Source organism: Candidatus Saccharibacteria bacterium (assembly GCA_016699895.1).
Classification (GTDB): domain Bacteria; phylum Patescibacteriota; class Saccharimonadia; order Saccharimonadales; family Saccharimonadaceae.
Genome location: CP064991.1, coordinates 575,369 through 689,771, shown reverse-complemented (window position 1 = coordinate 689,771; position 114,403 = coordinate 575,369). Strand labels below are relative to the sequence as shown.

116 protein-coding genes, 9 tRNA genes and 3 pseudogenes (2 of these 128 cut by a window edge) are annotated in these 114,403 nt (G+C 49.4%); 48 read left to right on the top strand and 80 right to left on the bottom strand.

The genetic code is table 11. The annotated features are described in order from the left end of the window. From IPL44_03720 to IPL44_03695, 6 genes are all read right to left on the bottom strand, one after another. Nucleotides 1-95: the beginning of an rRNA pseudouridine synthase gene (locus tag IPL44_03720; protein ID QQS17378.1), read on the bottom strand. It extends 583 nt beyond the left edge of the window; only the first 95 of its 678 coding nucleotides appear in the window; the start codon lies at nucleotides 93-95; its stop codon lies beyond the left edge, outside the window. Nucleotides 96-107: 12 nt separating this feature from the next. After that, entirely contained in the window at nucleotides 108-1,193 is a 1,086-nt protein-coding gene (locus IPL44_03715) for a response regulator (GenBank protein ID QQS17377.1), read from the bottom strand. Nucleotides 1,194-1,242: 49 nt separating this feature from the next. Beyond that, on the bottom strand, nucleotides 1,243-2,463 hold the full coding sequence (locus IPL44_03710; protein QQS17376.1) for a PAS domain-containing protein: 1,221 nt from the start codon (nucleotides 2,461-2,463) through the stop codon (nucleotides 1,243-1,245). Between the two features lie 77 nt (nucleotides 2,464-2,540). Beyond that, nucleotides 2,541-4,700 (bottom strand): GAF domain-containing protein, encoded by a 2,160-nt coding sequence (locus tag IPL44_03705; GenBank protein QQS17375.1) that lies wholly within the window; start codon nucleotides 4,698-4,700, stop codon nucleotides 2,541-2,543. A 72-nt stretch (nucleotides 4,701-4,772) separates the two neighbouring features. Next, a complete protein-coding gene (locus IPL44_03700) occupies nucleotides 4,773-5,558 on the bottom strand; it encodes a hypothetical protein (protein ID QQS17374.1) in 786 nt (261 codons plus the stop codon). Then, the gene (locus IPL44_03695; GenBank protein ID QQS17373.1) at nucleotides 5,476-6,408 is read right to left on the bottom strand and encodes a class I SAM-dependent methyltransferase; all 933 of its coding nucleotides are present in this window, start codon (nucleotides 6,406-6,408) and stop codon (nucleotides 5,476-5,478) included. Before IPL44_03695 ends, IPL44_03700 begins: the two co-directional genes overlap by 83 nt. A gap of 79 nt (nucleotides 6,409-6,487) precedes the next feature. Between IPL44_03695 and IPL44_03690 the strand changes: the two genes are divergently transcribed. Continuing rightward, on the top strand, nucleotides 6,488-6,862 hold the full coding sequence (locus tag IPL44_03690; GenBank protein QQS17372.1) for a response regulator: 375 nt from the start codon (nucleotides 6,488-6,490) through the stop codon (nucleotides 6,860-6,862). On the opposite strand, the gene IPL44_03685 is transcribed toward IPL44_03690, so the two are convergent. From IPL44_03685 to IPL44_03655, 7 genes are all read right to left on the bottom strand, one after another. After that, nucleotides 6,859-7,749 carry a protein kinase gene (locus IPL44_03685; protein ID QQS17371.1) on the bottom strand — a complete coding sequence of 297 codons (891 nt, stop codon included), beginning with the start codon at nucleotides 7,747-7,749 and terminating at the stop codon, nucleotides 6,859-6,861. The genes IPL44_03690 and IPL44_03685 overlap by 4 nt on opposite strands. A 235-nt stretch (nucleotides 7,750-7,984) precedes the next feature. After that, nucleotides 7,985-8,059, bottom strand: a tRNA-Glu gene (locus IPL44_03680). A gap of 136 nt (nucleotides 8,060-8,195) precedes the next feature. After that, nucleotides 8,196-8,585, bottom strand: a complete 390-nt coding sequence (locus tag IPL44_03675) for a response regulator (protein ID QQS17370.1) — start codon at nucleotides 8,583-8,585, stop codon at nucleotides 8,196-8,198. Nucleotides 8,586-8,588: 3 nt separating this feature from the next. Continuing rightward, entirely contained in the window at nucleotides 8,589-10,136 is a 1,548-nt protein-coding gene (locus IPL44_03670; GenBank protein ID QQS17369.1) for a HAMP domain-containing histidine kinase, read from the bottom strand. Beyond that, nucleotides 10,133-11,095, bottom strand: a complete 963-nt coding sequence (locus IPL44_03665) for a DUF3048 domain-containing protein (protein QQS17817.1) — start codon at nucleotides 11,093-11,095, stop codon at nucleotides 10,133-10,135. The genes IPL44_03670 and IPL44_03665 overlap by 4 nt, the downstream gene beginning before the upstream one ends. A 257-nt stretch (nucleotides 11,096-11,352) precedes the next feature. Further along, nucleotides 11,353-12,771 (bottom strand): glutamate--tRNA ligase, encoded by a 1,419-nt coding sequence (locus IPL44_03660; GenBank protein QQS17368.1) that lies wholly within the window; start codon nucleotides 12,769-12,771, stop codon nucleotides 11,353-11,355. Between the two features lie 31 nt (nucleotides 12,772-12,802). Continuing rightward, nucleotides 12,803-14,128, bottom strand: coding sequence for a hypothetical protein (locus IPL44_03655; GenBank protein ID QQS17367.1), 1,326 nt, complete (start codon nucleotides 14,126-14,128; stop codon nucleotides 12,803-12,805). Nucleotides 14,129-14,288: 160 nt separating this feature from the next. On the opposite strand from IPL44_03655, the gene IPL44_03650 reads away from it, so the two are divergent. Then, the gene (locus IPL44_03650) at nucleotides 14,289-15,731 is read left to right on the top strand and encodes a PEGA domain-containing protein (GenBank protein QQS17366.1); all 1,443 of its coding nucleotides are present in this window, start codon (nucleotides 14,289-14,291) and stop codon (nucleotides 15,729-15,731) included. On the opposite strand, the gene IPL44_03645 is transcribed toward IPL44_03650, so the two are convergent. After that, nucleotides 15,728-17,002: a sortase gene (locus IPL44_03645; protein ID QQS17365.1), complete on the bottom strand. Its 1,275-nt coding sequence runs from the start codon at nucleotides 17,000-17,002 to the stop codon at nucleotides 15,728-15,730. The genes IPL44_03650 and IPL44_03645 overlap by 4 nt on opposite strands. A gap of 62 nt (nucleotides 17,003-17,064) precedes the next feature. Between IPL44_03645 and IPL44_03640 the strand changes: the two genes are divergently transcribed. Beyond that, a tRNA-Leu gene (locus IPL44_03640) sits at nucleotides 17,065-17,152 on the top strand. Nucleotides 17,153-17,240: 88 nt separating this feature from the next. Here IPL44_03640 and IPL44_03635 read toward each other — a convergent pair. Continuing rightward, nucleotides 17,241-17,423, bottom strand: a complete 183-nt coding sequence (locus IPL44_03635) for a hypothetical protein (protein QQS17364.1) — start codon at nucleotides 17,421-17,423, stop codon at nucleotides 17,241-17,243. A gap of 258 nt (nucleotides 17,424-17,681) precedes the next feature. Then, nucleotides 17,682-18,083 (bottom strand): hypothetical protein, encoded by a 402-nt coding sequence (locus IPL44_03630; GenBank protein QQS17363.1) that lies wholly within the window; start codon nucleotides 18,081-18,083, stop codon nucleotides 17,682-17,684. 580 nt (nucleotides 18,084-18,663) lie between these two features. On the opposite strand from IPL44_03630, the gene IPL44_03625 reads away from it, so the two are divergent. Both IPL44_03625 and IPL44_03620 read left to right on the top strand, forming a co-directional pair. Continuing rightward, entirely contained in the window at nucleotides 18,664-19,902 is a 1,239-nt protein-coding gene (locus tag IPL44_03625; protein ID QQS17362.1) for a DEAD/DEAH box helicase, read from the top strand. 42 nt (nucleotides 19,903-19,944) lie between these two features. After that, the gene (locus tag IPL44_03620) at nucleotides 19,945-20,229 is read left to right on the top strand and encodes a hypothetical protein (GenBank protein ID QQS17361.1); all 285 of its coding nucleotides are present in this window, start codon (nucleotides 19,945-19,947) and stop codon (nucleotides 20,227-20,229) included. A 31-nt stretch (nucleotides 20,230-20,260) separates the two neighbouring features. Here IPL44_03620 and IPL44_03615 read toward each other — a convergent pair whose 3' ends face one another. The 4 genes and pseudogenes from IPL44_03615 to IPL44_03600 all read right to left on the bottom strand — a co-directional run bounded on the left by IPL44_03615 (nucleotide 20,261) and on the right by IPL44_03600 (nucleotide 23,134). Further along, entirely contained in the window at nucleotides 20,261-21,064 is an 804-nt protein-coding gene (locus IPL44_03615) for a hypothetical protein (protein QQS17360.1), read from the bottom strand. Then, nucleotides 21,064-21,878, bottom strand: a pseudogene (xth, locus tag IPL44_03610) (exodeoxyribonuclease III). The gene IPL44_03615 and the pseudogene xth overlap by 1 nt, the downstream one beginning before the upstream one ends. A gap of 69 nt (nucleotides 21,879-21,947) precedes the next feature. Further along, on the bottom strand, nucleotides 21,948-22,541 hold the full coding sequence (locus IPL44_03605) for a hypothetical protein (GenBank protein ID QQS17359.1): 594 nt from the start codon (nucleotides 22,539-22,541) through the stop codon (nucleotides 21,948-21,950). A gap of 71 nt (nucleotides 22,542-22,612) precedes the next feature. Next, nucleotides 22,613-23,134, bottom strand: coding sequence for an SsrA-binding protein (locus IPL44_03600; protein ID QQS17358.1), 522 nt, complete (start codon nucleotides 23,132-23,134; stop codon nucleotides 22,613-22,615). A 39-nt stretch (nucleotides 23,135-23,173) separates the two neighbouring features. Here IPL44_03600 and IPL44_03595 point away from each other — a divergent pair, with 39 nt between their 5' ends. The 15 genes from IPL44_03595 (at nucleotide 23,174) to IPL44_03525 (ending at nucleotide 35,310) form a co-directional block, all read left to right on the top strand. Further along, nucleotides 23,174-23,983 (top strand): alpha/beta fold hydrolase, encoded by an 810-nt coding sequence (locus IPL44_03595; protein QQS17357.1) that lies wholly within the window; start codon nucleotides 23,174-23,176, stop codon nucleotides 23,981-23,983. After that, a complete protein-coding gene (locus tag IPL44_03590; GenBank protein QQS17356.1) occupies nucleotides 23,983-24,996 on the top strand; it encodes a glycosyltransferase family 4 protein in 1,014 nt (337 codons plus the stop codon). Before IPL44_03595 ends, IPL44_03590 begins: the two co-directional genes overlap by 1 nt. A gap of 19 nt (nucleotides 24,997-25,015) precedes the next feature. Next, on the top strand, nucleotides 25,016-26,323 hold the full coding sequence (locus IPL44_03585; protein QQS17355.1) for a glycosyltransferase: 1,308 nt from the start codon (nucleotides 25,016-25,018) through the stop codon (nucleotides 26,321-26,323). Between the two features lie 77 nt (nucleotides 26,324-26,400). Continuing rightward, complete coding sequence (locus IPL44_03580; GenBank protein QQS17354.1) at nucleotides 26,401-26,691, top strand: AtpZ/AtpI family protein; 291 nt, start codon at nucleotides 26,401-26,403, stop codon at nucleotides 26,689-26,691. Continuing rightward, complete coding sequence (locus IPL44_03575) at nucleotides 26,692-27,498, top strand: F0F1 ATP synthase subunit A (GenBank protein QQS17353.1); 807 nt, start codon at nucleotides 26,692-26,694, stop codon at nucleotides 27,496-27,498. A gap of 17 nt (nucleotides 27,499-27,515) precedes the next feature. After that, on the top strand, nucleotides 27,516-27,728 hold the full coding sequence (locus IPL44_03570) for an ATP synthase F0 subunit C (protein ID QQS17352.1): 213 nt from the start codon (nucleotides 27,516-27,518) through the stop codon (nucleotides 27,726-27,728). 13 nt (nucleotides 27,729-27,741) lie between these two features. Further along, the gene (atpF, locus tag IPL44_03565) at nucleotides 27,742-28,290 is read left to right on the top strand and encodes a F0F1 ATP synthase subunit B (GenBank protein QQS17351.1); all 549 of its coding nucleotides are present in this window, start codon (nucleotides 27,742-27,744) and stop codon (nucleotides 28,288-28,290) included. Then, nucleotides 28,287-28,676, top strand: a complete 390-nt coding sequence (locus IPL44_03560; protein QQS17350.1) for a F0F1 ATP synthase subunit delta — start codon at nucleotides 28,287-28,289, stop codon at nucleotides 28,674-28,676. The genes atpF and IPL44_03560 overlap by 4 nt, the downstream gene beginning before the upstream one ends. Nucleotides 28,677-28,686: 10 nt before the next feature. Further along, nucleotides 28,687-30,138, top strand: a complete 1,452-nt coding sequence (locus tag IPL44_03555; GenBank protein ID QQS17349.1) for a F0F1 ATP synthase subunit alpha — start codon at nucleotides 28,687-28,689, stop codon at nucleotides 30,136-30,138. Nucleotides 30,139-30,213: 75 nt separating this feature from the next. Next, nucleotides 30,214-30,702, top strand: coding sequence for a hypothetical protein (locus tag IPL44_03550; protein ID QQS17348.1), 489 nt, complete (start codon nucleotides 30,214-30,216; stop codon nucleotides 30,700-30,702). Then, nucleotides 30,702-31,583 (top strand): ATP synthase F1 subunit gamma, encoded by an 882-nt coding sequence (gene atpG / locus IPL44_03545; GenBank protein QQS17347.1) that lies wholly within the window; start codon nucleotides 30,702-30,704, stop codon nucleotides 31,581-31,583. The genes IPL44_03550 and atpG overlap by 1 nt, the downstream gene beginning before the upstream one ends. Before the next feature lie 20 nt (nucleotides 31,584-31,603). Further along, nucleotides 31,604-32,992: a F0F1 ATP synthase subunit beta gene (atpD, locus tag IPL44_03540; protein QQS17816.1), complete on the top strand. Its 1,389-nt coding sequence runs from the start codon at nucleotides 31,604-31,606 to the stop codon at nucleotides 32,990-32,992. A 14-nt stretch (nucleotides 32,993-33,006) separates the two neighbouring features. Beyond that, entirely contained in the window at nucleotides 33,007-33,444 is a 438-nt protein-coding gene (atpC, locus tag IPL44_03535) for an ATP synthase F1 subunit epsilon (protein QQS17815.1), read from the top strand. A gap of 51 nt (nucleotides 33,445-33,495) precedes the next feature. Then, nucleotides 33,496-34,494, top strand: a complete 999-nt coding sequence (locus IPL44_03530; GenBank protein ID QQS17346.1) for a hypothetical protein — start codon at nucleotides 33,496-33,498, stop codon at nucleotides 34,492-34,494. 48 nt (nucleotides 34,495-34,542) lie between these two features. After that, nucleotides 34,543-35,310 carry a 1-acyl-sn-glycerol-3-phosphate acyltransferase gene (locus IPL44_03525; protein QQS17345.1) on the top strand — a complete coding sequence of 256 codons (768 nt, stop codon included), beginning with the start codon at nucleotides 34,543-34,545 and terminating at the stop codon, nucleotides 35,308-35,310. On the opposite strand, the gene IPL44_03520 is transcribed toward IPL44_03525, so the two are convergent. After that, nucleotides 35,278-36,246, bottom strand: coding sequence for a tRNA-dihydrouridine synthase (locus IPL44_03520; protein QQS17344.1), 969 nt, complete (start codon nucleotides 36,244-36,246; stop codon nucleotides 35,278-35,280). The genes IPL44_03525 and IPL44_03520 overlap by 33 nt on opposite strands. A 718-nt stretch (nucleotides 36,247-36,964) precedes the next feature. Continuing rightward, the gene (locus tag IPL44_03515; protein ID QQS17343.1) at nucleotides 36,965-40,279 is read right to left on the bottom strand and encodes an ATP-dependent helicase; all 3,315 of its coding nucleotides are present in this window, start codon (nucleotides 40,277-40,279) and stop codon (nucleotides 36,965-36,967) included. A 144-nt stretch (nucleotides 40,280-40,423) separates the two neighbouring features. Between IPL44_03515 and IPL44_03510 the strand changes: the two genes are divergently transcribed. Next, nucleotides 40,424-40,909: a hypothetical protein gene (locus IPL44_03510; GenBank protein QQS17342.1), complete on the top strand. Its 486-nt coding sequence runs from the start codon at nucleotides 40,424-40,426 to the stop codon at nucleotides 40,907-40,909. 51 nt (nucleotides 40,910-40,960) lie between these two features. On the opposite strand, the gene IPL44_03505 is transcribed toward IPL44_03510, so the two are convergent. After that, on the bottom strand, nucleotides 40,961-42,088 hold the full coding sequence (locus tag IPL44_03505) for a class I SAM-dependent RNA methyltransferase (GenBank protein QQS17341.1): 1,128 nt from the start codon (nucleotides 42,086-42,088) through the stop codon (nucleotides 40,961-40,963). Between the two features lie 66 nt (nucleotides 42,089-42,154). Here IPL44_03505 and IPL44_03500 point away from each other — a divergent pair, with 66 nt between their 5' ends. Both IPL44_03500 and IPL44_03495 read left to right on the top strand, forming a co-directional pair. Continuing rightward, the gene (locus IPL44_03500) at nucleotides 42,155-42,859 is read left to right on the top strand and encodes an ABC transporter ATP-binding protein (protein QQS17340.1); all 705 of its coding nucleotides are present in this window, start codon (nucleotides 42,155-42,157) and stop codon (nucleotides 42,857-42,859) included. Next, nucleotides 42,856-44,148, top strand: a complete 1,293-nt coding sequence (locus IPL44_03495; GenBank protein ID QQS17339.1) for an FtsX-like permease family protein — start codon at nucleotides 42,856-42,858, stop codon at nucleotides 44,146-44,148. The genes IPL44_03500 and IPL44_03495 overlap by 4 nt, the downstream gene beginning before the upstream one ends. 62 nt (nucleotides 44,149-44,210) lie before the next feature. Here the strand turns inward: IPL44_03495 and IPL44_03490 are convergent, their stop codons facing one another. The 3 genes and pseudogenes from IPL44_03490 to IPL44_03480 form a co-directional block, all read right to left on the bottom strand. Further along, nucleotides 44,211-45,962, bottom strand: a complete 1,752-nt coding sequence (locus tag IPL44_03490) for a glycogen/starch/alpha-glucan phosphorylase (GenBank protein ID QQS17338.1) — start codon at nucleotides 45,960-45,962, stop codon at nucleotides 44,211-44,213. Nucleotides 45,963-46,010: 48 nt separating this feature from the next. After that, nucleotides 46,011-46,455: pseudogene (gene mscL / locus IPL44_03485) on the bottom strand (large conductance mechanosensitive channel protein MscL). 251 nt (nucleotides 46,456-46,706) lie between these two features. Further along, a tRNA-Gln gene (locus IPL44_03480) sits at nucleotides 46,707-46,781 on the bottom strand. 149 nt (nucleotides 46,782-46,930) lie between these two features. Here IPL44_03480 and pyrD point away from each other — a divergent pair. From pyrD to IPL44_03465, 3 genes are read left to right on the top strand one after another with little or no spacing between them, the layout of a single operon-like run. Next, a complete protein-coding gene (pyrD, locus tag IPL44_03475) occupies nucleotides 46,931-47,968 on the top strand; it encodes a dihydroorotate dehydrogenase (quinone) (protein ID QQS17337.1) in 1,038 nt (345 codons plus the stop codon). Beyond that, entirely contained in the window at nucleotides 47,965-49,203 is a 1,239-nt protein-coding gene (tgt, locus tag IPL44_03470; protein QQS17336.1) for a tRNA guanosine(34) transglycosylase Tgt, read from the top strand. The genes pyrD and tgt overlap by 4 nt, the downstream gene beginning before the upstream one ends. A gap of 33 nt (nucleotides 49,204-49,236) precedes the next feature. Continuing rightward, nucleotides 49,237-50,433: an AI-2E family transporter gene (locus IPL44_03465; protein QQS17335.1), complete on the top strand. Its 1,197-nt coding sequence runs from the start codon at nucleotides 49,237-49,239 to the stop codon at nucleotides 50,431-50,433. Nucleotides 50,434-50,438: 5 nt separating this feature from the next. Here the strand turns inward: IPL44_03465 and IPL44_03460 are convergent, their stop codons facing one another. Further along, nucleotides 50,439-51,845 carry a cysteine--tRNA ligase gene (locus IPL44_03460; GenBank protein ID QQS17334.1) on the bottom strand — a complete coding sequence of 469 codons (1,407 nt, stop codon included), beginning with the start codon at nucleotides 51,843-51,845 and terminating at the stop codon, nucleotides 50,439-50,441. Next, entirely contained in the window at nucleotides 51,842-52,906 is a 1,065-nt protein-coding gene (locus IPL44_03455; GenBank protein ID QQS17333.1) for a DHH family phosphoesterase, read from the bottom strand. Before IPL44_03455 ends, IPL44_03460 begins: the two co-directional genes overlap by 4 nt. A gap of 25 nt (nucleotides 52,907-52,931) precedes the next feature. Between IPL44_03455 and IPL44_03450 the strand changes: the two genes are divergently transcribed. Both IPL44_03450 and IPL44_03445 read left to right on the top strand, forming a co-directional pair. Next, a complete protein-coding gene (locus IPL44_03450) occupies nucleotides 52,932-54,677 on the top strand; it encodes a hypothetical protein (protein QQS17332.1) in 1,746 nt (581 codons plus the stop codon). A gap of 15 nt (nucleotides 54,678-54,692) precedes the next feature. Then, a complete protein-coding gene (locus IPL44_03445; protein QQS17331.1) occupies nucleotides 54,693-55,172 on the top strand; it encodes an NUDIX domain-containing protein in 480 nt (159 codons plus the stop codon). Here IPL44_03445 and recR read toward each other — a convergent pair. Continuing rightward, nucleotides 55,167-55,787 carry a recombination protein RecR gene (gene recR / locus IPL44_03440; GenBank protein QQS17330.1) on the bottom strand — a complete coding sequence of 207 codons (621 nt, stop codon included), beginning with the start codon at nucleotides 55,785-55,787 and terminating at the stop codon, nucleotides 55,167-55,169. The genes IPL44_03445 and recR overlap by 6 nt on opposite strands. An 8-nt stretch (nucleotides 55,788-55,795) precedes the next feature. Further along, complete coding sequence (locus tag IPL44_03435) at nucleotides 55,796-56,092, bottom strand: YbaB/EbfC family nucleoid-associated protein (protein ID QQS17329.1); 297 nt, start codon at nucleotides 56,090-56,092, stop codon at nucleotides 55,796-55,798. A 54-nt stretch (nucleotides 56,093-56,146) separates the two neighbouring features. Here IPL44_03435 and IPL44_03430 point away from each other — a divergent pair, with 54 nt between their 5' ends. Further along, nucleotides 56,147-57,616 carry a glycosyltransferase family 39 protein gene (locus tag IPL44_03430; GenBank protein QQS17328.1) on the top strand — a complete coding sequence of 490 codons (1,470 nt, stop codon included), beginning with the start codon at nucleotides 56,147-56,149 and terminating at the stop codon, nucleotides 57,614-57,616. Between the two features lie 39 nt (nucleotides 57,617-57,655). Here the strand turns inward: IPL44_03430 and dnaB are convergent. The 8 genes and pseudogenes from dnaB to dcd all read right to left on the bottom strand — a co-directional run bounded on the left by dnaB (nucleotide 57,656) and on the right by dcd (nucleotide 65,779). Next, nucleotides 57,656-59,104 (bottom strand): annotated as a pseudogene (dnaB, locus tag IPL44_03425) (replicative DNA helicase). Between the two features lie 4 nt (nucleotides 59,105-59,108). Next, entirely contained in the window at nucleotides 59,109-60,638 is a 1,530-nt protein-coding gene (gene dnaX, locus IPL44_03420) for a DNA polymerase III subunit gamma/tau (protein QQS17327.1), read from the bottom strand. 58 nt (nucleotides 60,639-60,696) lie between these two features. Next, on the bottom strand, nucleotides 60,697-61,224 hold the full coding sequence (locus IPL44_03415; GenBank protein ID QQS17326.1) for a hypothetical protein: 528 nt from the start codon (nucleotides 61,222-61,224) through the stop codon (nucleotides 60,697-60,699). Nucleotides 61,225-61,479: 255 nt separating this feature from the next. Further along, a complete protein-coding gene (gene rplL / locus IPL44_03410; protein ID QQS17325.1) occupies nucleotides 61,480-61,857 on the bottom strand; it encodes a 50S ribosomal protein L7/L12 in 378 nt (125 codons plus the stop codon). A gap of 39 nt (nucleotides 61,858-61,896) precedes the next feature. Then, nucleotides 61,897-62,421 (bottom strand): 50S ribosomal protein L10, encoded by a 525-nt coding sequence (locus IPL44_03405; protein QQS17324.1) that lies wholly within the window; start codon nucleotides 62,419-62,421, stop codon nucleotides 61,897-61,899. A gap of 210 nt (nucleotides 62,422-62,631) precedes the next feature. After that, the gene (locus tag IPL44_03400; GenBank protein ID QQS17323.1) at nucleotides 62,632-64,335 is read right to left on the bottom strand and encodes a hypothetical protein; all 1,704 of its coding nucleotides are present in this window, start codon (nucleotides 64,333-64,335) and stop codon (nucleotides 62,632-62,634) included. 59 nt (nucleotides 64,336-64,394) lie between these two features. After that, nucleotides 64,395-65,063 carry a hypothetical protein gene (locus IPL44_03395; protein ID QQS17322.1) on the bottom strand — a complete coding sequence of 223 codons (669 nt, stop codon included), beginning with the start codon at nucleotides 65,061-65,063 and terminating at the stop codon, nucleotides 64,395-64,397. Further along, nucleotides 65,060-65,779 carry a dCTP deaminase gene (gene dcd / locus IPL44_03390; protein QQS17321.1) on the bottom strand — a complete coding sequence of 240 codons (720 nt, stop codon included), beginning with the start codon at nucleotides 65,777-65,779 and terminating at the stop codon, nucleotides 65,060-65,062. The genes IPL44_03395 and dcd overlap by 4 nt, the downstream gene beginning before the upstream one ends. A 33-nt stretch (nucleotides 65,780-65,812) precedes the next feature. Between dcd and IPL44_03385 the strand changes: the two genes are divergently transcribed. After that, on the top strand, nucleotides 65,813-66,304 hold the full coding sequence (locus IPL44_03385; GenBank protein QQS17320.1) for a dihydrofolate reductase: 492 nt from the start codon (nucleotides 65,813-65,815) through the stop codon (nucleotides 66,302-66,304). On the opposite strand, the gene IPL44_03380 is transcribed toward IPL44_03385, so the two are convergent. After that, nucleotides 66,301-67,221, bottom strand: a complete 921-nt coding sequence (locus IPL44_03380; GenBank protein ID QQS17319.1) for a thymidylate synthase — start codon at nucleotides 67,219-67,221, stop codon at nucleotides 66,301-66,303. The two genes, IPL44_03385 and IPL44_03380, sit on opposite strands and share 4 nt — an antisense overlap. 108 nt (nucleotides 67,222-67,329) lie before the next feature. Beyond that, entirely contained in the window at nucleotides 67,330-68,013 is a 684-nt protein-coding gene (locus tag IPL44_03375; GenBank protein ID QQS17814.1) for a 50S ribosomal protein L1, read from the bottom strand. A gap of 496 nt (nucleotides 68,014-68,509) precedes the next feature. Here IPL44_03375 and IPL44_03370 point away from each other — a divergent pair, with 496 nt between their 5' ends. Continuing rightward, nucleotides 68,510-69,319, top strand: coding sequence for a phosphatidate cytidylyltransferase (locus IPL44_03370; GenBank protein ID QQS17318.1), 810 nt, complete (start codon nucleotides 68,510-68,512; stop codon nucleotides 69,317-69,319). A 126-nt stretch (nucleotides 69,320-69,445) separates the two neighbouring features. Here IPL44_03370 and rplK read toward each other — a convergent pair whose 3' ends face one another. The 3 genes from rplK to secE form a co-directional block, all read right to left on the bottom strand. Further along, a complete protein-coding gene (gene rplK, locus IPL44_03365) occupies nucleotides 69,446-69,871 on the bottom strand; it encodes a 50S ribosomal protein L11 (GenBank protein QQS17317.1) in 426 nt (141 codons plus the stop codon). An 80-nt stretch (nucleotides 69,872-69,951) separates the two neighbouring features. Further along, nucleotides 69,952-70,500, bottom strand: coding sequence for a transcription termination/antitermination factor NusG (gene nusG, locus IPL44_03360; protein ID QQS17316.1), 549 nt, complete (start codon nucleotides 70,498-70,500; stop codon nucleotides 69,952-69,954). After that, entirely contained in the window at nucleotides 70,500-70,919 is a 420-nt protein-coding gene (gene secE / locus IPL44_03355; protein ID QQS17315.1) for a preprotein translocase subunit SecE, read from the bottom strand. Before secE ends, nusG begins: the two co-directional genes overlap by 1 nt. Before the next feature lie 342 nt (nucleotides 70,920-71,261). On the opposite strand from secE, the gene IPL44_03350 reads away from it, so the two are divergent. After that, nucleotides 71,262-71,504: a hypothetical protein gene (locus IPL44_03350; GenBank protein QQS17314.1), complete on the top strand. Its 243-nt coding sequence runs from the start codon at nucleotides 71,262-71,264 to the stop codon at nucleotides 71,502-71,504. 3 nt (nucleotides 71,505-71,507) lie between these two features. Here IPL44_03350 and IPL44_03345 read toward each other — a convergent pair whose 3' ends face one another. The 4 genes from IPL44_03345 to IPL44_03330 form a co-directional block, all read right to left on the bottom strand. After that, entirely contained in the window at nucleotides 71,508-72,809 is a 1,302-nt protein-coding gene (locus IPL44_03345) for a PAS domain-containing protein (protein ID QQS17313.1), read from the bottom strand. Between the two features lie 35 nt (nucleotides 72,810-72,844). After that, nucleotides 72,845-73,558 carry a M48 family metallopeptidase gene (locus tag IPL44_03340; protein ID QQS17312.1) on the bottom strand — a complete coding sequence of 238 codons (714 nt, stop codon included), beginning with the start codon at nucleotides 73,556-73,558 and terminating at the stop codon, nucleotides 72,845-72,847. After that, a complete protein-coding gene (locus IPL44_03335) occupies nucleotides 73,539-74,177 on the bottom strand; it encodes an ATP-binding protein (protein QQS17311.1) in 639 nt (212 codons plus the stop codon). The genes IPL44_03340 and IPL44_03335 overlap by 20 nt, the downstream gene beginning before the upstream one ends. A 51-nt stretch (nucleotides 74,178-74,228) precedes the next feature. Next, nucleotides 74,229-74,304, bottom strand: a tRNA-Trp gene (locus IPL44_03330). Between the two features lie 174 nt (nucleotides 74,305-74,478). Here IPL44_03330 and IPL44_03325 point away from each other — a divergent pair. The 4 genes from IPL44_03325 to IPL44_03310 are packed head-to-tail and all read left to right on the top strand — an operon-like array spanning nucleotide 74,479 to nucleotide 79,639. After that, on the top strand, nucleotides 74,479-75,768 hold the full coding sequence (locus IPL44_03325; GenBank protein ID QQS17310.1) for a glycosyltransferase family 4 protein: 1,290 nt from the start codon (nucleotides 74,479-74,481) through the stop codon (nucleotides 75,766-75,768). Beyond that, on the top strand, nucleotides 75,765-76,982 hold the full coding sequence (locus tag IPL44_03320) for an alpha-amylase (GenBank protein QQS17309.1): 1,218 nt from the start codon (nucleotides 75,765-75,767) through the stop codon (nucleotides 76,980-76,982). The genes IPL44_03325 and IPL44_03320 overlap by 4 nt, the downstream gene beginning before the upstream one ends. Before the next feature lie 54 nt (nucleotides 76,983-77,036). Next, nucleotides 77,037-78,998 (top strand): hypothetical protein, encoded by a 1,962-nt coding sequence (locus IPL44_03315; protein QQS17308.1) that lies wholly within the window; start codon nucleotides 77,037-77,039, stop codon nucleotides 78,996-78,998. After that, complete coding sequence (locus IPL44_03310) at nucleotides 78,995-79,639, top strand: hypothetical protein (GenBank protein QQS17307.1); 645 nt, start codon at nucleotides 78,995-78,997, stop codon at nucleotides 79,637-79,639. Before IPL44_03315 ends, IPL44_03310 begins: the two co-directional genes overlap by 4 nt. 67 nt (nucleotides 79,640-79,706) lie before the next feature. Here IPL44_03310 and rpmG read toward each other — a convergent pair whose 3' ends face one another. Further along, complete coding sequence (rpmG, locus tag IPL44_03305; protein ID QQS17306.1) at nucleotides 79,707-79,910, bottom strand: 50S ribosomal protein L33; 204 nt, start codon at nucleotides 79,908-79,910, stop codon at nucleotides 79,707-79,709. A 99-nt stretch (nucleotides 79,911-80,009) separates the two neighbouring features. Here rpmG and IPL44_03300 point away from each other — a divergent pair, with 99 nt between their 5' ends. Next, entirely contained in the window at nucleotides 80,010-80,714 is a 705-nt protein-coding gene (locus tag IPL44_03300; GenBank protein QQS17305.1) for a phosphatase PAP2 family protein, read from the top strand. On the opposite strand, the gene IPL44_03295 is transcribed toward IPL44_03300, so the two are convergent. The 10 genes from IPL44_03295 to IPL44_03250 all read right to left on the bottom strand — a co-directional run bounded on the left by IPL44_03295 (nucleotide 80,703) and on the right by IPL44_03250 (nucleotide 86,208). Further along, nucleotides 80,703-81,200, bottom strand: coding sequence for an adenylyltransferase/cytidyltransferase family protein (locus IPL44_03295; GenBank protein ID QQS17304.1), 498 nt, complete (start codon nucleotides 81,198-81,200; stop codon nucleotides 80,703-80,705). The two genes, IPL44_03300 and IPL44_03295, sit on opposite strands and share 12 nt — an antisense overlap. Nucleotides 81,201-81,316: 116 nt before the next feature. After that, nucleotides 81,317-81,391: transfer RNA gene (locus IPL44_03290), tRNA-Thr, on the bottom strand. A 1-nt stretch (nucleotide 81,392) separates the two neighbouring features. After that, nucleotides 81,393-81,478: transfer RNA gene (locus tag IPL44_03285), tRNA-Tyr, on the bottom strand. A 5-nt stretch (nucleotides 81,479-81,483) separates the two neighbouring features. Continuing rightward, a tRNA-Thr gene (locus IPL44_03280) sits at nucleotides 81,484-81,560 on the bottom strand. A gap of 313 nt (nucleotides 81,561-81,873) precedes the next feature. After that, nucleotides 81,874-82,521, bottom strand: a complete 648-nt coding sequence (locus tag IPL44_03275; protein QQS17303.1) for a tetratricopeptide repeat protein — start codon at nucleotides 82,519-82,521, stop codon at nucleotides 81,874-81,876. A 19-nt stretch (nucleotides 82,522-82,540) separates the two neighbouring features. After that, a complete protein-coding gene (locus IPL44_03270) occupies nucleotides 82,541-83,383 on the bottom strand; it encodes an AAA family ATPase (GenBank protein ID QQS17302.1) in 843 nt (280 codons plus the stop codon). A gap of 1 nt (nucleotide 83,384) precedes the next feature. After that, nucleotides 83,385-84,245: an RluA family pseudouridine synthase gene (locus IPL44_03265; GenBank protein QQS17301.1), complete on the bottom strand. Its 861-nt coding sequence runs from the start codon at nucleotides 84,243-84,245 to the stop codon at nucleotides 83,385-83,387. Continuing rightward, nucleotides 84,242-84,397, bottom strand: a complete 156-nt coding sequence (locus IPL44_03260) for a hypothetical protein (protein QQS17300.1) — start codon at nucleotides 84,395-84,397, stop codon at nucleotides 84,242-84,244. The genes IPL44_03265 and IPL44_03260 overlap by 4 nt, the downstream gene beginning before the upstream one ends. 97 nt (nucleotides 84,398-84,494) lie before the next feature. Then, nucleotides 84,495-84,740 carry a hypothetical protein gene (locus tag IPL44_03255; protein ID QQS17299.1) on the bottom strand — a complete coding sequence of 82 codons (246 nt, stop codon included), beginning with the start codon at nucleotides 84,738-84,740 and terminating at the stop codon, nucleotides 84,495-84,497. 919 nt (nucleotides 84,741-85,659) lie between these two features. Then, nucleotides 85,660-86,208, bottom strand: a complete 549-nt coding sequence (locus tag IPL44_03250) for a hypothetical protein (GenBank protein QQS17298.1) — start codon at nucleotides 86,206-86,208, stop codon at nucleotides 85,660-85,662. Between the two features lie 213 nt (nucleotides 86,209-86,421). Here IPL44_03250 and IPL44_03245 point away from each other — a divergent pair, with 213 nt between their 5' ends. Further along, nucleotides 86,422-87,048 carry a methyltransferase domain-containing protein gene (locus IPL44_03245; GenBank protein ID QQS17297.1) on the top strand — a complete coding sequence of 209 codons (627 nt, stop codon included), beginning with the start codon at nucleotides 86,422-86,424 and terminating at the stop codon, nucleotides 87,046-87,048. 63 nt (nucleotides 87,049-87,111) lie between these two features. On the opposite strand, the gene rpsG is transcribed toward IPL44_03245, so the two are convergent. From rpsG to IPL44_03200, 9 genes are all read right to left on the bottom strand, one after another. Then, nucleotides 87,112-87,591, bottom strand: coding sequence for a 30S ribosomal protein S7 (gene rpsG, locus IPL44_03240; protein QQS17296.1), 480 nt, complete (start codon nucleotides 87,589-87,591; stop codon nucleotides 87,112-87,114). Beyond that, entirely contained in the window at nucleotides 87,591-87,761 is a 171-nt protein-coding gene (locus tag IPL44_03235; protein QQS17295.1) for a hypothetical protein, read from the bottom strand. Before IPL44_03235 ends, rpsG begins: the two co-directional genes overlap by 1 nt. Beyond that, nucleotides 87,762-88,175: a 30S ribosomal protein S12 gene (gene rpsL / locus IPL44_03230; GenBank protein QQS17294.1), complete on the bottom strand. Its 414-nt coding sequence runs from the start codon at nucleotides 88,173-88,175 to the stop codon at nucleotides 87,762-87,764. Nucleotides 88,176-88,345: 170 nt separating this feature from the next. Next, the gene (rpoC, locus tag IPL44_03225) at nucleotides 88,346-92,233 is read right to left on the bottom strand and encodes a DNA-directed RNA polymerase subunit beta' (protein ID QQS17293.1); all 3,888 of its coding nucleotides are present in this window, start codon (nucleotides 92,231-92,233) and stop codon (nucleotides 88,346-88,348) included. Beyond that, nucleotides 92,233-95,646: a DNA-directed RNA polymerase subunit beta gene (locus IPL44_03220; GenBank protein QQS17813.1), complete on the bottom strand. Its 3,414-nt coding sequence runs from the start codon at nucleotides 95,644-95,646 to the stop codon at nucleotides 92,233-92,235. The genes rpoC and IPL44_03220 overlap by 1 nt, the downstream gene beginning before the upstream one ends. 285 nt (nucleotides 95,647-95,931) lie before the next feature. Then, on the bottom strand, nucleotides 95,932-96,510 hold the full coding sequence (locus IPL44_03215) for an ATP-dependent Clp protease proteolytic subunit (protein QQS17812.1): 579 nt from the start codon (nucleotides 96,508-96,510) through the stop codon (nucleotides 95,932-95,934). A 90-nt stretch (nucleotides 96,511-96,600) separates the two neighbouring features. Beyond that, the gene (gene tig / locus IPL44_03210) at nucleotides 96,601-97,887 is read right to left on the bottom strand and encodes a trigger factor (GenBank protein QQS17292.1); all 1,287 of its coding nucleotides are present in this window, start codon (nucleotides 97,885-97,887) and stop codon (nucleotides 96,601-96,603) included. Nucleotides 97,888-97,928: 41 nt separating this feature from the next. Further along, nucleotides 97,929-99,209 carry a histidine--tRNA ligase gene (locus IPL44_03205; GenBank protein ID QQS17291.1) on the bottom strand — a complete coding sequence of 427 codons (1,281 nt, stop codon included), beginning with the start codon at nucleotides 99,207-99,209 and terminating at the stop codon, nucleotides 97,929-97,931. Between the two features lie 44 nt (nucleotides 99,210-99,253). After that, nucleotides 99,254-100,363: a hypothetical protein gene (locus IPL44_03200; GenBank protein QQS17290.1), complete on the bottom strand. Its 1,110-nt coding sequence runs from the start codon at nucleotides 100,361-100,363 to the stop codon at nucleotides 99,254-99,256. A 78-nt stretch (nucleotides 100,364-100,441) separates the two neighbouring features. Here IPL44_03200 and IPL44_03195 point away from each other — a divergent pair. After that, nucleotides 100,442-100,528, top strand: a tRNA-Leu gene (locus IPL44_03195). Between the two features lie 104 nt (nucleotides 100,529-100,632). Here the strand turns inward: IPL44_03195 and IPL44_03190 are convergent. Beyond that, on the bottom strand, nucleotides 100,633-102,255 hold the full coding sequence (locus IPL44_03190; protein QQS17289.1) for an FAD-binding oxidoreductase: 1,623 nt from the start codon (nucleotides 102,253-102,255) through the stop codon (nucleotides 100,633-100,635). 61 nt (nucleotides 102,256-102,316) lie between these two features. On the opposite strand from IPL44_03190, the gene rsmD reads away from it, so the two are divergent. The 8 genes from rsmD (at nucleotide 102,317) to IPL44_03150 (ending at nucleotide 107,574) form a co-directional block, all read left to right on the top strand. Beyond that, nucleotides 102,317-102,910: a 16S rRNA (guanine(966)-N(2))-methyltransferase RsmD gene (rsmD, locus tag IPL44_03185; protein ID QQS17288.1), complete on the top strand. Its 594-nt coding sequence runs from the start codon at nucleotides 102,317-102,319 to the stop codon at nucleotides 102,908-102,910. 5 nt (nucleotides 102,911-102,915) lie between these two features. After that, a tRNA-Leu gene (locus tag IPL44_03180) sits at nucleotides 102,916-103,000 on the top strand. A gap of 118 nt (nucleotides 103,001-103,118) precedes the next feature. Beyond that, complete coding sequence (locus IPL44_03175) at nucleotides 103,119-103,361, top strand: hypothetical protein (protein ID QQS17287.1); 243 nt, start codon at nucleotides 103,119-103,121, stop codon at nucleotides 103,359-103,361. Between the two features lie 95 nt (nucleotides 103,362-103,456). Next, the gene (locus tag IPL44_03170) at nucleotides 103,457-104,941 is read left to right on the top strand and encodes an NCS2 family permease (GenBank protein QQS17286.1); all 1,485 of its coding nucleotides are present in this window, start codon (nucleotides 103,457-103,459) and stop codon (nucleotides 104,939-104,941) included. A gap of 148 nt (nucleotides 104,942-105,089) precedes the next feature. Beyond that, the gene (locus tag IPL44_03165; GenBank protein ID QQS17285.1) at nucleotides 105,090-105,416 is read left to right on the top strand and encodes a TrpR YerC/YecD; all 327 of its coding nucleotides are present in this window, start codon (nucleotides 105,090-105,092) and stop codon (nucleotides 105,414-105,416) included. 81 nt (nucleotides 105,417-105,497) lie between these two features. Continuing rightward, nucleotides 105,498-106,325, top strand: a complete 828-nt coding sequence (locus IPL44_03160; GenBank protein ID QQS17284.1) for a hypothetical protein — start codon at nucleotides 105,498-105,500, stop codon at nucleotides 106,323-106,325. A gap of 1 nt (nucleotide 106,326) precedes the next feature. After that, on the top strand, nucleotides 106,327-106,992 hold the full coding sequence (locus IPL44_03155) for an HAD-IA family hydrolase (GenBank protein QQS17283.1): 666 nt from the start codon (nucleotides 106,327-106,329) through the stop codon (nucleotides 106,990-106,992). A gap of 66 nt (nucleotides 106,993-107,058) precedes the next feature. Beyond that, a complete protein-coding gene (locus IPL44_03150) occupies nucleotides 107,059-107,574 on the top strand; it encodes an NUDIX domain-containing protein (protein ID QQS17282.1) in 516 nt (171 codons plus the stop codon). Nucleotides 107,575-108,346: 772 nt separating this feature from the next. Here the strand turns inward: IPL44_03150 and IPL44_03145 are convergent. Both IPL44_03145 and IPL44_03140 read right to left on the bottom strand, forming a co-directional pair. After that, complete coding sequence (locus tag IPL44_03145; GenBank protein ID QQS17281.1) at nucleotides 108,347-108,919, bottom strand: NAD(P)H-dependent oxidoreductase; 573 nt, start codon at nucleotides 108,917-108,919, stop codon at nucleotides 108,347-108,349. 51 nt (nucleotides 108,920-108,970) lie between these two features. Beyond that, a complete protein-coding gene (locus tag IPL44_03140) occupies nucleotides 108,971-109,483 on the bottom strand; it encodes a hypothetical protein (protein ID QQS17280.1) in 513 nt (170 codons plus the stop codon). A gap of 97 nt (nucleotides 109,484-109,580) precedes the next feature. On the opposite strand from IPL44_03140, the gene IPL44_03135 reads away from it, so the two are divergent. Beyond that, entirely contained in the window at nucleotides 109,581-110,216 is a 636-nt protein-coding gene (locus IPL44_03135) for a hypothetical protein (protein ID QQS17279.1), read from the top strand. Between the two features lie 71 nt (nucleotides 110,217-110,287). On the opposite strand, the gene rpsI is transcribed toward IPL44_03135, so the two are convergent. The 10 genes in view from rpsI to IPL44_03085 are tightly spaced (at most 59 nt apart) and all read right to left on the bottom strand, a layout consistent with a single transcriptional unit that may run on beyond the window. Next, nucleotides 110,288-110,686, bottom strand: coding sequence for a 30S ribosomal protein S9 (gene rpsI / locus IPL44_03130; GenBank protein QQS17278.1), 399 nt, complete (start codon nucleotides 110,684-110,686; stop codon nucleotides 110,288-110,290). Further along, nucleotides 110,686-111,117: a 50S ribosomal protein L13 gene (gene rplM / locus IPL44_03125; protein QQS17277.1), complete on the bottom strand. Its 432-nt coding sequence runs from the start codon at nucleotides 111,115-111,117 to the stop codon at nucleotides 110,686-110,688. The genes rpsI and rplM overlap by 1 nt, the downstream gene beginning before the upstream one ends. Beyond that, on the bottom strand, nucleotides 111,117-111,569 hold the full coding sequence (gene rplQ, locus IPL44_03120) for a 50S ribosomal protein L17 (GenBank protein ID QQS17276.1): 453 nt from the start codon (nucleotides 111,567-111,569) through the stop codon (nucleotides 111,117-111,119). The genes rplM and rplQ overlap by 1 nt, the downstream gene beginning before the upstream one ends. Nucleotides 111,570-111,571: 2 nt before the next feature. Further along, nucleotides 111,572-112,489: a DNA-directed RNA polymerase subunit alpha gene (locus tag IPL44_03115; protein ID QQS17275.1), complete on the bottom strand. Its 918-nt coding sequence runs from the start codon at nucleotides 112,487-112,489 to the stop codon at nucleotides 111,572-111,574. 14 nt (nucleotides 112,490-112,503) lie between these two features. Then, the gene (rpsD, locus tag IPL44_03110) at nucleotides 112,504-113,121 is read right to left on the bottom strand and encodes a 30S ribosomal protein S4 (protein ID QQS17274.1); all 618 of its coding nucleotides are present in this window, start codon (nucleotides 113,119-113,121) and stop codon (nucleotides 112,504-112,506) included. A 3-nt stretch (nucleotides 113,122-113,124) separates the two neighbouring features. Beyond that, nucleotides 113,125-113,526 (bottom strand): 30S ribosomal protein S11, encoded by a 402-nt coding sequence (rpsK, locus tag IPL44_03105; protein ID QQS17273.1) that lies wholly within the window; start codon nucleotides 113,524-113,526, stop codon nucleotides 113,125-113,127. Nucleotides 113,527-113,541: 15 nt separating this feature from the next. After that, nucleotides 113,542-113,928: a 30S ribosomal protein S13 gene (gene rpsM, locus IPL44_03100; GenBank protein ID QQS17272.1), complete on the bottom strand. Its 387-nt coding sequence runs from the start codon at nucleotides 113,926-113,928 to the stop codon at nucleotides 113,542-113,544. 8 nt (nucleotides 113,929-113,936) lie between these two features. After that, the gene (rpmJ, locus tag IPL44_03095) at nucleotides 113,937-114,053 is read right to left on the bottom strand and encodes a 50S ribosomal protein L36 (GenBank protein QQS17271.1); all 117 of its coding nucleotides are present in this window, start codon (nucleotides 114,051-114,053) and stop codon (nucleotides 113,937-113,939) included. Nucleotides 114,054-114,082: 29 nt separating this feature from the next. Further along, nucleotides 114,083-114,325, bottom strand: a complete 243-nt coding sequence (gene infA / locus IPL44_03090) for a translation initiation factor IF-1 (GenBank protein QQS17270.1) — start codon at nucleotides 114,323-114,325, stop codon at nucleotides 114,083-114,085. 59 nt (nucleotides 114,326-114,384) lie between these two features. Continuing rightward, nucleotides 114,385-114,403: the final stretch of a class F sortase gene (locus IPL44_03085; protein ID QQS17269.1), read on the bottom strand. It continues 752 nt past the right edge of the window; 19 of the gene's 771 nt are visible here — the last part of the coding sequence; its start codon lies off the right edge, out of view — the gene reads right to left on this strand; it ends in the stop codon at nucleotides 114,385-114,387.

The window sequence follows — 114,403 nt, the reverse complement described above, 5'->3', positions numbered from 1 at the left end:
CTCTGATCTATGCGGACTCGCCCAGATGCAATTAACAGATCGGCTTCGCGTCGTGACTTACCAGTAGCAGTAGCTACAAATTTGTTTAATCGCATATGCCCATTCTATCACGAGCTGGCAGGAAAAGTGCTAGCAGTTTCAGTTGTAGCGGCATCGAGATCAATTACACCGTTTTGACCGATTGAGATAGCTGGCGTACCAGTTGGTTCAGCAGCCTCAACGGGTGCCGCGGTAGGAACGGTAGCGTTCATATTCAGACCCGGAGCGATTTCAACGGCTTCTTCTTTGGCGAGCAGATCATCAATATTGATTTTCGGACTCATTGAGACGCCAGTTGGTTGGATCACTTTGACACCGCCGACAGCTGGCGTAGCGCTAGGCGGTGCTGCGGCCGGAGCGGTAGGTGCTACAGGAGCGGTTGATGGCTGTTGCTGCTGTACGGTAGTCGTCGGTTCAATAACCTGAGGCGGTTGAGGCGCAACGGGTTGTGGGGCTGGTTGTGCCGGCGCTATGGGCTGAGTCTGAGCTGGCGGTTGAGTCGACGGCAATGGAATTGGTGGCAATGATTGACCGGCGGCTGGTGCTGGCGTGAATGGAGTCTGTGCCGGCGCTGGGGCCGGGTTCATGACAGTTGGAACCGAAAGAGGTGTATTTGGTAAGCTAGGCTGATCTGTGCCAGTGACGGTACTCGGAGCAGTAGCCTGGACAGGATTGAAAGCTGATTGACCCGCGGCTGGCATAGTAGCAGCTGGTACCGTAGTTGGTGCTGGGACCGGTGTTGGCGTTGCTGGATTAGCACCAGCTGGGGCGGAAGCTTGCCTGGGCGGTTCGGCTAGGACTTGCTTGACGGTGGCGACAACATCTTCGATGCCGACTTGAGATTTTACTAAATAACGGTCAGCACCGAGTGAACGGCCACGCTCCTTTTGTGATTCACCACCGAGGGCCGACATGACGATTACCTTTATATCACGAGTTTTTTCGTTAGTACGGAGCAAGTCGATCATCTCGAAACCACTAATTTTTGGCATCATAACGTCGCTCACGATCAGGTCGGGATGTTCGTTGATAGCGGAGGTCAGGGCTTCTTCGCCATCGCCAGCGCTGACGATGTCGTAACCCTCGGCTAGTAGTCTAACGCCATAAATCTCGCGCAGAGCCTTGTCGTCTTCAACCAATAGAATTTTAGTCATCTGCCCCCCATTATACTAATGTTTTTCTGCCCTGTAAAGTACACCATAATTATAATCCTTGACGCTCCCTCGCTTTTATTTCGCGGGCTTTGGCCAGAGCCTGTTCGCGGTTGAGACGATCAAATTCTACCCAAAACGTTGAACCTTGACCATATTCGCTATTCACGCCGACTCGACCACCCATATATTCGGTTAATTTTTTAATGAGATAAAGTCCTAGTCCGGTGCCGCCGATCTCGCGCGTGTCGCTGCTATCGACGCGATAGAATTTTTGGAACAGATGCGGAACGTCCTCTGACGGTATGCCGATACCGGTGTCTTTGACAGATATGCGAACCTTTTGGTTTTCCTCGCCTACTGAAACATTGATCGAGCCTTCTTTGGTATATTTGATCGCGTTGCTGATCAGATTGTCGAGGACCTCTTGGAGGTGGTCAATATCAGCGTAAATTATATACATTGGTTGCAGTTGGCCGGCTGCTTCGAACGTCAGTTTCAAGTTTTTCGCTGCTGCTTGACTCTGCAATTGATCGACCGCTTGACGTGCGGCGGCGCCAGCGTCGACTAGGATCGGGGTGTTACGCATGCGATTATCGTCGAGTTTGGTGACATCGAGGAGATCTTGGAATAGATGGCCGAGATGCTGGGCTGATTCGTGAGCTTTTTGGGCGTAGGTCAGTCCACGTGCATCGACAGTTGCGGTCGCTGGGTTAATTAGCATGCCGAGATAGCCTTCGATAATAGCGACAGGCGTGCGCATTTCGTGGCTAGCGGTGCTAACAAAATCAGATTGCTGACGGAGTTCTTTTTGCTGGGCGGTGATATCCCTGAAGGTTACTGCTACGTTTGGCCGAGTCGGCTCGTCTGAATGTTTGTCGTCTGCGTCGCTTCCGATTGGAGTGGCCTGGATACCGATCTGGATATATTTACTAGAATTGGTCTTTAGCAAGACATCGTCGAGTTTGGCCGGTCGAGCTGCGCCCATGGCAATCAAAATCGGATTGTGTTGGTTGTCGATCGGATGTTCGCTAGCGTCAAAGAATTGAAAAATACTATTAAAATTTAGCTCCAAGGCGTCTTCGACTGCCCAGCCGGTCATGTCTGCGGCAGATTTATTGAACAGCTTGATAACACCATCTCGATCAATGACTGCGACGCCATCAGAAATGGTGTTAATAACAGCATCAGACTGGCTTGCTAATCCGGAATTACCAGATTTTTTACCATGACGTTGCTTTTTCTTAAAGAAACTCTTGAACGTTTTGCCCACCTTTCGGGATCATACCAGATAACTTGCTTTCGTAAAAGCTTATGTCTATTTTAGCATAAAAAGCGACGAGTCAACGACTAATGAGGTGTTTCTTTTTTGCTATTGATCGGAATGCGAAAGCCAAAGGTACTACCTTTGTTTTCTTCTGACTCAAAGATGATTTGGCCGCCGTGCAGGGTGACGACCTTTTTCGCTAGGAATAACCCGACGCCCGTGCCGTCGGGACGATGTTGACGAGCGTTGCTAGCGCGGAAAAATCGACTGAATAGCTGAGATTTTTCAGATTCTGGCACGCCAATTCCGGAGTCTTTGACCGTAAATACTATATGGTTGTTTTCTTTGGTTAGGCTGACGTAAATTGGGGCGTCTGGTTTCGAATAATAGATCGCATTATCGATAAAGTTCAAGATCACCTGGCGCAACTTTTCGATGTCAATATATGCCGTAGGAACGTTGTCATCGATGTGTTCTTTGATCTGGAGTCGGTGTTGTTCGGTTAGGTTGCGTAACATGTCGATCTGGTCGCGCACGACTTCTTTTAGATCGCCGTCGCGCCGTTCAATAACGAATTTTCCGATCTGTAAACGCGAGACGTTCAAAAAGTCATTGATGAGCGTCACCATGCGTTCGCTCGAGATGAAAGCTTCTGATAGCATGACGCGCTGGGTTGAGTTGACGTGCCCTAGGTCGCCTTGCAAGACGGTGTCAAGGTAGCCTTTGATGCTAGTTAGCGGTGTACGTAACTGGTGCGAAGCCATCGAGATGAACTCGTCTTTGACCTTGTCTAGTTGCTGCAGCCGACGGTTACTTTGGCGGATTTCCCTCGTAGCTTCGTCGACCCGGTGTTTGAGACTCTCATTTAGTTCGCGGATTTCCTCGACCGATAGCGAGTTATGAACGGCGATGGCGAGTTCGTTGCCGATAGACTCGATCACGCGCACATCGCGCATAGTGTAACCACGACTCTTGTGTTCGCCGATGAACAGATAGCCGATCACTTGATCCTGGAGCATGAGCGGCAGTGCGATATAGACGTGATGAATTTCTAATATGCGGCGGACTTCCTCGGATTCGACGACATCAGCCCGCATGATCTCGGGAAATTTGAAATGTTTTTTGTAATAGGCTGTGATTTTGGCTATATTTGTCTCGGACAAGGATGATTTTGCAGTGCTGGCGGATCCAAATGTTCCCCGCCTTACGATCAAGAAGAATACAGATTCCGCCTTGAGGCTGTCCGCTATGTAATTGCCAGCCTTGCGAAGTAGTAGCCGCAAGTCAGTATCGTAAGACAAAATCATACCAAATTCACGAGAGAATGTTTCGGGGTCGTACTCGCCGTGGTAAAACAGACGGTTTGTCAGGTGGTCGAAAAAATGTTTGACAGGCTGGAACAAAAAAGTCAGTAGCAGCGCAGAAATGACATTAATGAGGCTTGAATCAATATCGTATGTTGGCGAACGCCCAGCAAACAACACGACGGACAACAGATATGCTAACCCAAAATAAATGCCAGCGAGCGTGCTGAGAACCAATAAATATACCATCGTGCGCATGGCGGCTTGTTTAAAGTCAAATAATCCTTGTTTAGCTATGGAATAATGCAGGCCACTGATCATAATAAGAGCGGCTATGGGCGCTAGTAACGCACTTTCTGTGTTTTGTGTGAGGAATGGCAATGCAAAGTTTGTAGCGATGGCGACTAGTGTGGCTGCTAGCATCGAGAACCCGACGACCCGCATCTGTTCGCGAGATTTCTTTGTGCCCCACACTGCGCCGCGGGTTACTAATAGGCTGATTGCGAGCAGTGCTGCGATTATGCTGGCTGCATATACCGGAGCCAGGATGCCGTACTGTGGAATCGGAATCTGGCCCTTTTGGTCGATCGTGACACCGTCTATGACACCCGTACCAGACAAACATAGTACACTAATGGCGATACCTATGACGCTGGAAATCGCTATGACCTCTTTGGTGGTCGAACGCTTGAGCACCATCAGGCTAATCAGCTGCGTTGGAAGGATAATTGACCAAATTCCTAGGGCAAAGACGAGACGAGCATATTCTACGCTAGTGCCGGCATCTGTTTGCAGGCCAAAGATGGTTCCTATCCAGCCAGCAATGGCAATAGTTGTTGCAAAGAGCAGCCAATTTTCTGCTTTGACTGGCTTTTGCGAGACTGCGAGCCATGCTAGGAGGAGCAGATATACTAACACGAAAACCATAAGCAAGGTCATGACACTATTATACTACGTGTAATAGCTCACATCCTATAGAATGCTCTTATCGTCATCGATAACCTACTGGCACTACTGGCGCATATGTGTTTCTAGGACCTGGTGAAGCGTTGCAAAAAAGCCAGATCGTCTAGCGCCAGGCCTAGGGTTTGCTGCGAGTTTAGCCTCGACATTCTCGAGCATAGTAGGTAGGAATGTGTCTGGATCGGCTCGTAATATGACGTACTCTTCGTCTCCATTGACGCCGTCTTGGGCAATGGTGACCGAATCGCATAAAACCGTGAAATTATCCGTGCCAAACACGTGTTCAATATTTGCTTGCTGGGCTTTTCGTAGTTCCATGAGAGCACATTTGTAACCTCTCTGTTTCGCCTCGAGCGCGGCTCCAATGACCGCAACGGCGACATCGAGTAAATTGCCAGCTTGGTAATCTTTGGCAAAGGCCGAGATTTCTATGATGTCTTCGTCTTCGTATTGCTGGAGCAATCCTATTTGCGTGACTTCGTCTAGACTATCGAAGGCGCGTAGCGACCTAGCACCACCGCTGGGATCCGACGTTATGTATCGAATACAGCTATGAGGTCGGCCATTCTGGTCGATTGCTGTAAAATAGCGCGAGCGATCGACTTGACCAGGAGGATCGATTTCCTCTGACAGCGCCCATTTTCCTTGCCTCTCGGGTTTGTCAACGAGGCCTGATTTGGTATAAGCATAGCCCTGCAGCTCCCGTAGACTAGCGATCGCACTATCAGATTCTGCAGAAACGATCTCGCCTCTATGTCGAGGTAATTGACCGAGAATGGTATAGTCGCCTTCTCCAAACGGCACGATTTCGAGCGTCGGGATGCCCGGCTGCATAGGTCTCCAACCCAGCAAGAGCCGTTTCAACCCTGGCTATGTCGGCATATTTTTCGGCGCGCATCAATCCCGACTTTACGCTCTCGGCGGTTTGTCTTATGATATCTAACGCATCTCGGAGCGTGCCCTCAAATGGTGGTTCGGCATGGGGCGAATGATACGAAACGTCTCCGCCTAGTTCACCGGTAATATTTTTGATAGTACGAGGAATGTCAGTATCGAGTTTTGTCCCATACTGTGGGTCAAAGCCAAAATCTTGCATAATGCCTATTGTTGTCTTGACGGCTGTCATGAGCTCTGGCGGCCCCTGGATGGCGTCCCAGTTGTAGTCAATAATTACGAGCTGTCCATCCGCTTTGACGAGGCGGAACATTTCCTCGAGAGCTTCTCTGCGGGCGCCTACGTCGAGCCACGACAGGACGAAACGAGCGTGAATTTTATCTGCACAATGTGGCGGCAGATTATTGGCTCGTCCATCCGATTCCAATATATGAGATTCGAGACCAGCAGTTGCCAGGCTTTCGACAGCATCAGGGCGAGTATCTAACCCGATGTAGCGAGCTCCCCCCTCCTCTATCTGTTGACCGAGCCATGAGCTATTGCCTGCGCCGAAATCTACGATCGTCGCGTCCTGAATGCTGCCGAGCGCCTGCAGGGAAACGATGCCGGTTGGTTGTGCCATTAAATCTAGGCGCAAGGTCTCTGCCTTGCTCTGGCTAGCGTAGAATTCCGTGCTATGAACAGCTTTACCAGACATCGTTGTCGTTAACGTCGCACGCCTGTCCGGTAGCAGCACGGTTTCTGGCGATCTGTCTGTGTCAGCTATGGTATCTGCAGGATATTGTTTCATGTTCTTGTGCCCTATTATAACGTAATCGAGATGACTAGGCTAGGCGTCGTGGGCGCCTAGCTTGTGATATACTATAACCATGACCAAAATCGCTATTATCGAAGACAATCAGACGATTGGCCGCATGTATGGTATGAAATTCGAAGCCGATGGATTCGAGGTGAGGATTGCGATCGATGGCAAGGCTGGTGTGGATCTGGTCAAGACGTTCAATCCAGATATTATTTTGCTCGATATTCAGATGCCTGAGATGGACGGTGCCGAAGCGCTCAAATTAATTCGCGAAGACGAAGCCAGTAAATCTACCCCAGTTATTATTTTGACCAACATTGGCGAAGAAGAAGCACCGAGCGAAATGAAAGCGCTAAATGTGCATAGCTATATCGTCAAAGCAAACTACACGCCGCGTCAGGTGGTGGCGCTCGTTAAGTCGACGATCAAAGATCTTGTCTAGCTGATAGTTGAGCTGTTAAAGACATCTCGCATCTCTGCTGCCGAGGGTCGCTTTGTAGGGTCTGGGTTCAGACCTTCGGTAATGATACTATCAAGATAAGAAGACGCATTTGGGTGAAAGTCGCGGAGTGTTTGCTGCGGTCCTTTAACAATTTGGCGGTAGTGCTCTATTGGGTCGGCTGGGTTAGGTTCGCCAAATACCATAACCCCGGTCAAAGATCGAAACGCCGTTGTGGCCATAGCCCATACGTCTCGGGAGGGAGCAGCGATTGCACCGTCTAGGAAAATTTCGGGTGGGATACTCTGACCCAGCGTACCATCAATCATTCCTGGCTCCGAGTATAAAGCACTATTCATTGATGCCGCCAGACCAAAATCGAGCAGTTTTCCTGTGTTGACGTCATCAACAGCCACGTTGGCCGGTTTGATATCGCGATGGACAGTGGCATTTTCATGTAGTGCGGCGAGTCCTGCTGCGGCATCAGCTACAATTTTGAGGTTGCGCTGTAAAACCCGCGGACTAGGTGGCTGAGCTATTGTGTCGGTGAGTTCTGCCGCACTTGGCGGCGTAGGGATTCTTTCCTGTAATGTGCCATTTGATTGCCATTCGGTAGCGATATAGGGAGTGTCGCCCCACAAGCCCGATCCATGCATTGTAACGAGATATAGATTTTTTATACCCCTTAGGCAGTGATAAATAGTCATTTCATTTTCTAGTAATTCTTGGCCTTCGGGCCCAGTCGGTATTTTCAAGGCCACAGAATAACCTGTTTCAACATGGGTAGCCTCGGCAATCTCGGATAGGCGCGTTTTCGTTTTGAATCGATCTACTTGGTAGGGTCCGACCTGAACGCCGGGTTTTAGTAGCGTCTCTGTACGTTTTATCATTTTTATATTGTAACAGCGATCTCACGGGAATACCATAGGTATAAAACTTCCTCGTTCAAAAATGAGCAATCGGTAGAATACCCTATCTAGGGGAAATCGCTGCGCTCCTCCGCTTGTTTGAAAAATGAGCGAGCTAATTTTTCTGCACTGCGCTACGCCGGACCCCTTCGTGGTTTGGGTTTCCTGTAGAAACCCTACCAGTGAAAACACCCCAGATAAACTGGGGCGCTTTCACTGGTGATCTCACGGGGAATCGAACCCCGATTGTCAGGATGAGAACCTGATGTCCTAACCGTTAGACGATGAGACCTAGCAATGAGAGAAATAAACGAGCAAAAATGTGCTCACATATTTTTGTCGTTATTTCCGAAGTGCAACCGTCTCATACCTCTAGTATGAGACCGCTTTCATATTATAACAGGTTAGATTTGAAAAGTGAACTGGTTTTAGGTAGAGAGAACACTACGTATAATCTCAACTAGTCGGCGCGGCGTGATGTCGGCTTTGATGAGGTAGGCGTCGGCCAGAGATTCCATGATGGCGCGAGATTCTTTGTCCTGTTCAAAATTAGTAGTGACAATAATGCGTGAGTTGATAGGATGAGGGCCAGCTTTTAGCTCGTGCAAAATCTCGTTGCCCATTCTGCCTGGTAGCATAATATCGAGCAAGATCAGATCGAATTGGCCTTGTTGTGCGGCTAGCAGTCCACGTTCACCATCGGCTGTCCACTCGACATTGAAACCGGCAAATGTTAGGGCTTGGCCATACATTTCACCGATAAAGTGATCATCCTCGATGATGAGGATACGTTTGGCAGCGGGGTTCGTTTGTTCCATGGCTTACTTCTTTACCCTAGAATGATTATTGATCCAGCCATTTTGGCTCGTATCGTTGATGAGCTGGGCGTTACTGTTATCGCCTGCTAGTTTATCTGATACGCTAGCGTAGATTGGCAAGGTAAAGGTAAATAGCGAGCCTTCACCTTCGCGCGATTCTACCTCGATATTGCCACCGTGGCTTTCGACGATAGCACGTGAGATATAGAGGCCGAGGCCGGTGCCGCTAATAGCGTCGCGGCTGCGGTGCGAACGGTAAAATTTACTAAATAGACCACTCGCTACATTTTCTGGGATGCCGATACCATGGTCGCGGACCGAAATCGCTACAAATTTATCGTCGATCGCGGCACCGACTTCGATGTTGCCGCCATCGTGGCTGTATTTGATAGCGTTATCTATGAGATTGGAAATCACCTCGTCAATTGAGGATTGATCGGCGGCGACGGTCGGTAAATTCGCAGGTATTTGCCAAACTATTTGGCGGTTAAGGGTGCGAGCTCGTAGCTCTAGGTCGTCTTTGATGTCGTCAATGATACTAGCGAGAGAGGTTTCTTTGAGCGTGAGCTGGAGATGTTTGCGGTCATATCGGCTAGCGTTCAAAATGTTACTAATATAAGATGCGAGGCGTTTAGCACTGACGTTAAGGCGGTCGATGAGCTGGTGCTGTTCGCCGCTGAGTTGACCGACGAGTTGTTCGTCCAAAATGTCTAGGTAGCCGCGAATAACGGTGACAGGACCACGTAGCTCGTGTGCCGCCAGTGCAATAAAGTCCAAGTTAGCTTCTTCGTCGGCGTACTCGGCGGTGCGATCGACGGTTATAAGGATGGTCTCGATGCCAGTCGGAGCATCTTTTTTATAGTGAGCGATGACATCAAAGATGCGACGTTCGGTGGTATTGCCAGGTGCAACATTCGGTATGCGCGTCCAGACCTTTTCGGCCGAGATTTGATTACCCGCAACTTGGGCTAACCATTCAGATAGAGAATCTCCAACGGTTGAAAAATCTAATTGGATTTCGGTGACGTGATTTTCGTCAACCGTCACTGGTGCTCGAGAGTTCTTGGCTATCACCCTATTATCGCGATCGAGTGCGATCATGCCGATCGGTAGCGTCTCGAGGATCTTGATACGGAAATCATCGGCTGGATGGCGTGTTTCACTAGGTGCGATATGCTCTCTAGCATATATAATATCCAAAACGTGGTCTAGTCCGTCCTTTTTAAAACTCGGATCTTTGCGATCGGGCGGAGATTGGGTCGACGGTTCACCACTGACTTGGATCAAGGCGCGCATAATAATCTCTGTTGGCTTTAGTGTATAGCGTAACAACATATAGCTGACGAATGACTGGATCAGAATCAAAGCAATAATGGTTATCATAAAGGCCGATTCCGGATTAACGCGTCCGACTATAAAACCAAAAACAGTTACAACGATAGCGATGACGATAATTTCCGATAGTAGGAATAGTAACCAGCTACGGCTAAATAAGTTGGCGTAAAAGTCAGAGAGTCTAGGCAGCGCCATGCTGTCGCGTCGTTCGCTCATTGCCAGGTAATCGACCTTCCATTTTGTACGGCCGTGATCCACGTTTGACCGCGCGCCAACTTGATCTCCTGGTTCGATTCGTCGAGGAATTTTAGTTGTGCGGTGGCGGCGTCTTTGTGCCACGTGCCTTTGATGACCGTGCCGTTCTGGAATACGTAGCATTCACCACTACCGGCGGTCGTAATGGTGTTATGAGTCCGATCGGACTGCAATGCCTGATTGACGTGGATGGCGATGACGACGTCGGGCGCTACTTGGCCTTTTTCTCTATCCATATGAGCAACACCTCCGAGATATCTGAGATAAGTGCGGCTAGTCGCGTCATATTTATAGGATACGGCAAATTGACCAGTGCTGACCGCTAGGTTAATGGAGGTAGCCGAGGTTTCTGATGTGCTAGGGGTGGATTGTCTGGCTAGTCCAGTAAATTCGGAACTAGATTTGCCTTTCGCGGAGGCTAGTTTAGTGAGGTTGGAATAGTCAGTATAAACATTATGTGGCGCTTTGCGGTCTTTGGCTCGCCAGTAGGACGATCCATTGGCGAATTGGTCGAGATCAACGCCATAATTGCCGCTCCGGATCATGGTCAGGGCTTGGGGCGACCCGCCGACATGTGCTATGGCTGGCGAAAAGGCCGCTGCCCACTCTAAATAATAAGGTCGAACACTGCGAACCGGCCCAATCAGGCTTGGTTCAGTATCTTGGTAGAGGGCAATGAACCTGGTGATGCCACCTTCGGCGACAGCCTCAAAGACCACCCCGGCGTCTTTCAGCCCAGACTGCGGGCGGGCATCAGGTGAGTTTTCGATCATGACAGCCAAAACTGGATGTTTGGTTGAGGCTTCGTCGGCGACTTCTCTACCAGTTAGCGGCGAATAGTATTTGACGTTGGTTTTGTTGGCCGTGTCGGGATTTTTCACGGTACCACCAGTAAAGTTGCTGTGGCCAGAAAACAGCATGATTAAAATAGCGGCAATAGCCAAAACGAGTAAGCTAGCGCCCGCGATAATGATAGTTTTACGCTTTGTCCAGATATGAGTTTTTTTATCGTTCGAAGATCTCGGCAACTTGTTGTTAGTAGCCGCTTCTTTACCATGATGTTGCTTTTTCTCGGAATGGTGTTTTTCTGAGAGCGGCGCAATATCAGATAGTTTTTTCATGGCGCTCATGGTGATATTATACCGCATATGCTTTGCGGTACGCAAGTAGTCGTTCTCTAGAAATTTTTTAGCCGCGTGACGGCGCGATCACGACCGAGCAGTGCGAGCGTATCGTTTAATTGCGGACTAAATGGCGCCCAGGTAACTGCGATGCGGATCAGGCTGAATAGGATGCCGGGTTTCTGACCCGTGGTTTCGAGTAGTTGGTTGAGCGTTTCCTGGATCGTCTCTGGAGTCCAAGCGTCCATTGCCTCGAACTGATCGATCGCCGCAGTTAGTAATTCGCGGATTTCGGTTTCATCTAGTTTCTTGAGCTGTTTGTTGCTAGTAATTAATTCGTCGTTTCGGACTGGTTCGGCAAAGAAATAGCGTGTCATCATACTGAGCTCGGCCAGTGTTTTTAGGCGATCCTGGGCTAGTGCCAGCACCTGTTTTTTGTAAACATCCTCATACGCAGCTGCCTCGGCTGGCCAGTAATTCGCGACACGCCTATATAAATCATCTAGGTCTAGCGATCGGATCCAGTATCCGTTCATCCACAGTAGTCGTTTTTCGTCGAATCTTGCCCCACTCTTTTGGACGCGATCTAGGCTAAATTTTTCAATTAGCTCATCTTTGGTGAAGATCTCTTGTTCGGTACCATCGTTCCAACCCATGCTGGCTAGGAAATTTAGCATTGCTTCGGGCAAAATGCCATCCGTACGATAGTCTGTCACGCTTTTGGCTCCGTCGCGTTTACCCAGTTTTTTCTTGCCGTCTGGAGCCATAATGTGCGGTAGACACGCTAGAACGGGTGGTGTGATGTCGAGCGCCTCATATAGACTGAGATACCGTGGTGTGCTGGAGATGTACTCTATGCCACGTATGACGTGCGTGATGCCCATTTCGGCGTCATCGACAATGTGGGCAAAGTTGTAGGTTGGATAGCCGTCAGCTTTGATGAGAATAAAATCGTCTAATGCCTCTGGTCCAGCTGAAAGTTCGCCCATGACGGCGTCATCCCAGGTGTAGCGCTTGGGATGACTCACCTTAAATCGGAGCGGCTTGGTGCCGTCCCATTCGGGTGGATTTTCGGGGCGATAATCGCGGTATAGAAAGGCCTTTTTAGCAGCTTTCGCTTGCTCGCGGAAGCTCTGGACTTCTTCGGGTGTATAGGGGTCAGCGTAGGCTAGACCTTTGCTGATGAGCTTTTGTGCCCAGCGGTGGTAAATTGCCAGGCGTTCCGATTGGTGGTACGGGCCTTTGTCGCCACCTTTCCTCGGGCCTTCATCCCAGTCGATGCCGAGCCATTCTAGTGCGTCCAGAATTAGATCCTCCGCGCCAGGGACGAACCGGGCTCGGTCGGTATCCTCGATACGTAACACAAATTGCCCGTCAGTTTGACGTGCGATGAGGTATGGAAAGAGCGCGGAACGTACGTTGCCGACATGAATGTAGCCAGTCGGGCTCGGTGCGAAACGTGTTCTCGTATTCATATCTGTTAGTATAGCACGAAATATTCAGGATCTAAACACTTTGGACGATCTGGGTGATCTGATCGTTGCCGAGCAAATGATTGCCGTTCAAGGTGTAGAGCACGCCGTCTTTGACCCAGGCGGCATTGTTACCGTAATAGTAAACAGTGACGCCGTCGAGGTCTTCGGTGGTATATGATGCTTCGTCGTGCGAGCTAGCGAAGGCTTCCCGGCTATCTAGTCCAGTGGTCTGTTCGGTGATAGAGTAGCCCGATCCGCCGGAGTTCGATTTGTATTTGATGGTTAATTGTCCGGGAGAATACGCCACTGGTCCATCCAGTGAATAGCCGTTCGGCGTATAAGGAATATCTGAGTCGATGCCAGCGCTATTCGCAGCCACGCGAATGCTGAGCGATGGCATATTGATATAAGCCATGTAGCCGCCGAGCACGGCAACGGCGAGGGCGGCGGTTACCAGGCTAGTTCGCGTAAAATAACGTTTCGTGCCGAATTTAGCGGCGGATTTTTCGGCCTGGCGACGAGATTTTTTATCGATAGGCTGATCTAACTGATTTTGGATGAGGAAATCCTTTAGTTCGCTACTAGATAAAACGGCTGGTTTAGGCTGGCTAACCAATTTTTTAGCGGCGTTGTGGCTCACGGCTGGCATGAAAGGTGTATCTGGAGTTGACGGCGTAGCGACCTTTTTGACTGGTACAATGCCGTCTTTTTTATCCACAGTAGTAATGTTCGGAGCTTTGTCGATAGCTGGCGCAACCGGCGCAAAGCGATGTACGGCTGGATGTTTGTCGATAGCTGGCGCGGCGGAGCGGCGATTCACCGCTATATGAGCTGGCGACTCGGCTGGTTTTTTCACAAAATTGCGATTCAGGGTCTGAGAGCGCTGGGTGCGGCGGTTACGGCTATAATGCTGCGCCGCAACGTGATCTCGTTTACTGTGCTCGGCTGGTTTGCGATCCTCGATGCGGATTGGCTCGATTTCAATCGGATCGTGGCCTTCGACAAAGTTAGAGATCCAATTAGGTGCATTGGTGGCGACAGGTGCGATGACGGCCTCTTTTTTAACGACGGGGGCAATTTTTTTCTTGTGACGAGCAGACTTTTCGGTAGCAAACTCCTCGGCGACGGCGGCGGCGAGGCGTTCCTGTTTAGAGACGCGTTTTGCTCTAGGAGTATGGGCTTTGGCAACTGGGGCTGCGGGCTTTGCTTTGTCGACAACCTCGACGGTCTCGATAGTTCCGACAGTCTCTACTGGTGTATCAACTGTCTCGACGACTGACACGACATGATTAGCATCAGTGATCTGTAAACCAGTCAATGAGTCGTACGTTTTACCGTTAATTATTACTTTGCCCATGTATCCCCTTTTCACCTGTTACTGTCGTCTCTTGCCCTCTCGATGACATACTATATCGCGTACCATTTTAGCAAAACCGCAATCACAGTGCAATACTTGCTTTTTTAGTGGTTAAACCATAAAATATAGAGGCTAATTAGCACGAACAAGGAGCTATAACTTGCACAAGAAACGAACTCGTCGACAACAGATTGCGATCAGGTCATTCACCTACGGGGCGATGACGCTCGCAGCTGTGTTTGGAGTGTTGCTGTCGCTGGCTTGGGCGATGGGTTTTCGATTTGATTTTAACGGAGGTAAACTGACGCAGGTTGCCCTGCTGCAATTTGACAGCTTTCCAAACGGCGCGACGGTGAAGATTAACGGTGAGACCTTGTCTAGCAAGACGACCACGCGCGAAAATGTCCAGTCCGGTGAGAACACTGTTGAAATTACCAAAACCGGCTATCGTTCCTGGCAAAAAACTGTCACGCTGGATCCCAGTGAGGTGCGTTGGCTCGACTATATTCGGCTCATTCCAAATAGCATCACGACCGACCAGATAAAGAGCTTTTCGACTGTTAGCGAGATGCTAGAATCGCCCAACCAGCACTGGATTTTGCTCCGCACTAGCGATAACGAGCGCACTAATAACGCCTATGTCTTGACACTGGCTGATATCTCCGATCCAAAAAACGTGCGTTTTTCAGATATAACGATTAGCGCGAATGATATTACAGCGCCGACTAGTGGCCAGACCGAGAAGTTTTCGATCGTCGAGTGGGATATGGGCTCGCGGTATATTTTATTGAAACATCAAGTGGGTGACACTAGCGAATATTTACGGATCGACCGCGAGAACCCGACTATGACCAGTAACCTGACGAAAACCTTTGGCCTCGATATTAGCAGTCCGCACTTTTCCGGCACATCGGGACAGATCTTTTTTGCACTCACCGGCAGCGACCTGCGCAAATTTGACGCCTCGAATCAAACGGCGAGTGCACCGCTCGCTACAGGAGTACAGAGCTATCAGTTAACCGAAAATAACATGATTTCCTTTGTTGCGACCGAGACCAAGGACGGCAAAACTACCCAGACGGTCGGTATTTATAACGATGGTCAGGTCAAAACTATCAAAACCTACGATACGGTTGCGACGACGTATGCTGGCGTGACGCGCTATCGCGATCAAGATTATCTAGCAGTGGCACGCGGTGAAACGGTAGCGATCTACCCTAGTCCTTTGGATGAAAACCACGTCTCTGGCGCAATTTATCTCAATAGCCCAGGCGGTGTCGACTGGTTGGACTTTAGCCCGAGCGGACGCTTTATTATCGCCGGCTACCAGAATAAATTGGTTGATTTCGACCTTGATACCGACGACAACTACTCTTTCGAGCTAGGCGAAGTCAACGGCGCACCGCAGTGGGTTGACGATACGCATATCGTCGATATGTCAGGCGGCACGATCAAGCTAGTAGAATTTGACGGCGCGAATAGCGAAGATATCGTCAGTGGCTCGGGGCGAGTTACCCTGAGTGGTGATGAGAAATATCTGTTTAGCTTCGACATTACAGACAAGAACACTATGTTGCAGCGCTCGAAATTGTATATTGATTAGTTGCCAAAGATCTGTTCAAACAAAGTTGGTGGATTGCCGACGATAGTGGTGTCGGCGGTAGCTGAGCTGTTAGAACTCTGACTCTCGGTGGTCTTGCTCGGATCGGGTGAGATCTGTTCCCCGTAGACCACTAGGCGGTTTTTAGCGGTACCTGGTGGATCGCAGGTAATCAGCGTGGCATAGGGTTTGTCGTCGCCAATGGCTAGTTTGCCGATGTCAGTCGGGCTGATGATCTCGGTTTTGTTGACGCGATACGTGTAGCGTGTGCCTTCGTAATCGAGATAGAACAGATCGCCAGTCGTCAGGCGGTTGAGCTGGACAAAGATAAATTTGTAGTCACCTGGCTCGAAAAAGTCCGCCGAGCTGTGGCCTAGGATGACGGTGTTGCCGTTTTGTCCTGGCAACGCATTGGCACCGGCGATCGGATAATGAATCACGCCGCTCTGGAGCGCTTCTTGGGCGCTGTTCTCGCTGAGATCGTCTAGTCCATAGATAACTGGGGCGTTGACGCTAATTTTTGGGATGATGATGCGTGGGTCGGAGCTGACTTCTTGGTCGGCACCCGTGCCAACAATGATGTCTTGGCTAGTGGATGACCCGGGGCTGATAAAGGCGGAAACCTGGGCGAATAGCAGCCCGTTGTACTGGACAAAGGCCGCCAGCAATAACACGACTACTGCCGCTACGGCAGGCATAAAATGACGAGATTTTCGGACCTTTTTGGCGTGGGCGCTAATTTTGTGGCGCAAGTCACCTTTTAATTCGTCGATGGCTTCTTTTTGGGTGAATGAACCATCGGGTGAATCATCCTTGATTGAGGCCTGACCGGCGGCGAATTGCTGTTTTTGCTGGGCTAGCTCTGAGACATAATAGCGTTCGTAATAGGTTTTATAGTAGTCCTGCCAGGCGCTATGGTATTTGCGGTGAGCTTCGTTGGTGCTGGATCTCGGCTCGGCTACGGATTGTACTGGTTCTGGCTGTTCGGCGGGTTTTTTCGATTCTGCTGTCTGCGCTGGCGGCTGAACTGGGACTGGTGTGGGGCGGCTAGGTTCGGCCGGTGCTACTACGGGTCTTGCTGGGCGATCAATCATCGGCTGATTGCTGTGCGACAAAGTGGTGTTTGGCCGGCCGTCCGGACCGAAAATCTGCTCGATTTGACTACGAGCTACATCGGCCACACTGTTGCGGCTAGCATCCACGGCATCTGGGCGTGGTGGTGGTGTGGACGCCGGGCGATTAGTAATCGGTTTGAACGGGTCGGTTGGGTTCATGCTTAATATTTTACCATTTTTTGATTTATCAGGATACTTTATGGTAGAATAATGGAGTTTTCGGGCGAGTGGCGGAATTGGTAGACGCGCTAGACTCAAAATCTTGTGAGCTTTACGCTCGTGAGGGTTCAAGTCCCTCCTCGCCCACCAGGTTTATTTTTTGGTCGAGTATATCATTGCGCATTAGAAGGCAACAGTATAGATACTATGGCGATAATTACGGATATTATTGAAATAATCAACGACAAAGTGGATATTCTCCTTTTCGTTTTTCTGAAACGTAAGTATTATTAGTTTGTTGCTTTATCAATGAAATAGCGTGAGGAAGTTCTTTTTGTATTTTTTCTGAATCGTTACTAGAGAAAATGATATTATGAAGTAAGGTATTATCGAACTTGCTAACAGCCTCATTGATCTTCATACCCTTGGTGTTATCCCCTGTTATGTCATCACATAGTTCGTCTAAATACTCGTGTATGACTTTAAGGTCTGATTTAGTTACATAGTATCTCTCAATTATTCCAGATATATTAGTGCTCAGCTGACTAGATATCCTGTCCAGAACTTTATTTTCCTTATAATTAGACCAGACTGTGTTTTTCAAGGCGCAGTCTATTTTACGTAACTCTGGTTTTATGTTAAAGATTATTCTATTCATGATAAGAATTAAGTTGTGATTCTATCTCTTCAAATGACTTTTCTCATCAAGTATCTTGTTGAATAATCCTTCTTGCAATGCAGACTCTCTTTCCTCCATTTCTCCCCATTCCGATGCTGGTGAACGTAGCATTTCGTCTCTCAATATTTCATTCAGTTCTATCAGATTGGAGACGTTATGGATTTGCGACGGAACAGTAAGGCAATAGGCAGCTGCGAGCTGGTTAGTATCGGAAATCTGTTGAGTTATAATCGCAAGATTTTTCTCTAGTAGTTTCTTATACTTGGATGAACTGTCAATAAGTTGGATAACATCGACGAAGCCTTCCCAGTTATAGGAATCATTTATGGTATAACGTTCATCTTGAGTGATACTCTTGTCAACAAGATCTAAATAGATAGTATTTCGCTGATCCTTTCTCATTACAAGCCTGATAGTACCAAAAAATGCGAACAACAATCCTATTTTTTATTCCGACAGATGGAATTATTGCCAAACCAACCATAACAACAGCAGCTAATATTAGCCGTCTAATTTGCGGCATCCAATTAATACCATTGATAATTTTGATTGACGCAGTTTCTTTAAGTGGAATTTGAAATAAAATCGTAATCAATATATTAGTAATGAATAGAATTCCAGCTAGCATTCCAATAACGACCCCCGATATTTAATAGCAGATCAATCATTTCCGCAACCTTCCTTTCTTGTTAATAAAAAACGGACACCTACTCTAGGTGTCCAACCACAGAACGATTCTAGACCGACTGTTTTCAAGTAGATGCCCGATTTCTCGGTCTAAATACTCGAAAATGAGTCAGTTATTCTGTGATTGGACTACTTTATTGTCTCATAATACATGTAATAAATAAAGACCTAATTCTCAGACATTGACTTTTTAGATATATTGTGCTATAATGGTTAGGTTGATTTATGATTTCGCTCGGTTCGCATTGTGCTGATTTCATTCTTCGCACAAAGTAAACCTACCGAAAGGATAAAAATGTCTTATCAAAATCGTAATCGTCGCGGCCCTGCCCGCGCGCATAGCTATGGCGGCCGCAAATCGTTCGGCCCGAATAATAATCGTCGTAATTTTGCCGGCAAGTCGAAAAAAGCTGGCGAATCGATCCACTATTCACGCTATATTAAACCAGCCAGTGCTGTTCAGGCCGATGAAGTTTATCAGCCTGAACATACTTTTGCTGATTTCGAGGTTAATCCCCTGTTGAAACAGAATATAGAGAAAAAAGGCATCGTCACACCATCGCCGATTCAGGATCAGTCGATCCCGGTGGCTCTAGCTGGCAACGATATCGTCGGTATCGCCAATACCGGTACCGGCAAGACGCTAGCATTTGCCATTCCGGTTATAAATCGCCTAATGAACGAGCCGGGTTCGAGAGCGCTGGTGCTAGCGCCGACCCGCGAACTAGCCGAACAGATTGAGATTGAAATGAAGAGCATCGGCAAAGGCTCCGGATTATTCGGTGCAACATTGATTGGTGGTGTCAATATGCGTCCGCAGTTTATGGCACTAAAGGACAATCCAGAAATTATCATTGGTACGCCGGGTCGCGTCAAGGATCATCTCCAGCGCGGTACACTCGATCTATCGAACGTTAATATGATCGTGTTAGACGAATTTGATCGCATGCTCGACATGGGATTCGTCAACGATATGCGCATGATTCTCGGTGAGCTAGCCGATGACCGACAGAGCTTCTTTTTCTCTGCGACACTCGATGCCAAAGTTAAATCCCTCGTCGCCGAATTCACGAAAGATCCAGTTACTGTGTCGGTGAAATCTGGCGAGACGACCGATACCGTGGAACAGAACGTGGTGTTTTACAAAGACAAAGCCGAGAAGATCGATTTGCTGCACGATCTGTTGATCGACGAAGCCGCCAAGAAGGTTTTGATTTTTCATGAGACCAAATACGGCGCAGATCGTTTGGGGCAAACCCTCGTCGATCGCGGTTTCGCCGCTGGATCGATCCATGGTGGCAAAACCCAGGGTGCCAGGAGCCGCACGCTGCGCGAATTCAAATCGAATACTACCAATGTTTTGGTGGCGACCGACGTGGCGGCACGCGGCATCGATGTGTCGGATATTACACACGTGATCAACTATGCCGAGCCGCAGACCTATGCTGACTACGTTCACCGTATTGGTCGTGCTGGTCGCGCTGGTAAAACTGGCTTTGCCCTGACCTTCGTCGAGAAGTCAAATAAAGCTTAAACAATCTATTGCAACTGTCTGATCTGTGCTATACTAACGGTTATGAATAAATCTAAAAATGAAACGAAATCGTCAAAAAAGTCCCCACGCTGGTGGCTAATTGCGATTGTTGCCGTCGTACTAGTGGCGAGTATAGTTGCTGTTTTGTGGATAGTTGGGAGGAGTCAGTGTAAATTTATTGCACCGACTGGACAATGTTATACCCAGGAAACTATTGATAAGGATAATGCACGATCACAGGCTTGTCGAGAGCAAGCTGTACGTGATAATCCCGAGCTAGATATCAACGATCCAGATGTCATATCGGGCTGCGCAGTAGTCCGCTAGTGTTTTGGCACTCGAGAGTTTTGATATTTCTCTAGCTATCTAGCCAGCTCGTCGCGGTGGCTCGCAAGGGGTCGGATTGCCAGATCTGCCAGACGGCGATTTTGGTGGCGACTTCCCCGCTCCAGACGCGTAGCGGCGCGGTAAACTCGGTGGTGATAACATCGCCATTTTTGGCGACAAACAGATGATCCGCGTGCCACAATGAAATTGTCGCCGGATACGAAATGGTGAATTTATGGAGCGTTTCGGCGATTTGTTTAACGCCTTGGTTAAAGGTCAGGACTTTTGGATAGTAAACCGATCGGAATAGCTTTTGGAGTTGGCTAAAACTGACAACCAGATGAGTCGGCTCGCGGCGCAGGATACTCTCGGCGGAGTGCTTGATTAGATCAACCGCATCGCGCGTAATGACAACCGAGGTTGTCTGATCGTGGTCGAGGAAAGTTTCCACGAGCGATGCAGTCTCGGAGTTGGCGCCGCTATCACCAATGAATAGCACGACATTAGCCCAGTTGGCAGCGGCGAGCCAATCGTGTAACGCGGCCGCGGCAAACCCGCCGCTCGGACCGGCTGCTGAAAATATTACATCTGATAATTGATTTGTAAATGACGACGGGAGCGTTTTTTTTAGCGATTCTGGCATGATAACCTTAACTTCGCCGGCACCAATCTGAAAAGCGGTTTGCCGAGCGGCGGCTACAGCCACAAACACCTGACTATTGCCGCCGATGATAGCTAGTTTGCCGGCTAGATCGCGTCGTTCCGGTTTACTCCAGGCGACGTCGGGAAATAACGGCGTAGATCGATCTTGTTTTTGCCAAAAACTGCTATCCATTAAAACTCCAGAGTGACCGATACCGGACAGTGATCACTGCCCATTTGGTGCGGATAAATAGCGGCGTCCGACAGATTAGATCGGAGCGATTCGTCAACCAAGAAATAATCGATACGCCAGCCGACGTTGCGCTCGCGAGCCTTTGCCCAATGTGTCCACCAGGTGTAAGCCTCGGTGATGTCGCCCTTCACAGCTCTAAAGCTATCGATAAAACCGGCTTCGAGCAAGGCATCAAAGCCGAGGCGCTCCTCGCGGGTGTAGCCGTGTTTGCCTTCGTTTTCGACTGGTCTGGCTAGGTCAATTTCGGTATGTGCCACGTTCAGATCGCCGCAGAACACGACCGGTTTATGTTGGCGCAGACCAACCACGTAATCGCGAAAAGCTGGATCCCATTGGTGTGAGCGTAGTTTTAGCCGAGACAAATCATTTTTGCTATTCGGGGTGTAAACAGTCGTCAAAAAGAACTCCGGTAGCTCGATCGTTAACACGCGTCCCTCGGTATTTGGGTTGCCAAAAGTATCATCGTCGAGATTGTAGCGGTTGGCGATTTTGTTTGGCAGATCGTAGAGGACATTGATCGGCTGGAGATCGGACAGGAACTTGCGCACCAAAATCGCTGTGCCGCTATAGCCAGGGCGTTCGGCGCTGTTCGTGAATATCTGGTAATCCGCTAGATCAATACTCGCCTGTCCGCTACTCGCTTTGATTTCCTGTAAACAGATAATATCTGGCTGTTCGGCGTCTAGGAACGCCTGTAGCTCCTCTTTTTCAAAATAGACCTGAGACCGTTCACATTCCAAGAGAAAATTCGCATATTTCCATTGTATCACTAAAAAATGCCACCCTCTATGCGAGGATGGCATTTTCGATACGAACGCAGTTACTATTTGGTGAGCGTGAGGGCGACGCGCTTGCTCTTTAGGAAGTAGAGCGATACCAAACCGGCACCAACCCAAGCAGTGATGATCAAACCGATGACCATGACGATGCCAGAGGCTTCCATGTGTGAACAGCTTGACGAATACGAGTATGAATAGTATGAGTATGATGATGTACAATACTCGCGTACCATTGCAACGATACCCATGACAGTCACAAATAGTGCGACTGTGCCGAATGAAACCCAGGCTAGCAATTTACCAAGTTTCTTTTGCAAGGTGATGAGTACGATAGTTGCGATGAAGCTGGCGGCAATCAGCGGCGTAAAGATAGTGGCAACAATCAAGTTAGCATCTGACGAGCCGCTCACGAGGGCTGAGATCCAGATAAAGGTGAATATCACGCCGTAAAGTGCATAGATACCGAGGACGATGAGCCAGAAAATCAACCAACCGCCAACACCGACGAGTGATTTTTCCTGGACAACATATTGTACCTGGACGCCGGGCTGGCCTGGCTGAACCATCACTGGCTGTTGCACTGGCTGTGCGTTAACCTCCGGCGGATTGTTTTCTTTGACAGGTGGTTGATCAGACATTAAATTTCTCCTTATGAAATTATGTTTAATGGTAGCCTTATTTTAGCATATTTTCAGGAAAAGTAATAACTCTATATCTTTTTGAGCAGTTTGGCGTTTTCGCGCTGGAGGTCACGGCGTTTGATGGTTTCGCGCTTGTCGTATTTCTTTTTACCTTTACCTAGGGCAATGACAAGTTTTATGTACCTACCGGTGGTCAGTAGTTTGGTCGGAATGATCGTTGATCCATTATTGCGAGCGGCGACTAGTTGATCGATCTCGCGGCGTTTGGCTAACACTTTGCGGGCGCGAGTATCAACGATGCTAGCTTCTCGACTAGAGTGTTTCGGCACGTTGGTGGCGAGTGAAAACGAGGCATTGATCAAAAAAAGTTCGGCACGTTGGTTCGCGATATTTATTTTCGGCACAACGTAGGAACCGCGTAATTGGATGTGGCCGAGCCTAGCTGCTTTGGTTTCAGCGCCGGTCAGCTCTAACCCGACGGTGACAGTATCACCTAGCTCGTAGTCAAATCTGGCGCGACGATTAACAATTGCCCCGTTGGATTTTGATCCCGTGGTTCTATGTCCGCGTCTGGTAACTTTCTTTGCCATAGTATACAGATAATTATAGCATGATGATATAATTTACAGATGATGCTGAACGAGTGGACACGCCATCTAGAGAAAACGTTCATTAGCGTGCATGGTATCAAAACGGCGATTTTTGCTAGTCCAGATAATGGCAAGCCAGTCGCCATATTCCTACACGGTATCAACGGCGATCATCACGGCCTAGTGCCACTTGCTCACGCAGCGCAAAACTACCGACCGATTCTGGTAGATCTGGTAGGTCATGGCGAAACTGACATACCGCGGAATGGTGCGGCAGATATAACGACGATTCGGCGTTGGTTCAGCCAGGTTGTCGATCAAGTAGCTCAACGCTATGGTCGACCGGCACTCATTGTTACTCATTCGTTCGGATGTTATGCCGCTGGCCGAGATAACCAGATAAAATCGGTCTTCATCTGCCCTGTTCCGACCGCTAGCAAGTTCTATACCCACATGTCCAGACTCGGTGATTTTTTGTTCAAAACTAGGCTAGCTGTTGCCCTTTATAACTCATTTCCTTTTTCAGTTGCACGTGGTGTGAAATTATTACACATTAGGACTAAACAGACGATTGATCTAGTCGTATTTTTATCAAAAGTCAGTCGAGCAGCAACGGTCAAACAGCGTCGTTATCAAGCTCGTCTGGCGCTAATGAGCAACCAAGAAGATATATTTCGAGGCATCGATCCCGACATGGTAATTATTGGACTAGCCGATAAAGTCGCCGACGAGAGGACTGCCGCGCAGATGCAAAAAGTTTTCCGCTCGGCAACTATTAACTCCGTGCCGGGTGGTCACCTGGCGCCGATCGAAAACGCGGACGAAGTCTTTGCTATAATTGGTCTATAATGAAAAAACTCCACGTTAATGTTCTCTACGCTACCAAATCAAAAGGTCATGGCGTCGCCACGGCGTTCGAGGAAATGTCGCGGGGACTGCGAGCGCGACCGGATGTATCGGTGACGATCAATAGCTGGGACAAGGCTGACATTATCCATGTTCATTCGCCTGATCCAATGTCGATGTTGCACCTATTGTTTTCGCGCGGTAAAAAAGTTTTCACAGCGCATCAGGTCGTCGGTTCGATGAATGGCTCGATCAAGGGCGGCAAGTTTGTCGAGAGAATCTTTTTCTGGTATGTGCGACATGCTTTTTATAATCGGGTTGATGCGGTAGTTGCGGTTAGCGGTAAATCAGCAAAGATTTTGCAGGGAGAAATGCGCGTTAAAACACCAGTTATAACGATTTATAACACGATCAACATGGCGGCTTTGCGGGTTGATGCTGCGACTCGAAAAGCAGCGCGCGACAAACTAGGAATCGGCGCCGATGAATTCGTAGTGGTCGGCAATGGCCAGCTCCAGCCGCGCAAACGCATCGACACTTTTGCGACCGTGGCGCGTAAATTGCCGCAGGTAAAATTTATTTGGGTTGGCGGCGTGCCGTTTGGTGCCTTGGGCGCTGATACTGGCAAGATGAATGCTATTGTCGACAAATCCCCTAGCAACGTGCAGTGGACCGGCGTGGTGTCGCTAGATCAGGCTCGCGAATATTTGGCGGCGGCTGATGCTTTTTTCCTGCCAAGCGATCAGGAAAATCATCCGATGTCGGTACTCGAAGCGGCCGGCGCTGGGCTGCCGATAATTCTGCGCGACATACCAGAATACGACGATACTTTTCGGGGCGACGCACTTATGGCCACTAACGATGCGGACTTTGTCAAAATCATAGACAAACTTCGCACCGATAATGCATACGTGAAACGAGCGATCGCAGGGTCAAAGGCAATTGCCAAACGTTTCGACAGTCCGACTGGCAGTGCTCAGTTAGTTGAGTTGTACTGGTCTTTGCTAGATAAATGATATAATAGGGGCTAGAGTAATGAAAATCGGTCTTTTTACAGATAGTTATCGTCCAGCCACCAACGGCATTGTCTACGTAGTTGAGATTACGAGGCGTGAACTCGAGGCCCTAGGTCACGAAGTTTATATTTTTGCGCCGGCGGCTAATTTGCGCAATCACGTTATGGAGGTTGACCGCGACGATCCACGCGTGATTCACTTCCCCGCTATCAAAGGCGTCGGGTTTAGCGAGTCTCAATTGTCGCTGTTTTTCCCGCCACGCATTTTGAAAAAGATTCGGGAATTGAAATTAGACGTGCTATATTTCCTGACCACTGGACAGGTCGGTGCGATGGCGGCGTATGCGGCGCGCAAAACTAATGCCGTGTTAGTCGGTCAACATTCAACCGATGTTTATGAATATGCCAAGAGCTACCCATTTTTGACCGCTGTGGCTCTGCCGATGGCTAGCATGATCTTGCCGATGACACTCGAACTGACCCCCGAGCAAAAGAAGCTGTTGGCCAAAGCTTACGTTCCTCCTGTATCGAAAAGCAGTCGCACCAACTCGTCTCTGCCGGCCAACGTGATCGGCGCAACTATCTCAGTCCTTTATAGCGCCTGCGATGCGACGATCGCCCTGAGTCGCAAGTCGGCTAAACAATTATCGATGCTAGCCGAGAAAAATCATCAATCTTTGAATCTACAAGTTATTCCAACAGGGGTGAATGCTTTGCCGGTGGCGAGCGACAAAAAGGTGCAATCTTTCCGGAAAAGTCTGGGTCTGACGCCGACCGACGAAGTGGTGATCTATGTCGGACGTCTCGGCGAGGAGAAAAACCTAGCGATGTTGATCCCGATGATGGAAAAACTGATTCGCAAACGCCCCAACGCCAAATTGGTGTTTGTCGGCGATTTTGATTTCCGCGAAACTCTAGAGGAGATGGCTACCGCGTCGCGGGCGGCTGGTAAAGTGCTATTTGCCGGTCGTTTGCCGCGTGATGAGCTATCGATGGCGTATCAGGCTGCCGAGGTTTTCGTGTTCCCGTCCCTGACCGATACCCAAGGATTAGTCATTCAAGAGGCGGCGCATACCGGATTGCCGCTGGTGCTCTGTGACCCTGATGTTTCGGAATGTTTCCATGACGGCGAAAATGGTTTCCTCGCCAAAAATACGCCGCGTGATGTGGCGGCCAAGATCGCTACGATTTTGTCGGACGATAAATTGCGTGCCAAATTCAGCGCCCATAGCAAACAGCTGGCAGAATCGCTCGGCGAACGGACTCAAACGGAAAAGGTCGTCGCCCTGTTTCGTCGGGCGATGAAAGAAGATCAAGCTCTAAAATAATCGGTCGATTCATAGCCCGTAAATAGCTATATTTTGTGCTTGAAACTGCCTGAAATACCTGCTATGATATATAGGAAATGAGCGAGAAACACATGCCCCCAGAGTCTGTTCGTGCTGCCGAGCGAGGTGTTAAAGTTGATCTAGTTAACGCAATGCTGTCTGCGACCTGCCGCATGGCGATACCAGTTTTTGTACTATTTATGGCTGGTTTGCTAGTCGATGCCTATTTGGTGCAGACTGCCTTTTATGCCATCATCGGCGCAGTTGTCGGGTTTGTGGTGGCTGGTTGGCTAATTTATAAACAGCTGAAAAGTTATCAGAAAAAGTCTCCTGCTACCAAAGAGAAGACTCCCGAGGAGAAGAAATAGATGCACGGTATTTCGATCAAAGCCGAGCCACTATTTGAGATTTTTGGGGTTACGATTACGAATTCGATCCTATTAGGTATTTTGGGCATAGTGATCGTGATCGGTTGGCTAGCGTTTACGGCGCATGCGGTCAAAAAAGATCGCGACGGCTTAGCCCGAAAAGGTTTCTTTACCCGACTGGCGTTGTGGTGTTTCGAGGGGCTTTATAAAACCATTCACGATGTAATTCCTAATAAAAAAGTTGCTCGCCAGGTCGCGCCGTTTGCGATCACGATCTTTTTTATTGTAGCGATTCAATATTACACCGGCGTTTTGCCATTTGTTGGCGAAGCAGTCACCTGGGGCGAGCATGCCCTATTTCGTTCGCAGGCGGCGGATTTGAATTTTACCGTAATGCTAGCGATTATCACGATTATCGCTGTGCAGGTTTGGGCGATCAAGGTACTCGGTAGCAAAGCTAATTTTGAACGCTATTTCATCAACCCGATCAAAGATCCGATCGGTTCATTTAGTGGTCTACTAGAGATCATTGCCGAATTTTCGCGTCTGATCGCCCTGGCAATGCGCTTGTTCGGTAACGTTTTTGCCGGCGAAGTGCTGTTGATTGTCGTCGCCTACCTAGGCCAATATGCCAGCCCGGCGATATTACCGTTATTTTATATCTTTGAATTGTTCATCGGTGGCATTCAGGCCTATGTGTTCTTTATGTTGGCCACCGTTTTTGTTGGATTGGCTGTCGAACACGGCGGTCACCATGAGCCCGATCACTCAGCTGAAGCTAAGCGGATGAGTGAGATAACAACGTAAAAAAGTAAGGAGTAATAATGGAAAGTTTAGCATTTAGTTTGGCCTATGCAATCCCAGCTTTTGGTGCTGCAATCGGCGTAGGTTTGATCGGTTTTGCTGGTTTGAGTGCAGCTGGTCGCAACCCAGAAAAAATCGGTGATATTCGTACCTTGATGGTGCTCGCGATCTCGTTTACAGACGCCCTAGCTATCATCGGTATCATCGTAGCAATTCTCAGTAAAGTAATGTAGGAATCCGTAAAAGATGCAAGAAATTCTCACCCTACTAGCAAATGCGGCCACGAGCGAAGCCTCCGGTGGAATTTTTGAGTCACTGGGCATAGACTGGAAGATTCTGACTCTGCAGGCTATCGCCTTTGGTTTGTTGGTGTTTATTCTCGCGAAATGGATCTATCCACCGATTCTCGCGATGCTTGATCGTCGCGACAAATTGATCAATGATTCGGTCAAAGCCGCCAAAGAAGCGACTGAAAAGTCCGAAAAAGCTGCCGAGGAAATCGCTGCTCAATTGAAAACCGCTCGCGACGAGGCGAACGAGATAGTTGACGCTGCTCGTGAACAATCAACCCAGATGCTGCTCGATAGCGAAAAGGATGCCGAACGTCGTGCCGAGGCTATGGTATCGGCCGCCAAGGCTCAACTAGATCGTGATGTCGAGGCAGCACGCACCATGCTACGGGATGAGACTGCTTCGTTAGTGGCTCTCGCGACCGAAAAAGTCGTGAGTCAGAAAGTCGACAATGCGGCTGATAAAAAGATCATCTCAAAAGCCATCAAGGAGAGCGCCAAGTGAACTCGACCTCTCGTCGCCGAATAGCGAAATTTATCGCTGCTCAATTGGTGGCTGGTGAATCCCCAAAGCGCATTGCCAGGGTGCTGGCGGCTTATTTATCGTCGAATCACCAGATGCGCCAAAGCAATCTAATTATTAGAGACATTGAGACCGAGCTAGTCAAAAATTACCAGCATCTCAGCGTTGATATCACGAGCGCCAGAGCTCTGACGACGGAGACGAGAGATGCGCTAGTTGATATGTTAAAGGCGGCAACTGGAGCGAAAACCGTCGAGCTATCAGAGCGCGTTGACGGCGATCTGCTAGGTGGTGTGATCGTCCGTACCCCAGAGGCCGAAATGGACGCCAGCCTAAAGAAAAAGTTAACGCGCCTACGAGCGATTTGAAAGGAGTAATATGGCAGAATTATCAGTCAAGGAATTATCAAAAGAACTACGCGATGCGATCGCTAACCTAGACGTCAGCGAGGGGCTAGAAAAATCTGGCATCGTCATCCGCGTCGGTGACGGCGTGGCCTGGATTTACGGTCTCCGCGAGGCTGGCTCGAGTGAAATCTTGAAAATCGAAACGATTGACGGCGGCGTGGCCGATGCTTTCGCCCTGAACCTAATGGAAGATGAAATCGGCGCCGTACTCCTAGGCGACGAGAATCAGATCGCCGCTGGTGCCAAAGTTACATTGACTGGCGAAGTTGTATCAGTTCCAGTCGGCCCAGAGCTCCTCGGCCGCGTCGTTAACCCGCTCGGTGAGCCACTCGACGGTTTAGGCGAAATCAAGACCGAACATCGTGGGTTAGTTGAAAAATCAGCTCCTGGTGTCATGGCGCGAAAAGCCGTCCATGAACCACTGATGACAGGTATTATGGCGATTGATACCATGATCCCGATCGGTCGCGGCCAGCGTGAGCTGATTATTGGCGACCGTCAAACCGGTAAAACCGCCATTACTCTCGATACGATGATTAACCAGGCGCGGCAAAACACCGGTGTGGTGAACGTTTATGTGGCGATTGGTCAGAAACTATCAAAGGTAGCTCGCCTGGTCGAGCGACTCAAAGCCGAAGGCGTGATGGAACAAACTATCGTGGTGGCGACCAGTCCAGCTGATCCGGCTTCGATGCTCTACTTGGCACCGTACGCTGGTACTGCAATGGGTGAATATTTCCGCGATAATAGCGAGCACGCCTTGATCATCTATGATGATTTGTCGAAACATGCCGCGGCTTATCGCCAAATGTCATTGTTGCTGCGTCGTCCACCGGGACGCGAAGCCTTCCCTGGCGATGTCTTTTACCTGCATTCGCGTTTGCTCGAGCGTTCGGCTAAATTGTCTGACGATCTAGGCGGCGGTAGCTTGACGGCTCTGCCGATCATCGAGACGCAGGCCGGTGACATTTCAGCCTATATTCCGACTAACGTGATTTCGATTACTGACGGTCAGATTTTCCTCGAGACAGATCTGTTCTATCAAGGTATCAGGCCAGCTATTTCGGTTGGTTTGTCGGTGTCACGCGTCGGTGGTGCTGCTCAGACAAAGGCGGTCAAAACCGTTAGTGGTAACTTGCGCCTCAGCCTGGCTCAGTTCCGTGAACTAGCGAGCTTTGCCCAGTTCGGTTCGGATCTCGATGCCGAAACCAAAGCGCGTATCGACCGCGGTCAGCGCTTGACTGAACTATTGAAACAACCGCAGTATCAGCCTCTCGCCATTTGGCAACAGGTGGTGTCGGTGTCGGCCTTAACGAGCGGTGCGTTTGACGAAGTTCCAGTGGCGAAAATCCACGACGCAGTTGATGCCCTGCTTGCCCGTTTCCAAAAAGACCAAAAAGACGCCGTCAAGAGCCTCAGGTAACGGCGACAAGCCAGACGATGCACTAATCGGCGCGATCAAAGCATTGGCCGAGAAAGTGGCGAAGGAGTTTAACTAGTGAAAGTTCTGTTCGTTTGTTATGCAAACATCGGTCGCTCGCAAACCGCGATGGCCTTGTATAACCATTGGACGAAAACCGATTCTGCAAATAGCGCGGGTACCGGGGTTTATGAAACGAATCCAGAGCAACAGACACTGGGCGAAGTTGAACGACTAGGTCATCATCGACCTAGTACTCTGACTGCTCTATCCGAAAAGTTTGGGATAGATGCTAGTGATTTCGCTCGCCATCAACTAACTCCAGAAATGTTGTCGCAGTATGACTTGGTGGTTAATATTGCCGATCGTGAACAAACTCCAGATTGGTTCAGGGGCGATAATGTTATCTGGTGGCAGGTTCTAGACCTGGGACCTCGTTTTACCGAGGAGCGATTGTGGCAGAACTACGAAATGCTCGTTGATAAAGTGAAACGGCTAATCGATCTCGAAAAATCTGGTGGCGATATCCATGAACTTGACGATAATATTGACGAGGAGCAAGACTAATGGCCTCTGTTCAGCAACTAAAATCACGTATCCGCTCAGTAAATTCGACCAAGCAGATCACCAAAGCTATGCAGCTAGTGGCGGCTAGCAAAATGCGTCGCTCGACGGCCGCAGTCAAAGAAACGTCGGATTACGCGACAGCGGCTCGCGAACTGCTGGCCGATCTGGCGCATGATCGCGATACGATCACGTCGCATCTGATGTTCCAAAATCGTCCGATCAAACGCCGACTCCTGATTGCTATTAGCAGCGACACCGGCCTAGCTGGCGCCTATAACGCCAACGTTTTGAAAGGCCTAGTGGCGGAGCTGAAGTCTGATAATGAACGTCACATTCATACTGATACTCTGACGCTGGGGCGCAAAGTATCGCAGTTCGCCTCGCGTCTAAAGGAAGTCAAAGTGATCGGCTCGTACGAAAAACTACCCGATCAGCCGACCGGACTCGAGATCAAGGCGATCCTGAACGAGGCGATCGACCGGTTCGTTGGTCTAGAATGCGATGCGGTCGATCTGATCTTTACGCGTTTTCACAGCCCGATCAATCAAGAAGTTGTCGTTGAACGGCTACTACCTGCCGGTCTGGCCAGTCAGAGTGATTACGAACAGGTTTCGGGCGAGATCAGCGAGAGTCGTTTCGAGCCGTCGCGCGACGAAGTGCTCGACGCGGTGACCGAGCGATTGATTGAAACGCAGATTGTGCAGGCGCTGCTCGACTCGCGCGCTTCGGAACACTCGATGCGTATGATGGCGATGAAGAACGCGACCGACAATGCTTCTTCGCTGTCGAGCGACTTGACGCTGGCTATGAACAAGGAGCGCCAAGCCGCAATTACGCAGGAGCTAGCCGAAATTAGTGCCGGATCGGAGGCAGTACAATGACCAAGTTAAAGGAGGAAATAATGACTAAAAAACAAGGTGAAATTATCCAGATCGTCGGTGTGGTGGTCGATGCGGAATTTGAAAAAGACGCTTTGCCGGCAATTTACGATGCATTAACCGTTGATATTGATAAACGGACAATTACGCTCGAGGTAGCACAGCACCTGAGTGAAACGACAGTGCGCGCCATTGCCCTATCGAGTACCGATGGGCTGACGCGTGGCGCCAAAGTTACCGCGACCGGCGCGCCGATTTCGGTGCCAGTCGGCGAAGCCACCATGGGACGCATGTTTAACGTGGTCGGTGATCCGATCGACGGTGGCGCAGAACTGCCTGATGTCGAACGGATGCCGATTCACCGTGATCCACCACCGCTGGTTGATCAGTCGAACAAAACCGAGATCCTCGAAACTGGTATCAAGGTTATCGACCTGATTGCGCCGATCGCTAAAGGCGGCAAAGTTGGTCTGTTTGGTGGTGCTGGCGTCGGCAAAACTGTCTTGATCCAGGAACTCATCAACAACATTGCTAAATTTCATAGCGGTAACTCAGTATTTGCCGGTGTCGGTGAGCGTACCCGCGAAGGTAACGATCTCTATCACGAAATGAAAGATTCGGGCGTGCTCGACAAAACTTCGCTAGTCTTTGGTCAGATGAACGAGCCACCTGGAGCGCGTTTACGCGTGGCGTTGACCGGTCTCGCTATGGCCGAGAAATTCCGTGACGAGGGCAAAGACGTGCTATTATTTATTGACAATATTTTCCGCTTTACACAGGCTGGGTCCGAAGTCTCGGCCTTGCTCGGTCGTATGCCGAGCGCGGTGGGTTATCAGCCAAACTTGCAACAGGAAATGGGCGCCCTGCAGGAACGCATTACCTCGACGCGCGAAGGTTCTGTTACCTCTGTTCAGGCGGTCTATGTGCCGGCTGACGACTTGACCGACCCGGCACCAGCCGCGACCTTCTCTCACCTCGACTCGACGATCGTGTTGAACCGGGCCTTGACGGAAATTGGTATTTATCCAGCGGTCGACCCACTCGATTCGAGCTCGACCATTCTCGACCCAGAAATCGTCGGCGACAAACATTACAAAGTTGCTCGCGAAGCTCAGCGTATCCTGCAGGAATACAAAGATCTCCAAGACATCATCGCGATTCTCGGTATGGAGGAACTATCGGACGAGCAAAAGCAAACTGTAGCGCGGGCGCGTCGCTTGCAACGCTACTTCTCGCAGCCGATGCACGTGGCCGAGATCTTTACCGGTCAACCAGGTGCTTATGTCAAACTGAGCGACACAGTTGATGACGTGGCGGCGATCCTCGATGGTAAATTAGACGCCAAGCCAGAAGATTGGTTCTATATGGCCGGCGCACTAAAAGACAAGAAAGATAAGCCGGAGAAGAAATAATGGCTACCCAGCCAATGCTACAACTGCAACTCATTACCCTACTCGGCCAAAAGATGGACGAGGAGGTTTATGAGGTAATTTTGCCGACTACGATCGGTGAGATATCGGTTTTTCCTGGCCATGAGCCGCTAGTTAGTCTAGCAAAAGCTGGTGTAATTGCAGTGAGACGGCAAAAGACCGATCCCGACACGGCACTAGAGTATTTTGCGACCAGCGGTGGTATAATTGAGATCGATCCTGGACGGGTAAGAGTGCTAGTCGACGAAGCTGACCATGGTGATGACATCATCGAAGCCGAAAGCCAAAAGGCGCTCGAACGCGCGCTCCAGATGCGTGACAATGCCGCTGATCAGGTCGAGCTAGAGAAAGCTACGCAGCTGATCGATCGCCATCAGACTCGTCTCAAGGTGGCTGGACTACGTCGCCATCAAACGCGAACCAGATTCAAATAAACTATTAACGAGGAGAGATATACGACTAACCCAAATCAAGGAGGCTTTACTATGCCCGAAGTAGAAACACGGCCAGACATCAACATCGTTCGTCTGGGGCGGCTCGGTGATTTATTAGATGATCCATCCGTAGCTACCGGCTCAATCGGACCAGATAACGATAGCGAGACAGAAACCAATAGAGCTATGATGATGCGCGGCGAGATTGTGCGCTCAGATGCATCGAAATATTATCAAAAGCTCGAAAATCTGCAACGTCTCGTTCAATCTTGCGTTGATGGTCGCAGCCCAGATGAGCTAGGCGAACTGACAGCCAACGGCGCGGGCGGCTCGATCGGACTTTATTTTATGCTGCTCGGTACTGGTACGGTTGATACGATGCCAAATTTTGCACAGCGCATGAAGGACGCCGGTTTGCCGCTCGGGGCGCATGACGATGATCAAGGTCGTAACAGCGGCTGCGGCGCGAATGATAGATTGCTCGACATTTTGCAAAAGATGCAGGACGCGCGCGGATCAATTGCGCAACTACGTACCGGGCTAGGCTACGGTGCTAGTACAACCGACATGGATTATCTAGCAACGGTTCAATCAATGATGACGCCATCAGCAGATTCTGACAAGTCGGCTGGCGATCTGGCGCAGGAGCGAACTGCTGCATTAGAGGAAGTCATGGAGCATAAATCCACACATCTCATTGATCAGCACGGTGAGATTGCCGCCCTTTGGAACTCTGGTCGTGACAAAGCAACCTTGAACCGATCAGCATTATCGGCAATGGCGAGAGACGCCGATCTCCATAAAGACGACGGCACGGAAATGGAAATCTTTAACGTTGACGCCTGGGCTTTTCATGATACGGCGATGATGACATTGCAGGCGCGTTATGGCGCTGAGTTTGACGCCAAGGGCGTTATGATCAAGGATCCTGTGGCGGGCAAACCGAGCGAAACTGAAATTACGCAGGCTATCGATTTTCTAATTGACTATAATCTCGCAACGGTACTAGTCCTCGGCAATGAGAATCTCGAAGTGCTTCATCGCCAATAATATTTTGATCAGTGTCTTGTCTCTGTTATAATATAGATTACTATAGTTATGAGAGAACGAGACCCAAATGTTGCGGCCTATGTGAGGAATTACCAGCGGCTATATCCAATGGCTAGGTTGGCTGTGAATGTTTCTAGACGTCTCAATGTTACCGGGACGGAAAATATACCGGCTGGTCCTGCGGTGATAGCGGCCAATCACAGTAGTATATTTGATCCGTTATATTTGGCGCTAGCCTATTACGAGGAAACACAAGAACCTTTGCGGTTTTTGGCGAAAAGAGGTTATTTTGATGGCAAAGGTACTGATGATAAAGGAAAATTTGGTCAGGTAGTCAAATTTGTGATGAACGCCACGGGTCAAATCCCAGTTGATCGTGGCGGACGAGGCAATGGCGGCGCAGCACTCGATGCTGCCGTGCAGGCTTTGACTAATGACGAACATGCAATCGGGATATTCCCCGAGGGAACTTTGGCTGAACCGGGCAAACAGGCGCGATTCCATGCCGGGGCGGCGCAGATCGCCTTGCGAGCCAATGTACCACTCGTGCCAGTAGCGATTACGCCAGATCGTGATACTAACGGCGAGCTGAAACCAGATGGTTGGCTATCAGCTATAAACGTGAGATTCGGCGAACCGGTAGATACCGAATCGCACAGTAACGGCTTGCACCATATACACCAATCGGCCGCAGAAGCTAGATTTGTCACCACTGATTTAGAGGCTAGTTTGGCAGCGCTGACTGGTTACACGCGAACCGGAGCATTTGCAAAACCAGGTGAATTACGGCGCCGTCATAGTCGCCGCCAGCGCTGATGCAATAATGGCGCGAGCTTCGTTGGTAGTTGTCGCCTGTATCAATTGCTCGCGCATTTCCTTGGCACCGGGAAAATCTTTGACATAGATTTTGAAAAAGCGTTTCAAGGGATCGAATCTGCGCGACATATCGATATTATATTGATCAAACAAATCTAAATGGATGCCTAGTAGATCGAGGAGTTCCTGTTGGTCATGGGTTCGCGGCTCTTTTTCAAACGCAAATGGATTATGAAAAATGCCGCGTCCGATCATGATGCCATCAATACCGGGATGATCCTGATGCAATTTCATTCCCTGTTGTCGGTCGGCTATATCGCCGTTTATGGTCAGTTTCGTGTGCGGAGCGATTTGGTCGCGAAGTGCAATGATGTCGTCGATCAAGTCAAAATGGGCTGGAACTTTGCTCATTTCTTTTTTGGTGCGTAAATGAATCGTCAGATTGACAATGTCCTGTTGCAATAGAACCGTGAGCCACTCGCGCCACTCTTCTACGGACGTATAACCGAGACGAGTTTTGACACTGACTGGCAACCCGGCGGTTTTAGCGGCGGCAATCGAGGCAACGGCGATATCGGGTTTGCGGATCAAGGCCGAACCGCCCGATTTGACGGCCGATTTCGCGGGACAGCCCATGTTGATATCGATACCGTGAAAACCAAGTTCGAGGCAATGCGCCGCCAGCTTTTCCATATCGCCTGGTTCCCCGCCCCAGATCTGGGCGACTAATGGATATTCATCGTCAGCCTTGACGAGACGATTGCCGATGGCCTTTTGGCCAGCGTGCACCCAGCCGGTCGCATTGGTGAACTCGGTGAAAAATACGTCGGGTGCGGCGGCCTGTTTGACGACGTGACGAAAAACAACGTCCGTTACGTCTTCCATCGGCGCCAAAATAAAAAATGGCTGCGGCAAATCATTCCAAAAGTTCATCATATATATTGTACCAGAAAAGAAAATAGCCACCTGTGGCGACGGAGCGAAGCTCAAAACGTTTACAGGTGGCTCTATGACAGAGTCACCTAGGTAACTCTGTTGTCGGGCCGGAGCCGGACGGATCACGATCTCCCTTGTTAGGGAATCGACTGGCGCGCAGCACCAGTAATTCCGTGCACTCCTTCTGGCGCACTAGAACCTGATCCGCCCGACTCGGCTGCTCCGGACTTGCTGCGACGGGGGGATTGCCGCTAGCAGTTTACGGAGCTCTTCCGGGATGGGACTCCCGGAAGTTTTTGCCTCTCATCGAGGCGAGCTTCGGCGACAAAAGAAAGAGTTTTACACATGCGTTATCTACCGCGTGTCGAGGATTTTACCCGTCTCACCATTGAGACTATACCTGACCGGCAGCATTTCTGCTGTTGCATTGCCACCTTATGAAACAGGTAGCTAACTCTATTTTTGTCGCCCGCGCACTTTGGCTATCTACTAGGGCCGATTACTCGTCCCATTCGAACCTCCGCCGGAGTCTCGGATAGAGATCCCTTTCGGGAAATCATCCAGAAGACTATCGAGTGTTGACGCCTAAACGTCCAACGAGGATTTGCACTTCTGCACCCCGTCGCTGACACTCCCGCGTGCGCTGAAAACCACGATTCTTTGCTGTGCCTAGTCAGACTCAGTTCAGAACATGTGTAAAATCTTATCACATACTGTATCAAATGTCAATACTATTTGAGTAATAAAGTCTCAAAAAGTCTTCAAATTCTAGAATTCCCTTGTAATCTGCCGAAAATTGACTGATGTCGGGTAGGTCTAGCGTCATAATGAACCGCCAGACAGCGTGGATGATGTTCACAAAGTCGTCCATATCTACCTCGCTATAGTCGAGTTCGAGCCGTCTAATCTCGCCGTCTACCGGCTCGACGAACTCCAATACGCCGCGTTCCATCGTATAATTTTTGAACTGTGAGGATCGTTCAACCAATAATTTATAGAACAGTAACTGGCGACGATACCTGTGCAGTTTGATCTTTTCGTAATCGGTTTTACCCTTCCACGATAGCGGCGCTTTGCCAGTTTTGTAATCGGTAACGATCAGGGTTTTGTCGTCTTTGTCGATGTCAATCAGGTCAAGTTTGCCGGTGAGGCGCGCCTCGCCTATCATGATATTGTCACTATAGAAATCGAATTCAGTCATTTGGGCAGGCGTGAAGCTCGAAATGCGTTGGTCGTAAAATACTTTTAGATCGTCCAGACCTTTTTGTAAATAGAACTCAAAATCGCGATCGCTCAGTGATTCGCCGCGTAGTATGGTCTCGAAATCGCCTAGGACATCCTCGAGCGGTTTAGCGTGGCCATGGACGGTCAAGTGAGTATGGCTGCGTTGCAGGGTGGCGTGCATGGCTGTGCCAAAAACCAGCGGCGCGGTGCGAGCACTCGGGAATTTTAATAAACTCTGCATCAAAAAGCCCTGCGGTCCGCCGTCGGGAATATCGATAAAGCGGTTTAGGTCGGTAGCGCTGAGTCGATAGCGTGCTAATTTGTCCGATAGCGTATCGAGCAAGGTTTGACGTTGGTCGGTGCCGGTGGTGCTAGTTAGAGCTGCGTGCCAGGCGGTTTCTAGCTGATCCTCGAGTTCCGGAATGGTCGGCTCGGGCAACGATTCGACAGCTATAGTGTCGTCGTCAATGATGTATTCTAGCGGCAACAACGGTTTGCCGGTCGGGCTGAGCTGATGCGAGCTAATGGTCAGTTGACGTCTGGCGCGAGTCATCGCCACGAATAACAAGCGTAGTTGTTCGTCGCTACTATCACCAGCTGGCTGAAACGGCATATTACCAGGAAAAGTAATCGACGAATTATTACCGCGTGATTTCTGTCCCCACATGTTTGACGAAGCATTGACGATATAAACGCTATCAAATTCCATGCCTTTGGCTTTGTGTACGGTCAGTAGATTTAGCCGATCATGACCGCCGATAGCCGTCACGGCGACGAGGCGCTTGCCGAGTGATCGGTAGGCATCAATTAGGCTCAAGAATTCGTAGAGTAACGGATTAGAAGTGTTGTCTGGGCGATAATCGCGCAGCGCGTTGCGCAGGGTGCTGATGTTCGATAAAAATGTTAAATAAGCCGTCGGATCACCCGCTAGTCGCTCCTCGGCAAAGAAATATTTATAAAGTGGCGAAGTAAAGCTTTCATCGGCTGCAGTTTCATTGCCAAACAGCCAATCGAGCATGGTTTCGAGCGGCGTATGGTGTGAAAATGCGCTCATTTTAATTATCCATTCGCCGATAGCTTTTGTTTGGTCGGAGTATTCTAGTAAAATTTCTAGCCAGTATTTATGATCGCGGTTGGCGGCTAGACTGATCTGCCAAATGTCCTGCGGAGATAATTGCCAGGCTGGATGGCTGAGCAGCTCGGGTAGCAATGTGTCAACCATATCATCTTCGCGGCCTGCCAGGCTGATCACCACGCGAACTAGCTGTTCAAGGGCGACGATAGGTTCGCTGGCCAGGACGTCGTTCTCGCGTTCGTAATTGACTGGGATATTAGCTTTGGCTAAAAATGGCAACAGGCTAATTAGGTCTTTATGTTTACGCGCGATCACGGCAATATCAGCTGGGCTGCGTCCGGCCTTTATCTCCTGCTCGATCATCGAAACGAGATTGGCGTTCTCGTGCTCCTCGGTGTTGGCTAGGACTTGGCGGACGATGGTGTCTACCGGTTTGGCGTCGATCAATTGCTTTTCAAAACCTAGGCTGGTGCTGAGTCGTTCGCCGATCTGCCCGGCGACATTGCTGGCGGCGTCGAGGATATGACGACCACTACGATAATTGTTAGTAAGAACGATCGGGTCAGAATCAGGATAGGTGTCATGGAACGACATGATGTTCGAGATGTCGGCACCTTGGAAACGAAAGATAGCCTGATCGTCGTCACCCACCACCATGACATTGGGATGATTATCGAAATCGGTTAGGTTTTTTAATAGACGCATCTGGCTGTCGTTGGTATCCTGAAACTCGTCGACTAGGATATATTGGTATTTTTCCTGTAGATCCGCCTTGAGCGCCGGAGAGGTTTCGACGGCTTGGATGACGCGCAAGATCATGTCGTCATAATCGTAGAGTTGATGGACGTCCATACGCCGCAGATATTCGGCGTACACACCGCTGACGGCGGCGAGGATCTCGGTTCTCGTCTGGTCTTTAAGGACGTGTTTGCCTTTGTCGTTCGTCTCTAGATTGGACTTTTTCCAGGCGGTCAGAGAGTTGGTTTTGCCTGAGGTCTCGGCGTCTTCAATGGCGGATTTGAAACTATTTACGATGACTTCGGCGAGCGGTGGTTCGTTCACAAAACTCAGTTGTTTGTAGTCAGACACTATAGTTTCGAGATCGTTTAGGACGGAGCTGGCAGCATCTATAGTCTTTTTGGTAATACGTTCGGCAAAAATTTCGCTAATGATCGGACTAGCTTGGCGGCAAAAAGCTAGGTTTTGTTCTAGTAAAAGATGCATTTCCTCGGGCAATAGACCAGCGCGTTTGATGTCGGAAATCGCCCTAGTGACCTTGTCCAAATAGGTGAATTTATCATTGAAAACTTTGGTCAGCGGATTGGAATGCGGCAGTCCGGCTAGGATTTCCTGAACCACTTGACCAGCGGTCAATTCATCGGCAGGTTTAAAAATTGCCCCGTTATAAAAATGCTCGCTATGTCGGCTAATGATTTCCGAGCCTAGACCGTGAAAGGTGTTGACGGTGACCTGGTAGGCGGTTGGGCCAAAGATGGCGGCCATACGCTCTGTCATGTTAGCGGCGGCGGATTCGGTAAAGGTCAAACATAAAATACTGCTAGGATCGGTGTCGGTTTGTCTCAAGATGTTGCCAACGCGCATGGCGAGCAGCTGGGTTTTTCCGGTGCCCGGACCAGCGACCACGATAACTGGCCCGTCGATTTGGTCAACGGCTAGACGCTGCGCCTCGTTGAGACTTCTGTAATTATCTAGAAACTTTGTATCAAAACTCATTGCAACTATTTTACGCTATTATAGGGCTGTATTCAAAATCTAAAACTCTCACCTCGGGTGACGTGAGGCGGGGCAGCCCCCGAGGAGGTTTTGACGGTTCAATCCTTCTTTACTTTACCCGCAATTGGTAGTAAAATAAGTGTCATGGAGCAGGTCTTTGAGGAATTGAGTTTAGAAAAATATATCAAACAGGCATTTGGTCTCACGCTAGAGATTAAATCGACTATTGCCGATAAATTACCGGTTGGACCTGGCACGACTGCCAAAGTGTTTTTATCGAGCAAAGGCCTGTTATTTGCCATAATCGTAGGTCAGAAAAATACAACGCTCGGCGATATCAAAAAGATTGTATCGAGAATGAACCTGCGCGCCGAGCAGCTGATTCCGCCGCGCGCTGATCCGCACTATTTTGACTTAATTGCGGAGAGGAAATTTCGTGAGGTTTTCCCTGGTCGCGATAATGTGAAAGACAGCGACTTGGCCTTTTATCGCACTTTGGCACCTTATAATCCGGCACTGATTCAGATCGCGGAGGTGGTTGACGGGACCATCAAACAATACGACCGCGATGCGGCGACGAGCTGGCGTCCGAGTGTCAAGTTTGCCTATCGACGCATCCGAACGAGCTAGTTTCGTTCTAATACGACCAAATTTTCAATATGTGGCGTTCGTGGAAAGAAATTAAACGGCTGCACCAGTGTCACATGATATTTTTCGAGTAGCGGCGCAATGTCGCGCGCTTTGAGTAACGGGATTGCACGACAAATAAATAATTTGAGGCGGAGTTGTTTCTAGTAAACGATCAACCACGGTTTGATGTAAACCGGCGCGCGGCGGATCGAGGATGATAGTCGCATCGCTGGCAATGTGTTCGAGTGCTTGTTCGCTCTTGGCATGAATAGGATGAATGTTTGTGGCCTTGGTCGGAATGTTGCGGAGCATTTCATCGAACGCGCTTTTATCGGTTTCGACCAGTCTCAATTTTCGATCGCGGGCTATCGACAAACCGATCGTACCGACACCAGCATACATATCAATGACATGGTCGGTTGTGATATGTTTTGCGATTTCCTGGAGCGCCAGTTCATAAACGGGCAAATTAATCTGGAAAAAGCCGTTAGGCGAATAGGAATAATGGTAGCCGAGCACGTTGTCGGTAAGGAGATTCATTGAGGGGTGTGGTTGATGCTTTTCAAACAATGCGCTCGATACATCGCCAGATTGATTGCTGCGGACGAGTAGCGACTGATAACGCCTGGCTTCGCCGCCTTCTCTGTTTAGCTTTTCGACGATTTGACTGGCTCTCGCAAAAATTTCTGGTCGCTCGATCGACGATTGACTAATCGGAGCTTTCTGATGAGTGCCGCGCAGATGAAAAGCGAGTGAAATTAATTCCGTTTCATTATCCCACCATAACGAATACTCCATTTTGTTGCGATAATGATAGAAATTGTCATCGGTAATAACTGATACTGGAGCGTCGATATCGATATGGGATAATGCGAATGCTTCTTTGACTAATGTACTTTTGAGGTGTTGCTCGACTGCAAAATTCATGATTTGCCACGGACTAGTCGATAGGTATGCCTCGGAATCACGCGGTTCGATTCGATCTGGACTAGCTGTGATGACTTCGGTCACAATACCTTCGGCGTAGGACTTTTTGAGTTTGGTTAATTGAATAGTAACCGTTTCGCCCGGTAATCCTCCCCAGACAAATACTTTTCGTCCGTCCGGCAGTTCACCAATAGCTTGGCCACCGCCAACAATTTTGTCTAACGTAATTGTTTCAGTACTGAGCTGCTTCACCTCTCTATTGTATCATCCATGGTACAATAGAGGTTGAATGTTCGAAAAGGAGGGCTAGAAACGATAATGAGCGAAACAACTATTATAAAGACAACGAATTTGACCAAAGTATATGGCAAAAAGTCGGCAGCATTCACGGCACTCGATAATGTCAATCTAGATATCAAACGCGGCGAATCGGTGGCAATTATTGGCAAGAGCGGCTCGGGCAAATCGACCTTGATGCATTTGTTGGCCCTGCTCGATAAACCAACTTCGGGTACGATAGAAATTAGCGGCAAAGACTCGACAAAGCTAAAAAATCGCCAGATCAATCGTCTGCGTAATCGTCGTTTTGGTTTTGTCTTTCAACAGTTTTTCATGAATTCGCGCGATTCAGTACTGAATAACGTCATGCTTCCCCTCAGAATTGCCGGCATAAAACCGTCTGAACGAAAAAGACGCGCACTCGAAGCTCTCGAGATTGTTGATCTAGCTGACAAGGCCAAAAGCCGTGCTAATGATCTGTCGGGTGGACAGAAACAGCGTGTGTGTATCGCGAGAGCTCTCGTTAATAACCCGGCCGTGATTTTTGCCGACGAACCGACGGGTAATCTCGATTCGACTACCGGTAAACTGGTCGAAGACCTGCTGTTTAGTCTCAACAAAGAGAAAGACATTACGTTGATCATAGTGACACACGACGAGGATCTGGCGAATCGTTGCCATAGGCAAATTCATATCAAGGATGGACAGTTATTAGCCGAACCGCGGAAAGGAGCAAAAAAATGAAATTCTGGGATATTGTGAGGGGCGCTAACTCAAATCTATTGCGTAACAAAGGCCGCTCCTTTCTGACGATTTTGGCTATCTTTATCGGCTCGTTTACTATCATCATGACGACGGGCGTTAATAATGGCGTTAATACCTATATCGACAAACAAATGAATAGCGCAGGCGGCGAAGGCTACTTAGAAATTATGCGTGCATCAACGACAACGAGTGGCCTCAGTGGCATGAGCAACGAAGTCCAAGAATACAGCGCCGAAGACGAATCGATGGCATCGTTGATCATTACCAGCAAAGATATCGACAAGATTCGGGCGGTTGATGGTGTGGAGTCTGCCAAGATGTGGGCTATGTTGCAGGCTGATTATGTGACGAGTCCTAACACAGACAAAAAGTTTACGATCGAGGTGGCTACCTTGCCGAGCGATACAATTAATCTGGATATGGCGGCCGGTCGTGCCGTTGACATCGATAGCGCCACTCCGGAGATCGTTATTGCCGACAAATATGTGAAACCTCTCGGTTTTAGTAGTAACGAGGACGCGGTTGGCAAAAAAGTCAAAATTGCCGTTACAAACCAAATTAGCGGCGAAATGAGCGAAGTTGAACTGACCATCAGTGGTGTTACTAACCCTAGTGTTATTGGCATGGGTCGCAGCTGGGTGAATGATCGAGGTAGCCATGCGCTGAGCGATCGAGTACTCGCAGGTATGCCGGCCGAATATAGAAATCAGTCCTACTTTGCCATGGCGCAGCTAAAAGATGATTGGCTGAGCGATGAGAAAACCCAGCAAGTCAAAGACGATCTGAAAGATATGGGCTTTACCGCTATGACGGTTGAGGATCAGGTCGGTATAGTCAAAACGTTCTTTGACGCAGTGACGATGATACTGACTATCTTTGGTGTCATTGCCTTACTGGCGGCGTCGATCGGTATCATTAACACGCTATTTATGGCGGTCCAGGAACGCACTCGCGAAATTGGCCTCATGAAAGCTATGGGTCTAGGACGCGGTAAGATCTTCGCGATGTTTTCGTGGGAGGCTGTCATGCTCGGGTTCTGGGGCGCAGCGCTCGGTGTTGGTCTCGCCTATCTCATCAAGGTGATCATCAATCCTATAGCGGCTGAGACATTCCTGAGCGGATTGCCAGGCTTTACCTTGATAGAGTTTAACCCGGTTACATTGACTGTCATTGTAGCGATCGTGATGACGATTGGATTCTTGGCCGGCACCTTGCCCGCCCGCCGCGCGAGCAAAAAAGATCCGATCGAAGCTTTGCGTTACGAGTAGGTTCTATCAGTTACTAGAAACGCCCTTTCATAGTGGAGGGCGTTTTTATGTGAGAGGACAAATTAGTTAGTCTTGAACAGGAATCGCAGGTAATCACGGATCATGCGTGAACCACAAATGATCGGCAGATAGCCCGATATTTGACGCGTGACTTCTGCAGCCCATTTGGTTTCGTCCCGCACGGCGGCACAGGCGATACGCATATTGGAATAGAGCGACACGACTTCTTCTTGATATGTGTCGCCAGAAACCGTTAACACGGATGGCGGATCGAGATCGGCGACACCGCCGTCATTAGTTGAAATTAGGATCGTCATATTGATGATGTCTTTCATGAACGATGTACCGCAGGCCTCTAGACCGACCTCGGGGACGTTGATCGAGACATCGCTACCGATTGACATGGCGTATGACAAGCTCTCGTCATAGTCGGTAATGTAGTGAACGCGTTCGCGCAAAATCGGGTCGTCAGCGATGGTTTTGAGCATGGCCTGGAGGCGATCGTAGGTCGAGTCGCCCTCGCCCACGTTCCCCGCCATCATGCCAGCCATGATATAGTGAGCGCCGCTATCGAGCAAGATGGATTTCAATTCATCGATGTCTTCGAATGGCATCCAGGGTCGTTTGTATTCGACAAAGCGTCGTTTGAATTCGAATAACAGAGCATCGTCTGGGATCTGCACGACCTCGCCGTATTGGTCTCTGCGATGCTCGAGCTCTTCGTTGAGGCGTTTGCGACCGAGCTGCTTGATCTTTCTAATGTCCGCAGCGGAGATTGATTCTAATTGATCGCGGAAGGTTTCGCTCGGCATATTGAACTTGTCAACGATATTATTCTGTTTATAAAAATCTAACATTTCTGGCATAACCCACGTATTCAGATCGATACCGTTCGTGATGGCGCGGAACTCAACCCTCTCACCGCTCAGATCGCGATATTCAGCGATTTTGGCGTGGAGCCGACTGACGCCGTTTTTGGCTTCGGCTAGTTCGATCGTCAGATTACTGAGGCGTAATTTGCCGTTTCGGAATAGGCCACCAATGAAATGTTTGAGGGCCGGCGATGAGATATTAGGAAAGACAAACTGTTCGAACTGCTCGTAGGAAAACTCGCTCTCAGCCGCCTGGACCAGTGTGTGGTTGGTGTAGAGCGTGTGTTTGCGGACATAGACGATGGCTTCGTAAATCCCCATGCCGTTGCGACATAGCTCATCGAGACGTGCCACGGCAGCAAATACAGTGGCAGTTTCATTGAGCTGGATGACGGCAGGTTTCAAACCTAGCATTTTTAGGGCTGCGTAGCCGCTAAAACCTAGCGACACCATTTGATACAGGCGATGTTCACTCGACGGATCGCCGCTATAGAGTTGACCAAAGCTGTCTTCGCCCATAGTGAGGAATCTCGTTGAGCCGAGAATTTTTTGGTAAATGTCTAATACCGAATCAGGTTTACCCGTTACTCTAATAGCGGTTTCGCCGACCTTTTCAAAACCAAAATCAGTCGGCTGTTTCGGCACCAAGATATTATGTGGCTCCAGGTCATTCATTTCCTGGTGACGCTCTTCGCGGTAGAACGGCGTCAGCATCACAAACGGAATGTCTAAACTCTCGGCGACACGCCTCGTATCGGCCGCGAGAACCCCCAAGCCGCCGGCGCCGCGGATGCCATTGCTGGCGTCGTAGATCTCCATCGTTGTGTAGACGTATGGACGCTCAGCGCTAATTTTGTGCGTCAAGCTGCCGCGATCAATCGCAGAATAAAATTCCGCAACATCTTCAATCAAATCATTATCTGTTTTTGGTTGCCCACTCATGGTAAATATTCTAGCAAACTTTTTAATATCGGAGCAAACAACTAATGGTTATTTACGAGATTTTTTCAATTCGTCGCGGATTTCTTTTAGTATCACCAGCTGAGGATCTTCTTTCTTTCTCAGGCTTGGCTTCCTCGGTCTTTTTCTTGCGATTAAAGCTGTTGATGAGCTTTACAAACAAGAAGATGCTGGCACCGATGATGAGGAAATCGATAATATTCTGCAAAAAGCTACCATAGGCAATACGTGCATCGCCAATATTGAATGCAAGTGCCGATAGGTCCGCTCCACCGAGCAGAATGCCAATTAGCGGCATGATAATATCACTAACGAGTGACGACACGATTTTGCCAAACGCGCCACCAATAACGACACCAACGGCCAGGTCGACGACGTTACCGCGTGAAATAAACTCTTTGAATTCTTTGGTGAGGTTTCTCACGGCAGCTACTTCTTTTTCGATCGAAACTTTGGGCTCTGATTTTTTTGACATGACTCCTCCTAGTTGAATGATTAATTAAACTAACTTTCAGTAGTTATTTTAGCATAGATTTGGTTGATCGTGAGGGATATCGCTCCACTGCGTTTCGCTCCTCCGTTCACTCGCGAAAAAATGTAAACACTTTTTCGCTACGTTCACTACGCCGCACCCCCGATACGTTTTGCTGGCGCAAAACATCGGCGGCTCGGATCCCGACCGCGAGACAATGAAAAACGCCAGACCAAAAGGTCTGACGATTTTCATGGCTGGGGCGGAGGGATTCGAACCCCCGAATGCCAGGACCAAAACCTGGTGCCTTACCACTTGGCCACGCCCCAATACAGGCAAAATTATACCAAACTTTACGCTGATTTGCTACAATATTAGGTAATGATCGTCGCCATATCGAAATTATCGAGTGCTATCTATAGGCGCATCGCCAAGCCGTTATTATTTAAACTACCTCCGGACATAGCCCCACGACAGGATGATAGCTGCTGGTTCGGTCGTGCAGCGCGTTGGTTTCCTGCGCGGTTTGATGCGTTGGTCGTGGGCTTATCAAAACCCTGACAGGTTATCGCAAACACTGTGCGGATTAGAGTTTCAAAACCCTCTCGGATTATCAGCTGGTCTCGACAAGAATTTTGAAATTGCTGGCGTAGTTAGCTCGATTGGCTTTGGTCAAATGGAGGGCGGCTCGATCACTTTTCATCCTTGTGCCGGTAACCCGAAACCGTGGTTCTATCGTTTACCAAAATCCAAATCACTGGTTGTGAATGCGGGTCTCGCTAATCACGGCGCTCGACGGATTTTGGCTCGGCTGGGGCGCTACAAACAAAACCAGCTGGGCGATATGCGGATAAACGTTTCCGTGGCGTATACCAACGATAAACAGACCTGCACGGAGGGCGAAGCTATCGCGGATTACATCGGTTCGTTGAAGCTCATAAAAAAGAGCCGCAAAGCTGACCTGGTGACACTGAATATCTCCTGCCCTAACACCTATGGTGGCGAACCGTTCACAACACCGTTCAAGCTAGGGCGACTACTCGCTGCGGTGGATGATCTGAAACTGGATATGCCGGTTTTCGTCAAGATGCCGATTGATAAAACTGACGACGAGTTTGCAGACTTGATCGCCGTGATTCTGAAACATAATATTGCTGGGGTGACTATCTCGAATCTATTCAAGGACCGTACGAAAGTAACATTAGCTGATAAATTGCCAGATTCTGTACCCGGAAATCTGTCGGGTAAACCAACCTTTGATCGTAGCAATCAACTCATTAAACTTGCCAGGCAGCGAGCCGGCAATAAATTAGTGATCAGCGGCGTAGGCGGCGTATTTTCGGCCGAGGATGCCTATACCAAGATCCGATCCGGCGCTAATTTGGTGCAAATGGTCACCGCCTTGATGTTCGAAGGCCCGCAAATCGTCGGCCAAATTAACCGCGGTCTCGTCAAATTACTCGAGAGAGATGGTTTTTCTAATGTGGCCGAAGCGGTTGGTGTTGATATTAAATGATAAACAAACCCTTTTCCTTTGAGATTACCGCACGTGGCGGTGCGGAGTTTCCGTTAGCTCGGGCTGGGGTGATCAAAACACCGCACGGCGATATCAAAACGCCGACATTCACTGTTGTGGGGACGCACGCCGAGGTGAAGTTTTTGCCACCAGAAAATCTGCGTTCGATCGGCGTGCAGGCGGTACTGTCGAATGGCTATCATTTGCTGCGTCGGGCAGTCATGATCGACGCTGACGGTGGATTGGCGAAGTTTAGTGGCTGGAATGGACCAACTCTGACCGATAGCGGCGGATTCCAGGTGATGTCGCTCGGATCGGGACTCGGAAAGATTGTATCGATGGACCAAAAGGACGAGATGATCACCGAGAGGCTAACTCGCAAAGAGGAACGGTTAGCAATAGTCGATGACGAGGGCGTCGAATTCCGAGACCCCTTTTCTAGCCGTATTATCAAATTCACGCCGGAAATGTCGATTGCGACGCAGCATAAATTAGGCGCCGATGTTATGATGGCGTTCGACGAATTGACAAGCATTAGCGACAGTTACGAATATAATATTGAGGCTTTGGAGCGAACACGGCTCTGGGCGGAGCGAAGCCTGCGCGAGCATGCGCGCCAGACCGCTATGCGTGCGGACAAACCATACCAGGCGCTCTATGGGGTTCTCCAGGGTGGTCATTGGCAAGATTTACGCGAAAAAGCAGCGCGTGATCTAGCGGCGATGTCTATAGATAATTGGCAATTCGACGGGTTTGGTTTGGGCGGTGCGTTTGAAAAGGAAACCTTGGGCGAAACGCTGGCTTGGATGACGCGAATTTTACCGGAGAACAAGCCGCGGCATTTATTGGGATTATCCAAGCCAGATGATATTTTTGCCGGTGTCGAAAACGGTGCGGACACGTTTGATTGCGTGGCGCCGACGCGCGAGGCACGTCATGGTCGGATCTATACATTAGATGGTGATATAAATCTGAAACGATCAGAGTTGAAGGACGATCAGAGACTGCTCGATACGGAATGCGATTGTCCAACCTGTGTGGCCGGAATGAATCGAGCTAGTCTGCGTGAGAAATTGAAATCCCTCGACATGAATGATAGATCAGAGGCGATGACGCTCCTATCGCAACACAACGTTCGGTTCATTATTAGGTTGATGGAGCAAACTAGAGAGTCGCTGACTAGCGGAAGCTTCGCAGATTTTCGTGATGTGTGGCTGAAACGTTATTATAACTAGACTTTTCTACCCCAGTGCTTTACAATATGAGCTATGAAAGATACGAAAGTAACAGTCGATACAGGAACGTTTATCAGGTTTTGGTTAGTCATCTTGGGTTTTGCAGGGGTAATTGGGTTTGTTTGGTTGGCACAAGGTCCGTTGGTGATCGTGGCGATTTCGTTTTTCCTCGCCCTAGTTTTGAATCGCCCAGTTTCCTGGTTAGCACGGCATTTGCCGGGTAAATCGCGCGCATTTGCAACGTTGGTAGCGTATCTCATGATTCTGGCGATTATCATCTTGGTATTTTTCAATGTTGTGCCGGTTTTTGTGAAACAGCTCGCGAACTTTCTCGGTGATTTCCCGCATATCGTAGAATCATTACAGAAAAATACGCTGTGGCTGGGCGATTTCCTCGCTAAATATAATTTGACTAATCAATATCATGACTGGTTGAACGGTTTGCAAAAAGAAGCTGCCAGCGCGGCCGGCGCTATCGGCGGCTCGTTTGTCGGCCTATTAAACGGTTTAGTCGGCGCGACGGTTAACAGTATTTTTGTGGCCGTGCTAACGTTCCTGATGCTGATTGAGGGGCCGGCCTGGGAGGAAAAATACTGGCGACTCGCCTATACTGATGACAAGAAACGCAAATATCATCAGGCGGTGGCCCGCAAGATTTCCAATGTGGTAACTGGCTACATGAGTGGTCAAATCACGGTGGCGTTGATCAGTGCGACATTGACGGCCATCGCGGTTGTGATCTTGAGCCTGATCTTTGGCTTTGAACTATCGTTAGCTTGGCCGGCCTGGACGATCATATTCGTTATGACTTTCGTACCGATGTTTGGCGCTATCATCGGTGGCGGCGTTGTGACCTTGCTGTTACTCATCTACTCGTGGCCGGCGGCTCTAATCTATCTGGCCTACTTTATCATCGAGCAACAGATTGAAAACAATTTAATCGCGCCACATATCCAGTCAAAGAAATTGAACCTGTCGGCTCTAGTCATCTTGATCGCAATCCTCCTCGGTTTGAATGTCGGTGGGCTACTCGGCGCGCTAGTAGCGATTCCTGTAGCTGGTAGTTTGGTGGTTCTCGCCAAAGAAGCGTTCTATTCTCGCCGCCGCAAGCTCAAAGCTGAAAATGCCATTATCGAGGCTGATGACGAAGATCTAGCGCCAGTGTTTGACATTCAGCGTGAATTTGTCAGGATCCGTTTGCCAAAAATCTCGTTCCGACGTAATAAATAATTGTCTTATTCTCTGGCCCAGATAGTCTGGTTGCTCGAGTCGTTTAGCGTCAAGTTATTTGATAGCAGCTCGTCGCGTATCTGGTCGGCGCGGGCAAAATCTTTGTTTTCCTTTGCCTCGGAACGTGCCCGGATCTTTTCCTTGTCAATTTCAGCGATGTCGGGCGTGGTGTTTCGGATGCTGAGCCCCAGATAGTTATCGATAAAGCTAATCAGGTTATCGAGCGCGAAATGGCTCAGATTGTCGTATTTTAGCTGATCGAAGGCCTCGTCGATGTATTTCAGGGCGTTTGGCGTATCGAGATTGTCCTGCATGGCGGCGCTTGCCTGGTCGAGCAAGTTATTCACGATTTCGACCTGACCATCGTCGCCAGAATCTGGCAGCTGCCATCGCAGCTCGGCTTTGTTGCGCCAATTACGGCGGCGATTTTGCGCGGCGGTCAGGTTATCCCAGCTAAAATTACTGGCGCTACCGTAATGGCTCTGCAAAATCAGCATGCGGAAATCTAACGGGTCGAAACCATGTTCCTTGACATCAACCAACGTGTAAAAGTTGTGTTTGCTTTTCGCCATTTTGACGCCATCAACCAGCAGATGTTCGTTATGAACAAAGAAGTTGGCATAGAGTTCAGGCTGATCGCCGGCCGTACTCTGAGCGATTTCGTTTTCGTGATGCGGGAATATTAGGTCGATACCGCCGGTGTGAATGTCAAAGGGCTGACCAAGTTCGCCGACGCTCATGACGGAGCATTCAATATGCCAACCAGGTCGACCTGTCAGGTCAACGTCGCCGATCTGAAACGGCCAAGCTGGCTCGCCCGATTTTTGCGTTTTCCAGAGGGCAAAATCCTGAGCAGAATCTTTGTCGTACTCATCATTGTTGATGCGAGATCTAGTATCATCTGCCAGTTCGATATGTGATAATTGACCATAGTTCCTATTCTCGCGGTATTTATTGATTGAAAAATACACGCCGTCGTCTGCAACATAGGCAATTCCCTGTCGTGCTAGGTCGGCAATAAGAGTTTTCATACCGTCAATTGATTCGGTAGCTCGCACGAATGTCAGAGATTTGGTATCGTTACCAATCTCCTGCATTTCATCGAGGAATATATGTTCGTAATGACGAGTTAATTTTGTTAGAGCTTGCATAGGGTCTAGATCAGGATAGTTCATCGCCGAATCACGAATGGTTTTGTCATCAACGTCGGTAAAGTTCATGACATGTTTTGTGTCGTATCCAGCCAACTGCACTGTTCGGCGCAACATATCGGCAAATATATAGGCGCTCAGATTGCCAATATGAGCGTGATTATAAACTGTCGGGCCACAGGAATAGATCCGAACAATGTTGCTATCGTCTAGCGGCTTTAGATCATCGATTCTTTTGGTTCTAGTGTTCAATAGTTTCATCGAGCCTCCTTTATTCTAAAGCTACCAGAGCCAGCGCTATTTGCAGATTGGTCTATTTCGCGAGGGTGTTCGGCATCGTATTCGACGTAGACCTTTTCCATGCATTGAACGAGTTCGGGCAGGAACTCATCGTAACTCTCATAAATGCGAAAGCCCGAGGCGAACGGATGGCCGTCGCCGCCAAAGTATTTGGCGGCAAAATGAGATACCGGTATATTAGAACGTAGTTTTCCAGTTAGTTTGCCGTCAGGATAGGTCTTGACGCCGATGGCGACATCAACACCGATCACGAGGCGCATTTCGTCGAGTACCAGCATCGTTGGATTGTATTGATTGCTGTATTCATGAATCTCGTCAAAGGGTATGTTGATGAGCGCAGTGCGGCCGTCGTTGAAATATTCAATTCGTTCGATCAATTGACCTTTGTATTTGAGGATTTCCGGCGATTTTTTCATGAGTTCACGCCTAGCAGCCTCGATATCGGCTGGCACGGCGCCGAGTCGGACGAGTTCTGCGCATGTGGCAAAGCTTTCAGCGGTTGTTGCGGCCGTGGTGAGTCCTAGACTATCGGCTTGGATCGATATGAATAGATGAGAGGCGGCCTGCGCATTGATCGGCCAGTTTTCTTCTACCGCTAGGTCGTAAATCAGTTCGCCGGTGGCCACGGCGGTTTGGCTGACGATGTAATTAGCGTTAAACGGCAAATCTGGTTCGACGCTGACGTGATGATCGAAAACGATGACCGGTTTTGACTCTAGAAAAGCCCGAGCGATCGGATTATCGAGCGTCTTTGATAGCAAGATTTTCGATGAAGTGTCGACGACAATTGCTAGATCGGCATTGTTTGGAAAATCAGGAGTTACCCTGTCCCAGCCGCTAATGTGGCGCAAATAGGTTGGAATTTGTACCGGGCAATGGAGTGAAACTTGTTTGCCCATGGCGCCAAAAATCTCCTCGAGTGCTAGGGCTGATCCTAGCGAATCGCCGTCAGGATTCTCGGCCTGGATCACTAAAATAGTCTGAGCCTTGTTGATGATTTCTCTTTGCTCGTCATTTAACATGAGACTATTGTATAATGAATAGACAATGTTTTCAAAAGTTAAACACAAAGTTGTAGGGTTTATGGTGCGTCCGATGGGCGGATTTTTGCTCGGGGGTCTAATTGGACTGGTGTTTTTCGCGGCATTTTATGGTCTAGCGATCGTTAATTCTGGGTATACAGATTGGATTTTTCAGTCGATCACGCATGATACGGCGCAGCACTTTATTGGCTGGGAGTTTTTCCGCGCCGATTCGACCGGTGGCATGATTAACGGTCTCGCCTATCCAGAAGGCTTGCCGATAACCTTTATGGACGCGATTCCACTGCTCGCCTTTCCTTTCAAATGGTTGTTGGCGCTACTGCCTGCTCATTTTCAGTATTTCGGGCTATGGGCGCTCATTTGTTATGTGTTAATGGGCGGCGTGGCGGCGATATTAGTTCGAAAACTATGGTTCAAACTGTTCAAGACGCCGACCGAACAAAACTCCCCATGGCAGATTCTGTTTGTGGCGGCTGGAGCTTTGCTATTTGTCGTGACGCCGATGTTGATCGCGCGCAGTCTGTATCATTCGGCGCTCGCGGCACATTGGCTGATCCTACTCGGCATTTTGCTAGTCTGGGACGCGCCAAAGTTCAAAAAAGCCTGGTCATTCCTGCTAGCTTGGAGCGGTCTATTGGTTGCAGCGGTGTTGGTTCATCCCTATTTCGTGCCGATGCTCGTAGTCATGCTAGCTGTAGCGGTTTTGCGGTTGACACCGAAAATCAGCTGGAAAGCGATTCCGGGAATGTTAGCCCGTGTGATTGTGCCAGTAGTAGCAATAGGCGTGGTATTTTTTGCGATCGGTGGGTTTGGTCTCGGTAGCGGCGCTGAGATTCGTGACCTCAATGAAAAAGGCTTTAATTTGCTTAGTTTTGCCAACCCTAGCGGCTTTTCGGCGTTGATTCCAGGTTTTCCTAATGCTTCGACCTCGCCAGAGACATTGATGTGGCTGGGTCTCGGCGTTTGGCTGATGATCTTTTTCGTAGCATACAAACTACGCGGGCGTTATAAAAAGCTGTGGCGTCACGGCGTGGCACGATTCCGCGCACATAAGCTCCGTAATTGGTTGATGCTAGCGGCTGGTTTGGCGCTGCTCATTTTTGCGATCGGTATCAGGGTGGATCTAGGACCGATTACCCTATTTTCCTATTCGGTACCCGACAAGATCTACGAAATCTGGTCTGCATTCCGCGCCGCGGCGCGCGAAGCGTGGGTGTTCTACTACGTCGCGATCTTGTTAGTAATATATGGCTTTTCATGGGCGATGTTGCGTTACAAAAAGGCAACGTTGCCGCTACTAGCTATCTGTTTAGTGACTATTGCAACGATTCAGTTGACGGACATTTGGTTTAGTGAAAAAGCTACGATCAAACGCGAAGGTTTTGCGCAGATCCAGCGAGTAGATCAGCCAGAATTCGTGATGCCGGGGATTTCCGATCTCCTCACGACACAGCAACACCTCGTGATGCTCGACCGTGGTTTTCGTGGTGACCAGAGCGGTACATACAAGATCGCTCAGGCGGCTCTCGCCAATAACCTGACGCTCAATATCGGGTTTTTCGCACGCATTCCCGAGCCGATCTGGACACAACAAGCCAACTGGCGCAAAAAAGTTGAGAATTTCTCACTGAGCCGTGATGACCTAGCGAATAATTTGTTTGTAACTCGGGATAGCAAGTTTGCTGAGAAACTTTCTATGTATTATCAAGTGGTTGAACGTGACAAGTTCTACTTTATATTAGAAAAATAGTCTATACTAATAATCATGGACAATACCTCCGAATGGCGCGCGACAAATGATTGGCCGTATCATATTTGTGCGGGCGGAATCATTTTTCGTAACGTGTCCGGAATGATCGAAATTGCCGTATTAGTGAGACATGAAAACGATGGCGATCACTACCATCTGCCGAAAGGTACTCTGGGGCATAACGAGACACTCGAAGATTGCGCCCTGCGTGAAACCCTAGAGGAAAGCGGCAAGAGCGGAAAAATTATTGGCTATCTAGGTGTCATTCACGATCAATTTACGCATCCAAAAACCACTATTTTTACCGACAAAACGACGCATTATTTTGCGATGGAAATTATTAGAGAAACAGAGTTGCATGACCATGAACATGATGATGTTAGATGGGTAGAGATCAAAAAAGCACGCGAGCTACTAGAGACAACCGAGCAGGTCAAACAAGAATTTTTGATTGTTGATCGGTTATTAAAACTATTTGAGATTGTAAATTTATAATTCGCGGCGGCCGTTGAGGGCGTGTGTCAGCGTAATTTGATCGGCGTATTCGAGATCGACGCCGATCGGTAGACCGCGAGCTAGTCGGGTGATTTTAATATCACCTAGGTCGGCTTCCTCGAGCTGTTTCTGGATATAGAGTGCGGTTGATTCACCCTCGACGCTGGCGTTGGTGGCGAGGATGACTTCGCGAGTCTTGTCTTCACGCAGGCGGTGGATGAGTTCTGGGATATGTAGCTGCTCGGGCCCGACGCCATCAATTGGCGAAATGGCACCGCCTAGCACGTGATAAGTACCTTTGAACTGATGGGTGTTTTCGAGCGCGACAACGTCAAATGGCTCCTCGACTACGGCAACGACCGTGCGGTCGCGTTCTGGATCGGTATAGAGCGATGATAACTCTTGGTCGGCGTCAATGAGTGCAAAAGTCTTCGGACACAACTTTATCGAATTATGAATTTTAGCTAGAGACGACGATAGCTGAGCGGCTTTGCTATGATCACCTTTTAAAACAGCATAGGCATAGCGTTCAGCAGTGCGTGCGCCCACACCAGGCAAAGCCCCAAAGGCGTCTATGAGGTTCGATAACGCACGTGGTAGAGCGGAACTATTCATTCGATAGCTTACATCCCGAGGCCGCTGAGACCACCCATGAGCGGTTTCATTTTTTCAGCAGCGACTTCTTGGGCTTCCTTTAGTCCGTCGCGCATGGCGGCCTTGATCCAGCCTTCTAGCTCGGCGACATTATCGAGGTCAATCAATTCAGGATCGAGCTTGACGCTAACGATTTTTAGTTCGCCATTGATCTGGACGACGACGGCGCCATCACCGGCCTCGACCTCAACAACTTCTTTGGATAGCTCTTTTTGAGCCTTTTTCAATTTCATCACTAATGCCATTTGATCTTTCATTCCGGCCATGTTTCCTCCTTCGATTTACTGGAATAGTATAGCATATGGTACAATGGTCGAACAATGAAGAAAGATTCTTTGCGTCGATCGATTTTCTATCGACATCGGGTTTTATGGGGATTTGGCTTTTTTATTATTATCACCGCATTGCTCGCGGGATATAATTTTTGGTCGCTGCCCGGTGGACTAACCGAGGCGGAAATGACAGCGGCATCGATCAGTGGACATTGGTCGCCGCTAGCCGTATCGGCTAGCTCTGATTGGCTCGTCAATTTGCCATGGAACCTTTTGCAGAGCACCAGCATCCACATATTCGGATTATCGACCTTTTCTGTGAGATTACCAGCTGTCATATTGATGTGCTTGGTCGCCGCTGGGATGTTTTTCCTGATCAAGAAGTGGTCGAGATTCAGCCTGGCTATGATTGGTGGCCTATTGATGTCCGCCTCGGTGCTATTTATCAGCCTGGCCAGGGGTGGGACGCCAGCTGCTATGGTATTGTTCCTGATCGTCTGCGCGTTAGCTGCTGCGACGACTATCGTAGTCGATAAACGATCAAAGCTAGTGGCTCTGGCGGCAAAGATCGCCGTTGGGATCTGTCTGGCGCTGCTCATTTATTTCCCGGGCGGCCTATATGTGACTATCGCCTTGCTATTGACTGGGCTGTTACATCCAAAGGTGCGGTTATTATTGGTGCGTATCAAAGTCTGGAAGATGCTTTTGGCGACATTACTGGCCTTTTGCCTAATGTTGCCGTTGATCTGGACAGTGGCGTTGCATTGGTCAAATGGCGGCTCAGAGACACTGTATCAATTGCTATTATTTGACGGTCAATGGTCAATCGCTCATCTCACGGCGGTTCTGGACGCGTTGTTTGGATCATCGGCGGAGCTGGTGCAAGGTATCATGGTGCCGGTTATCACGATTGTCGGGTTGTTATTGGTGGTGATCGGTATCACGAGGGCTTTAGTTGATGCGTTTTCTGCCAGGTCTTATCTAGTGCTATCAACGTTAGCTATGACGTTGGTTATTAGCCTACGCCAGCCCGGGCTGATTTATCTGCTATTGTTGCCGATCACATTATTAACGGCTCTCGGTATGGAGGTGTTAATAAGCAAATGGTACTCGCTATTCCCGCGAAATCCTTATGCGCGCGGTACAGCGGTCGTCATGTTATCCGTCCTAGTGATGGCGGTGGCCTGCACGTCTCTCATGCAGTATCTGAGTAACCAGAATTATAGCTCGACCGTCGCCTATGGGTACAACATGGAGTTTAGAATGGTGAGACAGGAAATCCGTAGCCGTTCAAATGAAAAAGTGAAACTAGTAGTGAGCAGCGATCAGCTGGCGTTTTATCAAGTTATGCAGAGAAACTACCCTAACCTATCGGTTGTTGATACACTCGATAAACTCGACGCAACCACTATGATTCTTGCGTCATCTGGACAGGTCGTTAAAAAGACATTGCCGAGCAAAATTATCACAAGCTGGCATAGTAACGATCCAGTGCTCGTGCGCATTTATTCTAAATAAATAAGGACCCGAGGTGTGAGTTTTGAGGCTCAAAAAGATTTATTCGGCGTGCTTGTCGAGGGTCATAAAACGGAGTCGCTCTGGATGGAAATACATCTCAACGCGTCCAGTTGGACCGTTACGATGTTTGCCTAGGATTAGCTCGGCAATGTGCTGACGATCGGTCTCTGGATTGTAATAATCTTCGCGGTAGAGGAACATGACAATATCGGCATCCTGTTCAATAGAGCCGGACTCGCGGAGGTCGGATAGCATCGGACGTTTGTCGGGACGCTGTTCAACGAGGCGTGACAACTGTGACAAGGCAATCACTGGTACATCAAGCTCGCGGGCAATCAGTTTCAAGCCGCGTTAGATCTCGCTGACTTCCTGGACGCGGTTTTCGCCGTAGCTCTTGCTACCGCTCATGAGCTGTAGATAGTCGACGACAATCAGGCCGAGCGGCGTTTTGTGAGCTTGACGACGGGCTTTGGTGCGCATTTCGAGAACGGATAGACCGGGCGTATCATCAAAGAATATTGGCGCCTCCGCCATCTCGCCCATTGCCTCGCTAATTTTGGCGAAATCGTCATCACTGAGGTTGCCGGTGCGAATATTCCAGCTATCAACACCGGCAGCTTCGGCCAGCATGCGGTCGACAGTCTGACTGTTGCTCATCTCGAGGTTGAATATTAGGACAGCTTTCTTTTCCTTGGTGGCGACGTTAAAAGCCAGGTTTTGCGCCAGGGTTGATTTACCCATGGCTGGGCGAGCGGCTAGGATGATAAGGTCGGACTTTTGCAGACCAGCGGTCAGTTTATCGAGATCGCGAAAACCGGTTTTGACACCGCGTAACTTGCCTTTGTCGCGGTGGAGTTCCTCCATGCGGTCAAAGCTCTCGGCTAGGATCGATTCGATCGACACCATGTCGGATTTGGCATTTGATTCACTAACGGAATAGAGGTCAGATTCGGCGCGAGCTAGGATCTCGCCGATCTCCTCGCCCTCGGTAAAGGCTAACTGACTAATAGTGGCACCGGCTTTGATCAGGCGTCGTCGGACGGCAGCCGAGGCGACAATCTGGGCGTATGATACGGCATGAGCCGAACTCGGAACATAATTGGTTAGCTCGGACAAATAGGCGGCGCCACCGACTGATTTTAGATCTTCGGATTTTTTCAGCTCATCGGTCAACGTTAACAGGTCGATCGGCGAATGCTTTTCGTAGAGTCGTAACATCGCGGCAAAAATGCTTTCGTGGCGCCGGTCATAGAAATCAGCCACGTGGATTTTATCAGCCACATCGGACAAAACCTCTTCGTCGATCAGAATAGCGCCGAGCAGTGACATCTCGGCATCGAGGTTCTGTGGCGGGATCTTGCCCGACGAGGTAACTTCGTCGTTGGCACTTTTAGGAGTAAACTTTTGTTTACTCGCAGCGTCAACGAGCGGGCTGTCATTCGGACGCTCGCCGGCTAAATCTGCGCTGCTGGAACTGTGTTTTGCCATCTCCTTAAGTCTCTCTCACTATATCTCCACCACCCATTATAGCAGCCACTCCGGCTACGAGCGAATCTTTGCTATCAGCGGCTGATTGAGCGGTCGTGGCGACAACGATGCGCGGCGTTCCGTTATATAATTTAGCAAAGGCTAGCTGGAGCGATTCACGACAACTAGGCGCATCGGCCTTTTTACGATGGAAAGCACGCTCGAAATAGAGTGTTAGCGTATCATGGTCATAATCCGTCGTGGCAAATTTCAAGGTAGCTAGTGCTGCTGGGCGGTCGAGGTTCCTTAGCTCGTCTAAAATGTCCTGCCAGACGATTTCAGCTGGCGGCTGGCCAGTAACTGTCTCGGCGGCAGCATCGGCCTTTTTGTCAGCTAGTTTTGCCGCGGCCGGTGATTTTTCTGGCTTGCTCTGCTCTACTACGACGGTAGTCTCGGGCTTGATTAGTGTTGGCTCGGATTTGACCTTTTTTTCGATAATAGTCGCTAGTTTGTCCTGTTCGTAAGTGGTCGCAGTGGCGACGACGGCATTTCTAGTAGCGGATTTGGCAGCAGCGAGCGACAAAACGGCTAATAACTTGATAGCAGGAGCAGCTGATCCGTTAACCTCGAGCAGACTCTCGATTAAACTGTAGAGCTTGGGATTTTCCGGAGCGATCTCGAGTAGTTCATCGATCAGTTGTCCGACGATCGAACTAGTATTAATGCCACTCGCCTGCAAGTCGTCGACTGATTTGATAACACCGGCAACGTCATGCTCGATAATTGACTGAATGAGAGCCTGAACGCGCGTTTGTGGCGCTAGCCCTAGGGCTGCTTCGACATTCTCGCCAGTGATAGCGCCAGATCCGCCTAGTTGGTCGAGCAACGTGATGCTATCGCGAAAACTGCCACCGCCGTGACGGGCGATGAGCTCGAGAGCTGATCGATCGGCCTTGATGTCCTCTTCCCCGGCTATATAGGCCAAATGATCTGCTACGACGTCGAGCGGGACTGGCTTGAAATGAAAGCGCTGCACACGGCTCAGAATGGTGGCCGGGACTTTCTGGAGCTCGGTCGTCGCCATGATAAATACGATGTGCTCAGGCGGCTCCTCGATGATTTTAAGGAGAGCGTTAAAGGCCTGGGTCGACAGCATGTGAACTTCGTCGATGATGTAGACTTTATGGCTGGCGGCAATCGGCGCCAGGAAAGCTTTTTCGCGCAGCTCACGGGCTTCTTCGACGCCACCGTGGCTGGCGGCATCGATTTCGATAATATCAATATCGTCGGAACTGTAATCGGTCTGGTTAATGAGATGTGCGACAATACGCGCCGCACTTGTTTTGCCGGTGCCACGTTGCCCGGTGAATAAATAGGCATGGGCAAAGTTATTACCGGCGGCTGATTTTTTGATAATGTCTGTAACTTGCGGTTGACCGACGATTTGGTCGAGGGTTTCCGGACGATATTTACGGTACAGCGCCAAATGCGCCGATTTCCCCACTTTTTTAGGACGATCACTAACAGATCGCACGGATGATTCCCTCACACTCATACAAACATTATACCGCGTTTAGCGACTTTTTTGCGTTGTAATTTTAACGAAAATAGCTCTAGAGGACAGCTTCGACAGCGGCCCATTCGGCGTCGCGGTTGTCTTCGGGTACGATAATGCTGACTTGGTCGCCGACATGAGCTTTAAAGAAGGTCACAGAGGCTAACAAGACTCGGAACTCTTTACCGCCAGCTTCGACATAGTACGCACCATCGTGTTGGACGAGCGTGCCGATCACTTGTCGCCGCGCGACTGGTCCGATTTGTTTATAAATGAATGAGCCGTCATCGGCGATCGTTAGTTTCAAAATGTCGCCTTCGACCAGTTTGGATTTACTGGCATAGTTAGCTGGCACGGGGTAGGCTTTGCCATCGGCGTCGTGCATGGTTTGGCCGTCAAAAACGCCCTCGATCACCTTGCCGGTGACTTCTTCGGGGGTGCGCTTTGGCAAATCATCATCACCAATAATGCTAAATAATAGTTCTTTTGCAGCTGCTAAATTAGTCTCTGCCTCATTCAAAAGCGCACGCAGGCGTTTTACTTGTTTTTCGGGCAGAACCGTCTCGTTGTTCTCGCTCTCGTTCATCAGACGTATCTCGCTTTCTGTCTGTATATTAAGGTTTCTGTCATTCCACATTATACTACTAGGGGTCTCGTCAGTCAATGACTTTTTTTCCACAGCGATATCTGGGGAAAGTCCAGAAAACGTTGTTATTTTGAGGCATAAAGTTGCGATTTTTTCAAAACATTAGACTAGGGTTTGCTAAAACAACTAAAAAATGAGACGCCTAGTAAAAGCGTCTCATTTCTATAGTTATAACAATTCAGGGTCGAAAATTGATTAAACGAGTTCGACAGTCGCGCCAGCCTCTTCGAGGGTTTTCTTGGCAGCTTCAGCGTCGTCTTTGCTAACGCCTTCTTTGACTGGAGCTGGAGCACCGTCAACGATAGCTTTAGCTTCACCTAGGCCGAGGCCGGTGATTTCTTTGACTGCTTTGATGACAGCGACTTTCTGGGCGCCAGCATCTTTCAATTGAACGGTAAACTCGCTCTTTTCGTCGGCAGCAGCGCCGGCATCGGCAGCTGGGCCAGCAGCGACAGCTACAGCAGCTGCAGCTGGCTCAATGCCATATTCGTCTTTCAAGACGTTTTTCAATTCGTTGACTTCTAGGACCGTCAACTTGGTCAGTTCTTCTGCTAATTTCTTTACATCAGCCATGATTATGTCCTTTCGATGGATTATAGTTTGATTGGTTGCTTATGAATTTGCTTTGGCTTCGACACCATCCAGCAAAGCATGCAGGTTGCCACTGAGCGCGTTCGTAACATCGTTGACTGGCGATAGCAATGTAGCCACCACTTCGGCGATGAGTTGATTTTTGCTCGGCAGTTTAGCCAGATCAGTCGTTTCTGCAGTGTCAAGATTCGCACCTTCGCCGCTAAAGGCACCGACAAGCTCGAGGCTTGGGTTGTCTTTGGCGAAATCGTTCAAAATCTTGGCAGGCATAACTTCGTCTTCGCTCGAATAAGCGTAGAGCACCTGACCTTTCAAGGCACTGGTATCAGTGTCTTTCAGGGCATCGATCTGCGACATAGCTACTCGGACGAGGCGGTTTTTGACAACTTTGATGCCAACGCCTTGTTCGCGGGCTGCGCGACGCAGTTTCTCGAGCTCTTTGACAGGAATATTGGTATACGCCGCAAATACTGTCATTTTAGCGCTTGCTAAAATCTCGTTTAATTCAGCAACCAAAGCTTGTTTTTTATCGCGTGATATTGCCATAAATCTCCTTTGGTTAGTTTAATACGACCCGAATTGTTAAGGTTAGCTCGGCTCACGTAGTTACGAATACATTCATAACTGTGCTCGCTTTCGCTCGTTATCAAAAAAGAATTTTTATCTCGGTAGCATGATTAAGGTTTCCCCGCTACTGTCTTTGATAACGTTGGTTCTATGATAGCAGAAAGTAGATATGTATGCAAGAGGTGCGACCTATTGTGATGTTGTCATGTGGAGTGTAAAGGATGCCATATCGAAGGTGTCGGTCGCTTTTATGTTGTTGATATAGCGTTTGCCTTGGTCGTGATTAACTAGCACTGGAGACTTGACGCTATCTTTACGCTGATTAATACGTTTGATGGCTTTGATTTGTTCCTCAGTTGGGTCGGCAATGCCAAGTTTATAGAATATATGAGCGATTTCTTCAGTGCGCATGGCATTACGTTTGGTTTCGGTGATAAACTGGATCTCCATACGGAGACTCTCATACATAAAGGTAAGTTTTGCTACTTCCATACCAGCAACTGGTTCGTTGTCTCGAATATCGATAGACTTAGAGTAGCCACGCTGGTAGACCTCGCTAGCAATTTTATTGCAAAAGGTTTCGGTACCGCGGATATGAACAGCAGCGTCGCGACTCGGGGACGGCCGTAGCTCAATGCCAGCATCGTTGCGAGCATTGTTCACCATGACGCCAAAAGATGTCGCTAGGCCATCAGACGCTGTCGTGGTAGAGTCTGTTTGGTTATGATTGTAAGCATTGTTATCGTCAAAGATAACGGTCGCAGCAATAATGTCCATGGGCAGCCTGGCGTTATCTATCGCACCTTGATCAATAGCAAACAGATCAATTTTGCCTTTCTCATGGTCCGACATTAGTTTCCAGGCCAGCGACCCGGGTGTTTTGACGCGCATTATGTAAAAAGCAGCGTGGCCAGTATCCGTGGTCACTGGAATTGTGCAGACGCCTTCTGTCATGATGACCCGGGCATGCTCAAAATCTATGGTAGAGTCCTGGGCGACAGTTGTCATATCGGTACTACCGGACAAATGATAGAGGGCGCGCTGCATAGCCTCGATGACATACTCATGCTGGTATTTTTCGAGTACTTTCTCTGCAATATCGAGCGCTAATTGGCCTTTTTCACCGATATTTTTTAAACGGATTTTCTTTGTTATGCTATTGAGTCGCATAGCAAAGCCGTCATATCCCATAATTTCTAGCATTGGCACGATCAGTGATTCACTCATGTGGATCTTGTCGATAATGTTTGAATCGTGGATACCATCGGCCGTATTAGTTGTCGCAAAAAAATTTTCGAGTTCGGCAATGAGCTGTGCACCCTGGATAAGCACCGATTCTACGTTGATAGGATTTTGATTCTCGCTGTCATCATCAACCAATGCAAGCATGGCATCGAGGTCGGCTAGTGGCGGCAATTTGTCCCATTCGTACGACTGCCCCATCGGCACCGGCTCGGGTGCGTGTGCCGACCAGAAATCCCGAATCTTTTTCCTGTCATTTAGTAAGCCGCCGATATATTCGATTTGATCTGGGCTTTTTTCGGAGCCGATTTGTTTAAAGTATTGTTTTAGAGCGCGTCTAGCATTACGACTACCATCGGGTGGATCCATTGATTCAGTATCGGCTAATGTTGTCAAGACGGCTGCCTCGTAGGTTTCGGGATAGACGGCTTTTACGCCGTCACCACAAAAGGCATTGAGTATCCTATTGGTCTCAACGGCAATTGCTTCCCACCTCTCAATAGCTTGGCGATTTTTCTCGCTATTATCTATCTGATGAGTTTTTTCCCAAAATGTCCGATAAGTATCGTGAGCCGCTAGGCTACTCAAAGGAAACCTCTCGCTAGGAAAATTGAGATATGTTTGTTCTATGGTTTGGGTGGCTTCTGTCATAGCGTTAAACCCTATAGTGATTATGATAACACTAAATAATTATTTTTACAAACTCTCGACTATATTCCTGCAATGAGCTTTTGGTGAATTGTCTCAATTGGTAGGATTTGCTGTGTCTCGGCATCCCAGCAGTCAATTGGTGTCATGCTATCGCTATATAGTCCACAGATTTCTCGATAGGCGGCGCTAGCATTGCGGAGATGGTCGAGGTCCGCCTCATGAATATCACGTTTTTTATCTGTGTATGATCGCTGAGCCTTTTTGTCAACGTTGGCTTGAGCGGCTGTCTCAGGTAGTATCATGACGAAATTAACGTCAGGTCGCGGGATCTTGAACTGGTTAAACTCCAGATCCATCATTTCCTCATAAAAGATACGACGAGCATTAGTATCAGTAATTTTTCCGCCTTGGTGGGCGAGATTTGAAACAACGTAGCGATTAGCGATAATATAACCATCGGGATTGTCTGTGATAAATTCGTTTACTCTAGGGGCAGCCTGCCAACGGTCAAATGCGTAGAGCATAGATGCCAGATCTGGATGGACATCCGTACCATATTCTCCGTTCAAATAACGTTCGACGTAACGAGCTGACGGTTTGCCGTATTGCGGAAAATCTAGCTCCAGCACTGGTGCGTGTAGTTGTTCGCGAATATAGGTTACGAGTAGATCTTGTTGAGTCTTTTTGCCTGTACCGTCGATGCCCTCAATGACGATAAACTTGGTCATTTTAGCCCTTCGGCAAGTCCATCAATAACAGTTGGCAAGGTTCGATTATCTTTGTAGGCGCGTGGCAGCATTTGCTCTGGGCGCCAATCGCGAATCAATTCGTCGAGGTTGCTACTCGTTTGGTATTTGCCGCTGACGCCGTCGCGACCTTGTTCGTAGCTGCCTTCGACATTATCGGAGTGATGGAAAATAATCTGGGCAATACGTTCGCCGACTGGCAAAACAACGCTCTCGTGCTGATTCAGGTTGTAGATTTCGAGTGTGATACGGTTGATATAGCCTGGATCGATCCAGCCGGCGTCAAAACAGACCGCTACGCCATTTCGACCCCAGGTTGAGCGCGATTTAATCTCGCAGGCGCCACCATTTGCGCGGATACCGACAAATTCGTGAGTATGAGCTAGGATGCGTTCGCCAGGTGCCAGTACGATGATTGGATGATCATCAGGAATATTTGCAAAAGAGTTGATGCCCTTTTCCCTCACCCATTCTAGGTGGGATTTGGCAATGAGTGGACCTTTGAAATAACGTTCTACCTCTGATGGGTCGAATGGATTATAAATCCGATCGTCATCTCTAAATTCCTGTTTGTAAAAATGATAGCCGAGCGTCACGTCTAGACTGGCTTCGGCTATGGCGGCGTCATGGAGTGGCGTACACACAATTGTGCCGTCGCGAAGCGCCTCTTTGATATCAGTATTGCTATAAACTCCCATTTCCCGGATATTATAGCATGATAAAATAGAAACATGAAAGCAATCATCGTAGCTATGGACCGTATGAACGGGATTGGCGCTGATAATGATTTACTATGGCAGCGTGATTTACCGACCGATCTACAGCATTTTAAGTATATTACTGCTGGCGGGACGGTGATTATGGGCCGGAGAACCTACGCGTCAATCGGGCGTGCGCTACCCGGCCGTGAGAATATCGTCGTGACACGAACGCCGTTTGAGACTGATGGGATCATCTGCGTCGCCAGCCTCGAAGAGGCGTACGCTAAGGCTTCGCGCGAGAACATCTATATAATTGGCGGCGGGCAGATATACACGCAGGCGCTGGATGATATGGACAAGCTCTACATCACCTACGTTGATGCCGAATTCCCGAATGCCACCGTTCATTTCCCGCAGATCGCTCCTGAAGCCTGGCGTGAAGTATCGCGCGACCACCACGATGCGGACGAAAAGAATAAGTATGGTTACACCTTCGTCGAGTACGAGCCTATACGTGGCTAAACGGCAATAGGCGCTTTGATCGGCGGGTATGGGCCGTAGTTTTCGAGTTTTATATCATCAAAGGTAAAATCGTCGATATTTTTAATGTCAGGGTTGAGCCAGAGTTTGGGTAGTTCGCGCGGAGTACGTGAGAGCTGTTCATCGACTTGTTCCATGTGGTTCAGGTACAGATGCGTATCGGCCAGTGTGTGAACGAATTCGCCTTGTTCTAGCCCAGTGACCTGCGCGATCATAGCGAGGAGCAGCGAGTAGCTGGCGATGTTGAACGGCACGCCTAGGAAGGTGTCGGCGCTACGCTGGTAGAGATGTAGGTCGAGCTTGCCGTTTGCAACATTGAACTGGAAGAGGCTGTGACATGGCGGCAGGCCGCCGATATGGACGATTTCGGGCATTTCGGCAACGTTCCAGGCACTAACGATAATACGGCGGCTGTCTGGCGTATTTTTGATCATGTCAATGACATTTGCAATCTGATCAATATCGCCGCCTTTACCATCAGGCCATTTGCGCCACTGCACGCCGTAAACAGGGCCGAGGTCGCCCCATTTTTCGGCAAAGTCGTGATCGGTCGCGATCTTCTGGATGAAGTCTTTCATCTGTGTCTTCCACTCGTCGGAGTTCACTTCAGGAATTGGCAGATGATTCTTCTCGAGATACGCCTTGAACGGCCATTCATCCCAAATATGAACGTTATTTTGTGCCAGGTATTCAATATTGCCGGTGCCCTTTAGGAACCACAGCAGCTCGTGTACCACGCTGTTAAAATAAAGCTTTTTGGTGGTGACTGCCGGGAAACCATCGGCGAGATTATAGCGAACTTGGCGACCAAAGACACTTTTTGTGCCGGTGCCGGTGCGATCGGTTTTGACGGTACCGTTGTCCTTGATATCTTGCAGCAATGCTAAATACTGTTTCATAGTTCCCCCTCTATATCTATGTCACTATTGTAGCATAATTAAGTAGACCCTGTATTCAAAAAAGCTCGCTCTCTGACCTAGAGGCGAGCTTTTTGCTGTAGCTAGATTTTATACGTTTTCTACTTTGATGCCAGGACCCATAGTGGTTGAAATGGCGAGTGAGAGAATGTATGAACCTTTCAGACTAGCTGGTTTGACCGAGTTGAGACTCGATAGGAAAACGTTAGCGTTTTGCTCCAATTTAGCGGCGCCAAACGAAACTTTGCCGATGCCGAGGTGAACGATCGACTGTTTGTCGACACGATATTCAACTTTGCCGGCTTTGGCTTCTTTGACGGCTTGGCTTGGGTTGGTCGAGACGGTACCAGATTTTGGATTTGGCATCAAACCGCGTGGTCCGAGCAATCGTGCGTATTTGCCGAGTTTTGGCATCAGTTGTGGCGTAGCGACTAGTACGTCGAAATCAAGGTTTTCCTTGTCTAGGGCGCCTGTAATGGCTTCTTCGCCTACGAGATCAGCACCAGCCTCTTTGGCGGCTTTGGCGTCAGCTTCAGCGACAAAAGCAGCTACACGAACGGTTTTGCCGGTGCCGTTTGGTAGGCTAACGGTCGAGCGGATATTTTGGTCGGACTGGCGTGGATCAACCCCGAGTCGGGCATGGATTTCAACCGTACCATCAAATTTGGTAGCTGATGTTTCGACGGCAAGTTTCAAGGCCTCAGATAGGCTGTAGAGCTTGCTAGCGTCGACTTTCTCGGCTAGTTTGCGGTAGTTTTTACCGCGGCGTTCGATACGTGGGCGAGTTACTGGAACTGGACCGCGTTTGTCGGCGACTTCGGCCTCTGGATCCTGTGGAGTGGTATCGCCAGCGGCTTTGCGCTCTTCTTTGGCGATTTTTTCCTCGGTCTCGGCAGCAGCTTTGGCGCTACGTTTGCCGGCTTTCGCGAAATGTTCGTCGTCAGTGGCGGTTTCCGTAGCCGCAGCCAGCTGGTTTTGCGCCTCAGTAATAGCCGCCTGAATCTCAGCTACGGTGTTTTTAACGCTCAGTTCGAGGCCTAGTTTGTCGGCCTCGTTCAAAAGCTCTTGTTTAGTCTTTGCCATACATCTCCTTTCGTGGTGCTAGCGGCCTTTTCATCGGCCTCCCACAAATTAATTGTTTGTAGTCGTCATTATACCAGATAAGAGCTAATCGCGCAACGGAAACATTGAATTATAGTCAAAATCATGCTATTATCGGTTTTGGATCTATCTGTTCCGTACCTATCCAATCCGAAAGGCGGTGGTCGCAGTGGCGACCTTTTTTAATGGCAAGACCGGCCGCGGGCTGTTGCTCGCAGTGGGTTTACTGGTCATCGTGGCCCTCGGCAAGATGGCGGTCTTCGCCCTCATTGCCATCATCGCGATGGCCTGCGCGATGGAGCTAGTCTCATTCGCATACAGGCCGAGTCGTTTGGTCAAGCCCGGCGCCGAGCTGGCCGTGGTGACCCAGGCTATTATCACGACTCTCGGTATCACCGCGGCCATGTTCGTAGTCGAGTTGCAAGGACTGTGGCTGACGATGGTGATCGTCGCCGCAGTCTATCTGGAAAATGCCGCTGCCCAGATCTTCGGCAAGCGGTTCGGCCGCACGAAGCTGTTTCCACGCCATTCACCGAACAAGACAGCTGCGGGTGCCGCCTGGGGCTGGGTCTTTGGCTCGGTCGCTGGTGTTGTGGCTCTGGCCTTGGCTTGGCAGTTCGGCGGCCTCGGTAACCAAATCATGGCCAACTGGAAACAGTGGCTCGTGATTCTCATCATCGCGCCGCCCTTTGCCGAAATCGGCGACTGGCTCGAGTCGCGCCTCAAGCGTCTCTTCGGGGTCAAGGACTCCGGTGAGCTCGTGACTGCCAGTCCGAGCCGGATTATCCGCATTATCGGCCTGAGTGCCGTATTCGGGCGGCAAGGTGGCGCGCTCGATAAGACGGACTCGTTGTGGTTCGTCATGCTTGTTGCCTATCCGACCCTCGCCATTAGCTGGTGGGTCGGGGTTGTGGTAGTACTGGGTGTCGTAGCCTACATCGTTGGCGCCAGCATGGCGGAGACGATACGCCACCGATAAAAACAGTACGATCCCCCTCCCTATCGTCAAAGACAGTACGATAGGGAGGTGAATTTTCCTGAGAAATTATTTCTATATCAAAAAACGCCCCTGATAACAGAGGCGATTTTTTTGTTGCAATAACGATTAGTCGACTAGTTCGACACCCATCGAACGAGCTGTGCCTGCTACAACTTTGACGGCGGCGTCGAGGTCGTTAGCGTTTAACTGATCCATTTTTGCCTGGGCAATTTCCTCGGCCTGAGCACGAGTGATTTTGCCAACTTTGTCAGTGTGAGGCTTGCCGCTACCCTTTTTGATACCAGCTTTTTCGCGAATCATATCGTCAACTGGCTGACCGAGGCTGTTCCAGGTGAAAGTACGATCTTCGTAGACCTGAATGTGAACGATAACGTCTTTACCCATCAGATCTTTGGTGGCGTCGTTGAATGGATTGATGAAATCCATCATATTGAGGCCCCACTGACCGAGCGTTGAACCAACAGGAGGACCGGCCGTTGCACGACCAGCTGGAATACGTAGTTTTAGATTACCAATTATTTTCTTTGCCATTTTGTACCTTTCAAAATTAGTGAAGCATTATTGAAGGTGCGTAACTAGTATATTATAACAAACTATAGACTAATTAGCAACTAAACTTTTTTGACCTGGAGAGCGTCGAGCTCGACACTAGTGTCACGACCGAACATACTGACGAGGACTTTGACTTTGCCTTTGACAGGGTCGATCTCACTGACACTACCATCAAAACCTTTGAATGGACCGTCGGTGATGTTGACAATTTCACCGATCTGGAGATCGATATCGTGTTTTGGATCGGCCACACCCATACGTTTCTTGATTTTGGCGATTTCCTTGGATGAGACTGGAGTTGGGCTGGTGCCAGCACCGACAAAGCCAGTCACGCCAGGAGTGTTGCGGATAATGAACCACGCGGCTTCGCTGAGCTTCATTTCAACTAACACGTAGCCCTGGAAAATCTTTTGCTCGACGACTTTGCGTTTGCCATTTTTGATGACGATCATTTTTTCCTTTGGCACGAGAACATCAAAGATCTTGTCGGCCATATCAACGCCTTCGATGCGTTGTTTGATCTGGTCGGCGACTTGCTCCTCGTAACCAGCGTAGGTATGGATCGCATACCAAGCACGCGTGTCATCGTATCGTTTAACTTTTGTCATTACAGTATCACCTCCTGAATTAGATAGTTGAATAGCCAGTCAAATAACATGATAAAGACTGCGAAAAATAGTGAAAATAGGATAACGGCCAGGGTTAGTGCCCAGGTCGCGCGGCGATTTGTCCAGCGAACCTGGCGTAACTCGCGCCAGCTGTCGCGGAAATAACGGCCTAGCGCGACAAAGGGGCGAAATAGGATAAATACTGGTTTTTTAGACTGAGATTTGGCAGATTGATTGGCCTTTTTGACAGGCTTTTTCGGAGCTTTTGCCGCTGCTTTAGCCGGTTTGGCTGTGCTGACCTTGCGTACGACCTGTTTGTCGTCTGATTTACTCGATGTAGGCGATGAGCCTTTGTCGCTAGAGGCTTTGACGCGTCGAACCACGGTCGAGCCTTCGTTGTTATTATCCTTCTTTGCCACCTGTTTTCTCCTTCAACTAAAAAACCAGTTTACTTTCCGTAAACTGTCAAGCCACATTATACAGCAGCTAGCTATCTCTTGTCAAGGATAGCTTTTTTTGATATTTTTTCCTCGGGTCCTATCGCTCGGTCCGCCCCTAAAATTTTTCCGGTCAATCACCACCGAAAACAATTTTGGGTGAGAACTGCCAGTGGCAGTTCGCAAGGAAACCTTCCGATGACAGCTATGCTGTCAATCGTGAAGTTTCGGGGCTGCAGAATGTGGCCTGCCCCGCCTCGCGTCACCAGAAGCAAAAAATATCTAGCATTTGCTCTGATTGGGTCGTTAGTATACAATAGCGTTATGTACGAATTTAGCTGGATGTGGTTTTTTGTCGGTATTTTGACGATCGTAGCCGGTGTTTTGTTTCTGCGATTTTATAAACAAATTGCCGATAACATGGGTTCAGGCGTAGCTAGTTATCAACGCTACAAGCTAGTCGCCCTGGGGATTTGCGGTGCTGGATTTATTATGATGTTTAATCTGCATACTATGGTGATCGCATTTATCGCGAATCTGATTTTCGGCGGCGTCTTAAATAAATAAGCGTTATTCAGTTTTAGTTTGATCTGTTAACGGCAGCTTGAAGCTAAACGTCGAGCCGTGGTTGAGGCGTGATTTGAGTTCGATTTGCGTGTGAATAGTGGCGGCTAGCTGCTCGACGACGTGAAGACCGAGGCCAGTACCGTTCGTTTCGCGTGTTCTGTAATCTTCACTACGCCAGAATCGCTGAAAAACGTGAGCTTGGTCGCTCTTGCTGATGCCGATACCAGTGTCACGGACAAAAAATTCAACTGCATGCTCACCGCTCACTTTGCGGATACCGATCACCACTCCGCCTTCTCTGGTGTATTTAATGGCGTTGGTGATCAGATTTTGCATGATTTCCTCTATGGCCATACGCGCTACCGAGACAGTGCCAGTAGCGGTGCTATCAATGTCAAATGATAATTGATGTGTTTTCGCTTCGGGCAAATATTTGTTGTATAATTCGCCAATAAATAGCTTTAGATCGATCAATTCTGGCTCCATATTGACACCGCGTTGGGCGCGGCTGAGCGTCGATAGGTCGTTAACCATTTGAGACAAGAACAAAACCTGTTGGTGAGCTTGCTTGACGTTATCGACTAGTGTTTTATCGGCATTATTTTTCGCCAATATAAACTCTAGATTTGATAATGTGCCTTCGGTGATAGCGACAGGCGTACGTAGCTCGTGGCTGACAACGGAAATGAACTCGTCGCGTTCGTCGTCGAGTGATTTTTGTTTGGTGATATCGCGCATGATGAGGATGAAGCCCGTGATCGAGGAGCGAGCCTTGGTAGCATCAAATATGCCGCGAACTGGCGAAATTGATAGAAAAACGTTGATCTTTTGCCCATCGGTATATTGATGACAGAGGTCGTTACGCTCGCGAAAGACTTTGCTATCCCTGATAAATTCCGATAGCATGATCTTGTCGCCGTTTTCATCGATGAGATGCAGCAAATCGTCGACATTTTTACCGTTAATATCTTGGTTCGTGTCAAGCAAGGCCAGCGCCGCCGCGTTGTAGAGCTTGACGTTTCCTCTGGTGCTGACATGCATGATAACGTCGTTGATGCTGTTGATGATGGTTTCCATGCGCTGACGTTCGACCCTTATCTGGGTTTTGAGTTGGTCGCTAGACTGGCTTTTCATGGTTTGTTTAGTGTGATCGTGATGAGCCAACATGGACCCAGTAATCGTCAAAATAACGAGCCAGATTATGCTAGCTATCCAGGTCGGAACTTCGTTTGACAGCGTCAAGGCGGCGGCGATAAGATAGCCGATTGCGAGCATAGTTAGTGATATTATTTTCTTTCCCACCATTTGTTGCCTATTATAACGCTAAAGTTATTATAATGCTATAAATAAGGCGAGTAGCGTTTGATGAAACGGCGTTTTTGCTTGGCATCCGGACAGACCTCCTCTAGGGCTCGCCAAAAATCTGGGCTGTGGTTCATGTATTTGGTATGGGTTAATTCATGTAACAAAACGTAATCTATCAGCTCGTTTGGCAAGGTCATCAGCATAATATTGAGCGAAATCGTGCCGTTTGACGAACAACTACCCCAGCGTGATTTAGCGTGCGTGAAACGTACCTGGTCATAGCGAAAACCAGTTTGCATTGCCAGATACGCCAGCCGGCGCGGTAGATACGCTTTGGCTTCTTTGCGCAGAGCCTTGGCAACGCCGTCTTTGATTAACTGGCTAGCTTTGACGGACGGCGTATCGGGTCGGAGAGTAATTTCAATGGTGAGACCTCTGGTCTTGACGATCTCTCGGGGCCCAGTTGAGATGTGTAGACGGTGCGATTTGCCGATCAAGTCCCCATCCCGATACGTTTTATCGCCAGAAGTTTTCTGTTTTGCAATTCGCAACTGATCGCGATTGGCGTTGATGAGACGCTGGATTTCGCGGACAGGTACAAAATATGGCAGACTGGCGACTAATGAACCGTCGGTTTTAGGGCGAACGCTGATCGTGGCGCCTTTGGTACGCTTGATATGGATATCGCCGAACTCATCGTCGTGGATAATTTTTGCGGTAGCGGACAGGCTACTGAATAAACGGTCCAAATGACCTCACTGCGGATGCGGGGCGCATGTTAGGCTTGGTACTAGCAGCAACTGGGAGTTTTTGGGCTTCGACGAGTTTCTTTAGCACGATTCGAGCTTGGGTCGAATATGTATGTTTACCACTAATAACCACAGTATTTTTATCGACGACTGGGGATTGATACGATTTGAGCTGAGTCGCGTACTGCTCGGCACTGAGCGATTGGTTATATCGGTCGTCTGCCGAACGGTGGTCACGGTGAGTGGCTCGACCGCGCGCGGTTGGCTCGTCGGTTTGGACGATAATAGTAAATACTTGGTAATTATTACGCTGGGCTTTGTCTCGAATCAGATTGCGGGCTGGGCGACGGTTGTAGCCACCGTCCAGAATAAATAGTTTACCGGTTTTGATGAGTTCGTCCACCATGACGTCTGACACCTGAGAAACGATTGATTCCTCATCTTCACTATAGGTGTGATGAGCAAATAATGTCCAACGCAAGCGATCACGGCTGACGAGTGGCGCGCCAAACGTTTTTGAAAAACGTCGTGCAAAAAAGGATTTGCCGGCTCCGGCAGGACCAACGACCTGAACGATTGTCGGCTTTGATGTAGGGGTAGTTTCGGCTGAATCTCGCATATAACTTGACCTTCCTTGTTATCTAGCAGTGTTCTAGAGGCTCAGAACTATTGGCACGGGTAGACGGACTCGAACCGCCGACACCAGGTTTTGGAGACCTGTGCTCTACCAACTGAGCTATACCCGTATCAGCAGCTCTGAGCTATATACATTATAAGTATATCTGACTTTTTTCGCAAACCCGGACTAAACCATGAACTCTCTGCCTCTTGATGTCAAGGGGTTTACAGCGTATTTTTTTTCGCCTATAATAGAGAGCATAGTGTATAAGGTTAAACGAGTGAGTCAGGTGAATTAACAGATGAAATTAATGATGTTGGGTTGGGAGCTACCGCCGTACAATAGCGGCGGATTAGGCGTGGCCTGCTATCAAATGGCGAAAGCTTTGGCTGGCAAAGGTGTTGATATCCAGTTCGTTTTGCCCTACAAAGCTCGTCACGAAGACTCGGAAAAGTTCATGGAAGTTATCGCGGCTAGCAATACCCCGCCTCTCACCAACGAAAAGGGTGAATATGTGGCTATGGGAGCCTATTCTGGGACGTGTCCTACCTGTCAGTCGCGCGAATGTGATCATGCTCGCGAATATGGTCAGGGCTTTGTGGCGGCTACCCGTAAATATGCTGATCAGGTTGAAAAGCTATTTCGCCGACATAAACTGAACCCAGATATCATTCACGCTCATGATTGGTTGACAATGGAAGCTGGCGTTCGCGCCAAAGAGGTCAGCGGTCGTCCACTGGTAGTGCATGTCCACGCCACTGAATTTGATCGTGCCGGTGGTCATATGGGCAATCCGTTAATTCATGAGATCGAATATAACGGTTTGATGGCAGCCGATCGAATCTTTGCAGTCAGCCAAATCACCAAAGATATCATCGTCCGGGAGTATCATATCCCAGAGGACAAAGTTGAGGTCGTCCACAATTCGCTCGATCCAGACGAGCTCGAGCGCACTGTGATCGAGACGAATAACTACATCTACGCCAAGGAACTGCGCAAGCATGGTTGGACGGTGATTGCTAGTATTGGTCGTTTGACGGTGCAAAAAGGTCTGACCTATCTGTTAGAATCGGCGGCTCTAGCATTGTCGCGCAACTCTAAACTACTGTTTCTCGTTTCTGGTACGGGTGAGCAGCGTGATCAATTGATCGAGCTAGCGGCCGATCTAGGGATTTCGGATCGGGTGATCTTTGTCGGCTTCGTGCGCGGCGAACGATGGCGTGAACTGTACGAGGTAGCGGATATCTTTGTGATGTCATCGGTATCTGAGCCGTTCGGTTTGACCGCTCTCGAGGCGGCGCATTACGATACGGCACTGCTGATTAGCCGCCAATCTGGTGTTGGTGAGGTCTTGCACAACATCATGCGCTTTGACTACTGGGACACTCGGAAACTAGCTGATCAGATCATCAACATTTCCCTGTCGGCATCGCTAAAAAAGGAGCTGATGGATGGTGTCAAGGACGAATATCTGAACTTTTCATGGAACGATGTGGCGGAAAAGCTATCGCGCGAATATAATCGCGTTATGAGGGGTCGCAGACGCGCTGTTCACGATAACCAGTTACACCGAGAAGGAGCGCTAGCATGAGTAAGGCAATTGTTCTCTACATGCACGTGCATCAGCCTTGGCGGGTTCGAGAATACAGCGCGTTTGACACTGGGGTAGACCACAACTACTGGAACGAGGCGACGCATCATTCTGGCGCTAATAATGCTCGTATTTTGCGTAAAGTCGCGGAGAAATCGTATTTTCCAACCAACGCCATGTTGCTCGAGATGTTACATGCTCATCCAGAGTTCAAACTCAGTCTGTCGATCACTGGAACGTTCCTAGAGCAGTGTGAGGCTTACTCGCCGGAGCTCATCAATAGTTTCAAGGCGCTCGTTGACACTGGTCGGGTCGAAATTGTCGGCGAAACCTATCATCACAGTTTAGCGTTCTTTTATAACCGAGCTGAGTTTGATCGCCAGGTGGCTCTGCACGCCAAAAAGATCAAAGATGTGTTCGGCGTGACACCGACGGCGTTCCGTAATACCGAGCTGGCCTATAATAACGACTTGGGTCGTTGGGCGGATATCCATGGCTACAAAGCAGTGTTAGCCGAAGGTTGGGACGATGTGCTCGGTTGGCGTAGTCCGAATTACGCCTATCGCCCGGTCAATACCCAGAATGTAAAATTACTACTAAAGAATTACAAGCTATCTGATGACATGGCGTTTCGTTTCTCGAACCGCGGTTGGGCCGAATGGCCACTGACCATGGACAAATATGCCGGCTGGCTCGATGCCGAGCCGGACTCACCGTTAATCAACCTGTTTGTCGATTACGAAACCTTTGGCGAGCATCAGTGGGCTGATACGGGGATCTTTGAATTCCTCAGGCAATTACCGCAGGATTGGCTATCACGACCTGATCACACCTTTATGACGGTCAGTGAAGCTGCAGATAGTTCAGAGCCGAAAGATCATATCGACATGCCGCACACCGTGACCTGGGCCGACACCGAGCGCGACTTGTCGGCTTGGTTAGGTAATCGCATGCAACAGGAGTCGCAAGGTCATATTTATAACCTCGGCTCAGCGGTAATGGAGACTGGTGACGAAAGTCTGATCAATGATTGGCGACGCCTGACGACGTCGGATCATCCGTATTACATGAGTACTAAATACTGGAACGACGGCGATGTGCATGCTTATTTCTCGCCGTATCCTTCGCCGTATGACGCATTCCTCTACTATATGAATGCCTTGCGTGACATCAAATACCGATTGATGCAGCATAATCAGAATCATAAAGGATAGTCAGGGTTGTGGCGGGTGGACATGGCTAGACCGATTATACTATCAAACGGAGAAATGGCAGTGGGCCTTAACCAATTTGGTATGGTGCACGACCTCTATTTCCCCTACGTTGGATCAGAGAATCATTGTTCCGAAACAGCCCCGCGACATCGAGTGGGATTGTTTGTCGATGGCACGATGCACTGGCTCGCTGATGGCAGTTGGGATATTGAACTAACCTATGTGCCAGGCAGGCTGATTAGCAAGACAGTTGCAACGAATGAATGGCTAGGTTTTACAATTGAATTGCAGGATTTCGTAGATGCGAGTACTAATGTTTTTGCCCGCAATATCGAGATCATCAATCTGACGAACAAGCCGCGCCAGGCGAAACTCTTTCTCCATCAGGCCTTTATCATCGGTCATGCTAACGATAGCCACGATACCGTACAGTATGTGCCTAACACGGGCGATGCTGCAGAGATGATATTGCACTACAAAGGTCGTCGAGCTTTTGCTGTTGGCGGCTACGATCCGCAAACTGGCAAATCGTTTGATAGCTATAGCGTGGGACATTTTGGTCACGTTGAAGGTAAAAACTACGCTGGCGTGTGGCGCGATGCCGAGGACGGACAGCTAGAACGTAACCCGGCTGATCGGTTCCAAACTGATAGCATCATCGAATTTGACCTAGATTTCGCAGCACATGATTCGGCTCGGGTCAATTACTTTCTAGCGGCTGGTAAATCTATTCATGAAGCCAGGAAGACCCTGGAACGGTTCCGTATAGAAGGTCTGATCGAACATCTACTGGCGACCGATGCATTCTGGAAACGATGGCTAGCACCAGCCGTGGCAATTGCCGAGGTGCAGGTCGCTCCAGAATACCGCGCCAATTTTCTCACCTCCCTGCTCGTCATCAAGGCTATGACCGATCGTCGCGGTGCCATTATTGCTAGCCTCGATAGTGGCATGCTGAAAAATAATCCTGATACCTACACGAGTTGTTGGCCACGCGATGCCGCTTACGCGGCTATGGCGTTTTGGAAATTAGGCTACATGGACGAGGTCAAACAATTTTTGCGCTTTGCAAAGGACACCGTGAGCCACGCAGGGTTCTTTTGGCCGTCGTATCGACCAGACAGCACAGTTGGGCCGAATCCCCATGCTTATGTCTTACACAATGAACCTGTCATGCCGATTCAGGCCGATGAGACCGCGATCATAGCGTTCTTGCTAGCCAAGATCATCACACGAGATATTCGGCGCGGTGGTCGGCTAGAGGAATGGCGTGATTTGTATGAAAATTTGGGTCGCCCAACGGCCAGTTTCTTGGCTAACTACATCGATCCCGAAACAAAGCTGCCGTGGCCTTCGTATGAGCTGTGGGAGGTGAAATGCCAGACAACGACGTATACAACAGCAGCTACGTTTGGCGCGTTACGGGCGATGGCTGATGTGGCTGAGCTGTTCCATGAGGCTAATAACGCTACGAGGTGGCGTCAAGTATCCGATGGTATTCATGAACAATCTGATAAGCTTTGGAACGAACATCGTGACTATTTCTATCGAGGATTTTGGCATCACCGTGATGGCTCGACCGATACGGACGATACGATCGACACGTCGGCTCTCTATGGCGCCTGGGCGTTCGAGCTGTTCGATGAGGATAAGATAAATCAGGCAGCCGCAACTGCGCTAGCAGCGCTCACTGGTCACGAGGATGTGCGGATACCGCGCTTTGAACACGATAGCTATAATCGTGTCCACACTGGAACATCTAGCAATCCGTGGTTTATTACGTCGTTTTGGATGGCGCAATATAAGGCCTATCATTCCGATAGTGCGGCCAAAGACTTTACACAGAACGTCCTAGATTGGGCTAATCGTCATATGGACGACACGGTTGTACTATCCGAACAGACCGACCGACAGACCGACAAGGCGCTGTCAGCTGCGCCGCTGACCTGGTCGCACGCCGAGTTTATCAATACCTGTCTCAGTTACGGCCGTGTTAACAGCGAGGAGTCACTATGAGATTTTTGCCGAGCCGCACGGACAGAGCAGCTTTTGGGAAAATTGCCGATGAATATGACCTAGTCTATTTTGGGACTGTCGACCCTCGCGTTGATACTGATTACCAGATCGTCAGAGGTCTCACGTTGTCGACTGATGTTCGGGACGAGAACTATACAACAGGTAACGTCTATGACTACGAAGTGGCCTTTTTGCAACGATCGCGAAAAGTGGTCAATCGTAGCGGTCACAAGTTCGACCGTACATGGACAATGTTGCAGATTCAGTTAAAGGTCATGAGCGTACCGCACTTTTTGGTGGACGGACGTAGCCGATCTAGAGAATACGGCTCTGTTTTAGCTTCGACGCAGCGCTGGCAAGAGATCAACTGGCAGCACTTTTCGCATACTCATTTTTCCGAATTATTTGCTACCTATACTAGACCAGAATACGCGACGATGGTCGGCTCCCTACTGAATCCAGAGATTCAGTCAATGTTAGCCGGTCATTTTTCGGAGTTTGATTATGAGTTTTGTGATGACAAGCTGATCATTTATGCGACAAATGCCGATATTAATTTACAGGTGCTCGATCACATGTTACGTGTTGGCCTGTGGCTGGCGCGCCAGCTCGACGAACCACCGCAAGTTCCGCAGCAGTAGGTGCAAGCGCCAATAAAAATTGTGCAGCTCCTAGGGGCCGCACAATTTAATATAAAAGTCGAAGATATTATCGCTTTTTTGGCTTGACTTCGTTACGACCGAGATTTTTCTTGGTCTCGGTGAACTCGACATGTTTACGAAGTTTCTTGTCGTACTTTTTCAGCACCAACTTGTCCTGCAAGCTGTTTGCTTTGGTGGTGTAAACGCGCTGACCAGATTCGCTGACCAGACCGACTAATTTACGCTTGGATTTACTATTACTCTTTGCCATATAGTACTATCCTATCATATAAATTAGTTTATCGCAACAAGATTAGTGTCCTTGGTATATACTTCGACATGTAACTCTCACCTGGTGTATAATCGTATAATGCTAAAGATTTCATCTGCTGTGTCAAAAGGTCTAGTCTGGTTACGATCAATACCGCTAAAAACCTGGAAATACATTGCTCTGGCATTCGTCGTGATAATTATGCCGGGCTTATTATTCGCTAGTCTGGCCGACGAGGTGCACGAAAACGAAACACTAGGTTTCGACTCTGCGGTGTTAAAAAGCGTTCATAATGAAGCTTCTCCCATGGTGGATACCGCGATGAAGACCTTGACGGAGTTTGGCGGGCCCATGTTACTGCCGGCCATAGCTGTTGGCTTGACGATCTTTCTGATGTATAGACGACGGTTTCGCCATGCTTTTATAGTCTTTATTAGCGTAGGTGGTGCGTCGGCTCTCAATATTGTTCTAAAATCTATCTTCAGGCGCGACAGACCACAACTCTGGCAGTGGATCGTCTCCGAAAACGGTACGAGTTTTCCTAGTGGTCATGCCATGGCTTCTAGTGCGTTGGCTCTGTCGCTGATAGTCATTTTATGGAATACAAAGTGGCGCTGGCTCGCCGTTACCCTAGGGCTCGTCTACATGCTAGCAATTGCCTTCTCACGGATCTATTTAGGCGTTCATTATCCAACTGACATTATTGCTAGCTGGCTGGTCAGTGTGGCTTGGGTTTCGGCAGTAACGTGGATAGCATTTGGATATAGCAAGAATAAAAATGTAACCAAGCAATTACGAGGCTAGACGCAGCTGACTCGACGATACGTGAGCATGAGGTGTCGTGACAATGGTATACGAGGCTCCGAGCTGATCTAGGATGCTCGTAATGTCTTTTGTATGGTCATGGGCGCGCATACCAATAATGAGTGTATGGTTGGCGATTAATAACTCAACGTCCGGCCATTTAGGTAGCGACGAGACGACGTCTGACCCCAGTAAGAAACTCAATGTTGTGCCTTGATATTTTTCGATTAGGTCAGGCAAAGTCTCGGCAATCGTAAAACGCGGCTGATTGGCGCGGTAGACTGTGTGATTAGTCGTAGCGAGCGAGTCTCGCAGGAGTAATACACGTCGGTCTATGTCAGATACGTTCGTTTTACCTCGCGGCTGCTCCTCGGGCATGAACACTACATAGTCGAGCCTACTCGCCTCTGTAGCGGTGTTCGCAAATGCAAGATGTCCCGCATGGACCGGGTCAAACGTACCAGAGTAGATTCCTATGTGAGGCATATATCTATTATGGCATATTTGTTGATTAGGGGGGCAGTTGTTTACATAATTTGACCCGCACTATGCCACGCAAAAAGCCGCCCTTTCGGGCGACCACATTGCAAAAAGTCTGTTTATGGAGCCACGACTGGGATTTGAACCCAGGACCCCTTCCTTACCATGGAAGTGCTCTACCACTGAGCTATCGCGGCATGGTGCTGGGAGTAGGATTCGAACCTACGAAGGCGAAAGCCAACAGATTTACAGTCTGTCGTGTTTGACCGCTTCACTATCCCAGCAAATCTGGAGCCGCTTCTCGGGTTCGAACCGAGGACCTACGGTTTACAAAACCGTCGCTCTAACCAACTGAGCTAAAGCGGCATAACATTAAGATGAAAGTACACTACCTCTTCGATCAGTTGGTTAGAGCTCGCTGAATATCATAACTCGACATTCGTCTCGAACAGCAACTGAGCTAAAGCGGCATTACATTAAGCCATCTCAGTCAGTTGGTTAGAGCTCGCTGAATATCATAACTCGACATTCGTCTCGAACGCATGCTAAAGCATTTAAAACCCCCCCCCCGGCCGTGGGGGGGAGCTCCGAATATCATAACGACTCGAACAGCAACTGAGCTAAAGCGGCGTAACGAAAAGATTATAGCATGATTATAGCGGCTGAATCAACCGAGTTATTAGATACGAACCTTGGCGGGCTGTTTGATACGCTGACGATTGCCTTCGCCTGTCATTTTGTCGGCGATTTTACGTAGTTTGTCAGCTCGTTCAGTTTGGCCATCGCGTACCAGCGCATCGACGAGCAGCATGACACTCTGTGGGTTCTGATCTAAACGAACAGCAATCTCGAGTTCCTCGATAACCTTTTTGTAATTACCGACCGCCTCGAGAACTTTGGCGTAGGCGACGTGCCTAGAGGCAACATCGCTCTCGATACGAATAGCTTGTTCAAACGCTAGCAGTGCCTTGTCGTTTTTACCGATTTCGTAATAAATGAGGCCGACATTATGAAGAGAGCTGGCGCTCGGTTGGAGGCTCTGTGCGATCTCGAAACATTCGATAGCATCATTGTACTGCTGTTGTTTGGCATATAGAATACCTAGGCGGTTGTAGGCGCGAGCGTCTTTTTCATCGGCGCGTAGGATCGTGAGAAGGGCTTTTTCGGCTTTGAGATAGTGTTTTTCGCGAATAGATTTCTGGGAAATGTCCCATAATTTGTCTAGCTGGTCGGCGATTTTTGAGGGGCGGCGATCGTCTAAATTAGGCTTTCGCTGCCAAAACAATACAGCCAAGCCTGCGCCAACTATTGCTAGTACTCCAAACATTACTACAATTATACCACTGTCAGATATTCAGAGCAAGAAAAAGCAGCTGCGCCCTGACGTTGCCGTTTTGTTTAAGGTTGTCTAGCACTGCGGAAATAGTTTTGAGTCTAGCCGGGAGTTGTTTGGCGTGCTGGGCCTGGCCGGCTGTTATGGTCATGAGTTTTGCGAGATTGCGTGCCAGTTCGGCGGCCTGTTCCCTGCCCGAGATCCCCGAGACAATTTCGAGACGGTCCATCATTTTGCCAGTCAAGAATAGTTTGGCTTTTTCGATCGATTCGGCCTTGACTCGAAAATAGGCTTCGTCGGTGACGAGGCGGATAATCTCTGCGGGATAGCCGCCCGCTATAAAATCAATTTTCTTGCGTTTATCGTCGGTCAAGCGTAACGAACTGCGATCAAACAGTACCTTACAATCGTCATGACTAGCCGGCAAAACCGATACTATCTGGGAACGAGACAGGATGGTGTCTTTGATCCCGGTCGAGTCATGGGTGGTCATAATATAGTACACCTCCGGGCTAGGCTCTTCTAATAGTTTTAGAAACGCCTCAGGAGCTTTCTCGGTCATTGTGCCTATCTCGTCGATGATGATGACGAGTTTATCGGTGCGACGATGGCCGACCATGGAGTTGATGCTGCGAATCTCCTCGATATTGATCGTTGGCTTGGCGTTTTTGCTATGCGGAATCGGTTGGATGGTGATAACCTCTGGTCCAGCAATGTGACCAGCCAGAGCCTGTGCAATCGTCGCCAGACCGACACCAGGTAGTCCTGTGAGCAGCAAGGCGTGAGTCGGACGCTCCAAATACGCTTCTAGCTGCGATCGCGTTACCGAGTTGAGTACCAGGTTATTTATCTTCATATCACCTCAGGTTTTCTAGTGTCATCTCAAAATCATCAGGTACGGGCGCTTCGAACGTCATGCGCTGGTTTTCGTTACTACCTGGAATGGTAATCTCGAGCGATGTAGCATGCAAAAACATTCGCTGGCCAAGCTTGCCTGGTCCATACAGGCTATCTCCCATAATCGGTGAACCGATATGTTCCAGATGAACGCGCAGTTGATGTGTGCGACCGGTTAGTGGTTTGAGCTCTAATAGGGCGGCGCCAGAACCGAATACCTCGACCGTTCGATAGTTCGTAATGGCGGGTTTGCCTTTAGCGTCAATACGAAAACTCGATGGCTTTTTGGGATTACGTCCGATCGGTAGATCGATTTTCGCCTCTGGTAATTTCGGGGCTTTTTCAACAATAGCTAGGTACGTTTTGTGCGCCTTGCGACTAGCAAACTGTTTCTGTAATAGACTGGCCGTTTCGGGATTTTTGGCGGCGATCAAGACACCAGAAGTGGCGCGGTCGAGGCGATGAACGATCCCAGCTCGGTTAGAGTTTATAAACGTTTTGTCACTAGAATTGATGCGCGATTTGACGAAATCGGCAACCGTAAACTCGTCTGCTACCGCACCTTTAGCATGAGTCAAGACGCCCGCTGGTTTGTTGATCACGATGACGTTGTCGTCTTCGTATAGCACCGGTAAAGTGTGGCGGGTCGATGGCGGTTTTGGCAACGTGTCGATCGTTACAGTGTCGTCTTCGCCTAATTGGTATTTGGTCGAGGTAATGGACGTGCCGTTAACTCGGACAAAGCCCTGTTCGATGTATTTTTGCCAGGTCGAGCGTGAATGTTCGGGCCAGTATTCAGCTACATAGGCATCTAATCTCATACTCGTAGACCTACGGCTTTTTGGACGCGTAACAGAGTTTCGTTAGCCTGTTCGCGCATGAGCCACCTCGTTAGCTTGTCTCGATCCATCATTGAGCATCGCCATCGTCGCAACAGGAAATCCTTTGCAAACTCTGCTAGTAGCTCGGCCAATTCGTGCCACTACAGTGTCTAGGTTTTCGACATAAGATCCATTTTTACTGCAGCAGCAACCTGTCCCGCCAGCTTGGTAGTGTGTTTTCATCCTCGGTCAGGTTTGACTTTGCCCGTCAGAAAATTCGTCGAGATAAGGAAAATATCGGTGTTGCTCTTTACGCATGATTTTCTGCATGGCGCTATATGGTGTGTGATCAGGAATATGGACATAACGTTGCCGGTTTGCGTATCTGCGTTCATCATTTCTCGGATAAATACCGTTATTTATGCGCATGCTCCTCTTTGCTTTGCCGTAAATCCCGGGCAGGCGCTGCTCCGGCTCTGCATCTCTAGGAATCATCCTGCCTGGACCGACTAGTCACTCGTTCCCCAATAGCCTGGGTTAACGTCCAGGTGCTGCCTCTGGTTTGCACCGACCGGTGAGGTGCGTTATACGCAAGATATCGGCCCCGATTGGCACTGGGTTTGAATGGTCCGACCTTCCCCGTGATGTAAGCGCTCCTGAATTTGGAAGCCTAGCGATTCAGGTTTGGACGCCTTCGCCGAAGCTTGCGCGACTTGATCTTGGTCTTGAGTGATGGGATTGCGTTCTGACCGTAGCCAATAATACAGTCCAAGAATCCATAGTTAGCTCGCTAAGCGCGGCTATCTGGCTCTGAATAAAAATTGTCGATCGTTATCGGGTCTAGGCCAGCGGCTAGATAGACTAGGGCAACCTGTTGATATTGTCGCGAATCTTGTGCGGGTTCCGAGCATTATCGGTCGAGAGCTTGCAGGTCAGCGGAATACAAACATGTTGACTCGGTATTCGTCCTGCAAATCAACGCGATTTCCCGTCAGAGATCCGATGTAATGCCCCAAGATAGTTACCGATGGAGGCCATTATTGCCGATTACCTGTTAAAATAACCTGTTTCATAGGAATAGTATATCATATTTGATCTTCATTCGATTTATACGGCGATGAATTGATTGCGGCCGTAAAATCGAGTTGCTGTAGGCGCTAAATCTTTTTTGTGGTCTGCCGGTTATTCGATACGCCTTTAACGACTGGATTAAGCTATTCATAGCAACTTGAACCGCTTCAAATTGCCCTTCCGAGGTCCCCTTTATTGAACACATCAAGCATTGATTTATTAAAGGCGTCTGGATTGCCGCCTAGACTGGAGATCATAGTTGCACTAGATAAAAGTGTTGACCAATATCGTTGGCGATGGCGATCCGATCATGCTGTTTTTGACTTCTATTGGTTGGACCTGACTAATTGTGCCCGTAATGTTGTTTTATTAGTGAGAGGTCGTGAGTTTGGCTCTTGTGATAAGTCCCATTTCCGCCACGATAGGTTGACGGTATGGCGACATAGCGTGGATCTTGCATCATATGTATTAAAGCCATCATGCTGATCTCGTGCGTTAGCCCAGGCAAATGCTCCCTATCACTAATTGTATTTCCTATTTCCAGTACGTCTTCCGTTACAGATTCTTGGATATCGCTAGTAACGTCTCCGTCTACAATCGCTCGGATTAATGGTAGGTGTGCGATAGCTAGAGCTATTCGATAGCGATGGTCAGTGAACAGTTTGTTTTTATTAACTGGTTCTATAGCACCATTAAACGCTTTTTCCGCTCGATCGACTAGCTCAACTCTATCTTCCCAAGAAAACGCCTCGTCTCCGGCTAAACTAGCTTCTGCTAACATCCATCCTTTTATGCATAAAGTATTGGGCAAGTTAGATTCTTTATCCTCCAATTTATCAGCCATATCAACTAGTTCCGATGCGCCGGATGACCTGACTAAAACTTTATTCATCCGGAGGTAATGATTTATAATATTTTGAGTAACTTGGGCCGTTTTCGGCGACACGCTGTTGTTTAGAGGTTCTGGCTACGGTAAGGTCTCTGTCAAGGCTCTATAGCCAACCAGAAAATTATCCTGTCTCCTCATATTTGTCCCCATTTTATACTAGGTATGTGCTAATGGCAATAGTCCAACATGTTATAACGAATGCTATAATGGAATTAGATGGCACATAATCATACTCACGAAGAAGCCCAGGCCGAAGAACTCGCATTTTGGCTGAGCCCTGGCGCAGAACTAGGCGAACAATTAAAACAACTAACCTACGCCCCGCTGTTAGGCCTAGATTTTGAACATGACGGAAATTCTCCCTATGTTATACATAAACCAAACAAATCGATCATAGACATTGGCGGTGGCCCAGTGTCGTTACTACTCAAAACGAAAGCTACTCTAAAGACGGTCATCGATCCCTGCAGCTATCCTGCCTGGGTCAGGAGTAGATACGAGCAAAATGATGTGCGCTGGATCAAAGACGTGGCTGAGACCTACCAACCCGAATTAGCTGAAACTGCCGACGAAGTCTGGCTCTATAACGTATTACAACACACTACAGATCCGCAAAAGATCTTTGAAAACGTTCTACGCTATCTAAAATCCGGTGGAGTTTTTCGATTCTTTGATTGGATAGAGACTGGCACCAACGTAGCGCACCCTATTTCGTTGACCGCCGAGGACGTCCATCGCGACATGGTCTCTGCTGGTTTTACTAACGTAGCAGTGCAAACAACTGAACTACATGAAAATGGCGCCTATGGCAAGGCAGCTTATTTTTCTATACGCAAAGACTAGTCTCGTCGTATTAAAAATCGACCACGTATAGTGGTCGATCTCTAAGGTGTCACAGGTATCTGACTATCCGCGGGCAAAGTGGGCGAAGGCGCGGTTGGCTTCGGCCATACGATGCGTATCTTCACGCTTCTTGTAGGCGGCACCAGTTTGGTTGACGGCGTCAACGATCTCAGCAGCCAAGCGCTGTTCGTACGGCATGCCGCTACGAGCGCGAGCCGACTGAACTAGCCACATGAATGCAAAGTGCTGCTGGCGGTGACCAGAAATTGGAAACGGAATCTGGTAGTTAGCACCGCCGACACGACGACTCTTGACCTCGTAATTCGGGCTAATGTTCTTTAGCGCGGTCTCGAGAACCTCGAGAGGCTCCTCGCTCTTTAGCTTTTTAGCAGCCGCTTCGAGTGCACTGTAAACGGCTTTCTCGGAGATGTGCTTTTTGCCGTCTAGCATCGATTTGTTGATCAGGCGTTGCACGAGGACGCTGTTATATTTGCGATCAGGATTGATTTTGCGTTGCAATGATTTGGTAGTTTTGCGTGGCATTATTTGTCTCCCTTCTTGCTCTTTTTGGCAATATCAAAAGCCGAACCGGCAATAGCAATACCGATAATCGTTAGTATGACACGCCAGCCCCACATATCGTCTCTTAAAAATATTTGAGCCCAGGTAGCAAGCAGTCCGCCGATCACGACAAAGATGTATTCCAGTTTCATTTATTTGTCTCCCTTCTTGGTACCGTATTTGCTGCGGCCCTGTTTGCGATTCTCAACACCCTGAAGGTCGAGAGCACCGCGAACGATATGATAACGAACACCTGGTAAATCTGGTACACGACCACCGCGCACGAGAACCACGGCGTGCTCCTGTAGATTGTGCTTTTCACCACCGATATACGCCCAGACTTCTTGGCCGTTGGTCAAACGAACACGAGCAACTTTGCGCATAGCAGAGTTAGGCTTTTTCGGGGTTTTGGTCGTAACTTTGATACAAACACCGCGTTTTAGCGGACCAGTTTTCTGGTACGTTTTAACCTTTAGGGTGTTTTGAATGCTCAAAAGTGCTGGTGATTTGGACTTTTTAGCAGCCGATTTGCGCGGTTTGCGCACTAATTGATTGATTGTTGGCATCAATTCTCCTTGATATTTAGCGATATTTAACAACTTTAACTAGTTTTTCACCTCAGCACAGATGAAAAGCTATGAAACTCGTGAACTATTGTAGCAAAATGTAGCACCTTTGTCCAGTAAAAAGCCGCCTCGAGAAACCAGGGCGGCAATTTTACCGTAGCTCCGATAATCTACTCTGCGATATCCATTTGGTTATCGGTGTCGAGATTGTCGTACTGTTCTTCGGCGAACTCTTGTTCTGACAGAGCGCCAGTGCCGACAGGGATCTTGCGACCGATGATGACGTTCTCTTTGAGACCGTAGAGGTGATCGACGCGACCCGAGGTAGCAGCAGCGATCAGAACACGAGTGGTGTCCTGGAACGACGCGGCCGATAGGAAGCTATCGCTGTAGATCGAGACCTTGGTGATACCGAGGAGCAGCTGCGTAAACTCGGCTGGCTGCTTGCCGTCGGCTTCGAGCTGTTTGTTGGTGTGAACCACCAACGCTTTCGACGCCACGTGACCAGCGACGAATGGACTGTCGCCCGGCTCTTCGATCTGGACGCGACTAAACATTTGACGCACGATGATCTCGAGATGTTTCGGCGAAATGTTCTGACCCTGAGCGGCGTAGATGCGCAAGATATCGTTGATGATATAACGCTCGGTTTCCTCGATGCCTTTTAGGGTCATCAGCTGATGCAGGTTGATAGAACCAGTCGTAATGCGATCGCCAGCTTTGACTTCGTCACCAGAGGCAACCATCAGTTGTCGATAGTTCGGGAACTCGTACTTGAGCGTGGCGTTCTTGGCCGCAGTCAATGTCAGTTTACCTTTGCCGACCGAAACGGTACCGTCAAACGGCGCGATGAGTGGTAGTTCATTGTCGTCATCGGTCGCCAGCGTGTCGCCAGTCTTGATGACGGCGCCGTCTTTGACTTTGACGACCTGACCTTCGGCCAGAGCGATAGTTTCAGCCCGGTTGCTGGTCGGCGTAACCTCGACGATGTATTTATCGTCGCGTTCGCTGACCGACACCGCACCGTCGCATTCACTGAGGATAGCTTCACCTTTTGGCGTGCGAGCTTCGAACAACTCGTCGACGCGCGGCAGGCCCTGGGCAATATCATCGCCACCGACACCCGAGGAGTGTTTGGTGTCGAGCGTTAGCTGGGTACCTGGCTCACCGACTGACTGGGCAGCGATCACGCCGATTGGCTCGGCTTGGCTAACGAGGAAGCCAGTTGACATATCGATACCGTAAGATTTTTGCGGAATACCGTTTAGTTCTGGGGTGGTGAGGACTGACATGATCTTGACGGCGGCAACTGATTCATCGTTTTGAATGTCGTTTGCGGCGTCTAGTGTGATCAAATCACCCTTCTTGACATAGCCAGCAACATCTTCGGCGGCATAACGACCCGAGATACGATCAGCAAAGTTAATCATGGTGTCTTCGGTTTCGCTGCGGTAGATAGCAAAGCCTGGATCTTCGCTAGCACTCTCGTCAGGCACAGTAAACACATCTTGGGATACGTCGACCAAACGGCGAGTTAGATAGCCGGAGTCAGCAGTTTTAAGAGCGGTACTAACGGCACCAAAGCGTGAACCGCGGGTTACCACGAAGGCTTCGAGCGGCGTCATACCGTGTTTAAAGCTGTGGCGAACCGGCAGCTCGATAGCACGACCGAGGGCATCCACCTGAATACCGATCATCGCGGCGGCCTGCTTAATGTTATCGACAGAACCACGAGCACCAGAGTTGGCGAGCACCGCGGTAGACGTGTCGAGACCAGTCATCGAGGCTTTGACTTCATCGGTGATGCGAGCGTCGATATCGCGCCAGGTCTTGACAGTCAGCTTGTAGCGTTCGTCGTTGGTAATGAGACCTTGATCGTACTGATCGGCGATAGCTGAGACCTTTTCGTCACCTTCGGCGATAATCTCATCGAGATCAGATAGTTCAAAGTAGTCGTCCATACCGGTCGAAATAGCAGCGCGAGTGGCGTGTTCGAGTGCCAAATCTTTGATCGCGTCAGCGGTAGCAGCGGTAATCTCGGCACCGTAATAGTTAAAGACACGGGCTAGCACGCGGCTCACGGCCTTTTTGTTCAGAACTTCGTTGACATACGGGAAGTCCTCTGGGAGAACTTCGTTGAACAGTACGCGACCAAGCGTGGTTTCGCGAGTCTCACCGCGGAACCTGATGATGATCGGCGTTTGATGCTCGATCTCACCAGCGTCACGAGCCAGCAAGGCTTCGCCAGTATCAGCAAAGACGCGTGGTTTTTCGCCGTCAGCTAGTTGTGAACCTGGCTTGTCGTAGGTCAAATAGTAACAACCGAGCACGATGTCCTGGTAGATCGACAAGATCGGCGACCCGTCAGCTGGTTTCAACAAGTTGTTGGTGGCCGACATCAGATCGCGAGCTTCGGCCTGAGCCTCGGCGCTGAGTGGCAAGTGAACAGCCATCTGGTCGCCGTCAAAGTCAGCGTTAAAGCCGGATGTGACGAGCGGTGGCAGCTGAATAGCTTGCCCTTCAATCAGTCGTGGCTGGAAAGCCTGAATTGACAAGCGGTGCAGTGTCGGTGCACGGTTGAGGAGTACGTATTTGCCTTTGATCGCCTCGTCGAGGGCGTCCCAGATAATTGGATCGCCAGCCTCGATCAGACGTGTCGCGGTACGAATGTTATGAGCCTGCTCCCATTCGAGCAGTTTGCTCAGCACGAATGGTTTGAATAGCTCCATGGCCATAGCTTTTGGCAGACCACATTCGTTCAATTTCAGCTCTGGACCAGACACGATAACCGAGCGGCCAGAGTAGTCGACGCGTTTACCGAGTAGGTTCTGACGGAAACGGCCTTGCTTGCCCTTTAATAGGTCGCTGAGCGATTTCAGGCGGCGGCGATTGCCGGTAGCCTGAGCCGAGCGAGTACCACGAGTGGCACTGTTGTCGATCAGGGCGTCAACGGCTTCTTGGAGCATGCGCATTTCGTTGCGGGTAATCACAGCCGGTGCATTGAGCTCATTCAGTTTCTTGAGACGATTATTACGGTTAATGACGCGGCGATAAAGGTCGTTCAAATCTGACGTTGCAAAGCGACCACCGGTCAACTGCACCATTGGGCGCAAATCCGGAGGAATCACCGGGAGGACCGTCATACACATTGATTCTGGCAAAACGCCGGCGCTCGCCATACCCTCGAGCATCTTGAGACGCTTTTGGATCTTCTTTTTGCGCTGACCTTTGGCTTCTTCGGCTTCGGCCGATAGCTCGGCGATCAATTGTGGTAGATCGATTTCAGTCAGCAATTGATACAACGCTGAGCCGCCCATACCAACCTCAACGAGATCTTCGTATTCCTCTGGCAGGTTGCGGTAAGCCATTTCGCTCATCAGAGCGCCCTTTTTCAAGCTCTCGAGAGCAGCTTTTTTCTCGTTGTAATCATCGGTCAGATCCTCGAGTTCGCGATTCATCTGAGCTGATAGCTCTTTGATATCGACGGAGTTATCTGGGGTTGATTCATCAGTTTCATCACTACTCTCCATGCCGGCAGCCTTTTCATAGCGAATCTTGATAGCAGCGCGACCAGCGTCGAACTGAGCTTCGTTATCAGCTAGTAGCTGAGCGATCTTTTCTTCGTCGGCACTTAGAATGATGTAGGACTGGAAATAAGCGACGCGCTCGATGTTTTTCACTGTCAGGTTGAGTAACAGTGACATTGCGCTCGGGACACCGCGCATAAACCAGATGTGAGCAACTGGAGTAGCTAGCTTGATGTGACCCATGCGTTCGCGACGAGCACTCGATTTCGTAACCAGCTCGCCATTTTTATCAACGGCGGCTTCGCGGCTACGCACACCTTTTAGTTTGGCATCGTGCGGATTGATGTCCTTGACTGGTCCAAAGATTCGTTCGCAGAACAAACCGTCGCGCTCTGGTTTTTGGGTACGATAATTGATCGTCTCTGGTTTTAGGACTTCACCGTATGACCACGCCAGAATGTCGTCGGCGCTAGCTACTGTTAGGCGCACTGCGTCAAAATCAGCGATTGTTTTGTCGTCTTGCCTTGCCATTACGCGTCCTCCTCTTCGTCATCATTTGTTGCTGTATCTTCGTCTAGCTCGGGTTCAGTGACTTCGACATCCTCGACTTCTTCGGCAAAGCCGCTCTCGTCGGTTTCGACGATATGAGCGCCGTCGCCGAGTTCGATTTCGCCACCTTCGTCAGCTTCGTCACCCACCATTTCGCTGGCGACGTCGACGATTTCGGTATCAGTCGTCTCGTCTAATTTGCCGCCAGTACCACGAGCAACGACGAGATTTTCGGCATCTTGTAATTCGTTATCTTCGACCATGTCAACGCGGAGACCGAGACCTTGGAGTTCTTTGACGAGAACTTTGAAGCCTTCTGGTACATCTGGACCTTCGATTGGCATGTTCTTGATAATGCTCTCGTAGGCTTTGGCGCGACCCTTGACATCGTCAGACTTAATCGTCAGCATTTCCTGGAGAGTCGTTGCAGCCCCGTAGGCTTCGAGTGCCCAAACCTCCATCTCGCCAAAGCGCTGACCACCGTTTTGGGCTTTACCGCCGAGTGGCTGCTGGGTAACCATAGTATATGGACCAGTCGAGCGAGCGTGGATTTTGTCTGCAACCATGTGGTGCAGTTTGATCATATACATATTACCGACAGTCGTTTTCTCCTGGAAAGCTTCGCCGGTGCGGCCGTCAAATAGCTGCACCTTGCCATCCTCGGGCAAACCAGCTTTTTTCAGCTCCTCGACAATGGCTTCGCGTGGAATACCATCAAACCCTGGGCTGGCTACTTTGTAACCGAGTGCCCGAGCGGCCATACCGATATGGACTTCGAACAGCTGTCCGAGGTTCATACGACTCGGCACACCGAGTGGGTTCAGGATCATATCAACAGACGTACCGTCATCCATGAATGGCATGTCTTCGACCGGCAAGACACGAGCAACCACACCTTTGTTACCGTAGCGACCAGCTAGCTTGTCACCGACCTGGATCTTGCGGGTTTGCGCAATAAAGATTTCGATCTGTTGCAAAACACCAGCCTTTAATTCATGGCCAGACTCGCGGTCAAAGATCTTGACAGCGACGACTTTGCCGCCTTCGGCGCGACCAACACGGTGGCTGGTGTCACGGACATCTTTGGCTTTTTCACCAAAGATGGCGCGGAGCAGTCGTTCCTCAGAACTGAGCTCTTGCTCGCCCTTTGGCGTAATCTTGCCAACGAGGACGTCGCCAGCTTTGACTTCGCTACCGACCGTTACGACACCGCGTTCGTCGAGATGACGCAAGGCTTCTTCACCGACATTTGGAATATCGCGAGTGACAATTTCTGGTCCGAGTTTCGTATCGCGAATCTCGACCATCGAAGAGGTAATGTTAATGTTCGTTAGTTCATCGTCCTCGACCAAGCGGCGGCTGATAATGATCGAGTCGTCCATATTGTAGCCTTTCCATGGCATGTAGGCGACCAACATATCGCGACCGAGAGCCAATTCGCCATCAGCGATCGAAGCACCTTCGATCAATGGCTGGCCTTTGACGACTTTGTCGCCACGATTGACGACAACGCGCTGGTTGAATGAACGATCTTCGTTTGATTTGACAAAGTGCATCGGCTGATAAGCGCGAATATCTTTGGCGCTATATTTAACCTGGACCTCATCGGCGTCGGCGCGGATCACTTCGCCGTCTTCTTCGGCGGTAATCAGCTCTGACATGTTACGCGCTACGTCATGCTCGATACCGGTACCAACCACTGGGACACTCGGTCGAATCAGCGGAACGGCCTGGCGTTGCATGTTTGAGCCCATCAAGTTGCGGTCGATGCGGTTCTTTTCTAGGAACGGAATCAGGGCGGCTGTCGTGCCGATCACCTGGGTGCGGCTAACGTCCATATAGGTAACTTCGCTGGCGTCGGCAGTTTCTGGTCGCAAGTTGCGGCGTACGTCAACGCGTTCGTTCTTGAAAGTGCCATCTTTGTTTAGTTCGGTTGAGCTTTCGGCGATGATTTCCTTTTCCTCGGTCAAGCTGTCGAGATAGACAACTTCGTTGGTCACTTTGCCGTTTTTGACCTTGGCGTATGGTGCTTCGATAAAGCCGTATTCGTTGACTCTAGCATATGAAGCTAGGTTCAGCACCAGACCGACGTTCGCGCCTTCTGGAGTTTCCACGATACAGATGCGAGAATAGTGAGTCGGATGAACGTCACGCACCTCGATGCCGGCACGTTCGCGAGTCAAACCACCAGGACCCATTGACGACAGGCGCCGTTTGTGTGACAGTTCGCTCATCGGGTTAGCCTGATCCATGAACTGGGATAGCTGGCTCGAGGCAAAGAACTCACGAACAGCTGCCACAATCGGACGAGCATTAACGAGCTGAGCTGGAGTGACACTGTCGATATCGGCCACACTCATGCGGTCGCGAACGTTGCGATCCATGCGGAGCATACCAACACGGAACTGACGACCGACCAATTCACCGACCATTTTGACGCGGCGGTTATGGAAAGCGTCGATGTCATCGGCTGGATCTTGCGTGTTATTGAGGCGGATAATCTCGGCGACGATAGCGGTTAGATCTTCGAGACGCAGTACGCGGTTCTCCGGCGTATTAGCGGCGTCAAAACCGAGGCGTTGGTTGATTTTGTAACGGCCGACGCGGCTGACGTCGAAACGTTTGAAATCAAAGAACATGCGCTCGACCATTTGCTTGGCGTTATCAACCGTCGCGAGATCGCCAGGACGAATCTTGCGAAAGACTTCAATCAGGGCTTCGTTGGTGCCACGGCTCGCATCTTTGTCGATGGTAGCGTCAATATATTTGGTATCGCCAGTGTCGATGTCTTTGAATAGGTCTTTGAGGGCAGTGTTGGTGCTGTAACCGAGAGCTCGCAACAGAGTGGTCACAGCGATTTTGCGGCGGCGATCGATCTTGACAAAGATTGCACCGCTCGCGGCGGTCTCAAACTCTAACCAAGCACCACGACCTGGGATCAATTTTGCGCCGTAATAGTTGCGATCGCCGATTCGATCAGCGGTGAAAAATACACCAGCGCTACGAATCAGCTGGCTGACCACTACGCGTTCGCTACCATTGATAATAAACGTACCGCGGTCGGTCATCCATGGATAATCGCCAAGATACAGTTCGCTCGTTTTGACCTCACCAGTCGTCTTGTTGGTTAGTTCGATATTGGCATAGAGCGGCGCCTCAAAGCTAACGTTATTGCTCATCGCTTCGCGATCGCTGACTTTTGGATCATCGAATCGATAATCAGTGAAAGATAGCGATAGTTTCTGACCAGTGTAATCCTCGATCGGATTTAGCTCGGCAAAAATTTCGCCTAGGTCGTCCTGGACGAACTGTTGCCATGATTTTTTTAGATGTTCCGCTAGATCTGGCAAATCCAGAACTTTGTGTTGCGGAGTGAAATATTTTCGTTTTGTAATGCCATTGACTTTGGTCGCCGAGTCGGCGCCGTTCGTAACGGTTTTTGCCACGCGCTTGCTCCTTTATCCTTTACTACCTTGACTCTTGGCCTTTTTAGAAGGAACTAATTCCGCCTGGTTCAGATACGACACTTTGCGGTAGTGTGGCGCAAAGGGTCTAACCCGAATACAACTCACCAGCCACGGCGAGTCACCAGGAACAGACTTACACTACTTCATTGCCAGCTATTATAGCAAAGATTGCGGCCCAGTGCAACACTTTTTGATTATAATTTCACTCGTACTTTACGACCGAACCGTCACGACTTTGTCGATAATGCCGTATTTTTTGGCATCTTCGGCGCTCATCCAAAAATCTCGCTCCATGTCAGCTGTAACTTTGTCGAGTTTCTGACCGGTGTTATGCGCCATAATGGTTGATAAGGTCTTTTTGATGTCGAGGCCTTCGCGCAAAGAAATCTCCATGTCGGTCATGACGCCCTCGGTGCCACCGCGCGGCTGGTGGATCATAGTTTTGGCATGCGGCAACATGTGGCGTTTACCTTTGGCGCCGCTCGCGAGCAACACCGCGGCCATCGAGGCCTGCAAACCGATGCCGAACGTCGCGACATCCGGTTTAATAAAGTTCATCGTGTCGTAAATCGCCAGGCCGTCATAAACACTACCGCCCGGACTATTGATATAGAGATTGATATCCTTGCTGTCATCCTCGCTGGCTAGAAAAAGCAATTGCGCTACAACCAGATTAGCTGTCTGATCGTTGATTTCGTCACCAATAAAGATAATTCGGTCTTTGAGGAGTCGCGAATAGATATCATAGGCACGCTCCCCATCATAAGACTTTTCGAGCACGGTTGGGATCAATAAACTACTAGGTTTTGTCATAAAACCATTGTAGCTAACTAGCACTCACGTGTCAAGAGTGCTAGTTGCATCTGTTACCTTACCGCAAACTTATTTGCTATTGAGTTCTGCTAATTTGGTGAGCGTTTTGTCAGCTATGAGTTGCTGAGCTAGCTGTCGCTTGGCTTCATCAGACTCAAATCGCTGCCTGAGACTAGGATCGTTATACTGGGCGACCACTTTAGCTTGCTGGGCGACCACTTCATCTTCGCTAACCGTCACATCCCAGTCACGTGTTAACTGTGCCATGACGAGACTGTTACGAACTCGTTTCTCGGCGGCTGGTCGCAGTTCCTTTTTCGTCCATTCGTCGTGCGTTAGGTTTTCGCCCTCGAGATATTGTTCGACAGTCATACCGCGATACATCAGATTCTGGGCAAAATTGCGTTCGAGCGAAGTTAGCTGATCTGTGACCAAAATCTCGGGAGTTGGTACTTTGGATTTCTCGGTCAGCTCGTCTAATAGGTCATCTTTGAATTTCTGCTCGACGTCATATGCGGCGCGGGTCTCTAGCTCGCTGCGGATATCCTTTTTCAGATCATCGACAGTTTTGAAATCTGGGGCGATCGAAGCGGCAAATGTGTCATCTAGCTCAGGTAGTTTGATTTCCTTGATTTCTTTGACCTCGATATGGAAATTAACCTTGGCGCCAGCGAGATGTTTTGCACCATAATCTTTAGGAAAAACCAGCGGCAGGTCGAATATGTCACCCGCTTTGTGGCCTACAATACCCTCTTCGAACCCTGGAATAAAGCTGTTCGAGCCGAGTTTCAGTGCGTAATCATCACCTTTGGCACCTTCGATCGATTTGCCGTCCTTGTCTTTGCCATCGAAATTAATAATGGCCTCATCGCCTGATTCCGCGGCGCGTTTGATAGTAACTTTTTCGGCAGCGTCATTGCGAATGCGGTTAATCACCTCGTCAACCTCATCGGCGTCGATTTTAACGGCAGATTTCTTGGTTTTTAATTTGGCTGGATCAGCTAATTTGACCGGCGGGACAATCTCGACAGTCGCCTTGAATTCTAGCGTCTGACCTGGTACAAATTTGGTAACAGAAATGTCTGGCTGGTCGAGCAACTGAATCTGATCTAGCTCAATCAACTCGACTAACGCACCGTTAATAGCGCGATTAACAGACTCGTCAGCCAGCGCGCTCGGATCAATATGCTTTTCTGCGACCTCTGGTGGTACATGACCAGCGCGAAAACCAGCGACTTTGACGTCGCGCGCTAGTTTACTCACGGCAGCGCGGTGATGCTTCGCTACGTCCTCGGCGGCTACTGTGATTTGATATTCAATTTTGCTCTCTGATACGTCTTTGCGGGTATGTTTCATAATCTGATGATTGTATCATAGAAGGCGTGTCTCGACCAAATTTAGCTCGATACCGTGACGATGATTTGCTCTAGATCTAGGGTGTTTTGCTCGCCGTTAACGAGGTTTTTCAGCGGGAAATTACCGCTAGTGAGTTCGTCATTACCCACGAACATCACATAGGATACGCCTGCTTTGACGGCGGCTTTGATTTTCCTGTCTAGCTTGCGATTAGTAAAGTCTACCGCGACTCGAATACCATTAGTGCGCAATTCGGTAACGACGCTCGAACTGTCAGCATCACCTAGCTCGAGAACTGTGACCTGTGGCGTTGGCTGTAAATTCGGCAATAGATCATGGGCAACCAGGAATTCTACAAACATCGTTTCGCCCGGAGCCGCACCAACTACAGGCAAATCTTCGACACCGAACAGTCCGACCAGACCATCATAGCGCCCGCCGCCAAACATAGCACGCCGGTTCTCCGGGGCTTCGTCAAAAATCTCAAATACAATACCGGTGTAATAGTCGAAACCACGCATCAGTGTTGGGTCAAATGTTACATTCGTGACGCCACGTTTCGCCAGCTCTTCGATAACTACTCGGATCGATGCGAACTCTGCACCACGAACTTCGGCTGGTAAATCTTCAATGTTACTGACTAGTAGGCTATTGATCTTGTTGATACCGTCAGTCGCATCGTCTGCGCCAAAGATGTCGGCAGCTTGCTCGTTAAAGCTACTTCTATCCATCTTTTCGAAACGATCGAATAGTTTAACCATGGCAAGAGATCGAGTTTCATCTAGACCGAGATAGCTGCGCATCACAAAGTCGATCCACTGACGATCGCTGATACGAATTGTAAACATATCATCAGTAGCATTAAAAGATTTTACGACAGCACTCGATAGGCTCAAGATCTCAATGTCAGCCTTGATACCTTCGACGCCAAAGAGGTCAAAATTCAATTGCCAAAATTCGCGCTCGCGACCCTTTTGTGGTCGTTCATAGCGCATAAAGTTACTGATAGAATAAAGTCGCGCTGGTAGCGCTATTTCCTGGCGCCGCGCCGCCACCATACGAGCCACGCTCGGTGTCATTTCGGGCCGAATAGCTACTTCACGCTCACCGCGATCGGTAAATCGGTAGGTTTGGTCATTGACGATCTCCTGGCCAGATTTAGCAGCGTAGAGCTCTAATGGCTCTAGCATCGGGGCGTCGTATTCTTCGTAGCCAAAGCTTTCAACAACTTGACGCCATTTACTGAATATATAGTTACGCACTCTCATATCCTCAGGATAGAGGTCGCGCGTGCCTTTGTAGCTGCTGGTTGATAAGGACATATTATTAGTTATTATACCACTAGAGAAACTAACCGCAAAATTGATTATCTAACCGTACCGTCTAGTAAAGCCTTTGTCTCCTCCTCGTACGAGCTGCTCGAGTACGGCTGTGCCTCACTGAGCCAACTAGGAGCATGTTTCATGGCAAGGCCTTCATACGCCAGATGAACAACTCTTAGTTTCGGAATAGCTTGCTGGATTTTAGCTATAGCCTGTGTACCGTTGACGGTATCATCAATATTAGATTGCATATACACAACTGGCACGGCGGGGTTATAATCCACCATGCCACGATCGATCCCAGCCAGCTCGGACCACATCAGTGGCGGCCACGTCTTTTTGATATTGTTCCAGGTATAGCCCCACTCGGTCTGATTACCGATTTTGCCCATATCGTTTTGACCTTTGACAGCAGCAGTAACCACCCCGAGATGATTATGCTCTACGAAATAAGGTAGCTCAGCGAAGTTAATATACTTTGCAATTTCACGAAATGGTACGCCTAGGATACTGTATTCTACATCTTCCATATCATGTGGACTATCCTCCATGATAATGCCGGCCAGGTCGATCACTTTCGAGTCTTTGATAGTAGGATGCGCCGCCGCAGCCTCAGCGGCAATCCCACCGAAACTAGCGGCACGAAAGATAACCTTCTTGGACTGACCTGGCGGGGTTAGTTCCTCTACGGCTGTCTCGATCGCCTCGACATTAGCATCATTGTCATGTTTTTGCCCATACCATAGATAGAGCGAGCAACCACCGAGCTTTTTAATACTTGCATTTTTGAGTCCCGCCGAATAGTGACTTGTCTCCATACCCGTACCACTAAAATCTATCGTGAGGAATTTGCTATTCATGCACTCCTGTTTTAGCTCGAGATTATCCGCTTGACGACTAGCCGTCACCTGTGGATTGTCAGTCCAAACTATACTCGGATCAAATACTCGCACAACCGGTTTATCAGGCGGAGGTGGCACCGAGTCGGTAACTGCGACGCCAGCTCCGGTGACGGACATAACCGCGCCAGCCGCTACACCACCGAGAGATAGGAGACGATTCCTAACAGGATGTTTACGTCTCTCCCTGATATTACCGTTTGCTGGCGGTTTATTCTGGCCTATCTTGCTATGATTCATACTATCAGCTCTCACTAATTTGCGGCCTATTGTAACACGAATGATCTCGCCGTCTATGATTTTCGTGGGTTATTTGCTACAATAGACGGGTCTGCGCGCGTGGCGGAATTGGTAGACGCGCTAGCTTCAGGTGCTAGTGTTCGCAAGGACGTGGAGGTTCAAGTCCTCTCGCGCGCACCAGAAATAATTTACGAGAATCACCCTAGAGGACTAGGGTGATTATTCTTTAATAATACAGTCTTAATGAGGTACCGCATTTACCCCTATAGCCAACTCTCTATTAACTAGCCACGCAAATTGAACTCGGCGCCAGATTGGTTGTATTCCTGTCGCAGATGAGCTAGCAACGTTTGTTGATCGCTACCAGATTTAACACCAGGGTTCAATGTACCGTAGGGATCAAAGATTTGTTTAACCTTTACGAATAGATCGGTCAGTTCCTGACCGTTTTGGTCGTCGGTAGCCATACTGGCCATACGCCCCTCACCAAATTCCCCTGTCAAAGATCCACCTAGATCAGCGGCCGCTTCGGCTAACTCGCTAATTAATTTGAACACAATCTGGCGTTGCCCTAAATTAGCTAGGTTGATGAGCGGTCGTACCGATATAACACCTGTACCTAAATGACCCCACACGCCGCCTTCGATATGGTGATGACGCAATAGACCGCGAACTTTTTCGACGAGCAGCGGAACCTTGCTCGGTTCTACGGCAATATCCGGGGCCAATGGCAAAGCTGATGTGCCTTGGTGTGAGTAATTCGTAATGGTCGACACCGAGTGATGAATCGATCGGAGACTTTCCTGGTCTTCCCATTCAGTCGCAACGCGCGCATCTAAAACACCAGCTGATTCGAGTAATTTGGCGGCTTTTTTGACTTTGCGAGCGCGATTACGATCGTCAAATTCGATAAACACCATAGCCACCGGCTTGACATCAGTGACAGTTTTCCAGGGCGTACCGCCGCCCAGCTGTTCGATCAGTTCCAATGTACCACCATCGATAAATTCCAGTTCCGAGGGTTCGAGCTGCAATAGATCTTCGGTCAATGTCGGCAAATCTTGTTCGCCCGTAATAGCGGCTGCCATCATTGAGACTTCGGTTGGACGATTCGTTAGTTTCAAAATCGCCTGCACGATAACGCCGAGCGTACCTTGTGAGCCTATGACTAGCTGCGTCAAATCAAACGATCCGTCTTTGGCTTTGACAAGTTCGAGAGCGTAACCACTGGCATTTGGCGTATTAGATTCATCTAATTTCTGAATTAACTCTTGGTTATCCTCGATCAGATTATCGAGACTACGATAAATTTCGCCCTCCATAGTCTGGAGACCTTTTTTGGCGTTCAGTTCATGTTTGGATATCCGGCCAGTTTGAATAATTTCACCATTAGCTAGTACTATTTCTAGTCGATCAGTCCAATCGCGCAGCGTACCATATTTGATAGATTTGGTACCAGCCGCATTGCAACCAAACGCCCCACCCACGGTCGAAGCCTTAAAGTCACTTGGTAAAGGCGGCAAGAATAGCCCATGGGTCGCCATCGCCTCTTGCAACGTCGCTAGATTCAAGCCCGGTTGAACCCGCACCATTTGCGATTTAATATCGAGCTCCAATATCCGCGCCATGTGTGCCGGAAAAACGACCGCAGCGCCAGATCCGATAGCCGCACCGGTAGTATCAGTTCCACCACCGCGCGGCACCATCGGCAAAACTTGACCGCGCTCGGCCAGCCGCCAGGTAAACCGTGCTAGTTTGCGCACATCATTGGTTGTCCTAGGATACACAACTATTTGCGGTGCTATCTGCAAAACACTGCCGTCAGTTGCAAAACGTTTACGTACTGCCGGCTCAGCCGACACCTCACCTGTTAATCTCTCACGAAGATAGTCTGCGATTTTGCTCATACTTATATTCTAGCACAAGTCCACTTCTTTGGTACAATATGTGTATGACAAAGGTATTTTTATGGCGCGACTGAGGATCATTGCTGGTGAGTTTGGCGGTCGCTGGATTTCGGCCGACGTGGCTCGGGCTACGCACCCAATGGGCGATCGGGTGCGTTCGGCGCTCTTTGCCATGCTAGAGTCGCGCGGTGGACTACAAGGTGCTCGGGTTCTCGATGCCTTTGCTGGTACGGGTGCATTGGGATTTGAGGCTCTCAGTCGAGGAGCCGATAGCGTCGTGTTCCTAGAGCGCGATAAAACTGCCGCTCGTGTTATAAAAGTAAATATTACAACATTATCTGTCGAGAACCAAGCCAAAGTGATCCAATCAGGGGTAGCGGGCTGGACAAACACCAACCAAGATGATAAGTTCGACATAATTTTCGCAGATCCGCCATACCATGATACCCAGTTTTCCACAGTTGCAAAGCTGGCCAAGTATTTACGCCCAGAAGGGCTTATGATATTATCGTACCCAGGAAGAGAGACTGTGCCGGACCTAGATGGAGTTGTTGTGGTGGACAATCGTATTTACGGAGAAGCGGCACTAGCCCTCTTCCTTTTAGATTCCAGCAAAAATAATTTGGCTGACGACACTATTTCTGCTAAAATGTAGACTATGCGCGCGTGGTGAAATTGGTATACACGTATGCCTTAGGAGCATATGCCTTCGGGCGTGGAGGTTCAAGTCCTCTCGCGCGCACCAGTCATTTTTACAGAGGTAAATTAACGAAATAATCGCCTATCATAGGCGATTTTTGTTTAGTGATGTATAATAGGCTTTTAGCATGTAGCATGCAACACTTTAACGAGCAGGAGAAACGATGAGTACAGGAAATAGTACCCCTCAATGTGCTCTCGACCCTGAAGACAGAGGATATCCAAATAACGACGATATAGCGAACAAGCCGTGGGCTCTCGACCCTGAAGCACGAGGCTGGCCAAACAACAATGACATAATCCGGCGAATAGAAGAAGCCTACCGCATGGGTCAAGCTGCGATACGGCGAGAGCGAGAGCAAGCCTTGGCCGCAAGTGCAAACGAGACTACCTCGTTAGAAAAATAACAACCCTAGTAATATGTCCTAATTTATAGTGTATACTATACCGTAGGTGGGCCCTTAACAATCTGAGATGGGTCCTATATTGAGAGGAGACTGCCATGTCGGCAGCAAAAACGAAGGAGCTGTCGCCGATCGACAGTTTCTTCGAAATTACGACCCGCGGGAGCACCGTGGGTCGTGAGGTTCGCGGCGGGCTGGTCACGTTCTTCACGATGGCCTACATCCTGGCGCTGAACCCGCTGATCATCGGCACCGCCACCGATGTGAACGGCCTGCTACTGTCGGGCCTGCCCAAGCTGGACGCCGCCGGCGAGGTGATCGGCGCTAACGTCGCCACCTCGATCGCCATGGTGGCCGCGGCGACTGCGCTGATCGCCGGCCTGATGACGATCCTCATGGGTATCTACGGCCGCTTCCCGATCGGCTTGGCCACCGGCCTCGGGCTGAACGCCATTCTGGCCTACGTGCTGGCGCCGCAGATGACCTGGGCCCAGGCGATGGGCCTGGTGGTCTGGGAGGGCGTGATCATCACCATCCTGGTGCTGACCGGCTTCCGGAAGGCAGTGTTCCGGGCCGTGCCGCGCTCGTTGCGGGCTGGCATCTCGGTCGGCATCGGCCTGTTCATCGCCTTCATCGGGCTGGTGGACGCCGGGGTCGTGCGCAAGGCGTCCGGCACGCCGGTCGAACTGGGCATCGGCGGCTCGCTGCAGGGCTGGCCGATCGGGATCTTCCTGATCACCCTCGGCCTACTGGTGCTGCTGTTCGTGCGGCGCGTCAAGGGCGCCATGCTGATCGCGATTCTGTCCGGCACCGTGCTGTCGGTGATCATCGAGGCAGTGGCGCACATCGGGGCGCACGATGCCACCGACAACCCGGCCGGCTGGATGCTGAATGTGCCGCAGTTCACCGCCTTCGCGGCGCCCGATCTCGGTCTGATTGGCCGGGTCGATCTGTTCGGAGGATTCAACAGCGCAGGCGCCGGGCTCGGCCTGGTGCTGATCGTGTTCTCGCTGCTGCTGGCCGACTTCTTCGACACCATGGGCACCATCGTCGCGGTGGGCGCGGAGGGTGACCTGCTGGACGAGTCCGGCAACCCGCCCCGCACCCAGGAGATCCTGCTGGTCGATTCGATCGCCGCGATGGCCGGTGGCGTTGGCTCGGTGTCGTCGAACACCTCCTACATCGAATCGGCGGCCGGCGTCGGCGAGGGCGCCCGGACCGGTCTGGCCTCGGTGGTCACCGGTGCAGCGTTCCTGGTCAGCCTGTTCCTGGCGCCGCTGGTCAACATGGTGCCGTCGGAGGCGGCAGCGCCAGCTCTGTTCTTCGTCGGCTTCCTGATGATGTCGCAGGTCAGCCACGTCGACTGGGATGATCCGGAGGAGGGCATCCCGGCCTTCCTGACCATGGCGCTGATGCCGTTCACCTACTCGATCACCGCCGGCATCGGCGCGGGCTTCATCAGCTACGCCCTGATCAAGCTGGTCCGCGGCAAGGCGAACCAAGTCCACCCACTAATGTGGGTGGTCGCGGCGCTGTTCATCGTCTATTTCGCCCAGGGCGCCATCTCGTCCCTGCTGGCCTGAAAAGGTCGGCTCCACCCGGGTTCCCCGGGGTCAGGTGCTTTTCGAGCTTTGCTCGCACCTCGACCTCGGGGGATCCCCGACAATAACTTATTTTTAATGCACACATTTACCTATTGACAATCATGCTTTACTTTGATAAAGTGTTATCATGACGACTAATCCATCATTTACCGATAATGACTCGACTCGACAATTTGTTGATGTGCTAGGTGCTATTCGTGATGAGGTAACGATGCAAAAATTTCTACGTGACGTTATGACAGAAAAAGAAATCATCGAAATGAGCGCCCGACTCCAGGCCGCAAAAATGCTGCGTGATGGCGCAACCTACGCCGACATCACGACGTCTACCAAATTGAGCTCTCGCACCGTCGCACGGATTAGCGATTGGCTACGCAATGGGGCTGGTGGCTACGACATTGCTCTCGATATGATTAACGCACATCATCCCCACGTTCCGCCAGCTCGTGCCTAGGCTTTTTCTATAGAAATATTTTGCCAGCACGACGCTGGCATTTTTCTAATAACAACGTAATTTTTATGAGGAGAGAATGCTATGGAAAAACCATATGTTATTTCGGAAGAGTTGGATATGATTGACTCTAGTTATATACAAAATAATAATGTAAATGAGTTTCGAGAAGGTCTCGATACCGATCTACGCAATATGAACAAAGATACTGTCTGGGTATCGTCTAGTGATATTCGGCAAGGTCTCGAAAAAATCGCCGGACGAACGAGCGTCCCAATCGTCAGTCTCGATGATCGCTATATGTCGTCGGCCGACATAATGGTCGGCATATCCCGCGGCGTTGACCAGAACTTGAACGATGTAGGCTATATGCCCCGCGTCGGCTATCCGTCGATATGCGAACAGCTCGACAAGGTCACAAGACTCGGCAGTGAGGTCGTGCTTGTCGATGACGTTATATTTAGTGGCGACATGATTTTGAGTATAGTTCAGGAACTTCAACGACGCAAAGTCAAAGTAGGCGCCGTGGCTTGCGGCGTATTAATCGGCGAAGGTGGAGCAAAAATAAACGCCTCGGGCATCGATATTAACGCCGTTCGAGCATTCGACGATGTCGAAGATGAAATTTGTGAGCGTGACTTTGCCGTTGTTCCAGGATCTGGTCGACGAATTGAATCCGTTGGCGCTAATGCGCTCTATTTCTCTAGTCAATTCGGAAAACCAGCCAAGTGGGCATCTATTCCCGATGGATCTGTTAACGAATTCTCTGCAAATTCTTTTGTGCGATCGGCCAACCTCGTCAATCTATCAGTCAACATGCAAACGATCGGTAGATTTTATGGGCTCAGATACAACGGAAACGCACGTCAGATACTACTAAATAATGTTGCTCAACTAGAAAGGACAAACTAGCATGAACAAATTACAAGCAGCCGTCTTTGATATGGACGGCACACTCTACCAATTTCCAGAAGGCGCAACGTTTAGTAAGTCACCGCTCGGAGTAGCAGTGCGGCAAAACACGGCTGACTTTCTATCTAGAGAATTTAAGCTTTCCGACGAAGCAGCCTGGAATCGATACGACGAGCTACTACGTCGATATGATGGCGAAATGAGTCTCGGCCTAGAGCGAGAGTTCGGCATCAACCGTATGCGATTTTTTGATGAAACTTGGGATATCGACCCCGAAAACATCATCGTGCCCGAACCAGGACTGCGTGAACAAATGGAACGGCTCGATATACAATGTGCACTATTAACTGCTGCCCCGCGAGTATGGGCTAAACGGGCGATAGGCTACATCGGTATCGCAAATCTATTTGGTGATAATATCATAACTGGTGAGCCAGATATTCGTAAACCAAACCCCGAGGTGTTCCGTCAGATCATGAACAAAGTTGGCTCTGTGGCAAGTCAAACCGTATCAATCGGCGATCAAGACTTTTCAGATATCGTCCCCGCTAAACAACTCGGCATGCGCACAGTCCGTATCGGTCAGGACGAAAACTCGGTGGCGGACCTACAGGCACGTAATGTCAATGATGCATTAGTAAAATTGCGCCAGAAAGGTTGGTTGTGATCCATAGAGCATCATTATCGACCTTAGCCCCGTAAACTGACAGTTTCTTATGTTATAATGGAGCCAATGAACACTATTCTAACGATCACCCATCAAGATTTCTTCCCCGATAGTCCTCGCCTCGATACTGACACCTTCCGCATTCGTGAGGCGGCCCGAGCAGTTGTGGTCGATGAAAACGGCAGAGTTGCGCTGTTAAAAGTCGGAAAACACAGCTACCATAAACTACCTGGCGGCGGTATCGACGAGGGCGAAGATAAAATCGAAGCCCTATCCCGAGAGTTCATCGAAGAGATCGGCTGCGATGCGAACGTTATCGCAGAGTTAGGTGCTATTGTCGAGTTACGAGACAAATGGGAGTTAAAACAAACTTCCTATTGCTACCTCGCAAAACAATTCGGACCTATCTCCGAACCAGAGTTCACACCCGAGGAAATCGCCGACGGCTTTTCTGTCGTGTGGGTCGATAGCGTCGACATCGCAATTACTCTATTAGAAAACGACCGTCCGACCAACTACGAGGGATTATTTATCCAAAAAAGAGACCTAACCCTACTAAACCACGCCCTGCACCAACTATAGTATACTTTGTATTTATGCCTATTTTATGGTATAATGGTAAGATATGTCTGAGCTATCGACCCCTCACACCAATCAGGTGCGCCTGACTTTTTATCCTCTAGAATTTATAAGGCTACCTATGATCGCGAGAATCGCGAACTGCCAGCTATTGATCCGCGTAGACCGATTGCCGGGTATGTAGAACACGCAGCCAACAATCCAGACGGGATACACAGATATGACATAGCAATAGGTGCATATGCGCGTCACCGAACCCTAAAGCATATTCACAAGAGCACCGCTAGCGGTGATATGGATGACGATAGCAACCTACCAACCTTGCAGCCAGAAACCAGCGTTCTAGGGTGGATTGACCAACGCCTTGGTATCGAAGTTGTCGGTCACGCATCCTTTAACGATACAAGCCGACAAAACATAGCGAGGCTCAAGAATACACTACGATTATCGTCTTTCGCGTTGTGTTTCGCAATGGCGAAATTACATACAAGACAACCATCGACGGATCTTCCAGCCCATGGCAGTCTTTCTCTGCCTAATGATTACTCCGGGAGTCATTCCGGGAATGCTATTAGTTTCAAGGATCACCTCTACACACACAGATGGGGATCGGGCCGGATGATAACAGCCAAGCTAGAGACGCCCATCGACACCGTCGAATATTTCGCCAGCATAACGACGCTGCATATTGATGCATAGTTTATTGTCATTACAGAGTGAAGGTCGAGCCTATGTCAGTCTCACGTATCACTGTCGTCGTAGAATAATTCTGTATCTATAGGCTTGCGCTCGCGCGCTTGATCCCGTCGAGGAATCGCTCGCGGCGCGTGATGGTGTCTTTTTTTAATGACATCTGGTCGAGGACGAATAGTTTGCGCTTTTTAATGCCAGTCAACGTAAATAGATTCCTGGTTAACGGTTTTGCCCCACTATTGCCAGCGATCCCCCACATCAGGCGCGGCGCACGTGAGGTAATAATGATATCGGCCGTTTTGCCTTTTAAATGTTGTGTTACGTACATCAACCCCTTGGAATTATATGAAAAGCCTGGCGTAAAGACACGAGCTATCCAGCCCATCAAGAGTGACGGTGCCGTACCCCACCACAGCGGATAGGCAAACACGATATGGTCTGCCCATGTGATGAGTTTCTGCGAACGTGTAATGTCAGCATCTTCTGGCATAAACTCACGGTAACCGAACCGTAAAACTGGGTCAAACGCCAATTCACCGAGTGCTAGCACCTGCACCTCGTGCTTGTCGGTATCAATCCCGCTCACATAGGCTCGCTGGATCGCCGCATTAAAACTTTTTGCATCAGGATGACCGTTGATATAAAGAATATTCATACGCCTATTATATAGTAATTTGGGCGCCTCCACATGATTTTACAGCGTTTTTTACGCCGAAAGTCCTAACGGCGCATCGAGTTCATAAATTATATGCTGATCTGGAGCGGTAGCTAATTCACCTGCGGTAAACTCTCTGACAAACTCACCCTCTGGCAGATCCTCGAAATCCGAGTTCAATAATACTAGAGCTCGGGTAGCGCGACGTGCTAGATCAACTACTGTAGGATTCAGATGATCACCATTTTCCCAGGCTATGCCAGATTGACCCCAAATATACTCTTCGCCTTCATCCTGCACCCGAAAAGTACGAATTGATGCGACGCGATAGTCCAGCTCCGGATCACCATGATGGATTCTGGACTTGTAATAAGCCAGATAGTCTTGCATATCGGTATGATTGCCGCCCGCCAGTAATGCCGCCTTGGCAACCGACGTCTGGACATTGATGTCATATACCATTCCAATCGGCGCCCAGTGAAAGAGACTCGACGCCCGAATATCCGGAACAACTGTTACTTCGCAGGTAATGCCGCCTTCCCTAGCGTGGTTCATGTCGCTCATATTAGTTTATTATACCATAATTTATTAGATTGACAATGCTAATGCTTGGTCGATAGCGTTGTTTGCACTTTTATTATAATTATGTTATAATGAAAAGATGTTTCGCAGAAATCAACCGCATATAAACCGAGTTAACTATACATACTATCCGCTAGACTACGGCACTAAACAACATCCGGACTACCATTTCAACCGTCGAAATATCTCTGGCTACATGGCAAATATCACTTTCGATTCAAAGGTTGTCTCACCAGACTCTAGTCGTACGTTTCACATAGTAGTCGGCGAGGAAACTCATCATTCCGCCCTGCGCCTCATTCATAACAAGGGCGACTATTACCGCCATCATACAATCATCGATAGTGCAGAGCCTCCGACGCGCGCCATGATCGAGGGCTGGGCTGGTCAAAATGATGATGGTATGACAACCGCCTTTGGCAACACCGAGGTCTCGTCCGAAATCTCTGCGGAATCGATAGCAATAATTATCGATAACTTGAGATTATCCGTTATGGCGCTAGGCGTCACAATGTCTAGATTAGATCTGGAACGAAAATCTATCAATAATCGCCGCCCTTTGCGTGGTCGTTTCGTGCTGCCAAATGTGCCTAGCACTAGTAGTATTCGTCTGACTGACGAAACTAGACCTCTCCGGCTCGGCAACCACCGTATGGTATCAGTCACGCTCGACGCACCAACCAAAGAGGTCGCCCAGTTGCTAGATCGTAACTAAACGAAAAATCCCGCCAGATTCCCCAGGGGATAGGCGGGATTTTCATTGGAGCGGTCAGTGCTCTGGGATAATTAGCGTTTACTAAACTGTTCGCGGCGGCGAGCACCCTTGAGGCCGTATTTCTTGCGCTCGACAGTGCGACTATCACGACGTAGGTAACCAGCTTTGCTCAGCGTGCTCTTTAACTCGTCGTTGATCGACGCGAGAGCTTTACTGATAGCGAGCTTGGCAGAATCGACTTGACCAGACACACCGCCACCTTTGATCAGTAGCGTGATATCAAAGTCGGTCTGTTTGCTAACGAGGGCTAGTGGATCGGTCAATTCCGCAATCAACGACTGATTATTATCGAAATAAGCAGCGGCGTCTTGGTTATTGATCGTCATTTTACCTTTGCCAGCATAGAGGCGAGCAGTAGCGGTAGCCTCTTTGCGGCGACCTAGTCCGTAAAAATATGCTTTGTCAGCCATTATTTAACCTCCATTTTCTGTGGTTGCTGTGCGGCATGATCGTGGTCGGCACCGGCGAAAACGCGGAGGCGAGCCATACGATCAGCTTGCAGTTTGTTCTTTGGCAACATACCGCGGACGGCACGCTCGATGATCGAAGTCATCGGCACATCACGAGCAATTTTTTCCTTGATACCACCTGGAAAACCAGTGTAGTGGTAGTAAGCTTTGACATCAGTCTTGTCGCCAGTCAGTTTAGCGGCATCAGCGTTGATAACAACAACGTAGTCACCGCTGTCCATGTGTGGGGTAAAGCTAGGATCGTATTTACCCGTCAAACGAGTGGCGATAAAGGTAGCGGCGCGACCAACTGGTACATTTGCTACATCGACAACGATCCATTTATGCTCAACTTCGCCTGCTTTTTTCTGATAAGTTTTGAAATCAGCCATTATTTATCCCCTTTCGATTTAGCTTTCGCCGGGGCAGCTTTTTTGGTCGTGACCGGTTTAGCTTCTTCGACTACAGGTGTTTCACCCAGTTTAATCGTATCAACAAACTCGATTCGAGACATCTCAGCGTTATCACCAACCCGATTTTCATCGAGTTTTGTAATGCGCAGATAGCCGCTATCGCGTTTGATTTGTGGTGCGATTTGATCAACTAACAGGTTGCCAACTTTGATGTCAGCAAGCCGTGCGATCACCAAACGACGGTTTGCCAGATCACCTTTTTTAGCTGCAGTAACGAGCTTTTCTACAAATGGTCGGAGTTCTTTGGCTTTTGGCGTGGTAGTCTTGATACTCTGGTGAGTAATCAAAGAACAAGCCAAGCCGCGCATCAACGCGTTGCGCTGATCTCGCTCGCGACCGAATTTACGTCCTCTATATCCGTGTCTATGCATAGTTAAAACTCCAGCTCTGCCACCTTATCTTTGACTTCTTCGCGAGCTTTGGCGCCGAACCCTTTGAGGTCGTTCAGCTCTTCGTCGCTCAGGCTCACCAATTCACCGACGGTCTTGATATTAGCACCGATCAATGCGTTGGTTGTTCGAGCACTCAGGTTGAGTTCTTCGACCGGTAGGCCTAACAGGTCAACTGTTTGATCGCCGTCGCTACCGAGGTCGCTACTAGCGATTTTGGTATTGCCGGCTAGGGCTGAATATTGGGCTACCAAAATAGCAGCGGCTTGTTCAAACGCATCCTGCGAGCTAATTGAACCATCAGTATCAACCGTTAGAGTCAATTTATCGAGATCAACGTTATCGCCAACACGAGTTTTCTCAACGGCGTAGCGAACGCGGCGAACTGGACTGAACACAGCGTCAACAGCAATCATATCGCTATGAATGCGGCGAGCCGAGCTTTCCTCGATCGTTTGATAGCCGCGACCGGTTTCGATAACGAAATCGATTTTTAGCTCGGTTTTTGGCTCGTCAATCGTCGCAATGACTTGTTCTGGGTTGACGATTTCGACATCAGATGTAGTTTTGATGTCACCAGCAGTCACGAGACCGCCTTTTTTAACCAGGCTGACCTCGACAGGATTGTCGCTGAACGATTTGACGGCGATTGATTTCAGATTCAACATGATCTCGACAACGTCTTCTTTGACGCCAGGAATCGTGGTGAACTCGTGGCTCACACCATCGATACGAAAAGCCGTAATAGCAGCACCTTCGATGCTCGAAAGTAGCACACGGCGCAGCGAGTTGCCGAGGGTCTGACCATAGCCGTTGGCTAATGGTTCAATTGTGACAGTAGCGCTGTTATCGCCGATTGGCTGGATACTGGATACGCTTGGGTTTAAGATTGCTTTACTCATAGTTACCTCCCTATTTAGCGCGAGTAGTACTCGACGATTAGCTGTTCATTAATATCTGGCTCGGCCTCTTCACGTTGTGGCAAACCAGTGACTTCGACGGTCATCTTCTTGACATCGGCTTTGACCCAACCCACACCACCACCGGTGGCATCTTTGACGATTTCGTTTAGACCTGCAAAGTAAGCGGTTTTGGCGCTATGGGCGCGAACCTCGATTTTGTCGCCGGCCTTGACGCGGATTGATGGAATGTCAACGCGACGACCATTCAACATGAAATGTCCGTGACTAACGAGCTGACGAGCCTGACGACGTGACGTCGCGAAACCAGCGCGATAGACAGTATTATCGAGTCGAAGCTCGAGTAATTGCAACAGGTTCTCGCCAGATAGACCATCGCGGCGATCGGCTTCTTTCATGAGACGAGCAAATTGCTTTTCTAACAGACCGTAGATACGACGGACTTTTTGCTTTTCACGCAACTGCGTGAGATATAGTGATGGTTTGCCCTGGCGACCATGGGCGTGTTGACCTGGAATACCGGTCTTGCGGGCCATGACTTTATGAGCTTTCGGATGAAGGGCGTAGCCTTCGCGACGGCTCTGTTTGACAATTGGTGATGTATCTCGTGCCATCTCTTATGTTCTCCTCTCTCGTTTTGGACGAACGCCACCGTGTGGCACGCCAGTTTTGTCGCTGATGCTTTCGATCTGTAATTCGTGGTTAGCCAGCGCGCGGATCGCCGCGTCGCGACCGAGGCCAACGCCGCGAACGAACACGTCGACTTTGGTGACGCCGTACTGGCTCTTGGCGATTTCAGCAGCTTTGTCGGTTGCGATCTGGGCTGCATACGCAGTGCCTTTTTTCGACCCGCGGAAACCACAGGCACCGGCGCTGCTCGCTGCTAGTACATTACCGTGACTATCAGCAAAACTAATGATGGTGTTGTTAAAGGTAGCCTGAATGTGAACTTGACCGAGCGGTACGCTACGGCGAGTTTTTTTCTTGCCAACTTTAGCTTTTGTAACTTCTTCTGCCATATTTCTCCTCTAATCCTACGTCTTGCTCGCAGCTTTAGGTTGACTACCGCCGACGGCGACGCGTTTGCCGCGCTTGGTGCGACCATTCGTTCGGGTACGCTGACCACGAACTGGCAGGTTCAATTTGTGGCGCAAACCACGGTATGAACCGACGTCTTTGAGACGCTTGATATTATTCGCTACTACACGATGCAGGTCTCCCTCAACCGTATAGTTGGCGTCGATAATGTCGCGGATTTTCTTTTCCTCTGCTTCGGTCAGATCTTTGACGCGTTTGGTCGGCTCGACCTTGGCAGCCGCGACAATGTCGCGTGCGATCTTTGGTCCGATACCGTACACATAGGTCAAAGCAATCTGAACTTGCTTGTCAGAAGGAACTTCTACGTTTGCAAATCTTGCCATATTACTCCTTAACCTTGCCTCTGTTTATTGCGGGGTTTCTTTTTGTTGATAACATACAGGCGACCTTTGCGGCGCACCAGTTTGTCCTCTGGACTGCGTTTTTTAACGCTGGCTGATACTTTCATCAGTGCCGTTCCCTTCTCCGCTCGATGCATCAAGCGGCGTTAGTTTTTTCCTCGCGTAGCCGAAAGCTGATTCGTCCCTTCGTGAGATCGTAAGGGGTCATCTCAACTTCAACTTTATCACCCGGCACTAGCCTAATGTAGTGCTTGCGCATCTTTCCTGACACGTGAGCGATAATCGTATGACCGTTTTCAAGTTCAACACGAAACTTGGCGCTGGGCAGAGTCTCCACCACAACACCAACCATTTTGATGACTTCTTTTCCTGCGGACATATAACTACAAGGATCAATTATACAGGAAATGATTTAAAAAGTAAAGAGGTTGCTGTAGGTTAAATGCCCGCAATGCCA

Bases quoted from the DNA above. Each gene is read 5' to 3' on its own strand.
- IPL44_03655 (QQS17367.1), bottom strand. From the start codon at position 14,128: ATGGGCAAAGTAATAATTAACGGTAAAACGTACGACTCATTGACTGGT.
- IPL44_03255 (QQS17299.1), bottom strand. From the start codon at position 84,740: ATGATTCCTAGAGATGCAGAGCCGGAGCAGCGCCTGCCCGGGATTTAC.
- recR (QQS17330.1), bottom strand. From the start codon at position 55,787: ATGAATAGTTCCGCTCTACCACGTGCGTTATCGAACCTCATAGACGCC.
- IPL44_03525 (QQS17345.1), top strand. From the start codon at position 34,543: ATGAGAGAACGAGACCCAAATGTTGCGGCCTATGTGAGGAATTACCAG.
- IPL44_03580 (QQS17354.1), top strand. From the start codon at position 26,401: ATGAGCGAGAAACACATGCCCCCAGAGTCTGTTCGTGCTGCCGAGCGA.
- atpD (QQS17816.1), top strand. From the start codon at position 31,604: ATGACTAAAAAACAAGGTGAAATTATCCAGATCGTCGGTGTGGTGGTC.
- IPL44_03695 (QQS17373.1), bottom strand. From the start codon at position 6,408: ATGAAACAATATCCTGCAGATACCATAGCTGACACAGACAGATCGCCA.
- tgt (QQS17336.1), top strand. From the start codon at position 47,965: ATGATAAACAAACCCTTTTCCTTTGAGATTACCGCACGTGGCGGTGCG.
- IPL44_03350 (QQS17314.1), top strand. From the start codon at position 71,262: ATGTACGAATTTAGCTGGATGTGGTTTTTTGTCGGTATTTTGACGATC.
- IPL44_03245 (QQS17297.1), top strand. From the start codon at position 86,422: ATGGCACATAATCATACTCACGAAGAAGCCCAGGCCGAAGAACTCGCA.
- dnaX (QQS17327.1), bottom strand. From the start codon at position 60,638: ATGAGTGTGAGGGAATCATCCGTGCGATCTGTTAGTGATCGTCCTAAA.
- IPL44_03635 (QQS17364.1), bottom strand. From the start codon at position 17,423: ATGAAGATCAATGAGGCTGTTAGCAAGTTCGATAATACCTTACTTCAT.
- IPL44_03460 (QQS17334.1), bottom strand. From the start codon at position 51,845: ATGAAACTATTGAACACTAGAACCAAAAGAATCGATGATCTAAAGCCG.
- IPL44_03615 (QQS17360.1), bottom strand. From the start codon at position 21,064: ATGGATAGCAGTTTTTGGCAAAAACAAGATCGATCTACGCCGTTATTT.
- atpC (QQS17815.1), top strand. From the start codon at position 33,007: ATGCTACAACTGCAACTCATTACCCTACTCGGCCAAAAGATGGACGAG.
- IPL44_03715 (QQS17377.1), bottom strand. From the start codon at position 1,193: ATGACTAAAATTCTATTGGTTGAAGACGACAAGGCTCTGCGCGAGATT.
- IPL44_03275 (QQS17303.1), bottom strand. From the start codon at position 82,521: ATGTTTGGAGTACTAGCAATAGTTGGCGCAGGCTTGGCTGTATTGTTT.
- IPL44_03620 (QQS17361.1), top strand. From the start codon at position 19,945: ATGAATAAATCTAAAAATGAAACGAAATCGTCAAAAAAGTCCCCACGC.
- rpsI (QQS17278.1), bottom strand. From the start codon at position 110,686: ATGGCTGACAAAGCATATTTTTACGGACTAGGTCGCCGCAAAGAGGCT.
- IPL44_03675 (QQS17370.1), bottom strand. From the start codon at position 8,585: ATGGAACAAACGAACCCCGCTGCCAAACGTATCCTCATCATCGAGGAT.
- IPL44_03430 (QQS17328.1), top strand. From the start codon at position 56,147: ATGAAGAAAGATTCTTTGCGTCGATCGATTTTCTATCGACATCGGGTT.
- IPL44_03380 (QQS17319.1), bottom strand. From the start codon at position 67,221: ATGAAACAGTATTTAGCATTGCTGCAAGATATCAAGGACAACGGTACC.
- IPL44_03685 (QQS17371.1), bottom strand. From the start codon at position 7,749: ATGATAAAACGTACAGAGACGCTACTAAAACCCGGCGTTCAGGTCGGA.
- IPL44_03500 (QQS17340.1), top strand. From the start codon at position 42,155: ATGAGCGAAACAACTATTATAAAGACAACGAATTTGACCAAAGTATAT.
- IPL44_03600 (QQS17358.1), bottom strand. From the start codon at position 23,134: ATGGCAAAGAAAGTTACCAGACGCGGACATAGAACCACGGGATCAAAA.
- IPL44_03595 (QQS17357.1), top strand. From the start codon at position 23,174: ATGATGCTGAACGAGTGGACACGCCATCTAGAGAAAACGTTCATTAGC.
- IPL44_03700 (QQS17374.1), bottom strand. From the start codon at position 5,558: ATGCAGCCGGGCATCCCGACGCTCGAAATCGTGCCGTTTGGAGAAGGC.
- IPL44_03445 (QQS17331.1), top strand. From the start codon at position 54,693: ATGGACAATACCTCCGAATGGCGCGCGACAAATGATTGGCCGTATCAT.
- IPL44_03395 (QQS17322.1), bottom strand. From the start codon at position 65,063: ATGACCAAGTTTATCGTCATTGAGGGCATCGACGGTACAGGCAAAAAG.
- IPL44_03170 (QQS17286.1), top strand. From the start codon at position 103,457: ATGTCGGCAGCAAAAACGAAGGAGCTGTCGCCGATCGACAGTTTCTTC.
- IPL44_03585 (QQS17355.1), top strand. From the start codon at position 25,016: ATGAAAATCGGTCTTTTTACAGATAGTTATCGTCCAGCCACCAACGGC.
- IPL44_03165 (QQS17285.1), top strand. From the start codon at position 105,090: ATGACGACTAATCCATCATTTACCGATAATGACTCGACTCGACAATTT.
- IPL44_03295 (QQS17304.1), bottom strand. From the start codon at position 81,200: ATGCCTCACATAGGAATCTACTCTGGTACGTTTGACCCGGTCCATGCG.
- IPL44_03190 (QQS17289.1), bottom strand. From the start codon at position 102,255: ATGAGCAAAATCGCAGACTATCTTCGTGAGAGATTAACAGGTGAGGTG.
- IPL44_03320 (QQS17309.1), top strand. From the start codon at position 75,765: ATGAGTAAGGCAATTGTTCTCTACATGCACGTGCATCAGCCTTGGCGG.
- rpsL (QQS17294.1), bottom strand. From the start codon at position 88,175: ATGCCAACAATCAATCAATTAGTGCGCAAACCGCGCAAATCGGCTGCT.
- IPL44_03235 (QQS17295.1), bottom strand. From the start codon at position 87,761: ATGAAACTGGAATACATCTTTGTCGTGATCGGCGGACTGCTTGCTACC.
- IPL44_03690 (QQS17372.1), top strand. From the start codon at position 6,488: ATGACCAAAATCGCTATTATCGAAGACAATCAGACGATTGGCCGCATG.
- IPL44_03205 (QQS17291.1), bottom strand. From the start codon at position 99,209: ATGTCCTTATCAACCAGCAGCTACAAAGGCACGCGCGACCTCTATCCT.
- IPL44_03150 (QQS17282.1), top strand. From the start codon at position 107,059: ATGAACACTATTCTAACGATCACCCATCAAGATTTCTTCCCCGATAGT.
- IPL44_03570 (QQS17352.1), top strand. From the start codon at position 27,516: ATGGAAAGTTTAGCATTTAGTTTGGCCTATGCAATCCCAGCTTTTGGT.
- IPL44_03315 (QQS17308.1), top strand. From the start codon at position 77,037: ATGGCAGTGGGCCTTAACCAATTTGGTATGGTGCACGACCTCTATTTC.
- infA (QQS17270.1), bottom strand. From the start codon at position 114,325: ATGTCCGCAGGAAAAGAAGTCATCAAAATGGTTGGTGTTGTGGTGGAG.
- IPL44_03705 (QQS17375.1), bottom strand. From the start codon at position 4,700: ATGACCTTGCTTATGGTTTTCGTGTTAGTATATCTGCTCCTCCTAGCA.
- dcd (QQS17321.1), bottom strand. From the start codon at position 65,779: ATGGGAGTTTATAGCAATACTGATATCAAAGAGGCGCTTCGCGACGGC.
- IPL44_03645 (QQS17365.1), bottom strand. From the start codon at position 17,002: ATGAACCCAACCGACCCGTTCAAACCGATTACTAATCGCCCGGCGTCC.
- IPL44_03415 (QQS17326.1), bottom strand. From the start codon at position 61,224: ATGAACGAGAGCGAGAACAACGAGACGGTTCTGCCCGAAAAACAAGTA.
- IPL44_03590 (QQS17356.1), top strand. From the start codon at position 23,983: ATGAAAAAACTCCACGTTAATGTTCTCTACGCTACCAAATCAAAAGGT.
- rpmG (QQS17306.1), bottom strand. From the start codon at position 79,910: ATGGCAAAGAGTAATAGTAAATCCAAGCGTAAATTAGTCGGTCTGGTC.
- IPL44_03575 (QQS17353.1), top strand. From the start codon at position 26,692: ATGCACGGTATTTCGATCAAAGCCGAGCCACTATTTGAGATTTTTGGG.
- IPL44_03495 (QQS17339.1), top strand. From the start codon at position 42,856: ATGAAATTCTGGGATATTGTGAGGGGCGCTAACTCAAATCTATTGCGT.
- IPL44_03465 (QQS17335.1), top strand. From the start codon at position 49,237: ATGAAAGATACGAAAGTAACAGTCGATACAGGAACGTTTATCAGGTTT.
- rpsD (QQS17274.1), bottom strand. From the start codon at position 113,121: ATGGCACGAGATACATCACCAATTGTCAAACAGAGCCGTCGCGAAGGC.
- atpF (QQS17351.1), top strand. From the start codon at position 27,742: ATGCAAGAAATTCTCACCCTACTAGCAAATGCGGCCACGAGCGAAGCC.
- IPL44_03115 (QQS17275.1), bottom strand. From the start codon at position 112,489: ATGAGTAAAGCAATCTTAAACCCAAGCGTATCCAGTATCCAGCCAATC.
- IPL44_03310 (QQS17307.1), top strand. From the start codon at position 78,995: ATGAGATTTTTGCCGAGCCGCACGGACAGAGCAGCTTTTGGGAAAATT.
- pyrD (QQS17337.1), top strand. From the start codon at position 46,931: ATGATAGCTGCTGGTTCGGTCGTGCAGCGCGTTGGTTTCCTGCGCGGT.
- IPL44_03335 (QQS17311.1), bottom strand. From the start codon at position 74,177: ATGCGAGATTCAGCCGAAACTACCCCTACATCAAAGCCGACAATCGTT.
- IPL44_03435 (QQS17329.1), bottom strand. From the start codon at position 56,092: ATGGCCGGAATGAAAGATCAAATGGCATTAGTGATGAAATTGAAAAAG.
- rplL (QQS17325.1), bottom strand. From the start codon at position 61,857: ATGGCTGATGTAAAGAAATTAGCAGAAGAACTGACCAAGTTGACGGTC.
- rpsK (QQS17273.1), bottom strand. From the start codon at position 113,526: ATGGCAGAAGAAGTTACAAAAGCTAAAGTTGGCAAGAAAAAAACTCGC.
- IPL44_03520 (QQS17344.1), bottom strand. From the start codon at position 36,246: ATGATGAACTTTTGGAATGATTTGCCGCAGCCATTTTTTATTTTGGCG.
- nusG (QQS17316.1), bottom strand. From the start codon at position 70,500: ATGACAAAAGTTAAACGATACGATGACACGCGTGCTTGGTATGCGATC.
- IPL44_03345 (QQS17313.1), bottom strand. From the start codon at position 72,809: ATGGTGGGAAAGAAAATAATATCACTAACTATGCTCGCAATCGGCTAT.
- IPL44_03385 (QQS17320.1), top strand. From the start codon at position 65,813: ATGAAAGCAATCATCGTAGCTATGGACCGTATGAACGGGATTGGCGCT.
- IPL44_03155 (QQS17283.1), top strand. From the start codon at position 106,327: ATGAACAAATTACAAGCAGCCGTCTTTGATATGGACGGCACACTCTAC.
- IPL44_03490 (QQS17338.1), bottom strand. From the start codon at position 45,962: ATGAGTGGGCAACCAAAAACAGATAATGATTTGATTGAAGATGTTGCG.
- IPL44_03270 (QQS17302.1), bottom strand. From the start codon at position 83,383: ATGAAGATAAATAACCTGGTACTCAACTCGGTAACGCGATCGCAGCTA.
- IPL44_03625 (QQS17362.1), top strand. From the start codon at position 18,664: ATGTCTTATCAAAATCGTAATCGTCGCGGCCCTGCCCGCGCGCATAGC.
- IPL44_03605 (QQS17359.1), bottom strand. From the start codon at position 22,541: ATGTCTGATCAACCACCTGTCAAAGAAAACAATCCGCCGGAGGTTAAC.
- IPL44_03450 (QQS17332.1), top strand. From the start codon at position 52,932: ATGTTTTCAAAAGTTAAACACAAAGTTGTAGGGTTTATGGTGCGTCCG.
- IPL44_03405 (QQS17324.1), bottom strand. From the start codon at position 62,421: ATGGCAATATCACGCGATAAAAAACAAGCTTTGGTTGCTGAATTAAAC.
- tig (QQS17292.1), bottom strand. From the start codon at position 97,887: ATGAAACATACCCGCAAAGACGTATCAGAGAGCAAAATTGAATATCAA.
- IPL44_03265 (QQS17301.1), bottom strand. From the start codon at position 84,245: ATGAGATTAGATGCCTATGTAGCTGAATACTGGCCCGAACATTCACGC.
- IPL44_03660 (QQS17368.1), bottom strand. From the start codon at position 12,771: ATGAATACGAGAACACGTTTCGCACCGAGCCCGACTGGCTACATTCAT.
- rpoC (QQS17293.1), bottom strand. From the start codon at position 92,233: ATGGCAAGGCAAGACGACAAAACAATCGCTGATTTTGACGCAGTGCGC.
- IPL44_03400 (QQS17323.1), bottom strand. From the start codon at position 64,335: ATGACAGAAGCCACCCAAACCATAGAACAAACATATCTCAATTTTCCT.
- IPL44_03670 (QQS17369.1), bottom strand. From the start codon at position 10,136: ATGAGCGAACGACGCGACAGCATGGCGCTGCCTAGACTCTCTGACTTT.
- IPL44_03145 (QQS17281.1), bottom strand. From the start codon at position 108,919: ATGAATATTCTTTATATCAACGGTCATCCTGATGCAAAAAGTTTTAAT.
- IPL44_03510 (QQS17342.1), top strand. From the start codon at position 40,424: ATGGAGCAGGTCTTTGAGGAATTGAGTTTAGAAAAATATATCAAACAG.
- rpmJ (QQS17271.1), bottom strand. From the start codon at position 114,053: ATGAAAGTATCAGCCAGCGTTAAAAAACGCAGTCCAGAGGACAAACTG.
- rplQ (QQS17276.1), bottom strand. From the start codon at position 111,569: ATGCATAGACACGGATATAGAGGACGTAAATTCGGTCGCGAGCGAGAT.
- IPL44_03175 (QQS17287.1), top strand. From the start codon at position 103,119: ATGAGTACAGGAAATAGTACCCCTCAATGTGCTCTCGACCCTGAAGAC.
- rplK (QQS17317.1), bottom strand. From the start codon at position 69,871: ATGGCAAAGAAAATAATTGGTAATCTAAAACTACGTATTCCAGCTGGT.
- rpsG (QQS17296.1), bottom strand. From the start codon at position 87,591: ATGCCACGCAAAACTACCAAATCATTGCAACGCAAAATCAATCCTGAT.
- IPL44_03250 (QQS17298.1), bottom strand. From the start codon at position 86,208: ATGAATAAAGTTTTAGTCAGGTCATCCGGCGCATCGGAACTAGTTGAT.
- IPL44_03530 (QQS17346.1), top strand. From the start codon at position 33,496: ATGCCCGAAGTAGAAACACGGCCAGACATCAACATCGTTCGTCTGGGG.
- atpG (QQS17347.1), top strand. From the start codon at position 30,702: ATGGCCTCTGTTCAGCAACTAAAATCACGTATCCGCTCAGTAAATTCG.
- IPL44_03455 (QQS17333.1), bottom strand. From the start codon at position 52,906: ATGTTAAATGACGAGCAAAGAGAAATCATCAACAAGGCTCAGACTATT.
- IPL44_03630 (QQS17363.1), bottom strand. From the start codon at position 18,083: ATGAGAAAGGATCAGCGAAATACTATCTATTTAGATCTTGTTGACAAG.
- IPL44_03515 (QQS17343.1), bottom strand. From the start codon at position 40,279: ATGAGTTTTGATACAAAGTTTCTAGATAATTACAGAAGTCTCAACGAG.
- IPL44_03300 (QQS17305.1), top strand. From the start codon at position 80,010: ATGCTAAAGATTTCATCTGCTGTGTCAAAAGGTCTAGTCTGGTTACGA.
- IPL44_03325 (QQS17310.1), top strand. From the start codon at position 74,479: ATGAAATTAATGATGTTGGGTTGGGAGCTACCGCCGTACAATAGCGGC.
- rsmD (QQS17288.1), top strand. From the start codon at position 102,317: ATGGCGCGACTGAGGATCATTGCTGGTGAGTTTGGCGGTCGCTGGATT.
- IPL44_03665 (QQS17817.1), bottom strand. From the start codon at position 11,095: ATGCTGTTTTCTGGCCACAGCAACTTTACTGGTGGTACCGTGAAAAAT.
- IPL44_03555 (QQS17349.1), top strand. From the start codon at position 28,687: ATGGCAGAATTATCAGTCAAGGAATTATCAAAAGAACTACGCGATGCG.
- IPL44_03135 (QQS17279.1), top strand. From the start codon at position 109,581: ATGTTTCGCAGAAATCAACCGCATATAAACCGAGTTAACTATACATAC.
- rplM (QQS17277.1), bottom strand. From the start codon at position 111,117: ATGGCTGATTTCAAAACTTATCAGAAAAAAGCAGGCGAAGTTGAGCAT.
- rpsM (QQS17272.1), bottom strand. From the start codon at position 113,928: ATGGCAAGATTTGCAAACGTAGAAGTTCCTTCTGACAAGCAAGTTCAG.
- IPL44_03160 (QQS17284.1), top strand. From the start codon at position 105,498: ATGGAAAAACCATATGTTATTTCGGAAGAGTTGGATATGATTGACTCT.
- IPL44_03140 (QQS17280.1), bottom strand. From the start codon at position 109,483: ATGAGCGACATGAACCACGCTAGGGAAGGCGGCATTACCTGCGAAGTA.